The following is a 100,637-nucleotide window of genomic DNA, read 5'->3' as shown; positions in this document are numbered from 1 at the left end:
GCCTGGTCGCCAACGTTCAGCGGCAAGGCACCGAACACACTGCCAGCGGAAACCCGCTGCAGGCCGTTGACGCGAATATCGGAGATGGTGAAGGACTCGGCGTGAACTTCAGCGATCATCAGTGCGGACATGACCGCAGTTAGCAGCAGACGTTTCATGAAGTCCTTTTATTCCAACTGGCAATAAACAACCTGCCGTCACAGAACGGCAGGTTCGCAATTGAGCGAAGCTTTATAGTCGACCCAGATCGTTGATCAGGGCGAGCAACATCACCCCTATGACCAAACTGATACCGATCTGAACCCCCCAACCTTGCACCCGATCCGACAGCGGACGACCGCGCGCCCACTCGACCAGGTAAAACAGCAAATGCCCCCCGTCCAGTACTGGAATGGGCAGCAGGTTAAGAACCCCCAGGCTTATGCTCAGGTAGGCCAGGAAATTCAGGAAATCCCCCACGCCGGACTGGGCTGAAGCGCCCGCCACTTTAGCAATGGTTATCGGTCCACTCAAGTTTTTTACCGAGAGCTCCCCGAACAGCATTTTCTTCAGCGATTCAAGGGTCAGGACGCTCATGTTCCAGGTACGCGACAAGCTCTCACCCACCGCATCCAGCGGGCCGTAGCTGATTTCGCGGAGCATGTTGGCAGGCCATTCGCCACCTTTGACGCCCGCGCCAAGATAGCCACCGACTGCCTTGCCCTCTCCCTTGCGGGCCAAGGTCACCGGCAGCTCCAGGGCAGCGCCATCGCGCTCCACTCGCACCACGACCTTGGCATCCGGGCGGGCGCGTACGCGGTCGACAACCTGCTGCCATTCGGTCACTGCCACATCATCCAGAGCCAGCAGCTTGTCACCGGTTTTCAGGCCCGCAGCGGCAGCCGGCCCCTTCGGATCGATCTCGGCCAGCAAAGGTGTGATCGCCGGTCGCCAAGGACGCAGCCCCAGGGATTGAATCGGGTCCGGCTCGTCGGCGCCCTTGAGCCAATTGTCCAGCTTGACCTGCAACTGACGCTCGGCGCTGGCGCCCTCATCGCGCACGCCAATCTGCAAGGTACCGCTCTCGCCCAGACGACGAACCAGCTGCAAATTGACCGCCGACCAACCGTTGGTCGGCTTGCCATCTACAGAAACGATTTCCTGACCTGCGGTCAGCCCCGCAGATGCTGCCAGGCTGCCACTGTCGACCGCGCCGATAACCGGGCGGATTTGCTGGGTACCCAGCATCGCCAGCACCCAGAAAAACAGGATAGCCAGCAGAAAATTGGCGATCGGGCCTGCCGCGACAATCGCAATACGCTGGCGCACCGACTTGCGGTTGAACGACTGCCCGGCCAGCGCCGGCGGCACATCGCCTTCGCGCTCGTCGAGCATCTTGACGTAGCCACCCAGAGGAATGGCCGCAACAACGAACTCGGTGCCGTGGCGATCATGCCACCGCAGCAGCGGCGTGCCGAAACCCACTGAGAAACGCAGCACCTTGACGCCGCAGCGGCGCGCCACCCAGAAGTGACCGAATTCGTGGAAAGTGACCAACACACCCAACGCCACGAGGGTGCCGATAATCATGTAGAGCGCTGTCATGTCCATCTCCGAATGATGTTCAGCGGGCCGGCATCCTGCCCAGCCCCCTCACGAACCTTGGCGGGGCTGCATCAGCGGCCGTGACGCCTCAGCCACTCACGGGAAAGCTCCCGGGCACGCTGATCGGCGGCAAACACCGCATCCAGCGACGGCAGCGGCACGACCGGTTCCTGGTCGAGTACCTGTTCGATCATACCCGCGATCTCCGGAAAGCGGATGCGCCGTTCAAGAAATGCCTGGACCGCGACTTCGTTGGCCGCATTGAGCACGGCAGGCGCGCTATTGCCAGCCTCGGCAGCCTGCCGCGCAAGGCGCAGGCAAGGGAAGCGTTGTTCGTCGGGCGCCTGGAAATCCAGACGGGCGATGGCGAACAGATCCAGAGGGGCAACCCCGGAATCGATCCGTTCCGGCCAGGCCAACGCGTTGGCGATCGGCGTACGCATGTCCGGGTTGCCCAACTGCGCGAGTACCGAACCGTCCACGTAGTCGACCAGCGAGTGGATCACGCTCTGTGGGTGCACCACCACCTCAACCTTGGACGGCACGGCATCGAACAACCAGCAGGCTTCGATCAACTCGAGGCCTTTGTTCATCATGCTGGCCGAATCCACGGAGATCTTGCGCCCCATGGACCAGTTGGGGTGCGCACAGGCTTGCTCCGGGGTCACGTCCAGCAGCGCCTCGACCGGCGTTTCGCGGAACGGCCCGCCGGACGCGGTAAGCAGGATCCGGCGCACACCGACGGCACTCAGGCCACGGGCATAGTCGCCTGGCATGCACTGGAAGATAGCGTTGTGTTCACTGTCGATCGGCAGCAGCACCGCACCCTTTTGCCGCACCGCCTCCATGAACAGCGCGCCCGACATCACAAGTGCTTCCTTGTTGGCCAGCAACACCTTCTTGCCTGCCTCGACTGCCGCCAGCGTGGGGCGCAGGCCGGCAGCACCGACAATGGCTGCCATCACTGCATCCACTTCAGCGGCCGACGCCACTTGGCAAAGCCCGGCCTCACCTTCCAGCACCTCGGTGGTGCAACCGGCCGCAGCCAGACTCGCACGCAACCTCACCGCCGCCTCAGTGCTCGGCACCACAGCGAATGCCGGACGATGACGCACGCATAGCGCCAACAGCTCGTCGACGCGCGAATAGCCAGTGAGGGCGAACGCTTGATAACGGTCAGGATGACGCGCAATCACATCCAGCGTGCTCAGGCCAATGGAGCCGGTAGCCCCGAGTACGGTAATACGCTGCGGGCGACTCACATCACACCCCATTCGGCAGCCCACAACAGCACGGCGAAAATCGGGATTGCCGCAGTCAGGCTGTCAATGCGATCGAGCACACCCCCATGCCCGGGCAGCAGATTGCTGCTGTCCTTGATACCTGAGCGACGCTTGAACATGCTCTCGGTCAGGTCACCGACCACCGAGGACATCACCAGCAACGCAGCGCCCAACAGGCCTAGCAGGATCTGACCAAAGCCCCAGTCGCGGCTGATGCCGACACCAAGGGTAATCAACAGGCTGACCGCCAGGCCACCGTACACGCCTTCCCAGCTCTTGCCCGGGCTGACCTGAGGAGCCAGCTTGCGCTTGCCGAATGCCCGGCCAGAGAAGTACGCACCGATGTCGGCAGCCCACACCAGCACCATGACGGACAGGATCAGCCAATTGCCCAGGGGCCAGTGCTTGAGCAGCACCAACCCTTGCCAGGCCGGTAGCAACACCAGCAGGCCGATCAACAACCGACAGGCAGCACTGGCCCACAGGTCGCCGCTGCGCGGGTAGGTAAGCACCAGCCAAGTGGCCAGCCCCCACCAGATCACGGCAGCGCCCAGCACCCAGGGTGCCAGCTCCGGAAGGATGTACAGCAGCATCAGCGCCCCCGCGACCACCGCTGCATAGGCAATGCGCAGGGGCTGGGCCATCAGCCCGGCAAGGCGCGCCCACTCCCAGGCACCGAGGGTCACTACGAAGCCGATGAACAGGGCGAAATCCCCGCCATTGAGCAGGAAGAAACCACCCAGCGCGACCGGCAGCAGGATCAGCGCAGTAATGATGCGTTGTTTAAGCATTAAGCACGAGCTCCAGCCTCGACCTGCTCGCTGGTCTTACCGAAGCGGCGCTGGCGCGAAGCGAAATCGGCCAGGGCATTGCGCATGGCCTCGTGTTTGAAGTCCGGCCAGTAGAGGTCGGAGAAGTACAACTCGGCATAGGCCAGCTGCCACAACAGGAAATTGCTGATGCGGTGCTCGCCACCGGTGCGAATGCACAGGTCCGGTAATGGCAGGTCGCCGGTTGCCAGGCAGGTCTGCAGCAGACCCGGGGTGATGTCTTCCGGGCGCAGGTGCCCGGCTTGCACTTCCCGCGCCAGCCGCTGGGCAGCCTGGGCGATATCCCACTGACCACCGTAGTTGGCTGCAATCTGCAGAATGAAACGGTTGTTGCCAGCGGTCACTGCCTCGGCCTCGCGCATGGCGGCCTGCAGCTCAGGATGGAAACGCGAACGGTCGCCGATGATGCGCAGGCTGATATTGTTCTCGTCAAGGCGCTTGGCCTCACGGCGCAGCGCCGAGAAGAACAACTCCATCAACGCACCGACCTCTTCGGCAGGGCGCTGCCAGTTCTCGCTGGAGAAGGCAAACAGGGTCAGTACCTCGACCCCGGACTTGGCACAGACTTCGATGACCGCGCGAACGGCATCCACACCCGCCTTGTGCCCGGCCACGCCGGGCAGCAGGCGTTTTTTCGCCCAGCGGTTGTTGCCATCCATGATGATCGCGACATGACGCGGCACCGAGGACGGCGCCGCTGGCTTGGTCTTTTCCATTAAAAAACCCCGGCCTTAGACGGCCATCAGGTCCTTTTCCTTGGCTTTGAAGGCAGCATCCACTTCGGCGACGAACTTGTCGGTCAGCTTCTGGATCTCGTCCGCGGCGCGACGCTCTTCGTCTTCGCTGATTTCCTTGTCCTTGGTCAGCTTTTTCAGGTCAGCCAGGGCGTCGCGGCGCACGTTGCGCACGGCCACCTTGGCATCCTCGGCAACACCGCTGGCCTGCTTGGTGTAGCCCTTGCGGGTTTCCTCGGTCAGGGCCGGCATCGGCACACGGATGGTGGTACCGGCACTGGACGGGTTAAGGCCCAGATCGGAGGTGAGGATGGCCTTTTCGATGGCAGCGCTGAGGTTCTTGTCGTGAGCGACAATCTTCAGGGTGCGGGCATCTTCGACGGTGATCGCGGCGACCTGGTTCAGCGGCATTTCGCTACCCCAGGCGGTAACCTTGACGCTGTCCAGGATGCTTGGGTGAGCGCGACCGGTGCGGATTGCAGCCAGGTTGCGGGACAGGGCTTCGATGGACTTGCCCATGCGCTCCTGCGCGTCTTTCTTGATGTCGTTGATCATGCTTGGCCTTCCTCGATCAGTGTGCCTTCAGCGCCACCCACCACGATGTTCAGCAGGGCGCCAGGCTTGTTCATGTTGAATACCCGCAATGGCATCTTGTGGTCACGGCACAGGCAGATTGCGGTCAGGTCCATCACACCCAGCTTGCGATCCAGAACCTCATCGTAGGTCAGGTGATCGAATTTCTCGGCATGCGGGTCCTTGAATGGATCGGCAGTGTACACACCATCGACCTTGGTCGCCTTCAGCACCACGTCAGCATCGATTTCGATGGCGCGCAGGCAGGCCGCGGAGTCGGTGGTGAAGAACGGGTTGCCGGTACCGGCGGAGAAAATTACCACATCCCCGGAGTTGAGGTGACGAATAGCTTTACGGCGATCGTAATGATCGGTGACACCCACCATGGAAATGGCCGACATGACCAGGGCCGGGATGTTCGAGCGCTCCAGCGCATCGCGCATGGCCAGGCCGTTCATCACGGTAGCCAGCATCCCCATGTGGTCACCCGTGACGCGGTCCATGCCGGCAGCGCTGAGCGCGGCGCCGCGGAACAGGTTGCCACCACCGATCACCAGGCCGACCTGGACGCCGATCCCTACCAACTGGCCAACTTCAAGCGCCATGCGATCCAGCACTTTCGGGTCGATCCCGAAGTCTTCCGAGCCCATCAGGGCCTCGCCGCTAAGTTTGAGCAAAATGCGTTTATAGCGAGGTTGGCGACCACTCACCTGCTGAGCCATTGCGAGTCTCTCCTGCGGCGTACTTTTAGAAAATTCGTGCGGGCTGCTTGCAGCCTGCTAACTGTAGCGTGGCACCGCTTCGGTGCCAGCGAAGAGGGAGTCGTATAAACCCCTCCCCGTTTTGACAAAGAGGCTGCGCGCGTGAGCGGGCAGCCTCTTTGGGGCGACAGACGGGGCTGTCTTACTGCTTGGCAGCAGCGACCTGAGCGGCAACTTCAGCAGCGAAGTCGTCGACTGGCTTCTCGATGCCTTCGCCTACTTTGAAGTAGGTGAAGGAAACGATTTCAGCACCGGCTTTCTTGGCCAGCTCGCCAACCTTGACTTCCGGGTTCATGACGAAGGCTTGCTCTTTCAGCGAGGCTTCGGCTTTGAACTTGGTGATACGACCGTTGATCATGTTCTCAACGATGTTTTCCGGCTTGCCGGCGATCTTGTCGGCGTTCAGCTGCAGGAAGACATTCTTCTCGCGCTCGATGGCCTCGGCGGAGATTTCCGACGAATCCAGGAACTCAGGGTTCGAAGCTGCAACGTGCATGGCGATGTTCTTCGCCAGCTCCACGTCACCGCCTTTCAGAACGACGACAGCGCCGATCTTGTTGCCGTGCAGGTAGGCACCGACAACGTCACCCTCAACGCGCACCAGGCGACGGATGTTGACGTTCTCGCCGCACTTGGCAACCAGGGCTTCACGAGCAGCTTCACGCGAGGCGATCAGCGGAGCGGCGTCGGTCAGCTTCTGGGCAAAGGCTTCTTCGAGGCTTTCGGCCACGAAGTTCTTGAAGTCGTCTTGCAGGGCCAGGAAGTCGGTCTGCGAGTTCACTTCCAGCAGGACGGCGGATGTACCGTCGGTCTTGACGGCGATAGCGCCTTCAGCAGCGACGTTGCCAGCCTTCTTGGCGGCCTTGATGGCGCCCGAGGCACGCATGTCGTCAATGGCTTTCTCGATGTCGCCGCCGGCCTTTTCCAGGGCCTTTTTGCAATCCATCATGCCTTCGCCGGTACGCTCGCGCAGTTCTTTTACCAGCGCTGCAGTAATTGCTGCCATTTCAAAATCCTCTTGGAAAGTTTTTCAACCATTCCACCCGTCAATCACGGGCGTTCAATTCTGCAAATCCGCTGTTTTCATTTCAGCAGGCCCATGATGCGGGGCCGATGCTGACAGCAGGATTTCAAGGTGGCAAAAAGGGGGCAAAGCCCCCTTTTTGCGTGCCAAGTAGACGCTAGCGCCTATTACTCAGCAGCAGGTGCAGCCGCTTCTTCAGCGTAAACTTCGGTGCCGCCGGCAACGTTGTTGCGGCCGCGGATGACTGCGTCAGCCATCGAAGTCATGTACAGCTCGATAGCGCGAATGGCGTCATCGTTACCTGGGATGATGTAGTCAACACCTTCCGGGCTGCTGTTGGTATCGACAACGCCGATAACCGGGATACCCAGTTTGTTGGCTTCGGTGATCGCGATGCGCTCGTGATCAACGTCGATAACGAACAGAGCGTCTGGCAGACCGCCCATGTCCTTGATGCCACCCAGGCTGCGATCCAGTTTTTCCAGGTCGCGGGAGCGCATCAGGGCTTCTTTCTTGGTCAGCTTGGCGAAAGTGCCGTCTTCGGCCTGGGTTTCCAGGTCGCGCAGACGCTTGATCGAAGCGCGGATGGTCTTGTAGTTGGTCAGCATGCCGCCCAACCAACGGTGGTCAACGTACGGCGAACCGCAACGAGCTGCTTGCTCGGCGACGATCTTGCCGGCGGAACGCTTGGTGCCGACGAACAGGATCTTGTTCTTGCCCTGGGCCAGGCGTTCTACGAACGACAGAGCGTCGTTGAACATTGGCAGGGTTTTTTCCAGGTTGACGATGTGGATCTTGTTACGCGCGCCGAAAATGTACTTGCCCATTTTCGGGTTCCAGTAACGGGTCTGGTGGCCGAAGTGCACACCGGCCTTCAGCATATCGCGCATGTTGACTTGGGACATGATAGTTCCTTGATAAGTCGGGTTGGGCCTCCACGTATCCCAATGACCAACCCGCGAATTCTGCAACTCGGGGCACCCAGGTCATCGTGTCGACACGTGTGTGGGTTAAGTGCTGACGGGGTCGTCCCCGAAAGCGGCGCATTTTATACCACAGACCGCGAGCGAACGGAACCCGGATACTGTTGCGTCTGTCAGCACTTTTTGCAGCACCCCGGCTTTCGCGCCAGAATGCCAGCTGTAGACAACAGCATGGCCGCCTTTATCCCGACCGATCGGCGCCCTGCTCTGCTAGAATCCGGCCTTTCCCGTTTGTTCGCGCCGTGCACGGCGCCGTAGAGAGCCTGTAATGACCGTCACCATCAAGACCGCAGAAGACATCGAGAAGATGCGCATCGCTGGCCGCCTGGCCGCCGAAGTGCTGGAAATGATCGAAGAACACGTCAAGCCCGGTGTCACCACCGAAGAGCTCGACCGCCTGTGCCACGATTATATCGTCAACGTTCAGCAGGCCATCCCGGCACCGCTCAACTACAAGGGCTACCCGAAGTCGATCTGCACCTCGATCAACCATGTGGTCTGCCACGGCATCCCCAACGACAAGCCGCTCAAGGACGGTGACACGCTCAATATCGACGTCACCGTGATCAAGGACGGCTACCACGGCGATACCAGCCGCATGTTCCACGTCGGTAACGTGCCGGTCTGGGCCGAGCGCCTGTCCAAGGTCACCCAGGAATGCATGTACAAGGCCATCGAGCTGGTCAAGCCGGGCTGCCGCCTGGGCGACATCGGTGAAGTGATCCAGAAGCACGCGGAAAAGAACGGTTTCTCGGTGGTACGCGAGTTCTGCGGTCATGGCATCGGCAAGGTGTTCCACGAAGAGCCGCAGATCCTCCACTATGGCCGCGCTGGCACGGGCATGGAGCTGAAGGAAGGCATGACCTTCACCATCGAGCCGATGATCAACCAGGGCAAGGCCGACACCAAGGTGCTGGGCGACGGCTGGACCGCCATCACCAAGGACCGCAAGCTCTCGGCCCAGTGGGAACACACTTTGGTGGTGACCGCGACCGGCTACGAGATCTTCACCCTGCGCAAGGACGACACCATCCCGCGCACTTCGGCCTGACCACACCCCGACAGGCCACCCACGACAGGAACGTGACGCGATGCCCCAGGTGGACCCCGAGCTGTTCGACCGTGGCCAGTTCCAGGCGGAACTGGCCCTCAAGGCGAGCCCCATCGCCGCCTTCAAGAAAGCCATCCGCCTGGCCGGCGAGGTGCTCGACAAACGTTTTCGCGCCGGCAGCGACATCCGCCCGCTGATCGAGGCCCGCGCCTGGCTCGTCGACAATATCCTGCAACAGGCGTGGAACCAGTTCGACTGGGGCGACCAGAGCGGCATTGCCCTGGTTGCGGTGGGCGGCTACGGGCGCGGTGAACTGCACCCGCACTCGGACATCGACCTGCTGATTCTGCTGGGCGCTGCCGAGCACGAGCAGTACCGCGACGCCATCGAGCGCTTTCTGACCTTGCTGTGGGACATTGGCCTGGAAGTCGGCCAGAGCGTGCGCACCGTCGACGAGTGCGCCGAACAGGCCCGCGCCGACCTGACGGTGATCACCAACCTGATGGAAAGCCGCACCATCGCCGGCCCCGAGGCCTTGCGCCAGCGCATGCTGGAAGTCACCAGCACCGCGCACATGTGGCCGAGCAAGGAGTTCTTCCTGGCCAAGCGCGCCGAACTCAAGGCCCGCCACCACAAGTACAACGACACCGAGTACAACCTCGAACCCAACGTCAAGGGTTCGCCAGGTGGCCTGCGTGACATCCAGACGGTCCTGTGGGTGGCCCGCCGCCAGTACGGGACGCTCAACCTGCACGCACTGGCCGGCGAAGGCTTCTTGCTGGAAAGCGAGAATGAACTGCTGGCTTCATCCCAGGACTTCCTCTGGAAAGTCCGTTATGCCCTGCACATGCTGGCCGGTCGCGCCGAAGACCGCCTGCTGTTCGACCACCAGCGCAGCATCGCCACGCTGCTGGGCTACAGCGATGAAAACCCCAAGCGGGCGATCGAACAGTTCATGCAGCAGTACTACCGGGTGGTGATGAGCATCAGCCAGCTGTGCGACCTGATCATCCAGCACTTCGAAGAGGTTATCCTCGCCGATGAGGAAAGTGGCAGCACCCAGCCGCTGAATGCGCGGTTCCGCCTGCATGACGGCTATATCGAGGCCACTCACCCGAACGTGTTCAAACGCACGCCATTCGCCATGCTGGAAATCTTCGTGCTGATGGCCCAACACCCCGAGATCAAGGGCGTGCGTGCCGATACCGTGCGCCTGCTGCGCGAACACCGCCACCTGATCGACGACACGTTCCGCACCGATATCCGCAATACCAGCCTGTTCATCGAGCTGTTCAAGTGCGAAATCGGCATCCACCGCAACCTGCGCCGGATGAACCGCTACGGCATTCTCGGCCGTTACCTGCCAGAGTTCGGCCTGATCGTCGGGCAGATGCAGCATGACCTGTTCCATATCTATACGGTCGACGCGCATACCCTCAACCTCATCAAGCACCTGCGCAAGCTGCAATACACGCCGGTGTCCGAGAAATTCCCGCTGGCCAGCAAGCTCATGGGGCGCCTGCCCAAACCCGAGCTGATCTACCTGGCCGGGCTGTACCACGACATCGGCAAGGGCCGCCAGGGCGACCACTCGGAAATCGGTGCAGTGGACGCGCAGAAGTTCTGCGAACGGCACCAGTTGCCGGCCTGGGACAGCCGCCTGATCGTCTGGCTGGTGCAGAACCACCTGGTGATGTCGACCACAGCTCAACGCAAGGACTTGTCCGACCCGCAGGTGATCAACGACTTTGCCCTGCACGTGGGCGACGAGACGCGCCTTGACTACCTGTACGTACTGACCGTGGCCGACATCAACGCCACCAACCCGAGCCTTTGGAACTCGTGGCGGGCCAGCCTGCTACGCCAGCTGTACACCGAAACCAAGCGCGCCCTGCGCCGGGGCCTGGAAAACCCGCTGGACCGCGAAGAGCAGATTCGCCAGACCCAGTCGTCAGCACTGGATATCCTGGTGCGTGAGGGCACCGACCCGGACGATGTCGAGCAGCTATGGGCGCAACTGGGCGATGACTATTTCCTCAAGCACACCGCCGCCGACGTGGCTTGGCACACGGATGCGATCCTGCAGCAACCGGCCGATGGCGGGCCGCTGGTGCTGATCAAGGAAACCACCCAGCGCGAGTTCGAAGGCGGCACGCAGATCTTCATCTATGCCCCCGACCAGCACGATTTCTTCGCCGTGACGGTGGCGGCCATGTCGCAGTTGAACCTGAACATCCACGACGCACGGATCATCACGTCGAGCAGCCAGTTCACCCTCGACACCTATATTGTGCTGGACAACGACGGTGGCTCGATCGGCGACAACCCGCAGCGGGTCAAGCAGATTCGCGATGGCCTGACCGAAGCCCTGCGCAACCCCGAGGACTACCCGACCATCATCCAGCGCCGCGTACCGCGCCAGCTCAAGCACTTCGACTTCCCGCCGCAAGTGACCATCCTCAACGATGCCCAGCGGCCGGTGACCATCCTCGAAATCACCGCGCCAGACCGCCCGGGCCTGCTGGCCCGGCTGGGGCGGATCTTCCTGGAGTTCGACCTGTCACTGCAAAACGCCAAGATCGCCACCCTCGGCGAGCGGGTAGAAGACGTGTTCTTCATTACCGATGCCGACAACCAGCCGCTGTCAGACCCGCAGCTGTGCAGCCGCCTGCAGGAAGCCATCGTACAGCAACTGCAGGCCGGTCAAGGTAGTGACACCAGCCAGACCCGCGTGACCTTTTAACGATTAGACGATTGACGAGACCTTGCGCCGATGAACCATGCCTTGACCCAGCTTCAGCCCTATCCGTTCGAAAAGCTTCGCGCCCTGCTGGGCAGCGTGAAGCCTGCGGCGGACAAACGCGCCATCGCCCTGTCGATCGGTGAGCCGAAGCACGAATCGCCGGCGTTCGTTGCCCAGGCCATGGTCGACAACCTCGACAAGCTGGCGGTTTACCCCAGCACCCTTGGTTTGCCAGCCCTGCGCCAGGCCATCGGCCAGTGGTGCGAACGACGCTTTGGCGTGCCCGCCGGCTGGCTGGACGCCGACCGCCACATTCTCCCGGTCAACGGCACCCGTGAAGCGCTGTTCGCCTTCACCCAGGCCGTGGTCAACCGCGCCGATGACGGCCTGGTGATCAGCCCCAACCCGTTCTACCAGATCTACGAAGGCGCAGCGCTGCTGGCCGGTGCCACCCCGCACTACCTGCCGTGCCTGGAAAACAACGGTTTCAACCCAGACTTCGACGCCGTACCGGCCGAGGTGTGGAAGCGTTGCCAGATCCTGTTCCTGTGCTCGCCGGGCAACCCTACCGGTGCGCTGGTGCCGATGAACACCCTGAAGAAGCTGATTGCCCTGGCTGACGAACACGACTTCGTGATCGCCGCCGACGAGTGCTACAGCGAGCTGTACTTCGACGAGGATGCGCCACCGCCAGGCCTGCTGTCGGCATGCGCCGAGCTTGGTCGTAGCGATTTTGCGCGCTGCGTGGTGTTCCACAGCCTGTCCAAGCGTTCCAACCTGCCAGGGCTGCGCTCGGGCTTCGTCGCGGGCGATGCCCAGATCATCAAGCCGTTTCTGCTGTACCGCACCTACCACGGCTGCGCGATGCCAGTGCAAACCCAGCTGGCCAGCATCGCCGCCTGGCAGGACGAGGCGCATGTGCGCGAGAACCGCGACCAATACCGGGCCAAGTACGATGCCGTGCTGGATATTCTGCAGCCGGTACTGGACGTGCAGCGCCCGGACGGCAGTTTCTACCTGTGGGCCAAGGTACCGGGCGACGATGCCGAGTTCACCCGCGACCTGTTCGAAGCCCAGCATGTGACCGTGGTTCCGGGGTCGTACCTGTCGCGTGAAGTGGATGGGGTGAACCCGGGTGCCGGGCGCGTGCGCATGGCACTGGTTGCACCGCTGGCCGAATGCATCGAAGCGGCGGAGCGGATTCGCGCCTTCCTGCAAAACCGCTGATCAACCCCTTCGCGGGCACGCCCGCTCCCACAGGTACTGCGCTGATTTCAAGCGCAGCGCAGTACCCGTGGGAGCGGGCGTGCCCGCGAAGGGCCTTGATAGGGTCTACTTGACCTGCCCCAGGTTCGCCTCACTCATATCCAGCTCACCCAGTACTTGCCGCACCACCTCATCCCCCACCAGGTGCTGGCGATGCAGGTTGTACAACTCCAACCGCTGCGCCCTCAGGGCACGCAAACGTAAACGCCGCTCCAACAAGTCCATCTGTGCGGCCAGGGCCTTGGCTTCGGCACTGTCGTTGTAACTGTCCAGCTCATCCCGGTATTCAGCCATCAAGCGCGCCTTCAGCTCGGTCGCCAAGGTTGCCTGCGCAGCGTCCTGCGGGGCGTTGCTGTCGATCACCTCTTCTGCCTCCAAGGCATGAATCGCCGCCTCGGCTGTGCGCCGCCAGGCTTCCTGCACCTCTTGGTGCAAGCGCTCGTCAGGGCTCTTGGTCACCCCTCGCAGTAACAGCGGCAGCGCGATGCAGGCACTGATCAACGACAGCAGTATTACCCCCGCAGCAATGAAGATAAGCAGGTCACGCTCCGGGAAAGCTGTACCAGCCCCTATCAGCAACGGGATCGACATGACACCCGCCAGGGTGACCGCGCCGCGCACACCACCCAAGGTCAGCAACCAGCAGGAACGCGCCGTAGGCATCAGCACCAATGCCGGCTTGCCGCGCCAGCGACGTACCACACCGATTGAGCGCCAGATACTCTGGACCCAGATGAACCGCAACAGAATCAGTGCGGCAAAGATCGCCACCACGTCCAGGCAGCGGTAGGCCAATGTCGGCCAGAGGGTCGCTTCGTGGCTGACCACAGCCTTGATGATGTCTGGCAACTGCAAGCCCAACAACAGGAAGATCAGGCCATTGAAGGCAAACTCCAGCAACGACCAGACACTGCGGTTGAGCAGGCGGGTACTGGTCTGACGCGGCAGCAGGTCGAGCCAGCTCTGCATCATGCCGGCCGCCACCGCCGAGAGAATACCCGAAACGCCCAGGCGCTCGGCCAGCACGTAGGCTGCGAACGGCAGCAGCAACATGAACACCACGTGGGTAGCCGGATCGTCCCAGCCCCGGGTGATCATCCACATGCGCAGGCGACCGATCAACCAGCTCAGTACCACGCCCACCGCAAGGCCGCCCAGTGCGACCAACACGAAGCTGAAGCTGGCGTCAGCCAACGAAAACACCCCGGTGATCGCCGCCGCCAAGGCGAACTTGAAGGTTACCAGGCCCGACGCGTCGTTCATCAGCGCCTCGCCCTGCAGCATGTGCATCAGGGGAGTGGGCAGGCGGTCCTGGGCAATGGCCGAAACGGCCACGGCGTCGGTCGGCGAAAGCACTGCGGCCAGGGCGAAGGCAACCGGCAACGGGATGCTCGGCAGCAACCAGTGGATGAAATAACCGGCACCGACCACGGTGAACAACACCAGCCCCACGGCCAGCGCCACTACCGGGCCACGAATGCGCCATAACTCACGCTTGGGGATGCGCCAGCCGTCGGCGAACAGCAGCGGAGGCAGAAACAGGAACAGGAACAATTCGGGGTCAAGGGCTACATGCAGGCCCAGCGTCGGCCACGCCAGCAAGGCACCGGCGGCAATCTGTACCAGCGGCAATGGCAGCGGGATCACACGGCCGACCAGCTTCGACAGGCTGACCAGCGTCAGCAGGATGAGGACGGTGTAGGCGGACTGCATCCGGTAAGGCTTCCTTTGTGAACCAGAAACGACAACGGGGCGAAACATCGCCATTGGAACAATATGTTAGCGGCGACCGACGATTCGGGGCCGCTGCACGATAGTCGCAGGTGGAGGTTGAATATGTAACATGATGATACTTAGGTTTGATGGTAGGGCCTGCCTTGAGTCTTGTAGCGCCTTTGAGATCGAGCGCCGCCAGGTTCCCGGCTTAAGACATACAGCGCCTTTGAGATCGAGCGCCGCCCGCGCGGCGCTTCGCGGGTAAACCCGCTCCTACGTTTGTTTCGGGCCAGTATCGCCTGTGCCAGACCCGCGCGACCGCCTTGTTTGTACGACGCGATATCGAGGCGTGCGCCAAGGCGTTCGCGCGCAAATGCCACAGGCATAACTGGCCAGAAACAAACGTAGGAGCGGGTTTACCCGCGAAGCGCCGCGCGGGCGGCGCTCGATCTCAAAGGCGCTACAAGACTCAAGGCAGACCTGACCACGCCCCACCAAACCCCAAGACTTGCACACCCGTGGCGCTCCCAGTCTCGTTCCCGCATAATCCCGCGACTGACATCGAAAAACGGAGAGATTGGGGCGACTTGTAACCCCAATGTACACAATGACCTACACGCTCTACGGCATCAAAGCCTGTGACACCATGAAAAAGGCGCGTACCTGGCTCGAAGACAAAGCCATCGCCTACGAATTCCACGATTACAAAACCCAAGGCATCGACCGCGACAGCCTGAACCGCTGGTGCGACGAACACGGCTGGGAAGTCATCCTCAACCGTGCCGGCACCACCTTCCGCAAGCTGGACGACGCCAGCAAGGCAGACCTCGACCAGGCCAAGGCCGTCGAGCTGATGCTGGCCCAGCCGTCGATGATCAAACGCCCGGTACTCGACCTTGGCGCGCGTACCCTGGTTGGCTTCAAGCCCGACCTGTACGCCGCTGCCCTGGCCTGAGCCCCTACCCTATTTCGCACGAGGTAATCACATGTCCAATACCCTGTTCAGCCTGGCCTTCGGTGTCGGCTCCCAGAACCGCCAGGGCGCCTGGCTGGAAGTGTTCTACGCACAACCACTGCTCAACCCGAGCGCCGAACTGGTTGCTGCAGTAGCCCCTGTTCTCGGTTACGAAGGTGGTAACCAGGCCATCGCCTTCAGCAACGCCCAGGCCGCGCAACTGGCCGAAGCCGTGAAAGGCGTGGACGCCGCGCAAGCCGCACTGCTGACCCGCCTGGCAGAGAGCCACAAGCCGCTGGTCGCCACCCTGCTGGCCGAAGACGCTGCCCTGAGCTCGACCCCAGAGGCCTACCTCAAGCTGCACCTGCTGTCGCACCGCCTGGTCAAGCCGCATGGCGTAAGCCTGGCCGGCATCTTCCCGCTGCTGCCGAACGTGGCCTGGACCAACCAGGGCGCAGTCGACCTGGGCGAGCTGGCCGAACTGCAACTGGAAGCACGCCTGAAGGGCGAGCTGCTGGAAGTGTTCTCGGTGGACAAGTTCCCGAAAATGACCGACTACGTGGTTCCGGCCGGCGTGCGTATCGCCGACACCGCCCGTGTGCGCCTGGGCGCCTACATTGGCGAAGGCACCACCATCATGCACGAAGGCTTCGTCAACTTTAACGCGGGTACCGAAGGCCCGGGCATGATCGAAGGCCGCGTTTCCGCGGGCGTATTCGTCGGCAAGGGCTCGGACCTGGGCGGCGGCTGCTCGACCATGGGCACCCTGTCCGGTGGCGGCAACATCGTCATCAAAGTAGGCGAAGGCTGCCTGATCGGCGCCAACGCCGGTATCGGTATTCCGCTGGGCGACCGCAACACTGTCGAAGCCGGCCTGTACATCACCGCGGGCACCAAGGTGAACCTGCTGGACGAGAACAACGAACTGGTCAAAGTGGTCAAGGCCCGCGACCTGGCCGGCCAGACCGACCTGCTGTTCCGCCGCAACTCGCTGAACGGCGCGGTAGAGTGCAAGACCCACAAGTCGGCCATCGAGCTGAACGAAGCGCTGCACGCTCACAACTGAGAACCCTGCCGGGTTTGAGGTGTTAAGATCGGGTCTGGCGCCAATGCACCAGACCCGATTTTCATTCCAGGCCTCGCAAACATGTTCCAGCCCTCTCCCTGGCGTGCCGACTTCCCCGCCATCGCCGCCCTGCAACGGCAGCACCAGACTTATCTGGACAGCGCCGCCACCACCCAGAAGCCGCAAGCCTTGCTCGATGCCCTGAGCCATTACTACGGCCATGGCGCAGCCAACGTGCACCGTGCCCAGCATTTGCCAGGTGCGCTGGCGACCCAGGCCTTCGAAACCAGCCGCGACAAAGTCGCCGCCTGGCTCAATGCCGCAGACTCGCGGCAGATCGTGTTCACCCACGGCGCCACCTCGGCACTGAACCTGCTGGCCTATGGCCTGGAGCACCGCCTCGAAGCCGGTGACGAAATTGCCATCAGTGCCCTGGAGCACCATGCCAACCTGCTGCCCTGGCAACAGCTGGCGTACCGGCGCAACCTGCGCCTGGTGGTGCTGCCACTGGACGCCCATGGTCGTATCGACCAGGACCAGGCACTGCAACTGATCGGCCCGCGCACCCGAGTACTCGCCATCAGCCAGCTGTCCAACGTGCTGGGTACCTGGCAACCGCTGCCTGCGCTGCTGGCCCATGCCCGCGCCCAGGGCGCGCTGACGGTGGTCGATGGTGCCCAGGGCGTGGTGCATGGTCGCCAGGACATGCAGCAACTGGGCTGCGACTTCTATGTGTTTTCCAGCCACAAGCTGTACGGCCCGGACGGCGTCGGCGTGCTCTATGGCCGCGCCCAGGCCCTGGCGCTGTTGCGCCACTGGCAGTTCGGTGGCGAGATGGTGCAGCTGGCCGAGTACCACAGCGCCAGCTTCCGTCCCGCGCCCCTGGGCTTCGAAGCGGGTACGCCACCGATTGCCGGGGTGATCGGCCTGGGTGCGACACTGGACTATCTGGCCAGCCTCGATGCCCATGCGGTCGCAGCGCATGAAGCCAGCCTGCACCAGCACCTGCTGCGTGGCCTGGGCGACCGCGAGGGCGTGCGGGTGTTGGGCACACCGCAGGCGGCCCTGGCCAGTTTCGTCATCGAGGGCGTGCACAACGCCGATATCGCTCACCTGCTGACTGAACAGGGCATTGCCGTGCGTGCGGGTCACCACTGCGCCATGCCACTGCTGAAGGGGCTGGGGCTGGAAGGCGCGATACGGGTATCGCTGGGTTTGTACAACGACAGCGATGACGTGCAGCGTTTCTTCGACGCGCTGGACCAAGGCCTGGAGCTGTTGCGATGAGCCTGCCGGAACAGGCGCACCAAGCGCTGGAAGCTTTTCAACAGGGCAAAGGCTGGGAACAGCGTGCGCGGCTGCTGATGCAGTGGGGTGACCGCCTGGAGCCGCTGGCAGACGCCGAAAAGACCGAGGCCAACCGGGTGCATGGCTGCGAGAGCCTGGTGTGGCTGGTGGCCGAGCAGATCGAGGGCGTGTGGCGGTTCAAGGCCAGCAGCGATGCCCGCTTGTTGCGTGGGCTGCTGGCGCTGTTGCTGGTGCGGGTGCAGGGACTGGCCAGTGAGGAGCTGGCCGGGATTGATCTGCGCGAGTGGTTTACCCAGCTCGGGCTGGAACGCCAACTGTCGCCGTCGCGCAGCAATGGGCTGCATGCGGTGTTGCAGCGGATGGCGGAGTTGGCGTCCAACCGCTGAATCGGCGCCGGTTTCTTCGCGGGCCTGCCCGCTCCCACAGGTACGGCATCATGCTTGAGAGAGATGCAGTACCTGTGGAAGCGGTCGGGCCCGTGAAGACGCCCACGCGGTCTATTCAGGCTTTACCCGTTCCGACGGCCGGCGCGCTCCAGCCACCAGTTTTTCTATCGCCTTGCTCGCCGCTACCATGCCAAAGGTCGCGGTCACCATCATCACTGCACCAAAGCCACCCGAGCAGTCCAGCCGCACGCCCTCACCGACAAAGCTTTTCTGCAGGCAAACGCTGCCATCCCCCTTGGGGTAACGCAGCTGCTCACTGGAGAATACGCACGGCACGCCATAGTTGCGGCTGACATTACGCGAGAAGTTGTAGTCGCGGCGCAGGGTGGAACGCACCCGTGAAGCCAATGGGTCGTTGAAGGTCTTGTTCAGGTCGGCGATCTGGATCTGCGTCGGGTCGATCTGCCCGCCCGCGCCACCGGTAGTGACAATGGCAATCTTGCGCCGCCGACACCAGGCGATCAACGCCGCCTTGGACATGACGCTGTCGATGCAGTCGATCACGCAATCGAGATGCTCGGTGATGTACTCGGCCATGGTCTCGCGGGTGACGAAGTCGGCCACCGCATGCACCGTACACCCTGGGTTGATCGCCCGCAGGCGCTCGGCCATGACCTCGACCTTGGGCCGCCCCACCTGCCCTTCCAGCGCATGGGCCTGGCGGTTGGTGTTACTGACGCAGACATCGTCCAGGTCGAACAAGGTGATCTCGCCCACGCCGCTGCGTGCCAGTGCTTCGGCCACCCACGAGCCCACCCCGCCAATACCGACCACAGCCACATGGGCCTGGCCCAGACGTTGCAGCCCCTGGTCGCCATACAGCCGGGCAACGCCGGCAAAGCGTGGATCTTCTGTGCTCATGTTCATACCCCAAAAAACCGGCGCGCATTATATGCCAGTGGACCCTTGGCCTGCATCGTTAGGAAAGAGACTGCCAACCCTGCTTTAATGTCCTATCACTTCCACATGAATGGACGACGATGTCTTCACGTAAATTCGGCCTGAACCTGGTAGTGGTGCTGGCCATCGCCGCACTGTTCACCGGGTTCTGGGCACTGATCAACCGCCCGGTCTCCGCCCCCGCCTGGCCAGAACAGATCTCTGGCTTTTCGTATTCGCCGTTCCGCCTGGGCGAAAGCCCACAGAAGGGTCAGTACCCCACTGACGACGAAATGCGCCAGGACCTGGAGCAACTGAGCAAGCTGACCGACAGCATCCGTATCTATACCGTGGAAGGTACCCAGGCCGACGTCCCGCGCCTGGCCGAGGAGTTCGGCCTGCGGGTGACGCTGGGGATATGGATCAGCCCGGACCTGGAGCGCAACGAGCGCGAAATCGCCACGGCCATCCAGCTGGCCAACACGTCGCGCAGCGTGGTGCGGGTGGTGGTCGGCAACGAGGCGCTGTTCCGTGAAGAAGTCACACCGGAAAACCTGATCAAATACCTGGACCGCGTACGCGCAGCCGTGAAGGTGCCCGTGACCACCAGTGAACAATGGCACATCTGGAAGGAACATCCTGAGCTGGCCAGGCACGTCGACCTGATTGCCGCGCACATCCTGCCCTACTGGGAGTTCGTGCCGATGAAGGATTCGGTCGAGTTCGTCCTCGACCGCGCCCGTGAACTGAAGCATCAGTTCCCGCGCAAACCCCTGCTGCTGTCGGAAGTCGGCTGGCCGAGCAACGGCCGCATGCGCGGCGGTGCCGATGCCACACAGGCCGACCAGGCCATCTACTTGCGCACCCTGGTCAACACCCTCAACCGCCGTGGCTACAACTACTTTGTCATTGAAGCCTATGACCAACCCTGGAAGGCCAGCGACGAAGGTTCGGTAGGCGCCTACTGGGGCGTCTACAACGCCGAGCGGCAGCAGAAGTTCAACTTCGACGGCCCCGTGGTGGCGATCCCGCAGTGGCGGGCCCTGGCAGTGGCGTCGGTGGTGCTGGCAGTGATCGCCCTGATGGTGCTGTTCATCGATGGCTCGGCCTTGCGCCAGCGTGGCCGTACCTTCCTGACGTTCATCACCTTCCTGTGCGGGTCGGTGCTGGTGTGGATCGCCTATGACTACAGCCAGCAATACAGCACCTGGTTCAGCCTGACCGTGGGCGTGCTGCTGGCCCTCGGCGCGCTGGGCGTGTTCATCGTGCTGCTCACCGAGGCCCACGAACTGGCCGAGGCGGTCTGGATACGCAAGCGCCGACGCGAATTCCTGCCCGTGCAGGCCGACAGTGCCTACCGGCCCAAGGTGTCGGTGCATGTGCCGTGCTACAACGAGCCACCTGAGATGGTGAAACAGACCCTGGACGCCCTGGCCGCCCTGGACTACCCCGACTACGAAGTGCTGGTGATCGACAACAACACCAAGGACCCGGCCGTGTGGGAGCCGCTCAAGGCCCACTGCGAAAAGCTTGGCGAGCGCTTCAAGTTCTTCCACGTCGCGCCTCTGGCCGGCTTCAAGGGTGGCGCGCTGAATTACCTGATCCCGCACACGGCCAAGGACGCCGAAGTGATCGCGGTAATCGACTCGGACTACTGCGTCGACCGCAACTGGCTCAAGCACATGGTGCCGCACTTCTCCGACCCGAAAATTGCCGTGGTGCAGTCACCGCAGGATTACCGCGACCAGCACGAAAGCGCCTTCAAGAAGCTGTGCTACAGCGAATACAAGGGCTTCTTCCACATCGGTATGGTCACCCGCAACGACCGTGACGCGATCATCCAGCACGGCACCATGACCATGACCCGGCGCAGTGTGCTGGAAGAACTGGGCTGGGCCGAGTGGTGCATCTGCGAGGACGCCGAACTGGGCCTGCGCGTGTTCGAGAAAGGCCTGTCCGCCGCCTACGCCCACAACAGCTACGGCAAAGGCCTGATGCCCGACACCTTCATTGACTTCAAGAAGCAACGCTTCCGCTGGGCCTACGGCGCCATCCAGATCATCAAGCACCACGCCGGCGCGCTGCTGCGCGGCAAAGGCAGCCAGCTGACCCGTGGCCAGCGCTACCACTTCCTGGCCGGCTGGCTACCGTGGATCGCCGATGGCATGAACATCTTCTTCACCATCGGCGCGCTGCTGTGGTCGGCGGCGATGATCATCGTGCCGCATCGGGTCGATCCGCCCCTGATGATCTTCGCCATCCCGCCGCTGGCGCTGTTCTTCTTCAAGGTCGGCAAGATCATCTTCCTGTACCGCCGAGCGGTGGGGGTGAACCTCAAGGATGCCTTCGCAGCTGCGCTGGCCGGGCTGGCGCTGTCGCACACCATCGCCAAGGCGGTACTGTATGGTTTCTTCACCAGCAGCATGCCGTTCTTCCGAACGCCGAAGAACGCTGACAGCCATGGGTTGCTGGTGGCGATTTCCGAAGCCCGTGAAGAGCTGTTCATCATGTTGATGCTGTGGGGCGCGGCGCTGGGCATCTACCTGGTGCAGGGGCTTCCGAGTTCGGACATGCGCTTCTGGGTGGCGATGTTGCTGGTGCAGTCGTTGCCTTATGTGGCTGCGCTGGTGATGGCGTTCCTGTCGTCGCTGCCCAAGCCCGCAGAAAAGGCTGCCGAAGCGCAGCAGGCTTGAAGCTGCCTGGGCTGACCTGTGCAGCCCATTCGCGGGCACGCTCGCGAATGGGCCGTGCTGCCCGAAACCATTTGATATAAGATAACGCCCCTCAGATTTCCCCGCCTTGCCTTGCCCCGGAGTCCCCCATGACGGCCCCTGCCGAGCTCTCGCCTACCCTTCAACTGGCCTGCGACCTTATCCGTCGCCCCTCGGTCACCCCCGTCGACGCCGATTGCCAGGCGCAGATGATGAGCCGTCTGGGCGCCGTCGGTTTCCAGCTGGAGCCGATGCGCATTGAAGACGTCGACAACTTCTGGGCTACCCACGGCAGCCAGGACGGCCCGGTACTGTGTTTTGCCGGCCACACCGACGTGGTGCCTACCGGCCCGGTCCAGCAATGGCAGCATGAACCCTTCGAGGCACTGATCGACGCCGACGGCATGCTCTGCGGCCGTGGCGCCGCCGACATGAAGGGCAGCCTGGCGTCCATGGTCATCGCCAGCGAGCGCTTCGTGCAGGACTACCCGAACCATCGCGGCAAGGTCGCGTTTCTGATCACCAGCGACGAGGAAGGCCCCGCCCACCACGGCACCAAAGCGGTGGTCGAGCGCCTGAAAGCGCGCAACGAGCGCCTGGACTGGTGCATCGTCGGCGAACCGTCCAGCACCACCTTGTTGGGTGACGTGGTCAAGAACGGTCGCCGCGGTTCGCTGGGCGCCAAACTGACCATACGCGGCAAGCAGGGCCATGTGGCCTACCCGCACCTGGCGCGCAACCCGATCCACCTGGCCGCCCCGGCCCTGGCGGAACTGGCTGCCGAGCACTGGGACGAAGGCAATGCCTTCTTCCCGCCAACCAGCTTCCAGATCTCCAACCTCAATTCCGGCACCGGCGCTACCAACGTGGTCCCGGGCGAGCTGACCGCGCTGTTCAACTTCCGCTTCTCTACCGAGTCCACCGTCGAAGGCCTGCAGGCCCGAGTGTCGGCGATTCTCGACAAGCATGAACTGGACTGGTCGGTCGACTGGGCACTGTCGGGCCTGCCGTTCCTGACCGAACCAGGCGAGCTGCTCGACGCCGTGGCGGCCAGCATCAAGGGCGTCACCGGTCGCGATACCCAGCCTTCCACCAGCGGCGGTACCTCCGATGGCCGCTTCATCGCAACCATGGGCACCCAGGTGGTCGAACTCGGCCCGGTCAACGCCACCATCCACCAGGTTGACGAGCGGATCCTGGCCAGCGACCTCGATCTGCTGACCGAAATCTACTACCAGACCCTGGTCCGGTTGCTCGCCTGATGCTTGCCTGCCCGCTTTGCCAGGCGCCGCTGAGCCGGCTCGACAATGGTGTGGTGTGCCCGGCTGGCCACCGCTTCGACCGCGCCCGCCAGGGTTACCTGAACCTGCTGCCGGTGCAGCACAAGAACAGCCGCGACCCCGGTGACAACCAGGCCATGGTCGAGGCACGCCGCGACTTTCTCGACGCGGGCCATTACGCGCCAGTCGCCCGCCGCCTGGCCGAGCTGGCCGCCGAGCGCCAGCCTGGCACCTGGCTGGACATCGGCTGCGGCGAGGGTTACTACACCGCACAGATCGCCCAGGCCTTGCCGGCCGCCGACGGCTATGCGCTGGACATCTCCCGCGAAGCGGTCAAGCGCGCCTGCCGCCGAGCACCGGCGGTCACCTGGATGGTCGCCAGCATGGCCCGGGTACCGCTGACCGATGCCAGCTGCCAGTTCATCGCCAGCGTTTTCAGCCCGCTGGACTGGGCCGAGGCCAAGCGTTTGCTCAGCCCCGGCGGCGGCCTGATGCGGGTCGGCCCGACCAGCGGCCACCTGATGGAACTGCGTGAAGTGCTCTACGATGAAGTACGCCCTTACGCCGACGACAAGCACCTGGCCCTGGTCCCTGAAGGCATGGCCCACGCCCACAGCGAAACCCTCGAGTTCCGCCTGAGCCTGGCCGCGTCCAAGGCCCGCGCCGACCTGCTGGCCATGACCCCACACGGCTGGCGCGCCAGCGCCGAAAAACGTGCCCGGGTGATCGACCAGCCCGAGCCGTTCGAGGTCACGGTTTCCATGCGTTATGACTATTTCGTGCGCCAAGACTGAGCACACCCGGAGCCCTTATGCGTCAACCTGATATCGAGATCTACCTGAAGGACGCCGACGTCGACCACAAGCAGATTGCCGAGTGGCTCGCCCAGGCAATCGGCCCGTGCACCGAGTGGAAGCAGAAAGGCCATACCTTCAAATGCCAGGCCGGTAACATTCCGGTCACTTGGTTACCCAAGGCTGTAGGGAAATGGAACAGCCTGTACCTGGAAAGCGACCAGACGCCGTGGGCCGATGACGTTGCCTGCGCCCGCGCCGCATTTGCCGCGCTGGGTGTGGAAGTGCGCTGCGCGCCGGGTGGCTGGGTCGAGGAAGACGGGGAAGAAGATGCTGACCGCTGGGTCCGCATCAGCGCCGACGGTGAAGAGGAAATCACCTGGCGTACATCATGAAACGGCAGCCTTGCTCGTTTCTGTAGGAGCGGGTTTACCCGCGAACACGGGCTATGCCCGTGGCAGCCACCGTGGTGGCTGCTTCGCGGGCAAGCCCGCTCCTACGGCTTGAAACCAGAGGCTCAGAGGCCCACTACGTCTTCGGCTTGCAGGCCTTTCTGGCCCTGCACGCAGGCGTACTCCACCCGCTGCCCTTCGACCAGGGTACGATGCCCCTCACCGCGAATCGCCCGATAGTGGACGAAGACATCCGCACCACCTTCGCGCTGAATGAAGCCATAACCCTTGGCATCGTTGAACCACTTTACATTCCCAGTCTCACGAGACGACATCTGAACTACTCCGGATTTTTATTGTGAAGATCGCCTTGCAGGCACGAGGTCACCTGCCCCGTGCCAACGCCGCTTGCCGAAATATCCTGCAAGTGGCAGGCCGAGTATATGACACAGAACAAAAAAAATTGATGACGGTCCCGTCGTTGGCCGAATTTTGCTGAACTTACGCCGATACGGCAGACTAAATAGCAGAATACCCACCTGAAAATCACACCCAGGGCACACACCCCATGACCCGTTCCCCCCTGCACCGCCTGATCTTCGGCGGCCTGCGTCGCCTGTTGTACCTGTGGGTGCGCTCCGAGACCATCAACCAGTCTTCCATGACCCTCAACCTCGACCGCAGCCGGCCGGTGTTCTATGCGCTGCCCTCGCCCGCGCTCACTGACCTGGCCGTGCTCGACCACGAGTGCACCAAGGCGGGGCTGCCGCGCCCGGTGCTGCCGGTAGCCGTCGGCCCACTGCAGGAACCCGCCGCGTTCTTCTACCTGACCCCCGACCCGGACTGGCTCGGCCGCCAGGACAAAAGCGGCGCCCCGCCCACGCTCGAGCGCCTGGTGGCTGCCGTCAGCCAGCATGCCGAAGAAGATGCGCAGATCATTCCTGTCAGCGTGTTCTGGGGCCAGACCCCGGCCAGCGAGTCCAGCCCCTGGAAGCTGCTGTTCGCCGACAGCTGGGCGGTAACCGGGCGCCTGCGCCGGCTGCTGACCGTACTGATCCTGGGGCGCAAGACCCGGGTACAGTTCTCCGCGCCAATCCACCTGCGCGAACTGGTGCAGCACAACAAAGGCCACGAGCGCACCGTGCGCATGGCCCAGCGCCTGATGCGCGTGCACTTTCGCAACCTCAAGACTGCCGTCATCGGCCCGGACATCTCGCACCGACGAACCTTGGTCAAAGGCCTGGTACATGCCCCGCAAGTGCGCCAGGCGATTGCCGACGAAGCGCAGCGCGAGAACCTGCCGCTGGCCAAAGCCGAGGCCCAGGCACTGCGCTATGGCAACGAGATAGCCTCGGACTACACCTATACCGCCATCCGCTTCCTCGAAGTGGTGCTCAGCTGGTTCTGGAACAAGATCTACGACGGCATCAAGGTCAACCACATCGAACAGGTGCAGGGTATCGCCCCTGGCCATGAAGTGATCTACGTGCCATGCCACCGCAGCCACATCGACTACCTGCTGCTGTCGTACCTGCTGTTCCGCAACGGTCTCACCCCGCCGCACGTGGCTGCGGGCATCAACCTCAACATGCCGGTGGTCGGTAACCTGCTACGCCGTGGTGGCGCCTTCTTCATGCGCCGCACGTTCAAGGGCAACCCGCTTTACACGGCAGTGTTCAACGAGTACCTGCACACCCTGTACACCAAGGGCTTCCCGGTCGAGTACTTCGTCGAAGGCGGCCGCTCGCGTACTGGGCGCATGTTGCAGCCGCGCACCGGGATGCTGGCCATTACCCTGCGCAGCTTCCTGCGCTCGTCGCGTACGCCAATCGTGTTCGTGCCGGTGTACATCGGCTACGAGCGCGTGCTCGAAGGCCGTACCTACCTGGGCGAACTGCGCGGCGCCAGCAAGAAGAAGGAGTCGGTGTTCGACATCTTCAAGGTGTTCGGCGCACTCAAGCAGCGCTTTGGCCAGGTCTACGTGAACTTCGGCGAGCCCATCCGCCTGGCTGGCTTCCTCGACCAGCAGCAGCCCGGCTGGCGTGAACAGGATCACGGTCCGCAGTACCGTCCGGACTGGCTCAACGCCACCACCGCCCGCCTTGGAGAAACCGTGGCCCGTCACCTCAACGAGGCGGCCGCCATCAACCCGGTCAACCTGGTGGCCCTGGCACTGCTGTCCACCAGCCGCCTTGCCCTGGACGAGCGCGCCCTGACCCGCGTTCTCGACCTGTACCTGGCGCTGCTGCGCCAAGTGCCCTACTCGCCGCACACCACCCTGCCCGAGGGCGACGGCAAAGCACTGATCGAACATGTGCGCAGCATGAACCTGGTGGCCGAGCAGAAGGACGCCTTGGGCCGCATCCTCTACCTGGATGAAGGCAACGCGGTGCTGATGACCTACTACCGCAACAATGTGCTGCACATCTTCGCCCTGCCGGCGCTGCTCGCCAGTTTCTTCCTCAGCAGTTCACGCATGAGCCGCCAACTGCTGGGCCAGTATGTGCATGCACTTTATCCCTATCTGCAGGCCGAACTGTTCCTGCGCTGGACGCCGGAACAGCTGGACGAGGTCATCGACCAATGGCTGGTCGCGCTGGTGGAACAGGGCCTGCTGCGCCAGGACAACGACCTGTACGTACGCCCGGCGCCCAGCTCGCGGCAGTTCGTGTTGCTGACCCTGCTCGCCCGCACCATCACCCAGACCCTGCAGCGCTTCTACATGGCCACCTCGCTGCTGATCAACAGCGGGCAGAACAGCCTGAGCGCCGAAGCGCTGGAAGACCTGTGCGTGATGATGGCCCAGCGCCTGTCGATCCTGCATGGCCTGAACGCACCGGAGTTCTTCGACAAGACGCTGTTCCGCCACTTCATCCAGACCTTGCTTCAGCAAGGCGTGCTGCACGCCGACGCGCAAGGCAAGCTGGGTTATCACGACAAGCTCGGCGAGCTGGCCGAGGGCGTAGCCAAGCGAGTACTGTCGGCCGAGCTGCGCCTGTCTATCCGCCAGGTGGCCCTGCACCGTGACGACGGGCTGGAAACTTCGACCCTCTAACGGTTCATCGGTCGGCAAAATCCGCTAAAGTCCGTGGGGTTGGCCACAAGCCAGCTCCAAGGACACCGGAGATTCCATGAAAAAGCTCTTTATGCTGTGTTGCGCATCCCTGCTTGCAGCCTGCTCCAGCCAAACCCCACCCAACCAGGCCAGCCTGGACGGCGAAGTCTTCTACCTGCAGCGCATTGCCCTGCCGCCTGCCGCCACCCTGAGCGTGGAACTGCAGGATGTGTCGCTGATGGACGCCCCTGCCGTGACCCTCGCGCGCCAGGCCGGTCCGGTCAAAGGCAACGTGCCGCTGCCGTTCCATCTCACCTATGACCCCGCGCAGGTCAAGCCTGGCCACCGCTATGCGGTGAGCGCGCGCATCGAGCTGAATGGCAAGTTGCTGTTCATCAATACCGAACACCACGGTGTCGCGCTTGATGGCAGTGACCCGCAATCGGTACGCATCAAGGTAGATCAGGTTCGCTGATACCCGCACTCATCCGTTTACAAGGAAAGCTTCATGATCCGCACTTCCCTGCGCTTCACCACCCTGTGCGCCGGCCTGCTGCTGTCGGCCAGTGCCCTGGCCCTGTCGCTGGGCGACCTCAGCCAGAAAGACGCCACCGGCGGCCTGAAAGATGCCCTGACCCAAGGTGCGCAGCTGGCCGTCAAGCAACTGAGCACCCCTGGCGGCTTCAGCAACAATCCGGACGTGCGCATCGAGCTGCCAGGCAACCTGGGCAAAGCCGCCAAGGCGATGAAGATGTTCGGCAAGGGTGAACAGGTCGAAGCCCTGGAAACCAGCATGAACAAAGCCGCCGAGGCAGCCGTGCCACAGGCCCAGGCGATTCTGGTGGATGCCGTGAAGAACATGAGCGTGACCGATGCCAAGGGCATTCTCAGCGGCGGTGACGACTCGGCCACCCAGTACCTGAACAAGAGCAGCCGCGAGCAGATCCGCGCCAAGTTCCTGCCAATCGTCAAGCAGGCCACCGACAAGGTCGGCGTGGCCCAGCAGTACAATGCCTTCGCTGCCCAGGCCAAAGGCCTGGGGCTGGTCAAGGATGACGCCAATATCGAGAACTACGTGACCGAGAAGGCGCTGGATGGCCTGTTCGAGATGATCGGCAAACAGGAGCAGAACATTCGCCAGAACCCGGCAGCGGCGGCTACCAGCCTGGCCAAGAAGGTCTTCGGCGCGCTGTAGGAGCGGGCTCACCCGCGAAAGGGCCGGGCCTGCTGGCCAATTTTCACCAGCCGTTCACCGTTGCTGCCGCTACCGTATTCGCGGGTAAACCCGCTCCTACACTGATCTGGACTGCGCGGTCCTCTGTAGGAGCGGGTTCACCCGCGAAAGGGCCGGGCCTGCTGGCCAATTTTCACCAGCCGCTCACCGTTGCTGCCGCCACCGTATTCGCGGGTAAACCCGCTCCTACACTGATCTGGACTGCGCGGTCCTCTGTAGGAGCGGGTTCACCCGCGAAAGGGCCGGGCCTGCTGGCCAATTTTCACCAGCCGCTCACCGTTGCTGCCGCCACCGTATTCGCGGGTAAACCCGCTCCTACACGGCGGCGGGGTTGGACACAGGCCGTTGTAGGAGCGGTCTTCAGCCCTTCTTCACCCTGAACCATGCCGCATACAACGCCGGCAGGAACAGCAGTGTAAGCACCGTGGCCACGATCAACCCGCCCATGATCGCCACCGCCATCGGCCCGTAGAACACGCTACGCGACAACGGGATCATGGCCAGCACCGCCGCCAGCGCGGTCAGCACGATCGGCCGGAAGCGCCGCACCGTAGCCTCGATGATCGCCTGCCAGCGCTCCATCCCTGCTGCGATGTCCTGCTCGATCTGGTCCACCAGGATCACCGAGTTGCGCATGATCATCCCCGCCAGGGCAATGGTGCCGAGCATGGCGACAAAGCCGAACGGCTGGCGGAACACCAGCAGGAACAGTGTCACACCGATCAGCCCCAGCGGCGCGGTGAGGAACACCATCACCGTGCGCGAGAAACTGCGCAGCTGGATCATCAGCAAGCTCAGGACTACCACGATGAACAGTGGCATGCCGGCATTCACCGACTTCTGCCCACGTTCGGAATCCTCCACCGTGCCGCCCACCTCCAGCAGGTAGCCATCGGGCAGCTTGGCGCGGATTTCCTGCAGGGTCGGCAGAATCTGCTTCACCAGCGTCGCCGGCTGCTCCTGGTCGTAGATATCGGCACGCACGGTCACCGTCGGCAAGCGGTTGCGGTGCCAGATAATGCCTTCTTCAAAGCCGTACTCCAGGGTCGCCACCTGCGACAGCGCCACGCTCTGGCCATTGTCGGTGGGCAACGCCAGGCTACCCAGGTTGGCCAGCTCGCTGCGCTCCTGGAGGGTGCCGCGCAGCAGGATCTCGATCAGTTCGTTGTCTTCGCGGTACTGGCTGACCGTGGTGCCGATCAGCGAGCTTTGCAGGAAGCTCGCCAGGTGCGAAGTGCTCACGCCCAGCGCACGGGCGCGGTCCTGGTCGATTTCGAGGAACACCGCCTTGCTGGGTTCTTCCCAGTCCAGGTGCACGTTCACCACATGCGGGTTCTCGCGCACCTTGTCCGCCACTTCACGGGCCAGTGCACGGGCCCTCTCGATATGCTCGCCAGTGACCCGGAACTGCACCGGGTAGCCCACGGGTGGGCCGTTTTCCAGGCGCGTGACCCGGGCGCGCAGGTCGGGGAACTGCTGGTCCACAGTGCTGATCAGCCAACTGCGCAGGCGCTCGCGGTCTTCCATCGACTTGGCCAACACCACGAACTGGGCAAAGCTGGCTGCCGGCAGTTGCTGGTCCAACGGCAGGTAGAAGCGCGGTGAACCGGTGCCCACATAGGCCACGTAGTTGTCGATACCGTCCTGCTGCTTGAGCAGCGCCTCCAGCTGCTTGACCCGCTCGGCGGTATTGGCCAGCGAGGCGCCTTCGGCCAGCTTCAGGTCAACCATCAGCTCCGGGCGCCCGGAGGCCGGGAAGAACTGCTGGGGTACGAAGCGGAACAGCAGGAGGCTGCCGACAAAAGCGGCAACGGTCAGCAGGATTACCGTCTTGCGCCGCCGTACGCACCACTCCACCAGCCGTCGCACGCGCTGGTAGAACGGGGTGGCGTATGGGTCTGGAGCATGGCCGTCCTTGCCATGACGCGCCGCATGCAGCTTGGCCAGGTCGGGTAGCAGGCGCTCGCCCAGGTAAGGCACGAACACCACAGCCGCCACCCAAGAGGTCAGCAAAGCGATGGTTACCACCTGGAAGATCGACCGGGTGTATTCGCCCGTGCTGGAGGCCGCGGTGGCAATCGGCAGAAAGCCTGCTGCCGTGATCAGCGTACCGGTGAGCATCGGGAAGGCCGTACTCGTCCAGGCATAGCTGGCTGCCTTGAGGCGGTCATAGCCCTGCTCCATCTTGATCGCCATCATCTCCACGGCAATGATCGCGTCGTCCACCAGCAAGCCCAGGGCCAGCACCAGCGCGCCAAGGGAAATCTTGTGCAGGCCGATGCCGAAGTAATGCATGGCGGCAAAGGTCATGGCCAACACCAGCGGAATGGCCAGCGCCACCACCAGGCCAGTGCGCAGGCCCAGCGAGAAGAAGCTCACCAGCAGCACAATGACCAACGCCTCAACCAGCACCTGCACGAACTCGCCCACGCCGGCCTTGACCGCCGCCGGTTGATCCGAAACCTTGCGCAGCGCCATGCCGGCAGGCAGGTTATGCGCCAGGCGCTCGAACTCGCCTTCCAGGGCCTTGCCCAGTACCAGGATGTCGCCACCGTCTTTCATCGACACCGCCAGGCCAATGGCATCCTCGCCCATGAAGCGCATGCGCGGTGCAGGTGGGTCGTTGAAGCCACGGTGCACCTCGGCGACATCACCAATCCGGAAGGTGCGATCACCCACGCGAATGGGGAACTGGCGGATCTGCTCGACACTGTCGAAACGCCCGCTCACGCGCAGTTGCAAGCGCTCGCTGGGCGTCTCGAAGAAACCGGCGGTGCTCACCGCGTTCTGCTCTTGCAACGCCTTCTGCACGGCTTCCAGCGGCACGCCGAGGGTGGCCAGCTTGAGGTTGGACAGCTCGATCCAGACTTTCTCGTCCTGCAGGCCGATCAGCTCGACCTTGCCCACATCCTTGACCCGCTGCAGTTGGATCTGGATACGGTCGGCGTAGTCCTTGAGCACCGCATAGTCAAAGCCTTCGCCAGTCAGCGCATAGATATTGCCGAAGGTGGTGCCGAACTCGTCGTTGAAGAACGGGCCCTGGATCTCCGGCGGCAAAGTGTGGCGAATGTCCGCAACCTTCTTGCGGATCTGGTACCACAACTCGGGGATATCCTTGGAGTGCAGCGAGTCGCGGGCCATGAAAGTAACCTGCGATTCGCCGGGGCGAGAGAACGAGACGATCCTCTCGTACTCACCGGTTTCCATCAGCTTCTTCTCGATGCGCTCGGTCACCTGCCGCGCCACTTCTTCAGCGCTGGCGCCTGGCCACAGGGTGCGGATGACCATGGCCTTGAAGGTGAATGGCGGGTCCTCGCTCTGGCCAAGCTTGGTGTACGACATGGCGCCAATGGCGGCCAGCAGGATCATCAGGAACAGGACGATCTGGCGGTTGCGCAGCGCCCAGGCAGAAAGGTTGAAACCCATCGGGACTTACTCCTTGGCCGTCAGGTTCACTACACGGTTGCTGCGGTCCACGGGGCGTACCTCCTGGCCCTCGCGCAGTACATGGCCACCAGCGGCAACCACCCAGTCACCCGGGTCCAGGCCTTCGAGCACCGGCACACTGTCGCTGCCATAAGCCCCCAGGCGCACGGTCGCCCGCTCCAGGCGGCTTTCCTTGTTCACCCGCCAGACATAGGCCTGACCGTTTTCCGCAGTCACTGCCGACAGCGGTACCGCCAGCGGGATCAGCCCATCCTTGGCGATGAACACCCGGGCGCTCTGGCCCAGCTCGGCCGGTACGGCGGCCGTGGTGAAGGCGATGCGCGCCGCGAACGTGCGCGAGCGCGGGTCGGCGGCCGGTGACAGCTCGCGAATGCGCCCCTGGAAACGCGCCTGCGGGTGCGACCACAGCTCCACGCTCACCGGTTGGCCCACAGCGAAGCGGGCAAACTGCTGCTCCGGCAGGCCGATGGCCACTTCTCGCTCGCCATCGGCGGCAAGGGTGAACACGGTCTGCCCGGCGGCGACCACCTGGCCCACTTCAACCTGGCGCTTGGCGATCACCCCGGCCTGCGGCGCACGCAATACGGCATATTCGGCCTGGTTGCCCGCCACATCGAACTCGGCCTTGGCCTGCTTCAGACGGGCAAGGCCTGCACGGTACAGGTTTTCGGCATTGTCGTACTGGGAGTGGCTGACCATCTGCCGCTCCAGCAGCTTCTGGTAGCGGTCGCGTTCGGCGCGCACCAATGCCAGGTTGGCCTCGGCAGCCGCCAGCTGGGCGCGGTTGGCTTCAAGTTGCAGGCGCACGTCCTGTGGGTCCAGTTCGGCCAGCGGCTGGTCGGCCTTGACCCGCTGCCCCTCCTCCACCAGTCGCTTGCTGACCTTGCCGCCAATGCGGAAAGCCAACTCCGGCTCGAAGCGCGCGCGCACTTCGCCGGGGTAACTGTCGGCAGCGGCTTCGGCAGGCTGCGGCTGCACCACCAGCGCCGGGCGCGGCGCGGCGGGTGGGGCGGCTTCCTGGCCACACGCCGCCAGAAGCAGGGCAGCAGCGGCGGGCAGAGCGATGGACAAGGCATGGCGCAACATGATGAATCCTTTCGCGGAGTGCACATTTAATATTTGTACTGGCTGGTATATTAAATCAGCGCAACGATGCCGGGAAGGGCATGCGCTGGTTTTTCGACGACCTGGCTGGAGCCCTCTGGCGCCTGTGAGATCAAGCGGCGGCTGAACGCCCCCCTGTCGATCAGCTGAACGTTGGCAGGCCGCAGGTAAATGTCAGCTAGTTTTAGCCGTATCGCGGCTGACCCGTTAAGATGGAGATTCTTAAACCAGATGCAGACCACAATGCCCAACGACGCACCCATCGGCCCGGGCCGGCCCAAGGACCTGGCCAAGCGCGAGGCTATCCTCGAAGCGGCCAAGACGCTCTTCCTCAGCCTAGGCTACGCCAACACCAGCATGGATGCGGTCGCTGCGGCGGCAGGTGTTTCAAAGCTCACCGTGTACAGCCACTTCACCGACAAACAGACCCTGTTCTGCTCGGCGGTCATGGCCACCTGCCAGGTCCAGTTGCCTGACCTGCTGTTCGAGTATCCCGAGGGGGTGCCGGTAGAAGAAGTACTGCTGACCATTGCCCGCAACTTCCAGGCGCTTATCAGCAGTGACGAAGCGGTCAAACTCAGCCGCCTGATCATGGCCCAGGGCAGCCTGGACCCGAGTTTTGGCGAGTACTTCTACGAAGCCGGGCCCAAGCGCGTGCTCGCAGGCATGGAAGCGCTACTGCGCCGGGCTCATGAGCGTGGGCTGCTGCGCATCGACAACCCGCTGCGCGCCGCGGAGCACTTCTTCTGCCTGGTAAAAGGGGCACCGGATTACCGGTTGCTGCTGGGATGTGCGGGGCCGCTGGAAGGCAATCAAGCCGAGGCGCATGTGCGCGAGGTGGTGGGGGTGTTCTTGAGGGCATTCAAACCCTGATTTCTGGTTTTAGCAGGCTTCTTCGCGAACTTACCCGCGAAGAGGCCTGGGCAGGCCACACAAACGTCAGGCTTTCAACGCCTTCTTCGGATAAATGTCATACCGGCTCGACTTGCCTTCCAGGCTATGGCTCGGCTTCGGCCCATCGATGATCGGTGCCTTGCGCGGGCGCTTCACTACCACCCGGTGGCTGGCCAGCGCCAGGGCGGCTTCGAGCAGGGCCGGGGCATCCAGGTCGTCACCGACCAAAGGCCGGAACACGCGCATTTCCTTTTTCACCAGGGCGCTCTTGTCGCGGTGTGGGAACATCGGGTCGAGGTAGATCACCTGCGGCGCCTCCCCTTCCCAGGCGCGCATGCGCTCGATGGCGTTGCCGGTCAGCAGGCGCATGCGCCCGACAATCGGGCCCACCTCTTCATCCGCTCGCGCCCGCGCCAGGCCGTCCTCCAGCAGCGCGGCAATCAGCGGCTGGCGCTCGATCAGGGTCATCTGGCAGCCAAGGCTGGCCAGCACGAACGCGTCCTTGCCCAGCCCTGCCGTGGCATCCAGCACCTGCGGCCGGATACCTTGGGCAATGCCCACAGCCTTGGCGATCATCTGCCCGTTGCCACCGCCAAACTGGCGGCGATGCGCAGCCTGGCCTTCGACGAAGTCTACACGCACCGGCCCGGGCGCTTGCGGGCCAAGCTGCTGAATCTGCAAGCCGTCGGCGCCCACCTGCACCGCGAAGGCAGCGGTATCGTCCTGCAGCGGCAGGCCCAGGCGTTCAGCCCACGCCCTGGCCTGTTGCGCATACTCAGCTGTCATCGCCTCGACCCTGATACCCGTGCCATGCTCTTCCATCGTTCACACCCGAAAAATCAAACCAAGCCCTTAATGAATCGGCAGCCACGGCCGATACAGGCAATATCCCGCTATTCTGCCAGAGCACAGCGCGCACGACTGCCATGTCAGATACTCTTCCCATCGGCTTGACCTATTTGTCGCCTGTCGGCAACTACAGTCAGCACAACACCCAGGCACTCGGGGGCGTCAGCCACCTGTGGCAGGATTTCTTTGCCCGGGCCATGGCCGAGCAGCAGGAAGAGCCCGTAGACGGCGTCAGCCAGTCGTTCGTGCAGTACGACCAGGACAGCGGCGAACCCATCGGCGGCGCCCGTGCACTGGCCTTGATCGACGCCCAGCGCGCCTGCCCGGTGCACGACACCATCGTGGCGCCGCCCGAACCGTTGTTTCTGCCCAAGGCCGAGCTTGAAGCCAAGCTGCTGCCGCCCGCCCCCGAGCCGTTCAGCGCCATGGAACTGATCGAGCAGCAGCGCCAGCTCGACATCAACAACAGCTGGCTGCGCCCGGTGGTGATGAAGCAGGGTCAGCCGATCGCCGAACCCGGCCCTGGCCCCACGCCACGGTCACTGTTCCTGCCTATCGCCGAGCTGGAAAGCAACCTGCTGGACCCGGCCCCGGAACCGTTCGACGACGCCACCCTGGCCAAGCAGCAGAATGACCTGGAGTTCGACATCCACTGGGCGCGCCCAGTGGTGCTGAACAACGTGCGCGCGTACGCCTGAGGCTAACGACAGATCTGCCAGCGCCCCATGTCCAGGTGAAAGTGGTTGCGGTGCGCAGCGTTGTAGTCCGGCCCCAATACCGTGCTGAAGCTTTCGCATGCGGCCTGCTGCACCTGACGCAAGAATTCCGCCTTCTGCCCGCCCGCCTGCCAGTCACGCGCCAGGATAATGCGCTGGCCGTCCTTCAGGCGAAAACCGCTGATGTCCAGCGCATTGGCCGTAGCATGCTGGCTCAAACGGCCCTGCTTGCGGTGGTAGACGTTGCGGCAGGCAAAGCTGCCCAGGTGATCGACCTGCGTCACCGGTTGCCCAAACACTTCCTGCGCCGCCGGCTGCAAGCCATGGTTTTCGAACAGTGCATAGGCCACCGCCAACGGGCAACTGGCCAGAAAGCTGCTGCTCAGCCGCGCCTGGCCGCCCTCGATGCGCCATACGTTCTGCAGCGGGCAGTTGGCCGACGCCGGGCTGTCGGCTTGTGCCCGGTAACGCAGGTGGCTGGTTTCCAGCGCCTGCCGGCACAGCGTTGGGTCATCGCGTAGGCGCGACAGTTTGTAGGGGGTCAGCAGGTTGGGCGGCTGGCGTACGTCCAGCGGCGCCCAGGGGGTCCATGTGGCAGGCAGGCACCAGCCGAAGTGCCAGGCCAGGCCGGCCACCGTAAGCAGGCCGGCCAGTAGCGCCAGCAATGCCCTCATCAGCGGCGGAACAGATCGTTCAGCTGGGCAAACGGCATTGCCTGCTCACCGTAGCCGAACGTGCCCTCATCGCGAATTTCCTGCGCCGCCCGGTAGAAGGCCCCGAGTGCAGCACGGGCCAGCGACGAGCCAACGCTGACGCGGCGCACGCCCAGGTCCTGCAACTGGTTGACGCTCAGCGGCACGCCCGCCATGCCCATCAGCACATTCACAGGTCGCGGTGCGACTGCCTGCACCACGGCACGGACTTCCTCCACGGTGCGCAACCCGGGCGCGTAGAGCACGTCGGCACCGGCTTCGGCATAGGCTTGCAGGCGCAGGATGGTGTCGTCGAGGTCCATGCGCCCGTGCAGCAGGTTTTCTGCACGAGCGCACAAGGTGAACGGGAATGGCAGGCTTCGCGCAGCCTGCACGGCAGCGCGCACGCGTTCCACAGCCAGCCCGAAGTCATAGATAGGCGCATCACTGCGGCCGCTGGCATCTTCGATGGAGCCGCCCACCAGGCCAATTTCGGCGGCACGCAGAATGGTCTGGGCACAGTCTTCGGGCAAGTCGCCAAAACCGTTTTCCAGATCGGCGGCCACCGGCAGCGCGGTGGCATCGACGATCTCGCCGGCATTGTCCAGTGTATCGTCCAGGCTCAAGGCGCCTTCGGCGTCCGGCCGGCCAAGGCTGAAGGCCAGGCCTGCACTGGTGGTAGCCAGCGCCTCGAAACCCAGGCTGGCGAGCAACTTGGCGGAGCCGGCATCCCACGGGTTGGGGATGACGAACGCGCCGTCGCGCTCGTGTAACGCCTTGAAGGCCTCAGCTCGCAGGGTTTGCACATCCATGGTTCAACCTCCGGCAGTCAGGGAAAGGTCAGAGTAGCCCCAATTGTTCGACCTCAGGGGCGCGCGGCAATTCCGGCAAAGGTGCCAGGCCCGGCAGGCGTGCCATCAGGCGTTGATGGAAACGCTGGGCCAGCGCGGCAGCCAGGCGATTGTCCGAGGTGTGCAGGAAGATATAGGGATTACGGCCTTCTTCAATCCAGGCGGCGACTTTTTCTACCCAAGGGCTGAGGAAGGTGTGATTGGCCTCCAGTTCCGGATGGCCAATGAAGCGAACCTGCGGGTACTGGCTGAAGGCTGCCGGCCGCGGTGGCACCCTGGGCTTCTTCGACTGCGCATGCAGCACGGCAGGGTCGCGCGAGGTGCAACTGAACAGCGCGCGCGGGTCGAGGCAGATACGCTCCACACCGCGTTCGTGCAGCAGGCGATTGAGCAGGCGTTCTTCCTCACCCTTGGCAAAAAACGCCTGGTTGCGCACTTCCACAGCCACGGGCACGCCGATCTGATCGAGGAAGTGACAAAGCTCACCCAGGCGCGCCGGGCCGAACTGGGCCGGCAACTGCAACCAATAGGGTGATACGCGCTGGCCCAGCGGGGCCATCAGCCGGGTGAAGTCGAAGGCAGGCTCAAGCTGGTCACGCAGGTCGCCCTCATGGCTGACATCCCGCGGAAACTTGGCAGTGAAGCGAAAGTGCTCGGGCATGACCTGCGCCCAGCGGGCAATGGTGCCGGGAGCGGGACGTGCGTAGAAAGTGGTGTTGCCTTCGACCGCGTTGAACACCTGGCTGTAGAAGCCAAGCATTTGATTACTGTTGGCGTCAGCGGGGTACAGGTAGTCGCGCCAGGCGTTTTCGCTCCACGACGGGCAACCGAGAAAGTAAGGCAGTGGTGAGGGATTCATCCATCAAATGTACAGGTCGAGCCCCAGTACTTCCATGTCCCAGTCAGTAAAGCCGGCAGTGCTCAGGTAGCTGGCCAGTGCGGTGGCGGTGCGGCGGTCACGGGCGCGAGGGAAAACCATGTCCTGCTGGCGGGCTGGCAGGCCACCACCAGGGCGGCGGGCGGTGGCTTCCTGCGGGGCGGCTTCTGCCTCCTCGATCACCTCGGCATCGTCGATGGCCTCGTCACGCACCGCTGCTTTGCGCGAGGTGCGCTTGAGCGGGTAGGACTGCGATGAGAAACCGTCGATACGCATGGCATGAGCACTCAGGACCAATGATGGCAATTTAGCAGCATCAGGGTTCCGTCGCTAATGCTTGAGTGATAACTGGACCACAGATCGCGCAAAAGGTTTTAGCGTGTTCGGCGATAACCGACGAACAGCACTCAGTGCTTCTTGGGCGTGGCTACATTATCGCGCAGATAAACCGGTTGCGCCTGCTCGGCGACGATTGCCTCGCCACGGGCCCAGGCAAAGGTGGCCAGGCTGAGAATGTCCAGCGCATTGGGCAAGGCAGCCGGGTTGCTCGCCGCCACCTGTACCGCCAGGCGCTCGGCGTAGCCCCATCCAGTACCGGCACCGAACCACTCGCCATTGCTGCCTGCAGGCAGCGCCACCTGCTCGGGCGGCAATACGGCTTCACGGCCGACCAGGCACATTTCGCCCGCCGTGGCCTGGTAGCAGCCCCAGTACACTTCATCCATGCGCGCATCGATGGCAGCGGCCACCTGCTGCACGCCCTGCTCGCGCAATGCACCCTGGGCCAAAGCGGCCAGGTTGGACACCGGCAGCACCGGGCGTTCGAGGGCGAAGGCCAGGCCTTGCACAACACCGATGGCAATACGAACGCCGGTGAACGCGCCCGGGCCACGGCCAAAGGCAATGGCATCCAGCGCATTCAGTGCCACGCCAGAGTCGGCCAGCAGTTGCTTGATCATCGGCAGCAGCTTCTGGGCATGCATGCGCGGGATCACCTCGTAATGGCTGGTCACCTTGCCATCATGCAGCAGCGCGACGGAACAGGCTTCGGTGGCGGTATCCAGGGCCAGCAGGGTGGTCATCGAACGGGTATCCAGGTGCGAATGAAAAAGAGCGGCAGTATAGAGCAGCAGCGGCGTTGTGTCCCGAGGGGGCCGCTGTGCGGCCCTTCGCACTGATTTCAAAGCCTGCACTGGCCCTGGGAGAGCGACCTTGCGTCGCGAAAAGGGCCGCATAGCGGCCCCAGGGTTTCAGCGGTATGACACCATTATCTGGGGCTGTACTGCAGCCCTTTCGCGACACAAGGCCGCTCCCACAAAAGCGGGCCGTTGTCGAGGTGCGCCAGGCGCCGGATCAGCTCAGGGCTGCCAGGACCTTGGCGGTGATGGCTTCAACCGAGCCGACACCTTCGATATGGCTGTACTTCGGCTTGCCGTCATTGGCAGCCGACAGCTTCTGATAGAAATCCACCAGCGGCTTGGTCTGGCTGTGGTAGACCGACAGACGATGGCGAACGGTTTCTTCCTTGTCGTCGTCACGCTGGATCAGGTCTTCACCGGTCTCGTCGTCCTTGCCTTCCACTTTCGGCGGGTTGTACTGAATGTGGTAGGTGCGGCCCGAGGCCAGGTGCACGCGGCGGCCAGCCATGCGGCCGACGATTTCTTCGTCGTCCACGGCAATTTCGACCACGGCATCAATGTCGACACCGGCAGCGACCATGGCTTCGGCCTGCGGGATGGTGCGTGGGAAGCCGTCGAACAGGCAGCCGTTGGCGCAATCAGGCTGAGCGATGCGCTCCTTCACCAGGCTGATGATCAACTCGTCGGAGACCAGCTGGCCGGCATCCATGACTTTCTTCAGCTCCAGGCCCAGCGGGGTGCCAGCCTTGACGGCGGCACGCAGCATGTCACCGGTGGAGATCTGTGGAATACCGAACTTTTCGGTGATGAACTTTGCCTGAGTACCTTTACCGGCCCCGGGAGCTCCCAGCAGAATTACGCGCATCTCGTGCTCCTCAAATTTTTTTATGAAATTCAATGGATTCGGCGACCAGGGCCAATTCCGGAAAATCGGGTATGACCATAAATCGGTCAGAAGGCTGCTCAAGATACACAGCGCCCGGCAGCCAGACAAGCGTCCCAAAGTTGCAGGAATGCGCCACTTGCGGCTGACCGGGCAGGCGGTTGCGCCAGGCGCAACCACCCTCCCCGTCATAGTGCCGGGCCTGTATGGTACGCGCCAGACATGACCCGGGCTTGCCCTTAGCCGGTGTTGCGCAGCCCGGCGGCAATACCCGCCACAGTCACCAGCAAGGCCTGCTCCAACGGGCTGTCCAGAGCGGCTTCGCGGCTGCGCGAGCGAGCCAGCAACTCTGCCTGCAGGCGGTGCAACGGGTCCAGATAGGTATTGCGCAGGCTAATGAATTCCAGTGTCTCGGGGCTGTGCGCCAGTAGCACCGGCTGCCCGGTCAGGCCCAGCACCACCTGGCATGACTGCGACAATAGGTCGCGCAGGTGCGCACCTAAAGGACGCAAGTGCGGTTGCACCAGACGTTCGTCGTAGGCCTCGGCAATTTGCGCATCCGCTTTGGCCAGTACCATTTCCAGCATATCGATGCGGGTGCGGAAGAACGGCCATTGCTCGCGCATTTGCGCCAGCAACTCCCCCTGACCACGGGCCAAGGCATTGGTCAGCGCCGTTTCCCAGCCCAGCCAGGCCGGCAGCATCAGCCGGGTCTGGGTCCAGCCGAAGATCCACGGGATGGCCCGCAGGCTTTCGATGCCCCCGGCGCGACGTTTTGCCGGGCGGCTGCCCAACGGCAGGCGCCCCAGCTCCTGTTCTGGCGTCGACTGGCGGAAGTACTCGACGAAATCGGGATTCTCCCGTACCACGCGGCGGTAAGCCTGGACACCATCGGCGGCCAACTGGTCCATCACCTCACGCCAGGCCGGCTGCGGGGGTGGTGGTGGCAACAACGTCGCTTCAAGCACGGCGGCCAAGTACAGGTTGAGGTTTTGCTCGGCGATGCCCGGCAAGCCGAACTTGAAGCGGATCATTTCACCCTGCTCGGTGGTGCGCAAACGCCCCGCCACCGAACCCGGTGGCTGCGACAGGATCGCCGCATGGGCCGGGCCACCGCCTCGCCCAACCGTACCGCCACGGCCGTGGAACAGCAGTAGCTCGACCTGATGCTCGGCACAGATACGCACCAGGTTCTCCTGAGCCCGGTACTGCGCCCAGGCAGCGGCCGTGGTGCCGGCGTCCTTGGCCGAATCGGAGTAGCCGATCATGACCTCCTGCGGGCCGCGCAGGCCCGCGCGGTAGCCCGGCAGGCCAAGCAGGCGCTGCATGACCGGGCCGGCGTTGTCGAGGTCGGCCAGGGTCTCGAACAGTGGCACCACACGCATGGGGCGGGTCAGGCCGGCTTCCTTGAGCAACAGTTGCACCGCCAGTACATCCGAGGCGGCACCGGCCATGGAGATCACGTAAGACCCCAGCGAGGCGGCCGGCGCAGCGGCCACTTCCCTGCAGGTCGCCAGCACTTCGGCGGTGTCCGCTTGCGGCTTGAAATGCGCAGGCAGCAGGGGCCGGCGGTTTTTCAGCTCGGCCTGGAGGAACGCGATGCGCTGCTCCTCATCCCAGTCGGCGTAACGCCCCAGGCCCAGGTAATCGGTAATCTCGGTCAGCGCATCACGGTGACGAGCAGCATCCTGGCGTACGTCCAGGCGGCCCAGGAACAGGCCGAAGGTCACCGCACGACGCAAGCAGTCGAGCAGCGGCCCCTCGGCGATCACGCCCATGCCGCATTCGTGCAGTGACTGGTAGCACAGCTCCAGCGGCGCGATCAGCTCACGGTTGTCTACCAGCACGTCGGCATCGGCCGGTTGGTTGCTGGTCAAGGCCGAATGCGCCCATGCGCGTGTCGCACGCAGGCGGTCGCGCAGTCGCTTGAGCACAGCGCGGTAGGGTTCGGCACTGTCGCCAACCTGTTTGCGCAGGGCGTCGTTGGCCTGCTGCATGGACAACTCGGCGGCCAGTGCATCGATGTCGCGCAGGAACAGGTCGGCGGCCATCCAGCGCGCCAGCAGGAGTACTTCGCGGGTGACCGCAGCCGTCACATTGGGGTTGCCATCACGGTCCCCACCCATCCACGAGGCAAAGCGAATCGGCGCGGCCTCCAGCGGCAGGCGCAGGCCAGTGGCCTCCAGCAGGGCCTTGTCGACCTTGCGCAGGTGGCTGGGGATGGCATGCCACAGTGAATGCTCGATCACTGCGAAACCCCACTTGGCTTCGTCTACCGGCGTAGGCCGGGTACGGCGGATTTCTTCGGTGTGCCAGGCCTCGGCGATCAGCCGGCGCAGACGTTCGCGCACTTGCTGGCGTTCTGCCGAGGTCAGGTCACGATGGTCCTGCGCGGCCAGTTGGCCGGCGATTGCGTCGTACTTCTGGATCAGCGTGCGACGGGCAACTTCGGTGGGATGTGCGGTGAGCACCAACTGGATATCGAGCTTGGCCAGTTGCCGGGCCAGGGCATCGTTGCTGTGGCCGGCCTGCTTCAAGCGCCCCAGCAGCTCGGGCAGTACCTGCGCTTCGAACGGCTCGGGCTGGTCGGCGTTGCGGCGGCGGATCAACTGGTACTGCTCGGCCATGTTGGCCAGGTTGAGGAACTGGTTGAAGGCCCTCGCTACGGGCAGCAGATCTTCTTCGGCCAGGTCTGCCAGGGTCGAGCTCAACTGCTCACCCGGGCCGCGACGGTCGGCCTTGGCACTGTGGCGGATGTCCTCGATTTTCTGCAGGAACGCATCGCCATGCTGCTGGCGAATGGTTTCGCCAAGCAGTTCACCCAACACATGGACATCTTCACGCAAACGCACATCGATATCGGTCATTGGCGCTCTCTCCGTTGCATCCCTATCAGCCTCAGCGCGCCCTGTGCAGGAGCGAGCGGTATACCCCAAGAGTGCCCACAGCCGGGCGACGATGGCAAGCCGTGATCGGCCAAACCAAACTAAAGTGAAAGCACAGCACTCCCATGCAGTGCAGCCTTTCCAGGCGTCAACAGAGGTCATCATGAAAATCCGTGAACTCGCCCAGCACTGGGAACAGAATGCCGCCGGCACCCTCAGCCGTACCGGCCATGTCCTGCATCTGGACCTGGAGTCAGAAGCGCGCCTGGCCGCGCTGATCGACATGTACCCCAAGCGCACCGCCGAAGAACTGCTCGGCGAACTGGTCGCAGCCGCCCTTGAAGAACTGGAGGCCAGCTTCCCCTATGTGCAGGGCCGCCAGGTCATCGCCACCGACGAGGAAGGCGACCCACTGTACGAAGACGTTGGTCCTACGCCGCGCTTTCTCTCCCTGTCCCGCCAGCACCTGCACAACCTGAGCAACGCGGCAGTCGACAGCGACAAATAATCCTGCGCTCCAGCATTCCGGGCCTGCTCAAGGCCCGGAATACCGCTCCCGCCTGAGAAAGTTCCAGGCAAATCGCACTGACCGATCAGTCAGAAAAAGTTATCCGATTACGGCGCTTTTTTCTGAACTATTCGAAAAACCTTCGAGTCGGAGCCAATAGCCATCACGCTAAAACCCTGCACACTGCCCTCGTGCACCGTTGAGCTGAAGCGCGCGGTTAGTCAGGGATTGAGCGATGGACTGCTACGGACATCGTCGTTATCAGGAGTGATCCAATGGAGCTGACCACCATGAAGACCCGCACTAGCAAACTGTCATCCACTCATGTGCGCGGGTTCAAGCTGGCCGCGCTGGCGCTGGGCAGTAGCCTGGTCCTGGCCGGCTGTGCAGGCAATCCGCCCACCGAGCAGTATGCCGTTACCCAGTCCGCCGTGAACTCCGCCGTCAGCGCTGGCGGTACCGAGTTTGCTGCCGTGGAAATGAAAGCGGCTCAGGACAAGTTCAAGCAAGCCGAAATCGCCATGCACGACAAGAAGTACGACGAGGCCAAGCGCCTGGCCCAACAGGCCGAGTGGGACGCCCGCCTCGCCGAACGCAAAGCCCAGGCAGCCAAAGCCCAGAAGGCCGTGCAGGATGCCCGCCAGGGCGTTCAGGACGTACGTGAGGAAGGCCTGCGCAGCGCTCAGTGAGCCCTGCCCTGCCAACCTTAGCCTTCGCACACGATCAAAGGATGAACACTATGCGCAAACACGTCATGATTCCCGCCCTGCTGGCCCTGAGCGTCGGTCTTGCCGCCTGCTCGCACGATCCGAATGCCAACCTGGAAGCGGCCCGCACCAACTTCTCCTCGCTGCAGAGCGACCCGCAAGCGAGCAAAGTCGCGGCACTGGAGACCAAGGACGCCCAGGACTGGCTGAACAAGGCCGACAAGGCCTACATGGACCGTGAAGACGAGAAGAAAGTCGACCAATTGGCCTACCTGACCAACCAGCGCGTCGAAGTGGCCAAGCAGACCATTGCCCTGCGCACCGCCGAAGCTGATCTGAAAAACGCCTCGGCTGAACGCGCCAAAGCCAAGCTGGACGCCCGCGACGCGCAAATCGCCAAGCTGCAGGACAGCCTCAACGCCAAGCAGACCGACCGCGGAACGCTGGTGACCTTCGGTGACGTGCTGTTCGACTTCAACAAGGCCGAACTCAAGAGCAACGCCTATCCGAACGTCACCAAGCTGGCCCAGTTCCTTCAGGAAAACCCGGAACGCAAGGTGATCGTCGAGGGCTACACCGACAGCGTCGGCTCGGCCAACTACAACCAGACACTGTCCGAACGCCGCGCCAACAGCGTGCGCATGGCACTGGTACGTGCCGGGGTAGATCCGGCGCGTATCGTTTCCCAGGGCTATGGCAAGGAGTACCCGGTAGCGGACAACTCGAGCAACTCGGGACGTGCGCAGAACCGTCGGGTGGAGGTGACCATCTCCAACGACAACCAGCCGGTGGCACCACGCTCGGTGAGCCAGGTTCAGCGCTAAGGCTGGCTAGCTGAAAGGACAAGCCCCGCGATCGACGCGGGGCTTTCTTTTGCCTGTTCTGGCCTCTTCGCGGGCACGCCCGCTCCCACAGGTACGGCGCCAGTTTCGAGTTTTGCGCGACCCTGTGGGAGCGGGCGTGCCCGCGAAGAGGCGAGTTAAGGCAGCAGGGATAATGGCTCACTGCACCTGCTGCGGTGTTTCCTCGCCCATGCAGCGCACCGCGCGCTTGCGGTTGTCCACCAGCACGCCGGTCAGGCCTTTCTGTTGGGTGTCGAACAGCACCAGCACGCCGTCGACGCACTGGGCCACTTGCGGCGCCGGGTCCAGCGATACCTTGTAGTCCTCGCCGGGGATGGTCTTGAGCATGGTGAAGTCCTGCAGCAGCAGGGCATCTTCGGGCTTGGCGAAATGCAGGTAACCGTAATACCACAAAGCCCCTACCGTCACGATGATGCTGCCGACGCCGGTCAGGATCAGCGGGATGGCGTTGCGTTCTTCACTCATTGCTTGTTCTTCTCGTCAGGGAAATTGGGCACTTCGGCAAGCCGCCGCAGGCCGTTGAAATGGCTGGGGTCATCGAGGAACCGCAGCATCACCTGGCGCCAGGTCGGGTCGGCGAAGGTCTGCACGTGCCCCCCTCGGGTCAGTTGCAGCACCCGCGGTGGTGGCGCGTGCTGATACAGGCGGATGCCGTTGTCCATCGGCACCAGGTTGTCGTCGATGCTGTGGAAAAACAACTTGGGCGGGCTGCTCAATCGCTCGATCGAGCGGATCGCGCTGTCGCCGTCCGGCACTAGCCACGACAGCGGAACCTGCAATGGCCAGGTCATCCAGGAGGTGCTGAGCGCAAAGCGCCCCACCGCGCGGTAACTGGCCGGCACACCATCGAACACCAGGGCGCTGAAGCGCTGACGCTGCTCGGGGTGGGCCGCCAGGTAATGAATGGCCATGGCACCGCCCAGGCTCTGCCCCAGCAGTACCAGCGGCTTTCCCTTGACCTCGGGCGCCTGCTCCAACCAGGCCATGGCTGCAGCAATGTCCTGATACACCTCCGGCAGGCTCGGCTGGCCCTGAGACAAGCCATAGCCGCGGTAATCGATCATCAACACCTGGTAGCCCTGCTCCGGCAGCCAGTAGCTCCCCCCCAGGTGCCCTGGCAGGTTACCGCCGTTGCCGTGCAGGTGCAGCACCGTGCCCTTGGCCTCGGCCCCGGCCTTGGCTGGCAGCCACCAACCGTGAAGGCGAATGCCATCAGCCGTGGTCAGCGTGACATCGCTGTATTCCAGCTTGGCACGCTCAGGGGTGAAGGCCTGACCACGCTCGGGGTAGAACAACAGGCTGCTGCAGCCGCCAAGGCTCAGCAGGACCAGGCCGAGGACGAGCAGGCGGCAGTGCTCAGAGAATGTTCGCGTAGTCGGCTTCAATGCGATCCAGGCTCAGGTGGTTGAGGAAGTTGGAGAAGCACATCCAGGCCGACAGCGCACTCAGGTCGCGGAACTGTTCAGGCAGGTACTTGGGCGGCTCGACCAACCCTTCCTCGACCAGTTGGCGCAGGGTGCGCATGTCTTCCAGGGTGGTCTTGCCACAGAACAGCAACGGGATCTGTTCCAGTTTGCCCTTCTTCACGGCCAACTGAATGTAGTTGTAAACCATGATGAAGCCCTTGAGATAGGACAAGTCCTTGGTGAATGGCAGGCCGTTGGGCACCGAGCCGCGGAACACCCGGCTGGCGTTGCTGTAGCTCTGCGCCATCTCGAAGCCCTGCTCGCGGAAGAAACCGTAGACCTGCATGAAATCTGCACCCTCCTCGACCATGTGGATGGCACGGGTGCGGTTGGTGAGCTTGCGCAGGCGGCTGGGGTAGGAGGCAAAGGCGATCACCTCCATGAGAATCGCCAGGCCCTCCTGGGTTACCGTCGACGAGGGCGGGCCTTTGGCCAGGAAGGTGCAGATCGGCTGGTTCAGGCCATTGAGCGTGGTACCGACATGCACCAACCCTTCGTGCACCTCCAGGGCGCGCACATCGCGGGCGTTGAACATGGCATCGGCACGCACCTTGATGTAGTCGGCACCGGCTGCGGCGTCGGCGACGATACCGTCGGACTCGAACACGCGAATGGTCCCTTCGGCCTCGCCGAACACGTTGTTCAGCCGGTGCTGGAGGATCTCCACCGCCTCCTTGGCGGTGAGATTCTTTGGCTCATCCTTGAGGTCACCACGGCCATCGATGTTGTTCAGGTAGTCCGACAGCATCAGGCCAAGGTCGGCCAGGGTCGGGTCACCGGCGTGGAAGGCATCCGAGGCGGCGCCGTACAGTTCCTGGGAGATCAGGCCGAAGTCCTCGGTACCGCGCGCTTCAAGCATGCGCACCACCATGCGGTATTCGCGGCACATGCGCTTCATGATCTGCCCGACCGGGTTGAACTGGCCCAACTGGCGAATGATGTCGCGCTCGATGCCCTGGAACTCGGCCTTGACCGCGCTGGAGTCGAATGACAGCGGGCGCGACTGGTAGTAGGCGCGGTCAACCGCCGGCGGCTCCTTGCCCTTGGCCTTGAGAAAGCCCTGGCGGATGTTGTCGTCCCACTTCACCGCGTCAAGGACCCGGATAGGCGTCTGTGCTGCGACGATGCGGTCGGACAGGGCGCGGATGGTTTGCTGGTATTCGTCCACCGTGGACTCCTTTCTAGTACACGAAACCTGTACCGGCCTCTTCGCGGGCAATCCCGCTCCTACATGGATATCAAGAAGCCCAGGCCTGGCAAGGCCCCTGTAGAAGCGGGCTTGCCCGCGAAGAGGCCGGCACAGGCCACTACTTGCCGGAACGCTGGAACCGCGCCACTTCAACGAACAGGTCGGAGTTGGCCGGGTCGTCCAGGTAGGCCAGCACCCGCGCCGCCGGGCTGTCGATCAGCACGCCGTCGCCGTTGTCCTCCGGCACTTCGGTACTACGACCGCTCAGTTCCTTCTTGTCCACCGCCTGCTGTACTTGCTCGACATCCAGGTTGTAGACCACCAGTTCCTTGCCATCGACGATATCGAAGCCGCCAATCAGGAAATTGCCACCCAGGCGCTTGGGCACGCCCGCCGACAAGTACCAGCGGTTGCCGTGGCGTGACACGGTGAACACGTACTCTTCAGGAGCCTTGCCCTTGGCCGTGGCCACCGCCTTGTAGGCGTCGCCACCGCTACGGCTGATCACCAGTTTCAACGGCTCCCCCCAGGCGTCCTTGCTGCTCCACTTGCCGAGCAGGGCCTTGGGCGCTGCCTGGTTGCTGGGCAAGGGCTCATGGAAGGTCACCAGACAACCGCCCAGCAGCAGGAATGACAAAGTCAACAACACCACACGCCAGGCTTTCATCAGGTTCTCCTTGAAAAGGTCGTTCTCGGCTCAGGCCGATGCCAGCACCAGCTGCAGGTATCGGGTAAGCATAGCGAGCATCTGCCCATCGGCTTGCGCATTCGCTTGCTTGAGCAGGCCTTGATATTCCAACTGCTCGATAATCGCCGTCAACATCTGTGCATCCTGCTCCGGCTGCCGCGAGCCCACGACTTGCAGCAATTGCCGGGTGCCGTGCAGCAGGATCTGCTCATGAGCGCACACCAGCTCGGCCAGGCGCGGGCACAGCAATGCTTCCTGGCGAAAGGCCTGCTCGGCCATCAGGAAGTCACGGCGGTTCAGCAGTTGCCGCTGAACGTAGTCGGCGGTCATGCGCGCCACGTCGTCAGCCAGCCGCGCCCGTGCCTGCGGGCTGCCATCGCCCTGTGCCAGCAACTGGCGCAACACCACCTCGGTATTGGCCCACAGCTTGGCCATGTAGGCCGCACTGCGCTCGACGTACTGGGCAAAGGTATCGGTGAGGAGGTCCTCGATGTCCTTGAAGTAGTAGGTGGTGGCCGACAATGGCACGCCGGCCTCGGCGGCCACTGCCCGGTGGCGCACACCGCGCACGCCATCGCGTACGACAATGCGCATGGCGGCATCGAGAATCAACTGGCGACGCTGTTCGCTGCCTTGGCGGGCAGTCTTGCGGCCTTGGTATTGCACGCTTTCGGCGACGGCGGTGGCGATGCCGGCGGCGCCTTGGTCAGGCATGGCGGGTGTCACGGGGGATACCTCATGGGCAGTGTTTCGTCAGTGCTGGCCCCTTCGCGGGTAAACCCGCTCCTACAAGGCCTTTGTAGGAGCGGGTTTACCCGCGAAGGGGCCAGCACTGACAACATAAAGCTTCAGGCAAGAAAAAGCCGCCTCGAAAGGCGGCTCGTTCAGCTCACTCAGGCCTGCGGACGCATGTGCGGGAACAGGATGACGTCGCGGATCGACGGCGAGTTGGTCAGCAACATCACCAGGCGGTCAATGCCGATGCCTTCACCGGCGGTCGGCGGCATGCCGTACTCCAGCGCACGAACAAAGTCAGCGTCATAGTGCATGGCTTCATCGTCACCCGCGTCCTTCTCGGCCACCTGGGCCAGGAAGCGCTCGGCCTGATCTTCGGCATCGTTGAGCTCGGAGTAGGCGTTGGCGATTTCGCGGCCACCGATGAACAGCTCGAAACGGTCGGTAACGGCCGGGTTGTCGTCGTTGCGACGGGCCAGCGGCGACACTTCGAACGGGTACTCGGTAATGAAGTGCGGCTGTTCCAGCTTGTGCTCGACCAGCTCTTCGAAAATCATCACCTGCAGCTTGCCCAGGCCTTCATGGCCCAGCACCTTGGCGCCGGCCTTCCTGGCAATCTCGCGGGCGCGGTCGACGTCCTGCAGGTCGGCGGCGGTCAGCTCCGGGTTGTACTTGAGGATCGAGTCGAACACCGACAGGCGTACGAACGGCTCGCCGAAGTGGAAGACCTTGTCGCCGTACGGTACGTCGGTAGAGCCCAGTACCAGTTGCGCCAGCTCGCGGAACAGTTCCTCGGTGAGGTCCATGTTGTCGCGGTAGTCGGCGTAGGCCTGGTAGAACTCGAGCATGGTGAATTCAGGGTTGTGACGAGTCGAAACGCCTTCGTTACGGAAGTTGCGGTTGATCTCGAACACTTTCTCAAAACCACCGACCACCAGACGCTTGAGGTACAGCTCCGGCGCGATACGCAGGAACATGGCCATGTCCAGGGCATTGTGGTGGGTTTCGAACGGCTTGGCAGCGGCGCCGCCCGGGATGGTCTGCAGCATCGGCGTCTCGACTTCGAGGAAGTCACGCTCGATGAGGAACTTGCGGATGTGCGAGATCACCTGCGAACGCACACGGAAGGTGTGGCGGGTTTCTTCGTTGACCATCAGGTCGACGTAGCGCTGACGGTAGCGCTGCTCGGTGTCGGTCAGGCCGTGGTGCTTGTCGGGCAGCGGGCGCAGCGACTTGGTCAGCAGGCGCACGTTGGTCATTTCGACGTACAGGTCGCCCTTGCCGGAACGGGCCAGGGTGCCTTCGGCGCTGATGATGTCGCCCAGGTCCCAGGTCTTGACCGCGGCCAGGGTTTCTTCCGGCAGGGTCTTGCGGTTGACGTAGACCTGAATACGGCCAGTCATGTCCTGGATGACCATGAACGAACCACGGTTGAGCATGATGCGGCCGGCGACCTTGACCGGGATCGCGGCTGCTTCCAGCTCTTCCTTGGTCTTGTCCGCATACTGCTTCTGCAGGTCGTTGCAGTAGCTGTCGCGACGGAAGTCGTTGGGGAAGGCATTGCCCTTGGCGCGCTCGGCGGCAAGTTTTTCCTTGCGCAGGGCGATCAGGGCGTTTTCTTCCTGTTGCAGGTCTTGCGATTCGGTCTTGAGGTCGCTCATGTCGTCATTCTTTCCATCAGGTATTCGTTGCCCGTTCCGGGCAGGGCACGCGCTACCGGCGGCTGGCCAGGTAGCGCGGCATGGGGGTGCGAATTACAGGCCCTGCTTGAGGCTCGCTTCCAGGTACTGGTCGAGGTCGCCGTCCAGGACTTTCTGGCAGTCGCTACGCTCGACGCCGGTACGCAAGTCCTTGATACGCGAGTCATCCAGTACGTAGGAGCGGATCTGGTGGCCCCAGCCGATGTCCGACTTGCTGTCTTCCAGCGCCTGCGAAGCAGCGTTGCGCTTCTGCATTTCCAGCTCGTACAACTTGGCCCGCAGCATTTTCATGGCGGTGTCCTTGTTGGCGTGCTGAGAACGTTCGTTCTGGCAAGCCACCACGGTGTTGGTCGGTACGTGAGTGATACGTACTGCCGAGTCGGTGGTGTTCACGTGCTGGCCACCGGCACCGGAGGAACGGTAGGTGTCGATGCGCAGGTCGGACGGGTTGATCTCGATTTCGACCTTGTCGTCGATCTCGGGCGATACGAACACCGCCGAGAACGACGTGTGGCGACGGGCACCGGAGTCGAACGGGCTCTTGCGCACCAGGCGGTGCACACCGATTTCGGTGCGCAGCCAGCCGAAGGCATATTCGCCCTTGATGTGCACGGTTGCACCTTTGATACCGGCCACTTCACCTTCGGAAAGCTCGATGATGGTGGCGTCGAAACCACGCTTGTCAGCCCAGCGCAGGTACATGCGCAGCAGGATGTTGGCCCAGTCCTGCGCTTCGGTACCACCGGAACCGGCCTGGATGTCCAGGTAGGCGTTGTTCATGTCCATCTCGCCGCTGAACATGCGACGGAACTCAAGCTGGGCCAGGTTTTCTTCCAGGCTTTCCAGCTCGGTCACGACGTCGCCGACGGCGCCTTCGTCATTTTCTTCGACAGCCATGTCGAGCAGGTCCTGGCAGTCACCCAGGCCGTTGGACAGCTTGTCCAGGGTCTCGACGACCTGGGCCAGCATGGCACGCTCGCGGCCCAGTGCCTGGGCGTACTCAGGCTTGTTCCAGACGTTGGGGTCTTCCAGCTCGCGGTTGACTTCGATCAGGCGGTCATGCTTGTGATCGTAGTCAAAGATACCCCCGAATTGACTGGGAACGCTCGGTGAGGTCCTTGATGGTGTTCAGGATCGGTTGGATTTCCATGGGCGGGCTACTCGTGCGAATTCGGTGAAAAGCCCGCGAGTATAACCGAGTCCGCAGCATGGCGGCAGACCCGCCGGGCGGTCGTATGTAGATAGGGCAACCTGCGCTCCCACACAGGCCGCGCCGTCTCCAAGAGCTCAGGCGATGCCGACTTGGTTACGCCCACCGTTCTTGGCCAGGTAAAGACCTTTATCGGCCGCCGAAATCAGCTGCCGGCAATGGCTGCCGATAGCCGGAGTCTGGGTGGCCAGGCCGATGCTCACGGTCAAGAACGTATCAGCGGTCGGCGCAGTATGGGGGATGCCAAGGCCCAGCACGGTCTGGCGCAGTTTTTCGGCCACCAGCCGCGCCCCGCCTGGCGAGGTGTTGGGCAGCACCAGGGCGAACTCTTCGCCGCCATAGCGCGCCGGCAGGTCGGTCGGCCGCGAGCACGAGCTACGGATGGCTTCGGCGACCTGGCGCAAGGCCTCGTCACCGGCCAGATGGCCAAAGCTATCGTTGTAGACTTTGAAGTAATCCACGTCGATCATGAGCAACGACAACTGCTGCTGCTCACGCATCGCCCGGCGCCATTCCAGCTCCAGGTATTCGTCGAAGTGGCGACGGTTGGACAGCCCGGTGAGGCCATCGGAGTTCATCAGCCGCTGCAGCATCAGGTTGGAATCAAGCAACTGCTGCTGGCTGACGCGCAGGGCACGGTAGGCCTCGTCGCGCTGCAGCAGGGTCAGGTAGGAGCGCGAGTGGTAACGGATGCGTGCCACCAGTTCGATGGTGTCAGGCAGCTTGACCAGGTAATCGTTGGCCCCGGCGGCAAATGCCGCACTCTTTACCAACGGGTCTTCCTTGGTCGACAGGACGATGATCGGGATGTCCTGAGTCACCGGGTTGTTGCGGTACTCACGCACCAGGGTCAAGCCGTCCAGGCCAGGCATGATCAGGTCCTGAAGAATGACCGTAGGCTTGATGCGCATGGCCTGGGCCACCGCCTGGTGCGGGTCGGCACAGAAGTGGAAGTCGATGTTGTCTTCATCGGCCAAGCCACGCCGCACCGCTTCGCCGATCATGGCCTGGTCATCAACCAGCAGCACCATCGCCGAGTTCTCGTTGGTGGTCGCGAAACCTTCGATCGGTAAATCATTCATCATTGTTCACCCGATCACTACCGGCCTGGCGGCGTGATTCAATACATTTCGTCATTTTGCGAAAAATTCAGTCAAGCGCCCGGCAATGCGTTCCAGCGGGCGAATTTCCACGGCGGCATCAATAGCCGCAGCAGCCTTGGGCATGCCGTACACCGCGCTGCTGGCCTGATCCTGGGCAATGGTCAGAAAGCCCTGCTGACGCATCAGCTTCAGGCCCTGGGCACCGTCGCGGCCCATGCCGGTGAGCAGCACGCCCACTGCATCACCATTCCAGTAACGTGCCACGCTCTCGAAGAACACATCGATCGAGGGCCGGTAAATTTCATTCACAGGTTCGGCAGTGTAGGCCAGTTGGCCATTCTGTAGCAGGCGAATGTGGTGGTTGGTACCGGCCAGGAGTACCTGCCCTGGCTGCGGCGGTTCGCCTTCACGGGCCAGGCGCACCGGCAGGCCTGCTGCGCTGCTGAGCCATTCGGCCATGCCTGCGGCAAACACCTGATCCACGTGCTGGACCAGCACGATGGCCGCCGGAAACGCTGCCGGCAAACCCTTGAGCAGCACTTCGAGTGCTGCCGGGCCACCCGCCGAAGACCCGATTGCCACCAACCCGCGGCGCTGGGAAGCCTCGCGCAGCGGTGCAGCCACCGACCTTGCGGCAGGTGCACGCTGCTGGCCGACCAGCCAGCCGATATTGAGGATCTTGCGCAGCAAGGGCGCCGCCGCTTCGCGGGCATCGCCAGCGCCCAACGCCGGGGTGTCGACCACATCGAGGGCGCCATGGCCCATGGCCTCGAATACACGGTGTACGTTCTGCTTACGGTCGACCGTGACGATAACAATGGCGCACGGGGTTTCGGCCATGATCCGCCGGGTTGCCTCGACACCGTCCATCACCGGCATGATCAGGTCCATGAGGATCAGGTCCGGTAACTGCTCGGTGCAGCGCTGCACCGCCTCGGCACCGTTACTGGCCACCCACACGACCTGGTGTGCGGGCTCCAGGGCGACCGCCCGGCGCAACGCTTCGACGGCCAGGGGCATGTCATTGACGATGGCGATCTTCATCCCTGAGCACCTCCGATCAGTTCCACAACAGCATCCAGCAACGCATCGTCGTGGAAACTGGCCTTTGCCAAATAGTAGTCGGCGCCGGCGTCCAGGCCACGCCGTCGGTCTTCCTCACGGTCTTTATAGGACACCACCATCACCGGCAATGACTGCAGACGCTGGTCGCGACGCACCAGGGTAACCAGCTCGATACCGTCCATGCGCGGCATGTCGATGTCGGTGATCAACAGGTCGAAGTCCTCGCTGCGCAGGGCGTTCCAGCCGTCCATGCCATCCACCGCCACTGCCACGTCGTAGCCACGGTTGCCCAGCAGTTTGCGCTGCAGTTCGCGCACGGTCAGCGAGTCGTCGACCACCAGGATGCGTTTGCGGACAGCGCCACGGGCTCCGCTGCTGCCGCGTTCGATGCGCTCCAGGCTGCCGGTGCTGAGCAGTTTTTCCACCGAGCGTAGCAAGTCTTCGACATCGACAATCAGGACCACCGAGCCATCATCGAGCAAGGCGCCGGAGGAAATGTCCTGCACCTTACCCAGGCGTGGGTCGAGCGGCATCACGACCAGCACCCGCTCCCCCACCAGCCGCTCCACGGCCACGCCATACAGCTGCTCGCGCTCACGAATCACCACTACCCGCAAGCTGGCTTCGTCGCTTTGCCCCGCCGGGCGATTGAGCAACTGGCTGGCCGCCACCAGGCCAATATGCCGGCCTTCGTGCCAGAAGTGCTGGCGCCCTTCAATCTGCACGATCTGTTCGGCGGTCACTTCCAGCGTGCGCTCGATATGCGCCAGCGGGAAGGCGTAAGCCTCCCCGCCCACCTCGACCACCAGGCTGCGAACGACCGACAGGGTCAGCGGCACCTGAAGATGGAAGCGACAGCCTTGCCCTGCCACCTGGGTCAACTCGATCGAGCCGCGCAGCTCGCGGATCAAGTGCTGCACCGCATCCAGCCCCACACCGCGCCCAGACACTTCGGTAACCTTGTCACGCAGGCTGAAACCGGGCAGGAACAGGAACGTCAGCAGCTCCGCCTCACTCATCCGCGCCACCGTGTCAGCGGGCGACAGGGCGCGCTCGACGATGCTGCTGCGCAGGCGCTCCAGATCGATACCAGCGCCATCGTCGATCAACTCCAGGCTGAGCATGCCCGCCTGGTGCGAAGCCCGCAGGCGGATCACACCCTCGTCCGGCTTGCCCGCCAGCAGGCGCCACTCGGGCAATTCGATGCCATGGTCGACGGCATTGCGCAACAGGTGGGTCAGCGGTGCTTCGAGCTTTTCCAGCACATCGCGGTCGACCTGGGTCTTCTCCCCTTCCACCACCAGCCGCACCGGCTTGCCCAGCGAACGGCCCAGGTCGCGGACCATGCGGCTTTGCCCGGTCAGCACGTCGGCAAACGGCCGCATCCGGCAGGCCAGGGCGGTGTCATACAACAACTGCGCACGCTGGCTGGCCTGCCAGCCGAACTCATCCAGGTCGGCCGCCTGCTGCTGCAGAATCTGCTGGGTCTCTGCCAGCAGGCGCTGGGTCTGTGCCAAGGCTTCGAGCACTTCGTTGCCCTGCCCCGTGTCTTCCAGCTGCATGCGCAAGCCGTCAAGCGCCTGCATACCTTGGCCGTGCATGCGCTTGAGGCGCTGCAGGGTAGCCAGATAGGGCTTGAGCCGCTGGGTTTCCACCAACGACTTACTGGACAGGTCAAGCAGGCTATTGAGGCGGTCGGCAGTGACACGCAGTACCCGCTCGGCACCTTCGCCAGCGCGCTTGCCAGCCTTGCGCCGCAGGGCGGGTTCGGGCTCTGGTTCCTGCGTTTCGGCTGGCATTACCACGGGTGCAGGCGGCAGGGTTGCCAGCGGCGGCTCCGGCGGCACGGATGCAGCCAGCGGCACCACAGGCATGGCAGAGGCGCCCGGGTCGAGCAGGCTGGCCATTTGCGCAAGAAACACCGGCAAGGTCGCCTGCGCACCTGCATCGCCGGGTGTGGCAATACGCATCAACAGGTCGGTACCTTGCAACAGCGCGTCAATATGCTCGGCGGTCAGCCGCAGTCGACCTTCCTGGGCCGCCACCAGGCAGTCTTCCATCACGTGGGCGACACTGACGCCAGCATCCACCCCGACAATGCGCGCAGCCCCCTTGAGCGAGTGGGCAGCGCGCATGCAGGCCTCGAGCTGGTCGGCCTGGGTGGGGTTGCGCTCCAGTGCCATCAGGCCGGCATTGAGTACTTGGGTCTGCGCCTCGGCCTCCAGGCTGAACAGTTCGAGCAACGATGCGTCGCGCATTTGCTCTGGGGTCATGACAGGCTCCGCTGCACGGCAGACAGTAAGTGTTGATCGTCCAGAACCCGCACGCTGCGGCCGCGCCACTGCAAGACTGCGGCGGTGAAGCGTGTGGCGTCCCGGCCACTGCCCAGCAACTGCGGGTCGAGCCGGTGAATACCGTCGATTTCCTCGACAGCCATCACCACCGGCCCGCCTTCGGCGGCCAGAATCAGCATACGTGGCATCGCCCGTGCGCTGCGTTGCTCGGTGGAGCCGGCCTGCACCCCGAGCAAGTCAGCCAGGGACAGGCACGGCACCAACGCACCGCGTACATTGGCAACCCCATGCAGCAGCCGCGAGCGCTGGTGCGGCAATGAATGCACCGCCTGCAACGGGGCGATTTCGGCCAGGCAGGCGGTAGCCAGCGCCAGCCACTCTTCGCCCAGACGGAACAGCAGCATCGAGCGACCGGTGTTTTCCGCGTCCGGCTGCACAGCTGCAGCCTGGTGCTCCTGCACCAGCGCATAGCGGTCGAGCAAACGCGTGGCCGCAGCGGCATACACCTCGCAATTGCGGCAATGAACATGCCGCTCCAGCAGCGGGCACTGCTTGTCGCCGCGCACGCCAATGCGGTTCCAGCAGTCGTCGATATGCGCGTCATCTTCGGCGAGCAACTGCATCGCGGATTCACTGTTCATCGTTCAGACCCCCGGCCAGCCCGCGCCGCGCGCTCCTGAAGGCGCCGAGCGCCGGCCAGATCACCCTGGGCCGCCAGCAAGGCGGCCAGGTGCACCAGTGCCTCGGGGTGCTGTGGTTCCAGGTACAGGGCCTTGCGATAGTGGCTCAGCGCCTGCTGCGCATCGCCTTCGGTATCACTGAGCAAACCCAGCCAGTAGTACACCTGTGCCGACGGCGGGTACTGGCTCAGGTAGCGCTGGCATTCGCTACGGGCCTGCTCGCTGGCACCGGCATTGGCCAGCCGGGCAATGCCGGCCAGCAACTCGCTGGCTCCCTCGTGGCGGTGCTCGCGGACTGGCGCTGGCCTGGCCGCCACCGGCAGCACACGCAGCGAACGAGGCAACGGCACACTGGGCTGCGGATAAACCGGTGCGGGCAACGTCGTGAACGCCCGCTTGCCAGGTTGGGCGGGTGCCGCCGCCAAGGGGGCGCTGTCGCCTTCATGACGCACATAGGCAAACGACTGGGCGATCCCCAATGGACGCATGCCCATGCGTGCCAGCAAGCTGCCTTCGGCCGGGCCGATGAACAGCACACCCTGCGGATGCAGCAAGCGCTTGAGCACTTCGAATACACGCTGTTGTGTCGGTACGTCGAAATAGATCAAGAGGTTGCGACAGAACACGAAGTCATACAGGCCGTCGCGGCTGGCCAGCGCCGGGTCAAGCACATTGCCCACCCGCAGGCTGACTTGCTGGCGTACCCGCTCATGCAGGCGGTGGCCTTCGTCCAGAGCATCGAAGTAGCGCTCGCGAAAGCCCAGTTCGCTACCCCGGAACGCATTGCGCCCATACACCGCCTGCACGGCCTTGGCTACTGAACTTGGGCTGATGTCCATTCCATCGACAAGGAATGCCCCAGGCGCCATGCCGGCGTCAAACAAGGCCATGGCCAGCGAATAGGGCTCCTCGCCGGTAGAACACGGCAGGCTGAGCAATCGCAGCGGGCGCGCGCCAGCCAGTTGAGCCAGCCGTTTATGGGCCAGGCTGGCCAGCGCAGTGAAGGATTCGGGGTAACGGAAAAACCAGGTTTCCGGGACGATCACCGCTTCGATCAGCGCCTGTTGCTCATCTGCCGACTGCTGCAGGCGCAGCCAGTAATCGTCCAGGTCCATCGCGCCCGCAGCCACGCAACGTTGGCGCAGCGCGCGTTCGACCATGGGCGCGCCCACCGACTCCACGTCCAGGCCAATACGCTCGCGCAAGTAGCGGAAGAAACGCTGTTCGTTCATGTTGGCATCCCTGTCGGGTCTTGCGTGTACAGCAATTCGTGCACGGTGTCAGGCAGCAGGTCATTGACTTCGATGCGCTGCAGCAGGCCTTGGGCATCCTGGCGCACCGGGCCCAGATAAGGCGCATCGCCTGTGTCCACCCCATAGGGCTGAAACTCGTCCGGTTGGCAACGCAGGGTTTCGGTGGCCTGCTCCAGGATCAGGCCAAGCTGCAGGCCGCCTCGATAGTGCACCAGCACCAGGCGGGTGCTGGTGCGTTGCACCGCCGGCTGGCCAAAGCTCAAGGCGGCAAGGTCGATGACCGGTACCAGCTGGCCACGATGGGCGAGGATACCCGCGACCCAGGCAGGTGCCTGGGCGATCGGCTTGAGCGGCTGACGCGGCAGCACTTCGATCACCTCGTGCACGCTCAGGGCAAAACGCTGCGCTCTGATGCGAAACTGCAGGTACAACGCCCCCTTGGCGTTCTCCGCCCACGCCGCGCGCGGTTGCAAGTCGTTCATCGCGGTCAGACTTTGAAGCGCGAAACGCCGCCACGCAGGCCCGCAGCCACCTGGCTCAGCTCATCGATGGCATAACTGGCCTGGCGCAGCGACTCGACAGTCTGGGTGCTGGCATCGCTGAGCTGGGCCAGCGCCTGGTTGATCTGCTCGGCACCGGTGGCCTGGGCCTGCATGCCTTCGTTGACCATCAACACGCGCGGCGCCAAGGCCTGCACCTGGTGAATGATCTGGCTGAGTTGCTCGCCCACCTGTTGCACCTCGAACATGCCGCGGCGCACTTCTTCGGAGAACTTGTCCATCCCCATGACACCGGCCGACACTGCCGACTGGATCTCGCGCACCATTTGCTCGATGTCGTAGGTGGCCACGGCGGTCTGGTCGGCCAAGCGGCGCACTTCGGTCGCGACCACGGCAAAGCCGCGGCCATATTCACCGGCCTTTTCCGCTTCGATGGCGGCGTTGAGCGACAGCAGATTGGTCTGGTCGGCAACCTTGACGATGGTTACCACCATCTGGGTGATGTTGCTGGCTTTCTCGTTGAGGATACCGAGCTTGGCATTGACCAGGTCGGCAGCGCCCATCACCTGGTGCATGGTCTCTTCCATGCGTGCCAGGCCCTGCTGCCCGGAGCCAGCCAGACTGGATGCCTGATCAGCAGCCGTGGTCACTTCGGTCATGGTGCGCACCAGGTCCCGCGAAGTCGCGGCGATTTCCCGCGAGGTGGCGCCGATTTCGGTGGTGGTGGCGGCCGTCTCGGTGGCGGTGGCCTGCTGTTGCTTGGAGGTGGCGGCAATTTCGGTGACCGAAGTGGTCACCTGCACCGACGAACGTTGGGCCTGGGCCACCAGGTTGGCCAGTGCCTCGGCCATTTCGTTGAAGCCGCTTTCGATGGCACCGAATTCGTCCTTGCGATCCAGGCTCAGGCGCATGCTCAGGTCACCGGAACGCAGCTTGTCGAGGGCATGCACGATACGCTGCATGGGCGCTGTGATAGCGCGCAGCAGCAACAGGCCGCAGATGCCGGCAGCGACGATTGCCAGCAGCAGTGAGACCACCATGCTGCCCTTGGCCGTGTTGACTGCATTGACGATATCGTTGGTGGCGGCATCGGCAGAGGCCCGATTATTCTCGATCACTTCATTCAGGTGCTCGCGCCCATCCTTCCAGGCCGGAGTAAGCACCTCGGTGATCAGCCGCTGGGCCTCGTCGTAGTTGCGCTGACCGTAGGCATCCAGCACCTGTTTGACGATCTTGAGGTAGCTTTCTTCCAGTTGCACGAAGCTGTCAAATCGGGCCTGGTCGTCTTTGTCCTGGATGGTGGCCTGGTAGCTGGCCATGTATTGCTTCAGCCGATTATCGAAGCTTCTGAACAGTTCCAGGTCGGCCGAAGTGATTTCACGATGGTTGGACAGGCCCACCAGTTGCTGGCTGGTGACGTAGCTGTCAACCCAGGCGCTGCGGATCATCGAACTGTAGTAGACGCCGGGAATGCTGTCGGTCCCCACCGCCTCTTCGGCGGTTTCGATAGTCACCAACCGCGAGTAGGCGGCCACGATCATCAGCAGCATGATGGCGATGATCACGGCGAAACTTGCCAGGATCCGTTGGCGCAAGGTCCAGTTCTTCACATTCAGCCCTCAGGAATTCACAACGAGCGGGAAAAATCGCCGAAGTATAGCCCAGAGGTCTTACGGTTTATCGGACGAAATGCGCGGATTGGGTAAAAGCTGGCAAGGCTTGCCGTGACATTTTCCGCGCTCGGTTCGACAAGCGCAGAAAATGTCCTGATAAGCGCTGCTACTGCGCAACCGCCTCTCTCACCTGGGCCTCCAGCTCCTGGCGCAATCCCGGGTCCAGCCGCAGCTGGCGTGCCAGCTCGTCCAGGTAGGCACGCTCCATGAAGTTTTCCTGATCGACCATCATCACGCTGGCCAGGTACATCTCGGCAGCCATCTCCGGCGTTTGCGCAGCGCGGGCCACTTCGGCCGGGTCCAGCGGCTTGTTCAGCTCGGCATGCAGCCAGTGCTGCAATTCGCGGTCGCTGTCCAGGCGCGTGAATTCGCCCTCGATCAACGCCCGCTCGCGCTCGTCGATATGCCCATCGGACTTGGCCGCCGCCACCAGGGCACGCAGTACCGCCTGGCTGTGCTGCTCGGCCTGCGCCGGCGGCAGGCGGTCGATGGTTTGAGGCTCGGCTGCGGCCCCGCGCTGGTTTGCCTGCCAGTTGCCGTAAGCTTTATAAGCCAGCACCCCCAACGCGGCGAGGCCGCCGTAAGTCAGGGCTTTGCCACCGTACTTGCGGGCCTTCTTGCTACCCAGCAACAGGCCCAGAGCGCCCCCACCCAGCAGGCCGCCCCCTGCCCCGGACAATAACCCGCCCAACCCGCCCGAAGGGCTGCCAGGCTTGGCGGCGCCCCCCTGCTTTTCGAGCAGTTGCTGGCCGGATTTGAGGAGTTGATCGAGCAAGCCGCGGGTGTTCATTCGCGTGTCTCCACGTAAGAAGATTCAAACGCCAGAGTAAGGCTTGGCGGAGCACACGCCATGCAGGGATTTGCTTCAGGATGTTGCGTTAGCGGGCAAAAAGCCAACTAGACTCGATATCGCCAATACCTCGCACTCACGCACTACGCTTATAACGATTGTTTCACTGCTTGCCTCATGACTGCCCGAACAAGATCGCCAAGAAGAGGGAACACCATGTCAGTGCACAAGACCGCATTGCTCGGCGCCACCACTTGCGCCTTGCTGGCCAGCGCCAGCCTGCAGGCCGCCGAAACGCCCAAGGCCCTGGGGGACGGCGAGGGGCGCCTGGACATCGTCGCCTGGCCCGGTTACATCGAACGCGGTGAAAGCGACAAGGCCTACGACTGGGTGACCGGTTTCGAAAAGGAAACTGGCTGCAAGGTCAGCGTGAAAACGGCCGCCACCTCGGACGAGATGGTCAGCCTGATGACCAAGGGCGGCTATGACCTGGTCACCGCCTCGGGCGATGCATCGCTGCGGCTGATTGCAGGCAAGCGCGTACAGCCGATCAACACTGCCCTGATCCCCAACTGGAAGAGCATCGACCCGCGCCTGCAGAACGGTGGCTGGTATGTAGTCGACGAGCAGGTGTACGGCACGCCGTACCAGTGGGGGCCAAACGTGCTGCTGTACAACACCGACACCTTCAAGCAGGCCCCCACCAGCTGGAGCGTGGTGTTCGAGCCGCAGAACCTGCCCGACGGCAAGCCAAACAAGGGCCGCGTGCAAGCCTACGACGGGCCGATCTACATCGCCGATGCAGCGCTGTACCTGAAGTCGGCCAGGCCCGAACTGGGCATCAAGGACCCGTACGAACTGAACGAGGCACAATACAAGGCTGTGCTGGAACTGCTGCGCCAGCAGCAACCGCTGATCCACCGCTATTGGCATGACGCCACGGTGCAGATGAGCGATGTGAAAAACGAAGGCGTGGTTGCCTCCAGCTCCTGGGGCTACATGGTCAATGGCCTCAAGGCCGAGAACCAGCCAGTGGCCTCGACCATTCCCAAGGAGGGCGCGACGGGCTGGGCCGACACCACCATGCTGCACGCCGAGGCCAAGCACCCCAATTGCGCCTACAAGTGGATGGACTGGTCGTTGCAACCTAAGGTGCAAGGCGATGTGGCGGCCTGGTTCGGCTCGTTGCCGGCTGTGCCGGCGGCGTGCACCGGCAGCGAGCTGCTGGGGGCCGAGGGCTGCAAGACCAACGGCTTCGACAACTTCGACAAGATTGCCTTCTGGAAAACACCGCAGGCCCAAGGGGGCAAGTTCGTGCCTTACAGCCGCTGGACCCAGGACTACATTGCGATCATGGGTGGTCGCTGAGGTTGCCTGAATGCCTGTAGCGGCCTTTTCCCGGGCAAGCCCGTTCCCCCAGGTTCTTCACCGCCTGCAGGGGTGGTGCGTCCTGTAGGAGCGGGTTCACCCGCGAAGAGGCCGGCACAGGAGAACCCTTGTTGTCCGGAGTCCACGCATGCCCCTAGCCGTCCAGTTCACCCAGGTTTCCCGCACCTTCGGCGAGGTCAAGGCCGTCGACCAGGTCAGCATCGACATCATCGATGGCGAGTTCTTTTCCATGCTCGGCCCTTCCGGCTCGGGCAAGACCACCTGCCTGCGCCTGATCGCAGGCTTCGAGCAACCCTCCAGCGGTTCGATCCGCATCCAAGGGGTCGAGGCCGCTGGCCTGCCGCCCTATCAACGTGACGTCAACACCGTGTTCCAGGACTATGCGCTGTTCCCGCACATGAACGTGCTGGAGAACATCGCCTATGGCCTGAAGGTAAAAGGCGTGGGCAAGGCCGAACGCCACAGCCGCGCCGAAGAAGCCCTGGCCATGGTGGCCCTGGCCGGCTATGGCGCGCGCAAGCCGGCACAGCTGTCTGGCGGCCAGCGTCAGCGCGTGGCCCTGGCCCGGGCGTTGGTCAACCGGCCGCGGGTGCTGCTACTGGATGAGCCACTGGGCGCGCTGGACCTGAAATTGCGCGAACAGATGCAAGGCGAGCTGAAAAAGCTGCAACGCCAACTGGGCATCACCTTCATCTTCGTCACCCACGACCAAACCGAAGCGCTGTCGATGTCTGACCGGGTCGCGGTGTTCAACCGCGGCCGTATCGAACAGGTCGACACCCCGCGCAACCTGTACATGAAGCCCAGCACAACCTTCGTCGCTGAATTCGTCGGCACGTCCAACGTGGTGCGTGGCGAGCTGGCCATGCAGCTCAACGGCAGCCCTGCGCCCTTCTCCATCCGTCCCGAACACATTCGCCTGGGCGACCCGGTAGTGACCAGCCATGAGGTACAGGTCAGCGGCGTGCTGCGTGATGTCCAGTACCAAGGCAGCGCCACACGCTACGAACTGCAGCTGGAAAACGGTCAACTGCTGGCAGTAAGCCAGGCCAATGACCGCTGGCAAAAGCAGGTGCAGGCCTGGCAGCCCGGGCAACGCCTGCAGGCGCACTGGCCCCGCGAGGCCATGACGGTGCTGCAGGAAACCGAGGGCCGCTGACATGAGCACACTGCGCACCCTATCCAACCTGCTGTACCGGCGCCCCAACCTGTACCTGGCACTGCTGTTGATCCCGCCGCTGACCTGGTTCGGCGCGATTTACCTGGGCTCGCTGCTGAACTTGCTGTGGCAGGGCTTCTATACCTTCGACGACTTCACCATGGCGGTGACCCCGGACCTGACCCTGGGCAACTTCGCCGCACTGTTCAACCCGTCGAACTTGGACATCATCCTGCGCACCCTGGGCATGGCGGTGGCGGTGTCGCTGGCCAGCGCGGTACTGGCTTTCCCCATCGCCTATTACATGGCGCGTTACACCAGCGGCAAGACCAAGGCGTTTTTCTACATCGCGGTGATGATGCCGATGTGGGCCAGCTACATCGTCAAGACCTATGCCTGGACCCTGCTGCTGGCCAAGGGCGGCGTAGCCCAGTGGTTCGTCCAGCAGTTGCACCTGGATGGCCTGCTGCAGGCGGTGCTGGCCGTGCCGGGCGTGGGCGGCAGCACGCTGTCGACTTCGCACCTGGGGCGCTTCCTGGTGTTCGTGTATATCTGGCTGCCGTTCATGATCCTGCCGATCCAGGCCTCGCTGGAACGCTTGCCACCGTCGCTGCTGCAGGCTTCAGCGGACCTGGGTGCCCGGCCAGGGCAAACCTTCGTGCAGGTGATCCTGCCGCTGTCGATCCCCGGCATCGCCGCCGGCTCGATCTTCACCTTCTCGCTCACCTTGGGCGACTTCATCGTGCCGCAGTTGGTCGGTCCGCCCGGCTACTTTATCGGCAGCATGGTCTATGCCCAGCAAGGGGCGATCGGCAACATGCCGATGGCCGCCGCGTTCACCTTGGTGCCCATCGTGCTGATCGCGGTATACCTGGCCATCGTCAAGCGCCTGGGGGCTTTCGATGCACTCTGAAAAAGCGTCTGCAGGGCTGCGCCTGGCGGCGTGGGGCGGCTTGCTGTTCCTGCACTTCCCGATCCTGATCATCTTCCTGTACGCCTTCAATACCGAAGACGCGGCGTTCAGCTTTCCGCCCAAAGGCTTTACCCTGAAGTGGATCGACGTGGCCTTCGCCCGGCCCGATGTGCTTGAGGCAATCAAGCTTTCGCTGCAGGTGGCTTGCCTGGCCACATTGATCGCACTGGTGCTCGGTACGCTGGCCTCGGCGGCGCTGTACCGGCGCAGTTTTTTTGGCAAGGAAAGCATTTCGCTGGTGCTGATCCTGCCCATCGCCCTGCCAGGCATCATCACCGGCATCGCCCTGCTCTCGGCGTTCAAGACGCTGGGGATAGAGCCCGGGGTGTTCACCATCGTAGTCGGCCACGCCACGTTCTGCGTGGTGATCGTCTACAACAACGTGATCGCCCGCCTGCGGCGTACCTCGCAAAGCCTGATCGAAGCCTCGATGGACCTTGGCGCCGACGGTTGGCAGACCTTCCGCTACATCGTCCTGCCCAACCTCGGCTCGGCGCTACTGGCGGGCGGCATGCTGGCCTTTGCCTTGTCGTTCGATGAAATCATCGTCACCACGTTCACCGCCGGCCACGAGCGCACCCTGCCGATCTGGCTGCTCAACCAGCTCAGCCGCCCGCGCGACGTACCCGTGACCAACGTTGTCGCCATGCTGGTGATGCTGGTGACCATGCTGCCGATTCTTGGCGCCTATTACCTGACCCGTGGCGGCGATAGCGTCGCGGGCGGTGGCAAATGACCCTGGAGGAGCCCCCGATGCAAACGCAGATGCTGATCAATGGCCAGCTGGTCGCTGGCCAAGGCCCGGCCTGGACCGTGCTCAACCCGGCGCTGGGCACTGCCCTGGCGCAGATCAACGAAGCCAGCGAAGCCCAGGTGGACAGCGCCGTGCGCGCTGCCGACCAGGCCTTCGACAGCTGGTCGCAAACCAGCCCTAAAGAACGTTCGCAGGCCTTGCTGGCGCTGGCCGACGCCATCGAAGCCCATGGCGATGAACTGGCCCGGCTGGAATCACAGAACTGCGGCAAGCCCCTGAGCGCTGCACTGAACGACGAGATCCCGGCGATTGCCGACGTGTTCCGTTTCTTTGCCGGTGCTGCGCGCTGCCTGGGCGGCTCGGCGGCTGGCGAGTACCTGCCGGGCCACACCTCGATGATCCGCCGCGACCCGTTGGGCGTGGTGGCTTCCATCGCGCCGTGGAACTACCCGCTGATGATGCTGGCCTGGAAGATCGCACCGGCCCTGGCTGCCGGCAACACCGTGGTGATAAAGCCGTCCGAGCTGACGCCGCTGACGGCCCTGCGCCTGGGCGAACTGGCCCAGGACCTGCTACCACCCGGGGTGCTGAACATTCTCTTCGGCCGCGGCCAGACGGTCGGCAACCCGTTGATAACCCACCCCAAGGTGCGCATGGTGTCGCTGACCGGCTCGATCCCCACCGGCGCGCACATCATCAGCGCCACCGCCGACAGCGTGAAACGCATGCACATGGAGCTGGGCGGCAAGGCGCCGGTGCTGGTGTTCGATGACGCTGACATCGATGCCGCCATCGACGGCATCCGCACCTTCGGCTTCTACAACGCTGGCCAGGACTGCACCGCAGCCTGCCGCCTGTATGTGCAGGACGGGATCTACGAGCGCTTCGTCGAACGCCTGGGTAAAGCCGTAGCCAGCCTCAAGCCGGGCCTGCAGGAATCCGAAGAAACCGAGCTGGGGCCACTGATCAGCGCCCAGCACCGCGACAAGGTCGCCGGGTTGGTGCAGCGGGCCATCGCCCAGCCGCACATTCGTCTGGTAACCGGTGGCAAGCCAATAGCGGGCGATGGCTTTTTCTTCGAGCCTACCGTGCTGGCCGACGCCCTGCAGGACGACGAGATCGTGCGCAACGAAGTTTTTGGCCCGGTGGTTTCGGTCACCCGCTTCACCGATGAAGCGCAGGCACTGGAATGGGCCAACGACTCCAACTACGGCCTGGCCTCATCGGTATGGACCCGCGACACCGGCCGCGCCCACCGCCTGGCGGCGCGCTTGCAGTACGGCTGCACCTGGGTGAACACCCACTTCATGCTGGTCAGCGAAATGCCCCATGGCGGGCAGAAGCATTCGGGGTATGGCAAGGACATGTCGATGTATGGGCTGGAGGACTACACCTGTGTGCGGCATGTGATGATCAAGCACTAAGTGCTCGCGTTGACCGAGGGGCTTGAATGCCCCTCGGCCAACGTCTCAGAATTTTCCTTCAACCGTGATCTACTCCCTCCTACTGCACGTTCATTGAGCTCTCTTGACTGGTATCATAATCTGATACCATGAATAATCATCAGCAAGCCACACTTGAAGCATTACTTAAAAGGCCGGTTCCCAGAACACTGGAGTGGGCGCGGGTGGAGTCTCTGCTGGTATCGCTGGGTGCCAGGGTCATAGAAGGAAGAGGATCACGGGTTCGCTTTGAACTCAATGGAGCAGTGGCAACCTTCCACCGCCCTCATCCGGACAGGCACGCCAAGCCCTATCAACTAAGAGACGCCCGCCAGTTCATTGAGCAGGCAGGAGTATTACCATGAATGTAATGACTTACCGCGGATACGCCGCTCGTATCGAATACAGCGACGAAGACCAGTTGTTGATCGGCCATGTCGCCGGTATTCGCGACGTGATAGGTTTTCATGGCGAATCGATCAGTGAGTTGCGCCAGGCATTTGAAGAAGCCGTTGACGATTATCTTGAGACTTGCGAACGCCTTGGGCGGGAACCGCAGAAAACGTATTCCGGCAAGCTCAGCCTACGCCTTGAGCCTACCCTTCACGCCAGTGTGGCGGCCAAGGCGGAGCTGGCCGAAAAAAGCATCAACCAATGGGTAAGCGATATTCTCAGCAAGGCTGCCTATAGCTGAACCCTGGGCCGCTTTGCGGCCCTTTCGCGAAACACGGCCACTCCTGCAAGGGCCGCGCAAGGCATGGGTCAGTCGCGCAAATCCGACTCGTGAATCGGGTTGGCGCGGCTGGTCGCACGCTGGTATTGCGCAGGCCAGGTGGCCTTGTTGCCGCCCAGGTCGTCGTCGGCATGCAGTGGCCAGTACGGGTCGCGCAACAGTTCGCGGGCGAGGAAGATGATATCGGCCTGGCCGGTGCGCAGGATGTGCTCGGCCTGGGCCGGTTCGGTGATCATGCCCACGGTGCCGGTGGCGATCTCCGATTCCTTGCGCACGCGCTCGGCAAAGCGGGTCTGGTAGCCGGGGCCGGTGGGGATCTCGGCGTTGACCGAGGTGCCACCAGAAGAAACATCGATCAGATCCACGCCCAAACTCCGCAGGCGGCGTGCCAGTTCGACGGTTTCATCCGGGTTCCAGCCGTCCTCTACCCAATCGGTAGCCGATACCCGCACGAACAGCGGCAATTCGGCAGGCCAGGCCTTGCGCACGGCGTCGACCACCTCCAAGGTCAGGCGGATACGGTTTTCGAAGCTACCGCCATATTCGTCACGGCGCTGGTTGCTCAGCGGTGACAGGAACTGGTGCAGCAGGTAGCCATGGGCAGCATGGATTTCCACCACCTTGAATCCAGCCTTCAAGGCGCGTTCGGTCGAGGCGACGAAAGCGGCGATTACATCCTGGATCTCGTCCTGGCTCAGCTCGCGTGGAGGCGTGTGCTGCGGATCGAAGGCGATCTTCGACGGCCCCACCGGCTGCCAGCCGCCCTCCTCCAGTTTGACACTGCCTTGTTTGCCAAGCCACGGGCGGTAGGTACTGGCTTTGCGCCCGGCGTGGGCCAGCTGGATGCCAGGCACGGCCCCCTGGGCACTGATGAAGCGGGTGATGCGTTGCAACGGCGCGATCTGCGCGTCGTCCCACAGGCCCAGGTCTTCGGCAGTGATACGGCCATCGGCGGTCACCGCCACGGCTTCAGTGATTACCAGGCCGGCGCCACCGACGGCGCGGCTGCCTAAATGGACGAGATGCCAGTCGTTGGCCAAGCCATCGACGGCTGAATACTGGCACATTGGTGACACGGCGATGCGGTTGGGCAAGGTCAGCTGACGCAGGGTGTAAGGCTCGAGCAGCAGGCTCATGAGGGCACCTCCCAAGGACTCCAATGGTGATCCGGCCTGGACACTCAATTACACGTCCCTGGCCCAGGTCCGGTCATAACTTCAGACTAGACCAGAATGGGTGGGGGGGAGGTTCCATGGGATTTTGGGTGGGGCTGCCGGGACACCCGTGATCAGGCATCCGAATTGATGGGTTATGTGCGCGAGCTGACCATCCTCGTCCTGATGGATGTGCAACCCATGATGATCCGGACTGCCCACTACCTCAGTGCGATGGCCAAGGCGTTGATGGATGATGCCGAGTTAGGCTCTGTATGAAATGCCTTGATACTCGGTAATGCTGCGTTGAAAACAGCCTCGGAATGCTCATTTACGGCCCATAAACTGCGCTTCTTCGGCTGTTTTCGCCTTGCCTGACTTTCGTCTCAAGGCATTTCATACAACCCCTAGGTATGTCGCGTTGAGGTTGGCGCCACTGTTACTCGGCTAAGGGCAGTAATTACTCCATACATGAATGGGTCACCTCCCCCATGTACACCTTCTTGCCCCGACACACCGGGGCAACGGAAGATTTCCCACAGCCAATTGCCTCAAGAGCCACATCAGCTTCGGAAAATCTTCTCAATCAGTAACCCCCATATCTTATCGAACCCACTACACCAAGCGACTAATGTCTCCTAGCGCCAACCACCACTATCTGGCTAACAGCCTTTAAGGCATTGTACAAAACTTGAGACATAGCCAATGCAAAGACAATTCGCTCCAAGTGACATTAGCATTCTAGACAATGCCATTACACTTGATGAACAAGCCAAACTTAACAACGCGTTCTCACACCCCCTATGGCGATATGACTGGCCAGTAAATTCTACGCCCTTCGCTCGCCCCTGCTGGCATTTTTTCATTGCAGGGAGCAAGCGTGAATCACTGGAGTGTTGTGAGCAAGAACTGGTCGCAAACGAGCGCTGGGGATTCCTCATCAACATCTGGAAGCGTCTATGTGCTGGACACATGAAAAACTCCAGACTGATCGGCGTGTATGCAAACGGCCAGACCGCTGGGCAGGACAGCCCAATTCACCGAGACAACCTGCCAAGCGAGCCAGGGCATACCGCAGTCCTTTTCTGTAACGACTACTGGGCAACGACATGGGGAGGTGAGCTTTTATTCTGCAATGACGCCAAGACTGACGTTATCGCTGCGGCACTACCCAAACCAAGGCGTATCGCAATCTTCGACGGTGAAATTCCACACCGAGCTAACTCACCAACCATAGACTGCGACCGTCTGCGCCTCACTATTGCGTTCAAGACAATAAACAAGGATTTCAAAATATGACTAAACGGGTCGAAATATTTGTGGCCATGGTTGACAGAGTTGGAAACCCTGGATTCCAAGCAGGCGCGGCTGCTGCGGTGCATGACCAGTTCACCACTGACAGTCAAGGTTTTTCGCTAGTTGTGCAGACTGCGCAGACCGCCAGTGCCATTGCCTCCGTGCTGTCCGTTACGCAAATGACTGCGGGAGCAGTGCCGTTTTTGAATATCGTTACCAATACTCTCGCGGGTACGGTGACATTTTTGAAAATCGTTGCTGAATCCAAGGAAGGAAAAGAGCCAAAAGAAGGTGATTACATCAGTTTAGTAGGCAACGTAGCTGGTGTGGTGGCGGGGTTTGCACTCCTGGCGGCGGCCCCTTATACCGCTGGTGTATTCACTGCTGTCGCGCTGGGCGCCAGCTTACTAGGCACATATAATTCAGAGTTAGCTAAAAATATCGCAACGGCCATAGCGCCAATTATGAACAGCTTAAAAACACACGACATATCCAGCGAAGCACCAAAGCCTATATTAGCCCCAAACTTAGCAATTACCAATCCAGAGACTATAAATAATCACTTCGGCGGATTAATCCAGGTAGTCACATGGCACCCCGACACGTTGGAGATCCAGCTAGGCACAAGAAAATTAGAGCTATTTCAAGTGAACAACTGGGGGCAACCAGTTATTTATGGCGGTGTGAACCCACCCATTCAGCCGCCGCCATCTACTAGTGACGGCGCTACGATCACCGTGGGAATTGACAGCATTAATGGACAACCGCCCGCAGGTCCTCGTCCATCAATCACCACCGTCATAGGTGGCGGCCAGGACAAGTACGCTTGTTGCTCTGCCCCACAGCAAGACAAATATCGTTAGAAGGCTTCATCCCTAGGAGGGATTTGCTGATGTTAACTTGGCGTGCCTGGATCGAAATCATGCAGGCTTTGGAACCCCATAAGCGAATGACATCCATGTTACTTATCGGCTTCATTTTCTTATGTTTTATTCCGATCTACCTAACGAACTGGAACAGCAGCACACAACCAGTAACAGCTCCCTGGGTACGCGTTCCAGCCACTCTTACATCACAACCCGAACTTTGGGAGCATGACAAGTCGATCTACAGTTTTGGCATTGCTTACACCGAACCAAGCGGCCATCTGATCAAAACATGGGTTTATGCAGAAAAAGCCCGCTTCGACGCCGCCAACCTTAGCAAGGCAACGCCCCTGTTTGCAGATGTCGAAGATGCTTTAGCCGGCTCAATCGTCAGACAATTATCGACCAGCGATGAGATTCTGTACGATCAAGCAATCAAGAAGTATGTAATAGAGACTTACAACCGGGAAGCAGTCGAGGGGATTGTGTTCTTCTCACTGCTGAGCCTGGCTTCGTTCGTCGCAGCAGGCGTCATGCACTGGCAGATCCGGAAGCGCAAAAGGCAATCCGAGATCCGCCACTAACAGTTGTATATGTGGGAGCGGGCATGACTTGAAGTCCATGCGGTCGAGGTGGGAGCTGGCTTGCCGGCGATAGTCTGCAAAGCAGCCCCCTATTTGCAGTCAGCGCGGCTCCATGTGGGCAATCATCAACTGCACACTTTCATTGCCGCGAAACTCGTTCACATCCAGTTTGTAAGCCAACTCGACCCAACGCACGGTCGGGTTCGGCCACACTTCGCGGTCGACGCCGAAGGCAATGCCATCCAGCCGTACCGAGCCACACTCGCTCTTGAGCACCACCTTAAGGTGCCGCTCGCCAACCACACGCTGCTCCACCAGCTGGAACACGCCATGGAACAGCGGCTCTGGGAAGTGCTGGCCCCATGGGCCGGCATGGCGCAGGGCCTTGGCCAGGTCGAGATGGAACTCCTCTACCGCCAGGCTGCCGTCGGACAACAGCCGGCCGGTCAGGTCTTCTTCGCGCAGTTGACGCCGCACTTCTTCGTCGAAGGCCTCGGCGAATGCCGGGAAGTTGCCTTCTGGCAACGACAAACCGGCAGCCATGGCGTGGCCGCCGAACTTGCTGATCAGGTGCGGGTGGCGCGCGGCCACGGCATCCAGCGCATCGCGAATATGGAACCCCGGCACCGAGCGCGCCGAACCTTTGAGCATGCCGTCGCCAGCATCAGCGAACGCAATGGTCGGCCGGTGGTAACGTTCCTTCAGACGCGAAGCCAGAATACCAATCACCCCTTGGTGCCAATCGGCATCGAACAGGCACAAGCCGTAGGGCATGGACTCGACCGGCAGGTCCTTGAGCTGGGCCAAGGCCTCGCGCTGCATGCCCTGCTCGATGGACTTGCGGTCCTGGTTCAGGTCGTCCAGTTGCTGTGCCATGTCCTGGGCCAATGCCGCGTCTTCGCACAGCAGGCATTCGATGCCCAGGCTCATGTCGTCCAGGCGGCCCGCGGCGTTCAAGCGCGGGCCGAGGATGAAACCGAGGTCGGTCGAGGTAATACGCCGATGGTCGCGGCGGGCCACTTCGAGAATGGCCTTCAGCCCCGGCCGGGCTCGGCCGGCGCGAATGCGCTCAAGGCCTTGGTGCACCAGGATGCGGTTGTTGGCATCCAGCGGCACCACGTCAGCGACACTGCCCAGGGCCACCAGATCAAGCAGTTCGCCAATGTTCGGCTGTGGCTGCGTCTCGTAGCGCCCAAGGCTGCGCAAGCGAGCGCGCAGGGCCATCAGCACATAGAAGATCACCCCTACCCCGGCCAGTGACTTGCTCGGGAACGCACAACCCGGCTGGTTGGGGTTGATGATGGCATCGGCGTCGGGCAACTGCTCGCCCGGCAAGTGGTGGTCGGTGACCAGCACCTTGAGCCCGGCGGCCTTGGCGGCCGCCACCCCGTCGACACTGGAAATGCCGTTGTCCACGGTAATCAGCAACTGCGGCTGGCGCTGCAGCGCCACCTCGACGATTTCCGGGGTCAGGCCGTAGCCGTACTCGAAGCGGTTTGGCACCAGGTAATCGACATGGGCCGCGCCCAGCAGGCGCAGGCCCAGCACCCCGACGGTGCTGGCAGTGGCACCGTCGGCATCGAAGTCGCCGACGATGAGGATGCGCTGACGCTGGTCGATGGCTTCGACCAGCAGGTCCACACCGGCCTCTATGCCCTTGAGCTGCTGGTACGGCAGCAGGCGTGCCAGGCTTTTGTCCAGCTCGGCCTCGCTCTGCACGCCGCGCGCGGCGTAAAGGCGGGTCAGCAAGGGTGGCAGGTTACCCAGAAATGGCAGGGTCGGCGGCAGCGGGCGAGGTTCGATACGCATGGGTTGCTTCAACCACGCTCACCGAGCAGCCACTGCAGTTGGACTTCATGCTGGCCACGGTCGTCAGTCACGAATACCGTACCTTCACTGATCATCACGTCCCACTTGATGCTACGCGGCATGTCGGTTGCCAGGGTTTCCAGCACCTCTTGCGGCACAGCGGCAATGCTGAGGTTTTTCAGGTTCTTGACCGCGCTCACCACTTTACCCTCCCACACTCGCAGGCTGCCGTAAGCCAGCAAGCTGGTGCGTTCGGTACGGCGCGAGCACCAGGTCAGGCGATCGGCATCGGGCTGGCCAACTTCAATCCAGTGCAGCACGCGATCGTCCAGGCTCTTTTCCCACAGCGCCGGCTCATCGACATCCGACAGGCCGCGGCCAAACGACAAGTTCTCGTTGTACCAGAGCGCGTACGCCAACAAACGAACAGCCATGCGCTCTTCGGTTTCCGAAGGGTGCCGAGCGATAGTCTGTTTGACGCTTTCGTAGACGTTGCGATCAAGGTCGGTGAGATTCAATTCGAACTTGTAGGTGGTGGACGGCTGGGCCATGGTCGACGGGCTTCGTGCAAAAGAAAGTGGCACAGTCTAACCCATCCGCACCTTCCATGCCCCGCAGCAGTACCCGGCGAAACCGACGTGTGATAAAACCACGGCTCTGCCCAACTGCCACGGACACCCCATGTCGACGCCCAGCAAACCCCTCGCCGGCCTTAAAGTTGTCGAACTCGGTACCCTGATCGCCGGGCCGTTCGCCTCGCGTATCTGTGCCGAATTCGGCGCCGAAGTGGTCAAGGTCGAATCGCCCGATGGCGGCGACCCGTTGCGCAAGTGGCGCAAGCTGTACGAGGGCACCTCGCTGTGGTGGTTCGTGCAGGCCCGCAACAAGCAGTCGCTCACCCTCAACCTCAAGCACCCCGAGGGCCGCGATATCCTCAAGCGCCTGCTGGCCGAGGCCGACATCCTGATCGAAAACTTTCGCCCGGGCGTGCTGGAAAAACTTGGTTTGGGGTGGGATGTGCTGCATGCGCTGAACCCGCGCCTGGTGATGGTGCGCCTGTCGGGCTTTGGCCAGACCGGGCCGATGAAAGACCAGCCAGGCTTCGGTGCCGTAGGCGAGTCAATGGGCGGCCTGCGCTACATCACCGGTTTCGATGACCGCCCGCCGGTGCGCACCGGGATTTCCATCGGGGACTCGATTGCCGCCCTGTGGGGGGTGATCGGCGCGCTGATGGCGCTGCGCCACCGGGAAGTCAATGGCGGCCAGGGCCAGGTGGTGGACGTGGCCCTGTACGAGGCGATCTTTGCCATGATGGAGAGCATGGTCCCGGAATTCGATGTGTTCGGTTTCATCCGCGAACGCACCGGCAACATCATGCCGGGCATCACGCCTTCCTCCATCCACACAAGCGCCGACGGCAAGCATGTGCAGATCGGCGCCAACGGTGATGCGATCTTCAAGCGCTTCATGCAGGCCATCGGTCGCGATGACCTCGCCGACGACCCGACCCTGGCCAGCAACGACGGCCGCGACCTGCGTCGTGACGAGCTGTATGGGGTAATCGACCGCTGGGCCAACAGCCTCCCACTGGAGCGGCTGATGCAGGTGCTGACCACTGCCGAAGTGCCGGCCAGCCGTATCTATTCGGCCGAAGACATGTTCAACGACCCCCAGTACCTGGCACGCGAGATGTTCCTGCAGGCCAAGCTGCCGGATGGCAAGCCATTCCACATGCCCGGCATCGTGCCCAAGCTGTCGGAGACTCCCGGCTCAAGCGAATGGGTCGGCCCGGCCTTGGGCGAGCATACCGAGGCGCTGCTCGGCAGCCTGGGCTACGACGCAGCGGCCATCGCCAGCCTGCGCGCAGCGGGCACGGTCTGATCCTGGCGCTGACCGGTTCCATGTGCGCGCCGCGTTGCCTACGCCACCTGGTCCTGCTCTGTGGGCTGTTGCCTGCGTTGCTGTTGCAGCCAGCAAGTGCCAAGGAGCACCTCTTCTGGCTGGTACGCGACCTGCCACCGTTCACCATTTTTGATGGCCCGGAAGAAGGCCATGGGGTCATCGACCAGTTGATACCGCTGCTGATCAAGCAGATGCCCGAGTACGAACACAGCATCGTGCGGGTCAACCGCGCCCGCGGCCTGCAGATGCTGCAAGACCGTGACACCTTCACCTGCGACCCAACCCTGCTGTGGACCCCTGAACGGGCCAAATATGTGCATTTTTCCATTCCAGCGCTGGGCGTGCTCAGCGGCGGCCTGGTGTTGCGCAATGAAAACCAGGCGCTGGTGGCACCTTACCTCGACGGCCAACAGGTGGACCTGCTGGGCCTGCTGAGCAAGGCCCCGCTGAAACTGGGGATTGTCGCCGAGCGCAGCTACGGCACGCAGATTGACAGCATCCTGCGCCAGTTGCCCGACAGCGCGCTCAGCCGCCACTACGGCAACGAGGCCACCGCCAACCTGTTGCAGATGCAGCAACTGGGGCGCCTGCGCCTGGTGCTCGGCTACTGGCCTGAGGTGCGCTACCTGATCCAACAACAAGGCGGGTCATTGGCTGACTACCAGTTTCATACTGTGCAGGGCGTGAATCGCTACCAGTTTCTGCATGTGGGGTGCTCAAACAGCGAACTGGGGCGTGCGGTAGTTGCCCACATCGACCAGTTGCTGCCTACCCTGCGCCGGGATGTGTTGCCAGGGTTGTATGCCCGCTGGCTGGACCTGGCATTGCGGGAGGACTATCTGGAGGACAGCCGGCGTTTCTTTAAGGACAAATAAGCCCAAGCGGTATGCACGGTCGTTGCAAAAGCGGACGGGGTTACGTGCCTGCCCGGAAAAAGAAACCCCGGACGCTGGGGAAGACGCCCGGGGCCAAGCGAAAGCCCTTGAGGACTTCCCGTGACAGCCTTGCCAGCGCCGGAGCAAAGCACTGGCTGACTGCCCTTACACTGTCTGATAAGCCGCTCAGGCAAAGGTTCCCTGCGGTTGCTGGCGATTCTGCAATGCTGCAATGACACACGGCTGCAACCGCCCCTCAGCTATCTGCAGGTCTCGGTGCAAGCCGTCCACGAGGTCGATCAGCAGGCGTTGCTCCTGCAATTGGCGCTCGCTGACCGTGCGCCGCAAGGTAATACCTGAGAAAGGGTCGTGAACGGTCAGTTGGCGATTACCACCGGGATCGGCGGTGCCGAGGTGGGTCTGATAGGGCGTCAGGGCTTCGTTGAGCAGGCTGCAGATTCTTTCCATCCGGATCACTCGCTGCGTGGTGGGACCTAAAGTAACTGACCAGCAGGCGCCGCGGAAAGTTCGTAAAACCGCGCCCGCTTCAGTGAGCATGCGGGGCTGGCATGACAGTTTGAATACGCGACCCCGGGCGCACCTGCAGTGTTTGCAAGGCATGCTGCAGGCGTGGCATCGACAGCGGCCAGGGCAACTCGTCGAGCACCCACATGCCACATTTTCTGGCCTCCTGGGCAAGGTTTTGACGCTTTGGGGCAGGCTGGCCGACGAACAGCAATGCGCGCACTCGCCGCTGCTGGGCGAGCAAAGCAAGGCCGGCCCGGGCTGGCATGGCGTGGTCAAGGATCAGCAAGTCAGGGCGACGCTCAGCGCAGAGGCAGGCGTCGAGGTCAGCGACGCTTTCGCTGATGCGCACGTTGAAGACGCCTTGGCCATTGAGGGCCTGGTGCAAGAGGATCTGGTGGGATGGGCGAGCCTGGTGAATCAACACATAGGGCTGGTGCATGAGCCGCTCCTGATGGGAGGACCGGCTAATTTATGCTTGGCGCCCGGCAGGCCGAATAGGATGTTTCTGATAGACCGGAGGGAAAAGGCTGAGACGTTGGGGCTGCGCTGCAGCCCCAAACGCCATGCAATTACAGCGGCTTGCCGCGGTTGCCGTGCTGGCTGACAAAGCCCTGTACAGCCTTCAGGTCGTTGGCCAGGACCGTGCAACGCTCTTCACGGCTGAACAGGTCGCTGAGGTGCGCGGGTAGTTCCAGCGCCTTGCCCACACCGGCCTTCTCCACCGCGTCCGGGAACTTGACCGGGTGCGCAGTACCCAGCACCACCATTGGCGTGTCCAGGCTGCGGCGGCACTCGCGGGCAGCCTTGACGCCGATTGCGGTATGCGGGTCGAGCACTTCACCGGTGGCGGCGAACACTTGCGCGATGGTCTCGCAGGTTTGCTCGTCGCTGACAGCCAGCGAGTCGAACAGTTTGCGGGCTTCGGTCCAGCGGTCTTGCTCGACGCTGAAGCCGCCACCTTGCTTGAAGTTGGCCATCAGCTCGGCAATGGCACCACCGTTGCGGCCATGCAGGTCGAACAGCAGGCGCTCGAAGTTGGACGAGACCATGATGTCCATCGACGGCGACAGGGTCGCGTGCAGGGTTTCCTTGACGTACTGGTTGCCGCTCATGAAGCGGTGCAGGATGTCGTTGCGGTTGGTGGCGACGATCAATTGGCTGACCGGCAGGCCCATGTTGCGCGCCAGGTAGCCGGCGAAAATGTCGCCGAAGTTGCCGGTCGGTACCGAGAACGCCACCGAGCGCGCCGGGCCACCCAGCTGCAGGGCTGCATGGAAGTAGTAGACGATCTGGGCCATGATCCGCGCCCAGTTGATCGAGTTGACAGCGACCAGGCGGGTGCCCTTGAGGAACGACTGGTCGGCGAAACTGGCCTTGACCATTTCCTGGCAGTCGTCGAAGTTGCCTTCGATGGCGATGTTGTGGATGTTGTCGCCAAAGATGGTAGTCATCTGACGGCGCTGCACTTCCGATACACGCTGGTGCGGGTGCAGGATGAAGATGTCGACGTTGTCGCAACGGCGGCAGCCTTCGATCGCGGCGGAACCGGTATCACCGCTGGTGGCACCGATGATGACCACGCGCTCGTTGCGCTTGGCCAGCACATGGTCAAGCAGGCGACCGAGCAACTGCAGGGCAAAGTCCTTGAACGCCAGGGTCGGGCCGTGGAACAGCTCCAGCACCCACTCGTTGCTGTTCAGCTGACGCAACGGGGCGACCGCAGCGTGGGCGAACTCGCCGTAGGTTTCTTCGAGGATCTTCTTGAAGTCGGCGTCGGCGATGCTGCCTTCGACGAACGGACGCATCACGCGGAAGGCCAGCTCGTGGTAGGGCAAGCCGGCCCACGAGGCGATTTCTTCCTGGGTAAAGCGTGGCAGGTTTTCCGGCACATAGAGGCCGCCGTCGCTGGCCAGGCCAGCCAGCAGCACGTCTTCGAAATTCAGGGCCGGTGCCTGGCCGCGGGTACTGATATAGCGCATGGGTGCAAACCTTCGATGCTGGGGCCGGGGCCGCGCGGGCGGCCCATCGGCAATATTTGTTAGTTGAGCTGCTCGACGCGAATGCGCACAACCTTGCCGACCACGTCCTGCAGGGCTTCCAGGGCGACGATGGCGTCATTGATACGCTGCTCGACCACGCCATGGGTCACCAGGATCATTGGCACCAGGCCATCCTGTTCCTCGGCTTCCTTCTGCATGATCGACTCGATGTTGATACCGCGCTCCGAGAGGATGCTGGCGACCTGGGCCAGTACGCCCGGGTGATCCTTGGCCTGGATGCGCAGGTAGTAGGCGCTTTCGCAGGCTTCGATCGGCAGGATCGGGTGGGCCGACAGCGAGTCTGGCTGGAAGGCCAGGTGCGGCACACGGTTTTCCGGGTCGGAGGTCATGGCACGGACCACGTCGACCAGGTCGCCGACCACTGACGAAGCGGTAGGCTCCATACCCGCGCCGGCACCGTAGTACAGGGTGGAGCCGGCAGCATCACCGTTGACCATGACAGCGTTCATCACGCCGTTGACGTTGGCGATCAGACGGTCGGCCGGGATCAGCGTCGGGTGCACGCGCAGCTCGATACCTTCGGCGGTGCGACGCGCCACGCCCAAGTGCTTGATGCGGTAACCCAAAGCCTCGGCGTAGTTCACGTCTGCCGTTGTCAGCTGGGTGATACCTTCGGTGTAGGCCTTGTCGAACTGCAGCGGGATACCGAACGCGATGGACGCCAGGATCGTCAGCTTGTGCGCAGCGTCGATGCCTTCTACGTCAAAGGTCGGGTCGGCTTCGGCATAGCCCAGCGCCTGAGCTTCGGCCAGCACGTCCGGGAAGGCACGGCCCTTCTCACGCATTTCGGTGAGGATGAAGTTGCCAGTGCCGTTGATGATGCCAGCCAGCCAGTTGATGCGGTTGGCCGACAGGCCTTCGCGGATGGCCTTGATCACCGGGATGCCACCGGCTACGGCCGCCTCGAACGCGACAATCACGCCCTTCTCGCGGGCCTTGGCGAAGATTTCGTTGCCGTGCACGGCAATCAGCGCCTTGTTGGCGGTGACCACGTGCTTGCCGTTTTCGATGGCCTTCAGCACCAGGTCGCGGGCGATGGTATAGCCACCGATCAGCTCGATGACAATGTCGATCTCCGGGTTGCTTGCAACTTCGAACACGTCAGCGGTAATGGGGGTACCGGTAATCTGGCAGTTCGGGTTCTGCGAGCGCATGGCGATCTGTGCCACTTCAATACCGCGCCCGGCACGGCGGGCAATCTCCTCGGCGTTGCGCTGAAGTACATTGAAGGTTCCGCCACCGACGGTCCCCAACCCACAGATGCCTACTTTGACCGGTTTCACTGTGAACTCCCCATTGAACGGCCGACACGTTTGCCGACCGTGAAACTTGCCGTCACCCCATGACGACGGCGTACTGAACTGGATTACTTGGCAAGTGCCAGCTTGGCGACCTGCGGTGCCGGCTGGTAGCCCGGAATGACCTGGCCGCTTTCAAGAACAATGGCCGGCGTGCCGTTGACACCGATCGACTGACCCAGCTGGAACTGCTTGCTGACCGGGTTGGTGCACTTGGCGGCCTTGATTTCTTCACCTTCGACCATTTTGTCCATCGCCCCACGGCGGTCGCTGGAGCACCACACCGCCTGCAACTGCTGGTCTCCCGCCGAACCGAGGCCCTGGCGCGGGAAGGCGACATAGCGCACTTCGATACCGCGACGGTTCAACTCAGGCACTTCGGCGTGCAGTTTGTGGCAGTACGGGCAGGTAGTGTCGGTGAACACGGTGATGTGCGACTTGGTCTCGCCTTTGGCAGGATAAACCACCATCTCGGCGGCTGGAATGCCGTTGATGAGCTTGGCGATGCCTTGGCGTTCGGTTTTTTCGGTGAGGTTGACCGGCTTGCCGTCCTGGATCTGGAACAGGTAGCCCTGCATCACGAACTGGCCGTCAGCGCTGGCGTACAGCACGCGGCCGCCCTGCAGCTTGACTTCATACAGGCCGTTAAGCGGGCTGCTGGCCACGCTTTCCACGGGCACTTCCAACTCGAGGTTCTGCAACGATTTACGGATGGCCTGCTCGGCACCGGCGTTGCTATCGGTTGCCGCAGCAACGGCAAAGGTACTGGCCAGCGCCAACGCGGCGGCGGCGAAAAACTGGGTCACGCGCATGGGAACTCCTGAAGGCGGACAGGGGCCGGAGGGCGCCACCTGCGGAAAATACGCGGTGACCGTGCGGCCCTTGGTGCAAACCGCCCAAGCCTACCACATCACACTGCCAGTGAAGGGGGTCGCAAGGACCGGTCGGCGGAACATGAAAAACATTCATCCACGCGGGTGGTGCTGGGCGTGCAACTGCTGCAGGCGGGCCTTGGCGACGTGGGTATAGATCTGCGTGGTCGACAGGTCACTGTGGCCCAGCAGCATCTGCACCACCCGCAAGTCGGCACCGTGGTTTAGCAGGTGGGTGGCGAAGGCATGCCGCAGGGTGTGCGGCGACAGCGGCTTGTCGATGCCGGCAACCCGTGCGTGGTGTTTGATACGGTGCCAGAAGGTCTGGCGCGTCATCTGCTCGCCGCGCTGACTGGGGAACAGCACGTCGCTGGGACGGCCATTGAGCAGTTCGGCGCGGCCATCGCGCTGGTAGCGCTCCAACCACACCACCGCCTCTTCCCCCATGGGCACCAGACGCTCCTTGCTGCCCTTGCCCATCACCCGCAGCACACCCTGGCGCAGGTTGACCTGGTCGAGGGTCAGGCTGACCAGTTCGGTAACCCGAAGGCCGCACGCGTAGAGCACTTCGAGCATGGCACGATCGCGCTGGCCAATGGCTTCGCCCAGGTCCGGAGCCTGCAACAGGGCTTCGACGTCGGCTTCGGACAGCGACTTGGGTAGCGGCTTGCCCAATTGCGGCATGTCGACCTGCAGGGTCGGGTCGATGGCCACCAGCTTTTCCCGCAGCAGGTAACGGAAGAAGCCGCGCAGGCCGGAGAGGAAACGCGCCGTGGAACGTGGCTTGTAGCCCTGATCCAGGCGCCAGGCCAAGTGATCGAGGATCAAGTCGCGGCCGGCGTCCGGCAGCGATACCGAATGCTCCTGCAACCAGCCATTGAACAGCGCCAGGTCGCTGCGGTAGGACACGCGGGTGTTGTCGGACAGCCCTTTTTCCAGCCATAGGGCGTCAAGGAACTGGTCGATCAGGGGGTGGTCGAGGGCGGGCATGAAATCTCGGTGGCAAACGACGAAATGGCGCTTAGTCTTTCATAACAACGTCGGGATAGGGAGCCCGCATGAGCGAACAGCAGATCCTTCTGAGTGTGGGCGGCATCGGCGCAGCGGCGCTCGCCTGCCAGTGGCTGGCCTGGCGCCTGAAGTTGCCGGCGATTCTGTTTCTGTTGTTGGCCGGGATCCTTGCCGGCCCAGCGCTGGGATGGCTCGATCCCGAGGCGCTGTTCGGCCCGTTGCTGATGCCGCTGGTGTCGCTGTCGGTGGCGCTGATCCTGTTCGAAGGCAGCCTGACCCTGCACCTGTCGCAGTGGCGCGAGATCGGCAGCGTGGTGCATCGCCTGGTCACGGTGGGCGCACTGGTCACCTGGCTGGTGATTGCACTGGCAACCCACTGGCTGCTCGGGTTCGACTGGCCGCTGGCGATTCTTTTCGGCACCCTGACGCTGGTGACCGGCCCCACGGTGATCGTGCCCATGCTGCGCGTGGTGCGCCCAAAGGCAACGATCGCGAACATCCTGCGCTGGGAAGGGATCATGATCGACCCGATCGGCGCGCTGCTCGCCGTTGTGGTCTACAGCTTCATCATCGCCAGCGCCGAGGGTAACGGCCTGAGCCAGAGCCTTATCACTTTTGCCGGTGTGATCTTCTGCGGTACCGCCCTGGGCGCGGCAGGGGGCTGGGTACTGGGGCAAATCATGCGCGAACAGTGGCTACCAGAGTATCTGCACAATCTCGCGTCTCTGGCGGCGGTACTGGGCATTTTCATCGCCGCCAACCAGATCGTGCACGAGTCCGGGCTGCTGGCGGTGACCGTGATGGGTATGTGGCTGGCCAACATGCGCGGGGTTGATGTGCGGCAAATCCTGCACTTCAAGGAAAACCTCAGTGTGCTGCTGATATCCGGCCTGTTCATCCTGCTGGCTGCACGCCTTGATCTGCATGCCCTGCTGGGCCTTGGCCCTGCTGTGCTGGCATTGTTGCTGGTGATCCAGCTGCTGGCACGTCCGCTCAACGTTTGGCTGGCCACACTGGGCTCGACACTCAACTGGCGGGAGCGCGCGCTGCTGGCCTGGATTGCGCCACGCGGCATCGTTGCTGCGGCCGTTTCAGCCATTTTTGCCATCCGCCTGCACCAGGCCGGTCACCAGGATGCCTTGCTGCTGGTACCGTTGACCTTCGCGGTTATCATCGGCACGGTGGTACTGCAAAGCGCCACGGCCAGGCCGCTGGCACGCTTGCTCAAGGTCGCCGAACCGGCACCCAGCGGGTTTCTCATCGTCGGTGCCAACGAACCGGCCCGGGCCATTGCCAAAGCCCTTCAACAATTGGGCTGCCGGGTTTTGCTGACGGACTCCAGCTGGGAAAACATCCGCGCCGCACGCATGGACGGGCTCACGACCTACTTTGGCAACCCGGCCTCGCAGCATGCCGACGCCCATCTTGACCTGGTCGGCCTCGGGCACTTGCTGGGCCTCTCTCCCGCCGGCGAAATCAATGCCCTGGCCTGCGCCAGGTTCCGTCATGATTTCGGCCACAGTCGACTGTTCGTGCTAGTCAGTGGCCTTGAGAAACAACGTAGCGACAAGCACCGGGCGGCCGAAGAGCACCGCGGGCATCTATTGGGGGCCAAACCGATGACCTATCTGCAACTGGCCAACCGCATGCATCAGGGCGCCGAGCTGTATAGCACCAACCTGACCGAAGGCTTTGGCTGGGATGCCTACCAGGCGCTGCATGGCGAGCGGGCACACTTGCTGTTCGCCCGCGACGGCCAGGGCTGGGTCCATGTAGCCAGCCCTGATAACCCGTTGCAGCCGCAGCCGGGCTGGACCCTGGTGGCATTGATCGAGCCAGCACCGGAGCCGTGATACTCAGGCGCCTGGCAGCACGGGCACCGGGCGCTTGTCCTCGTCGATGGCGACGAAGCTGAACACCCCATGGATCGCCCGGTCACGGCCATCCAGATACATGTTCTCGACAAACACATCCACCTGCACCTGCAAGCTGGTGTTGCCAACCTTGATCACCGTCCCCACCAGCTCGACGATCGAGCCCGCCGGAATCGGGTGCTTGAAATCGATGCGGTCGGTAGACACGGTCACCAACGGCAGGCGGCAGAAACGCGTGGCAGCGATGAACGACACTTCGTCCATCCAGGCCAGGGCGGTGCCGCCGAACAGGGTGTTGTGGTGGTTGGTGGTATTGGGGAACACCGCCTTGGTCACGCGGGTCACCGACAGTTCGGTGCGGCGTTGGATTTCCTGGTCTCGGGTCGTCATGGCAATCACATTTTCGGGGTTTCAAAACGCAAAAAAGCAGCCCGAAGGCTGCTTTTTTCTCGCTAGGCGGCCTCGGCCACCGGGCAAACTGCACTCAGGACAGTTTTTCCTTGATGCGAGCGGCTTTGCCGGACAGGTCGCGCAGGTAGTACAGCTTGGCTTTACGCACGTCACCACGACGTTTCACGGCCAGGCTGTCGATTTGCGGGCTGTAGGTCTGGAAGGTACGCTCTACGCCAACGCCGCTGGAGATCTTGCGCACGGTGAAGGCGCTGTTCAGACCGCGGTTACGCTTGGCGATAACGACGCCTTCGAACGCCTGCAGACGGGAACGCTCACCTTCCTTCACTTTAACCTGAACGACAACGGTGTCGCCTGGTGCGAAGGTCGGGATTTCCTTGCTCATCTGCTCGGCTTCGAGCTGCTGGATGATCTTGTTGGTCATGCTGTGCTCCTAAGATGGATACGCGATCCACCATCGATACGTTTAACTATCGTCCCGCTCGCGGAGATATTCCTCGAGCAGCTTCTTCTCTTCTCCAGAAAGCGAGCGACTTTCCAGAAGATCGGCGCGTCGTTCGAAGGTCCTACCAAGGGACTGCTTCATCCTCCAACGCCGGATATGTGCATGGTTGCCACTTAGCAACACGTCGGGAACACGCTGATCCGCATACACCTCAGGCCGGGTGTAGTGCGGGCAATCGAGCAGACCGTCGGTGAAGGAATCTTCTTCCGCCGAGTCCACATGCCCTAAAGCTCCGGGCAGCAGTCGCGTAACCGCATCGATCAGTACCATGGCCGGCAGCTCGCCACCGGAAAGCACATAGTCGCCAATCGACCACTCCTCATCGACATGAGCCTCGATAAAGCGCTCGTCGATGCCTTCATAACGACCGGCGATCAGGATCAACGATTCCTGTTCGGCCAGGCCTTTGACCGCCTGCTGAGTCAGCTTGCGGCCTTGTGGCGAAAGGTAGATCACCTTCGCCGCTGCTCCGGTAGCCTGCCTGGCGCTAACCAGGGCGTCTTCCAGAGGCTTGATTTTCATCACCATGCCCGGACCACCGCCAAACGGTCGATCATCTACCGTGTGGTGACGATCTGTGGTGTAGTCCCGCGGGTTCCAGCAAGTCACCTGAAGCAACCCTTGTTTCACCGCGCGGCTGGTAATGCCGTACTCCGTGATGGCCGAGAACATCTCGGGGAACAACGTGATGACGTCTACGCGAAGGTTACCCATCGTTTAGAAGTCCGCGTCCCATTCGACCCGCATCACGCCTGCTTCGAGGTCGATTGCCAGCACACATTGCTCCGTATAGGGCAACAGACGCTCGCGATCATCCAGGCTGCCTGCGCAGGGCTTGACCACCATTACATCGTTCGCACCGGTCTCCAACAGGTGATCGACCTTGCCGAACAGTTGTTCGTCCTGGTTGATGACCTTCAGACCTACCAACTGGTACCAGTAGTACTCGTCGGCAGCCAGGTTGGGCAAAAGGCTCCGCGGGATGCAGATTTCGTAACCGCTCAGAAGACGGGCTTCATCGCGATCGTCGAGACCTTTCAGCTTCACGACCAGGCCCTTTTGGGAGCCACGACCGCTGACCAGCTCGACCTGCTTTACCTTGCCTTCGTGCCGAAGCGTCCAGCGTGGATAATCCAACAGGTTTTCAATCGGATCGGTAAAGGAATACACCTTCACCTCGCCGCGAACGCCGTGAACCGAAAAAATCTTGCCAACGACGATGAGGTCGTCAGCCTTTTCTGGCGTCGCGTTCATACTATTCAGGCAGCGGCCTTGGCAGCTTCCTTCAGCAGCTGAGCAACACGCTCAGACGGCTGTGCACCCTGGCTCAGCCAGTAGGTGACGCGCTCTTGGTTGACCGACAGCTTAACTTCGGCGCCAGCGGCGATTGGGTTGAAGAAACCTACGCGCTCAACGAAACGGCCGTCACGGGCGTTACGCGAGTTGGTCACGGTCAGGTGGTAGAATGGGCGCTTTTTCGAGCCGCCACGGGCCAGACGAATGGTTACCATGTGAACATCGTTCCTATAGTCGGTGCTGCAGTTGATACAGCAGCTGGTACTGCAAATCTGAATGCCAAATAGGCACACGGGTGCCCAAAAGGCCGCATATTCTCGGGGAATACACGGACATTTGCAAATGACTTTTTCGGCAAGGCCTCGCCCTGCCGTCCAGATTTGCCGGTTGCGCCGCGAAATTCGCGGCTGTTGCCCCGCTACAGCGGGGGTTCTGGGCGCCTGCCCGACAAAAGGCAGGCACCCGGATCAGGGGTTACAGCTTTGGCATGCCGCCACCTGGCAGCATCCCACCGAGGCCGCGCATCATCTTGGCCATGCCGCCTTTGGCAGAGAACTTCTTCATCATCTTCTGCATCTGCTTGTGCTGCTTGATCAGCCGGCCGATGTCCTGCACCTGGGTACCGGAACCCAACGCAATACGGCGCTTGCGCGAACCGCTGATCAGGTCAGGGTCACGGCGCTCGGCCGGGGTCATGGAATTGATGATCGCTTCCATCTGCTTGAACTGCTTTTCGGCCGCGCCCTGGGCGTTGCCCATTTGTGACAGGTTGACCCCGCCGATGCTTGGCAGCTTGTCCATCAGGCCGCCGAGACCGCCCATGTTCTTCATTTGCTGCAGCTGGTCACGGAAGTCTTCGAGGTCGAAGCCCTTGCCCTTCTTCAGCTTCTTGGCCAGCTTGTCGGCCTTGGCCTTGTCGATGGTCTGCTCGGCCTGCTCGATCAGGCTGAGCACGTCGCCCATGCCGAGGATGCGCGAAGCGACGCGGTCGGGGTGGAACGGCTCGAGGGCCTCGGTCTTCTCACCCATACCGATGAACTTGATCGGTTTGCCGGTGATTGCACGTACCGACAGCGCAGCACCGCCACGGGCGTCACCGTCAACCTTGGTAAGCACCACACCGGTCAGCGGCAGCGCCTCGCCAAAGGCCTTGGCGGTGTTGGCAGCGTCCTGGCCGGTCATGGCGTCGACCACGAACAGCGTCTCGATCGGTTTGACAGCAGCGTGCAGCGCCTTGATCTCGTCCATCATGTCGGCGTCGATGTGCAGACGGCCGGCGGTGTCGACGATGACGACGTCGATGAACTTCAGCTTGGCTTCACGGATGGCGGCTTCGGCGATGGCCACCGGCTTCTGGCTGATATCGGACGGGAAGAAGGTGACGCCGATATCGTTGGCCAGTGTTTCCAACTGCTTGATCGCCGCCGGACGATAGACGTCGGCAGACACCACCATCACGCTCTTTTTCTTGCGCTCTTTAAGAAAGCGCGCCAGCTTGCCGGCGGTGGTGGTCTTACCGGCGCCCTGCAGGCCCGCCATCAGTACGACAGCAGGCGGGGCGGCGTTCAGTGCGAGGTCTTCGTTGGCCGCGCCCATCAGGCTTTCCAGCTCGGCCTGGACGATCTTCACGAAGGCCTGGCCCGGGGTCAGGCTGCGCGACACCTCGGTACCGACCGCACGATCCTTGACGCTGTTGACGAAATCCTTGACTACCGGCAGGGCAACGTCGGCCTCGAGCAGCGCCATGCGCACTTCGCGCAGCGTGTCCTTGATGTTGTCTTCGGTCAGCTTGGCCTTGCCGGTGACATGGCGCAGCGTCTGTGACAGGCGGTCGGTCAGGTTTTCGAACATGGTGATCCTTTCAGGCCCAGTAAAGCCGAGGTTTGTCAGGTGCCAGGGGGGAAATACACACCCGCCGGGCACAGCAAGGCGGCGATTATAGCGAAGTGCAGCGGCGACGCACACCTTGGTAGATATTCGGTGGCTGTGCTGGCCTCTTCGCGGGCGCGCCCGTTCCCACAGGATCCTCACTGCTTGCAGGCCTGCGCCATACCTGTGGGAGCGGGCGTGCCCGCGAATGCCCTGACACAACCCTTCAGTCTTCCTAGAGCGGCAGAATCTATGCCAAACTCCGTCTCTTTAAAGGCTCGCCAACCAGGACTTATGTTCTCCTCACCCAGCCTCATCCCCAACCTGATCGCAGCCGGCCTATATATAGCGGCGGCCATCTACCAGGGCTCATACCTGTCCCAGGGCCGCAAGGCCGAAAAGCGCCTGCTTGGCCTGCTGGGTGCCATCGCGGTCCTGGCCCAGGCCGGTGCACTGTTCTTCCAGCTGATCACCCCGCTGGGCCTGAGCCTGGACTTCTTCAGCGCCGCCAGCCTGATCGCCGTGGCCGTCATCTCCCTGACCCTGCTGGCCTGCCTGCGCATACCCGTGGAAAACCTGCTGGTGCTGCTGTTCCCGCTGGGTGCGGTGACCGCGCTGCTGGCACAGTTCGCCCCCCCCGGCACGGTACCGCTGATCAACGAAGAACCCGGCATCCTTGCGCACATCCTGTTGTCGATCCTGGCCTACGGGCTGTTCACCATCGCGGTGTTCCAGTCGCTGCTGTTGCTGCTGCAGGACCGCCAGCTGAAGAACAAGCACCCGTCCGGGCTGATCCGCAACTTCCCGCCACTGCAAACCATGGAAAGCCTGCTGTTCGGCTTCCTCTGGGCCGGCTGGTGCCTGCTGTCGCTGTCGCTGATCTCCGGCTGGCTGTTCCTCGACAACCTGTTCGCCCAGCACCTGGCGCACAAGACCTTGCTGGCCTGTGTCGCCTGGGTGGTGTTCAGCGTGCTGCTGTGGGGCCGCACCCGCCTGGGTTGGCGGGGCCACATGGCCATCCGCTGGACGCTGAGCGGTTTCTGCCTGCTGATGCTGGCCTATTTCGGCAGCAAGCTGGTTCGCGAATTCATCTTGCATATCTGACGGCCGCCCATGGACACCCTGCCGTACGCACCGCTATTCGGCACTCTGGCACTGGCCCTTTTGTGGTCAGCACTGTTCACTGCAGTGGAAGCTGCCCGCCTTCAACTCAATGGCACACTGCGCGCCGGCGAAGACGGCCATCCCGTGCTGCCAGCCCAGGCCTTGGTGCTGTGCGCCAGCCTGGGTAAGCTGCTGGTGCTGGGGCTGGCCTGCCTGATGGGCCAGCGCCAGAGCGGCGAGCACGGCTTCTGGCTGGCAGGCCTGGCCGCGACCCTCACCTTGCTGGTGTTTGCCGAGTACCTGCCGCGGCGCCTGGCCCGGCGTAACCCGCAGGCGTTCGTGAGCCTTGGTGCCAACCTGCTGAAAGTGCCTCTCGCACTGCTGCAGCCACTGGCCTGTCTGCTGGACGGCGCCGCCAAGCTGATTCTGCGCCCGTTCCGGGCACAGCCCACAGCTGTGGCCCTGCACACGCAGGAGGCCGACGACTTCGATGAAGATGAACAGCACGAAGCGCCTCGTCAGGGTCTGCTCGACGGCCTGCAGTCGCTGGACAAGATCACCGTCAACGACATCCTGGTGCCGCGCAACGAAGTGGATGGCATCAACCTCGACGAGCCGATCGAACGCATCATCGAGCAGCTGATCGTCAGCCGCCACACCCGCCTGCCGGTCTACCACAACGACATCAACCAGGTCGAAGCGATCCTCAACACCAAACTGATCAGCCACCTGCTGCCCAAGGCCGAGCTGACCCTGGAAGCGCTGCACAGCGCCTGCTACGAACCCTATTTCGTACCGGAAAGCACGCCCCTGCAAATGCAGCTGTTGAACTTCCACAAGCAGCAACGCCGCTTGGGCGTGGTGGTGGACGAGTACGGCGAAGTTCTTGGCATCGTCACCCTGGAAGACATCCTCGAAGAGATCGTCGGCGAGTTCGAGGACGAGCAAAGCCTGGATAACCCGCATGTGCACCCGCAGCCCGATGGCACCTTCGTCATCGATGGCACCGCTTCGTTACGCGAAATCAACCGCACCCTGAGCTGGCACCTGCCCTGCGACGGCGGGCCGAAAACCCTCAACGGGCTGGTTACCGAAGCGCTGGAAAGCATCCCGGAAAGCGCTGTTTGCCTGAAGATAGGCCGCTATCGCCTGGAAATCCTTGAAACAGAGGACAATTGTGCCAGCAAGATACTGGTGTGGACCGTGACCCGATAGCTATACTCGGGTCACGCTTACCCAGCCCCGCCGTCACGCCTGCTACCCGCACCCGGCGCTCCACGGCCAGTCCGCTCCACTGATACGCCCTGCGGTCCTGCGTCAACACCCCCGAACAGTACCCGCCCCGCCCCTACCCCCTTGGGCTATCGTCAGTCGGGTGCACACAACAAAACGCTCCGGCGCCCGCTTAACCGTACCCGCCCTTTTGCAGGGCATGCCGTTGCGGGCCAAGCCCATGGAGCCGGACCAGACTGTCAGGGACCTCCTCAATGACAAGCAGCACTTATGCCCAAGCGCCTGCCGCGCCAGTCAACTCGCCTGCGCGGGTAGCCACTGCCAGCTTCATCGGCACCGCCATCGAGTTCTACGATTTCTACGTCTACGCCACCGCCGCTGCCCTGGTGATCGGACCGGTGTTCTTCCCGTCCGGGTCGGGCACCGCGCAAATGCTGGCCGCCTTCCTCACCTTCGGTATCGCCTTTCTCGCCCGGCCACTGGGCTCGGCGTTATTCGGCCATTTTGGCGACCGCATCGGTCGCAAATCCACGCTGGTCGCCTCGCTGCTGCTGATGGGCGTATCCACCACCGCCATTGGCGTGCTGCCAGGCTATGACAGCATTGGCGTGTGGGCGCCGATCATTCTCTGCCTGCTGCGTTTTGGCCAAGGCCTGGGCCTGGGCGGCGAATGGGGTGGCGCGGCCCTGCTGGCTACCGAAAACGCCCCGGAAGGTAAGCGGGCCTGGTTCGGCATGTTCCCGCAACTGGGCCCGTCAATCGGCTTCCTGGCGGCCAACGGCCTGTTCCTGACCCTGGCCCTGGTGCTCAGCGACGAGCAGTTCCGCGAGTGGGGCTGGCGCATTCCATTCCTGCTCAGCGCCGCACTGGTACTGGTGGGCCTGTACGTGCGCCTGAAACTCGAAGAGAGCCCGGTGTTCGCCAAGGCCGTTGCTCGCCACGAGCGGGTGAAAATGCCAGTGGTCGACCTGTTCTCGAAATACTGGCTGCCAACCCTGCTGGGCGCTGCGGCCATGGTGGTGTGCTATGCACTGTTCTACATTTCCACGGTGTTCTCGCTGAGCTACGGCGTGACCACACTGGGCTACAGCCGCGAAACGTTCCTTGGCCTGCTGTGCTTCGCGGTGGTGTTCATGGCACTGGCCACACCGTTGTCGGCCTGGCTCAGTGACCGTTACGGGCGCAAGCCGGTACTGATCGTCGGCGGCCTGCTGGCGATAGCTTCGGGCTTTACCATGGAGCCACTACTGACCTCGGGATCGACTGCGGGCGTGGCGCTGTTCCTGGCCATCGAGCTGTTCCTGATGGGGGTGACCTTCGCGCCGATGGGTGCACTGCTGCCAGAGCTGTTCCCGACCCACGTACGTTATACCGGTGCCTCGGCGGCGTATAACCTGGGCGGTATCGTCGGCGCCTCGGCGGCACCCTTCTTTGCCCAGAAGCTGGTGAGCATGGGGGGTTTGAGCTGGGTGGGGGGTTATGTGTCGGTGGCGGCGGTGATCAGCCTGATAGCCGTGCTGTGCCTTAAAGAGACGCGGGATACCGCGCTGTAAGCCACTGGGGCCGCTTTGCGGCCCTATCGCGACACAAGGCCCACAGGGATAGCGTAAGCCTGGAAGCTGCGCTATCCCTGTGGGAGCGGCCTTGTGTCGCGATAGGGCTGCAGCCCCAGTATTCTCGGATCAGAACTCGACCTTGACCGCCTGCGAAGCACGGGTCGCCTTGGCACGCGCCAGTTCGACCGACTCGTCACGCGCCAGGCACACGCCCATACGGCGGGTACCGTTGATTTCCGGCTTGCCGAACAGGCGAATGGCGGTATCCGGCTCACTCAGCGCTGCCCCCAGGTTGGCGAAGCTGGTCTGTTGGGACTGGCCTTCAGGCAAGATCACTGCCGAGGCCGACGGGCCGAACTGACGCACCACCGGAATCGGCAGACCGAGAATGGCGCGGGCATGCAGGGCGAATTGCGACAGGTCCTGGGAAATCAGGGTAACCAGACCGGTGTCATGCGGGCGCGGCGATACTTCGCTGAACCACACCTGGTCGCCCTTCACGAACAATTCCACACCAAACAGGCCGCGACCGCCGAGGGCATCGGTGACCGCCTTGGCCACGCGCTGCGATTCGGCCAGCGCCTTCGGGCTCATGGCCTGTGGCTGCCAGGACTCCTGGTAATCGCCCTTCTCCTGACGGTGGCCGACGGGTTCAAGGAAGGTGGTACCGCCCACGTGGCGCACGGTCAGCAGGGTGATTTCATATTCGAAGTCAATGAAACCCTCGACGATCACCCGGCCCTTGCCAGCGCGGCCGCCCTCCTGGGCATAGTCCCACGACTTCTGCAGGTCAGCATCGCTGCGCAGCAGGCTCTGGCCCTTGCCCGACGAGCTCATCACCGGCTTGACCACGCACGGGTAACCCAGGTCGGCTACAGCCTTGGCGTAGTCTTCATAGGTGTCGGCGAAGTGGTACGGCGAGGTTGGCAGGTCCAGCTCTTCGGCAGCCAGGCGGCGGATGCCTTCGCGGTTCATGGTCAACTGGGTGGCGCGGGCCGTCGGCACCACGGTAAAACCTTCGTTTTCCAGCTCGACCAGGGTGGCGGTGGCGATGGCTTCGATTTCCGGCACGATGTAGTGCGGCTTCTCGGCTTCGATCACCGCGCGCAGGGCAACGCCATCGAGCATGTTGACCACATGGCTGCGATGCGCCACCTGCATTGCCGGAGCATTGGCGTAACGGTCGACGGCGATTACTTCGACGCCCAGGCGCTGCAGCTCGATTACCACTTCCTTGCCCAGCTCGCCACAGCCGCAGAGCAGTACACGGGTCGCTGTGGGCGACAATGGGGTTCCGATACGGGTCATTTCAGGTCCTCGAAGGCATCCGGGGCCGCGCCAGGCTAGGCGCCACCCGCTGAAAAAGGACCGCTATTCTACACCATCAACCGGCCACGGCGGCCCGCCGGGCGCGAAATGCCATGGCCAGCCACACCGCGGTTACACCGGCGAACTTCGAGGCCATCGCTGTGCCGATCACTGCCGGGGTCAGCGCGCCGATCATGCCAAAGAAAATGAAGGTATCCACCGGGATGCTCAGCGCCGAACTGAGCCACAGGCGGTCGCGCAGCGGCCGACGGGTGATACTGAACACCAGCCAGTCGATCAGCTCGGAAATGAAGAACGCAGTGGCGCTGGCCAGGGCGATGGCCGGCTCCGATGTGACATAGGACAGCACCAGTGCCACCAGCATGGCGAACAGGGCGCCATGACCGAAACGGGTCTGCACCATGTCGCGCAGGATGAACACCAGGCCACCCCAGGCGGACCAGATGATGTCCAGGTGCGGGGCACTGGAGAAGGCGTAGTTGATCAGCACTACGCTGCTGATGTAGGCAATCAGATAGAACATGGCGGGCTGTCTGTGGGCAAGCCGTACAGATTACCGCTGGGCCGTTCGCGGGTAAACCCGCGCCCACAGATGTTGTGCAGCCCTCAAGACTGACGCTGCAACCTGTGGGAGCGGGCGTGCCCGCGAAGCTGCCACTGCGGTGCATGGCACCGGCTTCGCCAGTGTTCACGGGTAAACCCGCTCTTACAGGGTTCGCGTCAGGCCTGCAAGATGAGGCCGGCTTCTACCGCCCGTTCATGACAACGCTTGAGCACCGCCCGACGCTCATCATTGTCCATCCGCCCCCAGCGGCCAATCTCGGCCACGGTACGCTGGCAGCCGGTGCAGATATCCTGCTCATCCAGCGCGCAAATGCTCACGCACGGCGATGCCACCGGCCGCTCTGCTACATCACTCATCATCAACCACCAACGCTTGCGCATAACGCTGGGCATTGTGCACGTAATGTGCGGCACTCGCTTCAAGCATGCGCTTCTGCTGCTCGGTCAGTTCGCGTACCACCTTGCCCGGCGAGCCCATCACCAGCGAACCGTCTGGAATTTCCTTGCCCTCGGCGATCAGTGCATTGGCGCCGATGATGCAGTGCTTGCCGATGCGTGCGCCATTGAGGATCACTGCGTTGATACCGACCAGGCTGAAGTCGCCCACCGTGCAGCCATGCAACATGGCATTGTGGCCAACGGTCACGCCCTTGCCCAACGTCAGTGGCGAGCCCATGTCAGTGTGCATCACCGTGCCATCCTGCACGTTGCTGCCTTCGCCAATGTCGATCAGCTCGTTATCACCGCGCAACACCGCGCCAAACCACACACTAGCATTGGCTTGCAGGCGCACGCTGCCAATGAGCGTGGCATTGGGTGCGGCCCAACTGGTGGGGTGGCTCTCGACCCGCAGGTCGCCCAGGCGATATTTCATGCTTGTTCCTCAGGCTGCGACGCAGACGGCGGGGTAGGCCCCGCTCAATTTTCGATGTAACGCTCCGGGGGCTGATGCAGGCTGATACCGGCATCGAACAGCAGGTTGACCAGCTCGACGATCATGATCGCCGACAAACCCCAGATCTTGTATTCACCATAGCGGTAACTGGGCACATACCAGCTACGCCCCTGGTAATCGATACGGTGGGTATGGTCGCGCGGGTCCTGCCGGAAGAATTCCAGCGGCACGGTGAATACTGCCGCTATCTCGGCATCATTGGCGCGATATTCGACGAAGTCGGGAATAAGCCCGACGAATGGCGTCACTTTCAGGCCATGTAGCGAAATCAGCGGGCTGAGCGGACCAATCACCTCCACCAGGCCAGGGGGCAGGCCGATTTCTTCTTCAGCCTCGCGCAGGGCAGTAAAGACCAGGTCCGGGTCTTCCGGGTCGCGGCGGCCACCGGGAAAGGCTACTTCACCACCGTGGGTAGACAGGCCTTTGGCGCGCAGGGTCAAGACCAGTTCGGGCGCTTCGCTGCGGGTAATGGGCAAGAGGACCGCCGCTTCGGGGAACCGCCTGTCGGTTTCCAATGACGCGGGTTGGTGGTTGCTCATTCGGCGAAGTAGCTCGTCCAGCATTGCGCACGCTCGTATCCAGGTCCTGTGTTGCATCATGCACCAAAGCCGCGAAGCACCCAAGCCCCAGCGCTTGCGACGGCACGGTGGCCGCGCCAAGATAGCCTTGAACATAAGGAACCACACATGAAATTCTGCAGCGCGTGCGGCCAACCGGTCACCCAGCGGATCCCCGAGGGCGATAGCCGCCTGCGGTACGTCTGCGGCTCTTGCCAGACCATCCACTACCAGAACCCCAATATCGTGGCCGGCGTGTTGCCGACCTGGGGCAGCCAGGTGTTGCTGTGTCGCCGCGCCATCGAACCGCGCCGGGGTTTCTGGACCCTGCCCGCCGGTTTCATGGAAAACGGCGAAACCCTCGACCAGGCCGCGCGTCGCGAAACCGTCGAGGAAGCCTGCGCCCGGGTCGGGCCGACGTCCCTGTACCAGCTGTTCGATCTGCCGCACATCAGCCAGGTGCATGTGTTCTTCCGCGCCGAGTTGGCGGACCTGGACTTTGCCGTCGGTGTCGAAAGCCTGGAGGTGCGGCTGTTCGAAGAACATGAGATACCGTGGGACGAGCTGGCTTTCCGCACCGTCACTCGCACACTAGAATGCTACTATCGCGACCGCATCGGCCAGCACTACCCCATAGGCCATGAATACCTGCCGCCGATGAACGTTTCGCAAAACACCTAAACGCCTTCAGGGATACTGTTACATGCGCTGGTTGCTTGCCCTCTTCTGCCTTTGCGTTACCTCGGTGTCCCAGGCGGCCTTCACCGAAACCATCATCCGCAAGCCCGCGCCGGCAGCGCAAACGCCATCGCCTTCGCAGCAAGCCATGCAACCGTTGATCGACAAGGTGCTGGTGATAAAGTCGGAGCGCCGCCTGCAGTTGATCAGCCGCGGCGAGCCGCTGAAAACCTACCGCATCTCGCTGGGCAAGCAGCCCAAGGGCGCCAAGGAACGCGAAGGCGACAAGAAAACCCCTGAGGGCTTGTACTGGCTGGACTGGCGCAAGCAGAGCGACCGCTTCAACCTGGCCATGCACATCAATTACCCGAACATCAGCGATGCCGCCCGCGCGACCCGGGCAGGCGTGAATGCCGGCAGCATGATCATGATTCACGGCACACCGATCAATGATGAATACCCGGAGTGGTACTTCCATACCCTGGACTGGACGGATGGTTGCATTGCCATGCGCAACCGCGACATGCAGGAAGTGTGGGACCTGGTTCGGGATGGAACGCTGATCGAGATCCGCCCTTGAAATAGAGCCTTCCGGCAAAAGTTGTAGGAACCTTCTCACCAATTAGCGCGAATTTGCCTGACAGGTGCTTAGGCAGGGTACTGCATCCATACGAGTGGCTTAATTTCTAGCATCCACGCAGACGAGTACGAAAACCGTACATCATTTGCGGGGTGCTTCAATGCCGTGCCTGATTCACCGCATCGCCCATTGGCTGTCGGCCGGTTGCCTTTCTGGCTTGCTGTCCGCTCCCCAGGTACTGGCCGACGACCCTGCCAGCCAGCAGCTGCGCGATCAACAGCATGGGCTGCGGCAGCTGGAGCAACAGCAGCGGCTGGAACGCTGGCAGCGTATACCCGTCCCGGCTGAACCGACCAACAGCACTTCCCTCCGCCCGCACGACGATCACTGCTGGGCAGTCGATGGCGTGCGCGTGGCGGGCATGCACCGGCTTTCGAACTCGGCACTTGCGCCCACCATCCGTGCGCTCACGCCTGCCTGCATGGGTATCGCCGACATCAACCGGCTGCTCAAAGCCATCACCCAACGTTATGTACAAGCCGGCTACCCAACCAGCCGCCCCTACCTGCGGCAGCCCCCAGCAGAGGGCATGCCGTTGGACATCGTCATTGTCGAAGGCTTTGTCGAAACCATCGAACTGGCAGGCCCCGACCTGCCCCTGTCTCTCTCCAGTGCCTTCCCAGGCCTGCTTGGGCAGCCACTGTACCTGCCCGACCTTGAGCAAGGCCTGGACCAGCTCAACCGCCTTCGCGCCTATGAACTGGGCGCCACCTTGCTGCCCGGTGAACTGCAGGGCGGCACCCGCGTGGTCGTGCAGCCGGGCAAGGTTGCATCACGCTGGCACCTGGACAGCCGCTTCGACAACCGGGGCAGCGAGCTGACCGGCCGCCACCGCGTCAACCTCGGCATTGGCCTGGACAGCCCGCTTGGCCTCAATGATGAGCTGCGCCTGTCGTTGACCCGCACGGTGCTCGATACGCCCGGCCAAAGCCAAGGGATATCGTTGTACTACAGCATCCCCTACGGCGCCTGGACCTTTGCCCTCAGCGCCAGCCAGCTAAGCTATCAAGCCCCCCTCCCCTACAGCGACAAGGCTGCCGACGGCAGCAGCAGCTATCAGGGCCTGAGTGTCGAGCGGGTATTGTGGCGCAACCAGCAAGGCATGCTCAGCGCCAGCGCCCGTCTGGACCGCAAGCAGCTGATCAACCGCAGCGCTGGCGCGGTTATCGTCCAGCAGAGCCCGACGCTGGCCACGGTAGAGGCCGGCATCAACCTGCTGTGGCTCGAAAGTGGCCTGTGGAACGGTTACTTCGGCGTTGCCCAAGGCATTGACGCATGGGGTGCCGACAGCTCGCCCCTGGGTGCTCAACGCCTGCGCCCGGACTTTCGCAAGTACCGCGCCAACCTGCTGCACCTGCGTCAAGGCCCGGCACCCAGCCCTTGGCGCTGGCAGAGTGAGCTGGCCATGCAGTACAGCCGCGACCCGCTGCCTGCCGTCGAACAGCTGCTGGTCAGCGACGATTCGGCTGTCCGCGGCTTTCGTCTGCACACTTACTCCGGTGCCAGCAGCGCCGTCTGGCGCAATACATTCAGCCAGGCGCTGCCACGGATCTTGGCACCCCCCTTCGAGATACGCCCCTACATCGGCCTGGACCTGGGCTGGGTTCGCACCGCCGAAGGCAAACAGTCACAGCGCCTGGCCGGGGCCGCCGCAGGGTTGGAACTGAGCCTGCCCGGCAGCCGCCTGCGCCTGGACTACCAACGCGCCTTGTACACCAGCGACCTGCCCCGCCGGCGGCTGGAGCCCGGCTTCTGGGTGCTGGACTGGACCCTGAGCATCTGATTCACCCACAACAAAGAGAACGAGAAAATGCAAACACTCTCGCAGTTACCGCCTGTTCGCCCGGATACCTTGCGCTGGGCAATCTTCCTCGCCGTGCTCGGGCCCAGCGCCGCACTGGCTCAGACAGGACTGGAAGCAGCCAGCGGCCCCGGGGGGACCCCGGTCATCCACAACGGCCACGGGGTGCCGGTGATCGACATCGTGCCGCCCAACGCCACGGGGCTGTCACACAACCAGTTCATCGACTACAACGTTGCCACCCCGGGCCTGGTGCTGAACAACGCCACCGCAGCCGGGCAGTCGCAACTGGCCGGCGCCCTGGCGGCCAACCCGCAGTTTCAGGGCCAGGCCGCCTCGACCATTCTTAACGAAGTGGTCAGCCGCAACGCCTCGCTGATCGAGGGGCCGCAGGAAATCTTCGGGCGCCCGGCCGACTACATACTGGCCAACCCCAATGGCATCACCCTCAATGGCGGCAGTTTCATCAACACCACCCGCGCAGGCTTCGTGGTGGGCACCCCGCAATTCGAGGAGCAACAGCTCAGGTACCTCGATACGCTAACGGCCGGTGGCACCCTGCAGGTACTGGAGCATGGCCAGGGCAATGCCGGTGGCGCACTCGAACTGATCGCACCGCGCGTGGACAGCAAAGGCCTGCTCATGGCCAGCGAAACGCTCGACATCACCGTCGGTCGCAACCGTATCAACAGCCGCAACGGCGAGGTGGTCGAACACCTGCCCAGCCCCTCTTCGAGCATTGATGCCAGCCTGTTCGGCGCCATGCGCGCCGGGCGTATCCGTGTGGTAAGTACTGCCGAAGGCGCCGGTGTGCGTGTGGGGGCCTCGCAGATTCTGGGCACCGAGGGGGTCGACATCAGCTCGGCCGGGGGCCTGCATGTCAGCGGCAGTGGCGACCGCCCGACCGAGCTGCGCAGTGAGCGTGGCGTACTGAAACTCACTGCTGCCGATGACCTGATGCTTGAAACGGTTGACGGCCAGGCCCTGCGGATCGAAGCAAGGGCTGGCAAGAAGCTCACCCTGGACGCCAAGACAATCGAGCACATCAAGCACGACAGTGACAGCTGGAACAAGAAGTTCTGGTTCGTCACCCGTGAAACCTACAACCGCAAGACCACCACCACCCACCGGCAACAACAGGGCAGTCAATTACTGGGCACTGACAGCGTGCTGCTGCAGTCCGGCGACGACTTACGCATGACCGCAGCGAAGGTGGACGCCGGTAACGAGCTGATGGTCGACAGCGGTGCCGGCCTGGACATCCTCGCCGGCATCGACAGCAAACGCACCGAACAGAAGGTGCGTCATCGCAAGGATTTATGGCGCGGTGACAGCGATAGCGACCAACTCAAGGAAACCGCAAAGGGCAGTACCCTGAGCGCCGGGCACATGTCGATAAAGGCAAGCGACAACCTCAACGTAAAGGGCAGCAGCCTGCACAGCCGCGGCGATCTGGCTATCCAGGCAAAACAGGCCGACATCGGCACCACCACCTTGCAGGAACACGGTACCCAACGCGACTACCGAGGCGATCTGGTGTCCGGCACATTTTTTGGTGACCGCAAAGGTAACGACACCGAGGGCCAGGTCGTTGCAGGCAGCACCATAACCAGCGATGGCGAGCTCACTGTGAGCGCCGACCAGGTCGCCATCAAAGGCAGCACCGTGTTCGGTAAACAGGACGCGGTGCTCTACAGCGATAACGGTTCGCTGGCCATCGAGGCAGACCATGGCAGCACGACCTCCACCCAGCGCACCAGCGACAGTAAACTGTTCGGCCTGATCGGCAGCAAGCACGAAAGCACGGACCGCAAACAGCAGGTACTGGTCAGCGACGTCAGCTCGACCAGCAACCTGCGCCTGGCCAGCGCCGAAGAGATGCGCATCCAGGGCGCCAAGGTTGCCGCTGGCAAGCATCTGCAAGTCGAGGCCAAAGGCGACCTGCTGATTGGCAGTGCGCAATCGGTCGATGAGCGCGAAACCCGCGACCAACAACGGGGTTTCACGGCCAGTGCCAGACAGACCCAGGAAGCTGAGGATGGCAAGCCCGAGTCTCGCCAGTACGCGGCTGGCGTGGCGTATGAGGTCGTGACCACCACCAGCAAGCAGCGCACGACCAACCAGGTTGCCA

General features: G+C 62.7%; 96 protein-coding genes and 1 pseudogene (1 of these 97 only partly in view). 40 read left to right on the top strand and 57 right to left on the bottom strand.

Annotated features, from left to right (window positions below):
* The 9 genes and pseudogenes from FQ668_RS07180 to rpsB form a co-directional block, all read right to left on the bottom strand.
* Window positions 1-158: pseudogene (locus FQ668_RS07180) on the bottom strand (outer membrane assembly protein); the annotation flags it as partial.
* Window positions 159-231: 73 nt separating this feature from the next.
* Window positions 232-1,584, bottom strand: coding sequence for an RIP metalloprotease RseP (gene rseP / locus FQ668_RS07175; protein WP_144179946.1), 1,353 nt, complete (start codon window positions 1,582-1,584; stop codon window positions 232-234).
* A gap of 71 nt (window positions 1,585-1,655) precedes the next feature.
* Window positions 1,656-2,846: a 1-deoxy-D-xylulose-5-phosphate reductoisomerase gene (ispC, locus tag FQ668_RS07170; RefSeq protein WP_014592140.1), complete on the bottom strand. Its 1,191-nt coding sequence runs from the start codon at window positions 2,844-2,846 to the stop codon at window positions 1,656-1,658.
* On the bottom strand, window positions 2,843-3,658 hold the full coding sequence (locus FQ668_RS07165) for a phosphatidate cytidylyltransferase (RefSeq protein WP_014592141.1): 816 nt from the start codon (window positions 3,656-3,658) through the stop codon (window positions 2,843-2,845). Before FQ668_RS07165 ends, ispC begins: the two co-directional genes overlap by 4 nt.
* A complete protein-coding gene (gene uppS / locus FQ668_RS07160; protein ID WP_010952675.1) occupies window positions 3,658-4,413 on the bottom strand; it encodes a polyprenyl diphosphate synthase in 756 nt (251 codons plus the stop codon). Before uppS ends, FQ668_RS07165 begins: the two co-directional genes overlap by 1 nt.
* Before the next feature lie 15 nt (window positions 4,414-4,428).
* Window positions 4,429-4,986 (bottom strand): ribosome recycling factor, encoded by a 558-nt coding sequence (frr, locus tag FQ668_RS07155; RefSeq protein WP_003252296.1) that lies wholly within the window; start codon window positions 4,984-4,986, stop codon window positions 4,429-4,431.
* Complete coding sequence (gene pyrH / locus FQ668_RS07150; protein WP_003252294.1) at window positions 4,983-5,726, bottom strand: UMP kinase; 744 nt, start codon at window positions 5,724-5,726, stop codon at window positions 4,983-4,985. The genes frr and pyrH overlap by 4 nt, the downstream gene beginning before the upstream one ends.
* A 181-nt stretch (window positions 5,727-5,907) precedes the next feature.
* Entirely contained in the window at window positions 5,908-6,771 is an 864-nt protein-coding gene (gene tsf, locus FQ668_RS07145) for a translation elongation factor Ts (RefSeq protein ID WP_003252290.1), read from the bottom strand.
* Between the two features lie 185 nt (window positions 6,772-6,956).
* Complete coding sequence (gene rpsB, locus FQ668_RS07140) at window positions 6,957-7,694, bottom strand: 30S ribosomal protein S2 (RefSeq protein WP_003252287.1); 738 nt, start codon at window positions 7,692-7,694, stop codon at window positions 6,957-6,959.
* Window positions 7,695-8,040: 346 nt separating this feature from the next.
* On the opposite strand from rpsB, the gene map reads away from it, so the two are divergent.
* Genes map through dapC form a run of 3 tightly spaced genes read left to right on the top strand, consistent with a single transcriptional unit; the run spans window position 8,041 to window position 12,793 of the window.
* Window positions 8,041-8,823: a type I methionyl aminopeptidase gene (gene map / locus FQ668_RS07135; RefSeq protein ID WP_003252286.1), complete on the top strand. Its 783-nt coding sequence runs from the start codon at window positions 8,041-8,043 to the stop codon at window positions 8,821-8,823.
* A 40-nt stretch (window positions 8,824-8,863) separates the two neighbouring features.
* Window positions 8,864-11,566, top strand: coding sequence for a [protein-PII] uridylyltransferase (locus FQ668_RS07130; protein ID WP_010952673.1), 2,703 nt, complete (start codon window positions 8,864-8,866; stop codon window positions 11,564-11,566).
* A 30-nt stretch (window positions 11,567-11,596) separates the two neighbouring features.
* Window positions 11,597-12,793 (top strand): succinyldiaminopimelate transaminase, encoded by a 1,197-nt coding sequence (gene dapC, locus FQ668_RS07125; protein ID WP_019437285.1) that lies wholly within the window; start codon window positions 11,597-11,599, stop codon window positions 12,791-12,793.
* 105 nt (window positions 12,794-12,898) lie between these two features.
* Here the strand turns inward: dapC and FQ668_RS07120 are convergent, their stop codons facing one another.
* Window positions 12,899-14,545, bottom strand: coding sequence for a Na+/H+ antiporter (locus FQ668_RS07120; RefSeq protein WP_014592142.1), 1,647 nt, complete (start codon window positions 14,543-14,545; stop codon window positions 12,899-12,901).
* 610 nt (window positions 14,546-15,155) lie between these two features.
* Between FQ668_RS07120 and FQ668_RS07115 the strand changes: the two genes are divergently transcribed.
* The 4 genes from FQ668_RS07115 to FQ668_RS07100 all read left to right on the top strand — a co-directional run bounded on the left by FQ668_RS07115 (window position 15,156) and on the right by FQ668_RS07100 (window position 18,263).
* Window positions 15,156-15,503 carry an ArsC family reductase gene (locus tag FQ668_RS07115; protein WP_003252272.1) on the top strand — a complete coding sequence of 116 codons (348 nt, stop codon included), beginning with the start codon at window positions 15,156-15,158 and terminating at the stop codon, window positions 15,501-15,503.
* A 31-nt stretch (window positions 15,504-15,534) separates the two neighbouring features.
* Window positions 15,535-16,569, top strand: a complete 1,035-nt coding sequence (gene dapD / locus FQ668_RS07110; RefSeq protein WP_019437665.1) for a 2,3,4,5-tetrahydropyridine-2,6-dicarboxylate N-succinyltransferase — start codon at window positions 15,535-15,537, stop codon at window positions 16,567-16,569.
* A gap of 81 nt (window positions 16,570-16,650) precedes the next feature.
* Window positions 16,651-17,856 carry a cysteine desulfurase gene (locus FQ668_RS07105; protein ID WP_019437666.1) on the top strand — a complete coding sequence of 402 codons (1,206 nt, stop codon included), beginning with the start codon at window positions 16,651-16,653 and terminating at the stop codon, window positions 17,854-17,856.
* The gene (locus FQ668_RS07100; RefSeq protein WP_003252266.1) at window positions 17,853-18,263 is read left to right on the top strand and encodes a SufE family protein; all 411 of its coding nucleotides are present in this window, start codon (window positions 17,853-17,855) and stop codon (window positions 18,261-18,263) included. The genes FQ668_RS07105 and FQ668_RS07100 overlap by 4 nt, the downstream gene beginning before the upstream one ends.
* 111 nt (window positions 18,264-18,374) lie before the next feature.
* On the opposite strand, the gene tcdA is transcribed toward FQ668_RS07100, so the two are convergent.
* Window positions 18,375-19,184 carry a tRNA cyclic N6-threonylcarbamoyladenosine(37) synthase TcdA gene (gene tcdA, locus FQ668_RS07095; RefSeq protein WP_178095667.1) on the bottom strand — a complete coding sequence of 270 codons (810 nt, stop codon included), beginning with the start codon at window positions 19,182-19,184 and terminating at the stop codon, window positions 18,375-18,377.
* 119 nt (window positions 19,185-19,303) lie between these two features.
* Between tcdA and FQ668_RS07090 the strand changes: the two genes are divergently transcribed.
* The 4 genes from FQ668_RS07090 to FQ668_RS07075 all read left to right on the top strand — a co-directional run bounded on the left by FQ668_RS07090 (window position 19,304) and on the right by FQ668_RS07075 (window position 24,382).
* Window positions 19,304-21,895 carry a glycosyltransferase gene (locus tag FQ668_RS07090; RefSeq protein WP_019437668.1) on the top strand — a complete coding sequence of 864 codons (2,592 nt, stop codon included), beginning with the start codon at window positions 19,304-19,306 and terminating at the stop codon, window positions 21,893-21,895.
* A gap of 128 nt (window positions 21,896-22,023) precedes the next feature.
* Window positions 22,024-23,175 (top strand): succinyl-diaminopimelate desuccinylase, encoded by a 1,152-nt coding sequence (gene dapE, locus FQ668_RS07085; protein ID WP_014592148.1) that lies wholly within the window; start codon window positions 22,024-22,026, stop codon window positions 23,173-23,175.
* Window positions 23,175-23,987, top strand: a complete 813-nt coding sequence (locus tag FQ668_RS07080) for a putative RNA methyltransferase (protein WP_014592149.1) — start codon at window positions 23,175-23,177, stop codon at window positions 23,985-23,987. Before dapE ends, FQ668_RS07080 begins: the two co-directional genes overlap by 1 nt.
* 17 nt (window positions 23,988-24,004) lie before the next feature.
* A complete protein-coding gene (locus FQ668_RS07075) occupies window positions 24,005-24,382 on the top strand; it encodes a hypothetical protein (protein ID WP_010952612.1) in 378 nt (125 codons plus the stop codon).
* A 122-nt stretch (window positions 24,383-24,504) separates the two neighbouring features.
* Here FQ668_RS07075 and FQ668_RS07070 read toward each other — a convergent pair whose 3' ends face one another.
* Window positions 24,505-24,714: a cold-shock protein gene (locus FQ668_RS07070; RefSeq protein ID WP_003252255.1), complete on the bottom strand. Its 210-nt coding sequence runs from the start codon at window positions 24,712-24,714 to the stop codon at window positions 24,505-24,507.
* A gap of 233 nt (window positions 24,715-24,947) precedes the next feature.
* On the opposite strand from FQ668_RS07070, the gene plsB reads away from it, so the two are divergent.
* The 3 genes from plsB (at window position 24,948) to FQ668_RS07055 (ending at window position 28,629) form a co-directional block, all read left to right on the top strand.
* A complete protein-coding gene (plsB, locus tag FQ668_RS07065; protein WP_019437669.1) occupies window positions 24,948-27,434 on the top strand; it encodes a glycerol-3-phosphate 1-O-acyltransferase PlsB in 2,487 nt (828 codons plus the stop codon).
* A 76-nt stretch (window positions 27,435-27,510) separates the two neighbouring features.
* Window positions 27,511-27,909: a YbaY family lipoprotein gene (locus FQ668_RS07060; protein WP_003252249.1), complete on the top strand. Its 399-nt coding sequence runs from the start codon at window positions 27,511-27,513 to the stop codon at window positions 27,907-27,909.
* A 33-nt stretch (window positions 27,910-27,942) separates the two neighbouring features.
* Window positions 27,943-28,629, top strand: a complete 687-nt coding sequence (locus FQ668_RS07055) for a DUF4197 domain-containing protein (protein ID WP_010952609.1) — start codon at window positions 27,943-27,945, stop codon at window positions 28,627-28,629.
* Window positions 28,630-29,028: 399 nt separating this feature from the next.
* Here FQ668_RS07055 and FQ668_RS07050 read toward each other — a convergent pair whose 3' ends face one another.
* On the bottom strand, window positions 29,029-32,094 hold the full coding sequence (locus FQ668_RS07050; protein ID WP_019437670.1) for an efflux RND transporter permease subunit: 3,066 nt from the start codon (window positions 32,092-32,094) through the stop codon (window positions 29,029-29,031).
* 6 nt (window positions 32,095-32,100) lie between these two features.
* Window positions 32,101-33,201 carry an efflux RND transporter periplasmic adaptor subunit gene (locus FQ668_RS07045; RefSeq protein WP_010952607.1) on the bottom strand — a complete coding sequence of 367 codons (1,101 nt, stop codon included), beginning with the start codon at window positions 33,199-33,201 and terminating at the stop codon, window positions 32,101-32,103.
* A gap of 249 nt (window positions 33,202-33,450) precedes the next feature.
* Here FQ668_RS07045 and FQ668_RS07040 point away from each other — a divergent pair, with 249 nt between their 5' ends.
* Window positions 33,451-34,092: a TetR/AcrR family transcriptional regulator gene (locus FQ668_RS07040; protein ID WP_019437671.1), complete on the top strand. Its 642-nt coding sequence runs from the start codon at window positions 33,451-33,453 to the stop codon at window positions 34,090-34,092.
* Between the two features lie 66 nt (window positions 34,093-34,158).
* Here the strand turns inward: FQ668_RS07040 and FQ668_RS07035 are convergent, their stop codons facing one another.
* On the bottom strand, window positions 34,159-34,935 hold the full coding sequence (locus FQ668_RS07035) for a class I SAM-dependent methyltransferase (protein ID WP_019437672.1): 777 nt from the start codon (window positions 34,933-34,935) through the stop codon (window positions 34,159-34,161).
* Window positions 34,936-35,039: 104 nt separating this feature from the next.
* On the opposite strand from FQ668_RS07035, the gene FQ668_RS07030 reads away from it, so the two are divergent.
* Window positions 35,040-35,660: a hypothetical protein gene (locus tag FQ668_RS07030; protein WP_019437673.1), complete on the top strand. Its 621-nt coding sequence runs from the start codon at window positions 35,040-35,042 to the stop codon at window positions 35,658-35,660.
* Window positions 35,661-35,662: 2 nt separating this feature from the next.
* On the opposite strand, the gene FQ668_RS07025 is transcribed toward FQ668_RS07030, so the two are convergent.
* The 7 genes from FQ668_RS07025 to ppc form a co-directional block, all read right to left on the bottom strand.
* Entirely contained in the window at window positions 35,663-36,352 is a 690-nt protein-coding gene (locus FQ668_RS07025; protein ID WP_019437674.1) for an extensin family protein, read from the bottom strand.
* On the bottom strand, window positions 36,352-37,182 hold the full coding sequence (locus tag FQ668_RS07020; protein ID WP_014592159.1) for an oxaloacetate decarboxylase: 831 nt from the start codon (window positions 37,180-37,182) through the stop codon (window positions 36,352-36,354). Before FQ668_RS07020 ends, FQ668_RS07025 begins: the two co-directional genes overlap by 1 nt.
* Before the next feature lie 28 nt (window positions 37,183-37,210).
* Window positions 37,211-38,080 carry a DUF72 domain-containing protein gene (locus FQ668_RS07015; protein WP_019437676.1) on the bottom strand — a complete coding sequence of 290 codons (870 nt, stop codon included), beginning with the start codon at window positions 38,078-38,080 and terminating at the stop codon, window positions 37,211-37,213.
* A gap of 3 nt (window positions 38,081-38,083) precedes the next feature.
* The gene (locus FQ668_RS07010; RefSeq protein WP_014592161.1) at window positions 38,084-38,374 is read right to left on the bottom strand and encodes a hypothetical protein; all 291 of its coding nucleotides are present in this window, start codon (window positions 38,372-38,374) and stop codon (window positions 38,084-38,086) included.
* 131 nt (window positions 38,375-38,505) lie between these two features.
* Window positions 38,506-39,180, bottom strand: a complete 675-nt coding sequence (gene tsaB, locus FQ668_RS07005; protein ID WP_014592162.1) for a tRNA (adenosine(37)-N6)-threonylcarbamoyltransferase complex dimerization subunit type 1 TsaB — start codon at window positions 39,178-39,180, stop codon at window positions 38,506-38,508.
* Window positions 39,181-39,451: 271 nt separating this feature from the next.
* Entirely contained in the window at window positions 39,452-40,102 is a 651-nt protein-coding gene (gene adk / locus FQ668_RS07000; RefSeq protein WP_014592163.1) for an adenylate kinase, read from the bottom strand.
* 257 nt (window positions 40,103-40,359) lie between these two features.
* A complete protein-coding gene (ppc, locus tag FQ668_RS06995; RefSeq protein WP_014592164.1) occupies window positions 40,360-42,987 on the bottom strand; it encodes a phosphoenolpyruvate carboxylase in 2,628 nt (875 codons plus the stop codon).
* 181 nt (window positions 42,988-43,168) lie between these two features.
* Here ppc and FQ668_RS06990 point away from each other — a divergent pair, with 181 nt between their 5' ends.
* The 3 genes from FQ668_RS06990 (at window position 43,169) to FQ668_RS06980 (ending at window position 45,044) form a co-directional block, all read left to right on the top strand.
* On the top strand, window positions 43,169-43,513 hold the full coding sequence (locus FQ668_RS06990; protein WP_014592165.1) for a hypothetical protein: 345 nt from the start codon (window positions 43,169-43,171) through the stop codon (window positions 43,511-43,513).
* A 275-nt stretch (window positions 43,514-43,788) separates the two neighbouring features.
* Entirely contained in the window at window positions 43,789-44,202 is a 414-nt protein-coding gene (locus tag FQ668_RS06985; protein ID WP_014592166.1) for a DUF4398 domain-containing protein, read from the top strand.
* 50 nt (window positions 44,203-44,252) lie between these two features.
* The gene (locus FQ668_RS06980) at window positions 44,253-45,044 is read left to right on the top strand and encodes an OmpA family protein (RefSeq protein ID WP_014592167.1); all 792 of its coding nucleotides are present in this window, start codon (window positions 44,253-44,255) and stop codon (window positions 45,042-45,044) included.
* A 177-nt stretch (window positions 45,045-45,221) separates the two neighbouring features.
* Here FQ668_RS06980 and FQ668_RS06975 read toward each other — a convergent pair whose 3' ends face one another.
* The 15 genes from FQ668_RS06975 to FQ668_RS06905 all read right to left on the bottom strand — a co-directional run bounded on the left by FQ668_RS06975 (window position 45,222) and on the right by FQ668_RS06905 (window position 61,429).
* Window positions 45,222-45,548, bottom strand: a complete 327-nt coding sequence (locus tag FQ668_RS06975) for a hypothetical protein (RefSeq protein ID WP_003252219.1) — start codon at window positions 45,546-45,548, stop codon at window positions 45,222-45,224.
* Entirely contained in the window at window positions 45,545-46,468 is a 924-nt protein-coding gene (locus tag FQ668_RS06970; protein WP_019437362.1) for an alpha/beta hydrolase, read from the bottom strand. Before FQ668_RS06970 ends, FQ668_RS06975 begins: the two co-directional genes overlap by 4 nt.
* Window positions 46,440-47,717 carry a flavohemoglobin expression-modulating QEGLA motif protein gene (locus FQ668_RS06965; protein WP_003252215.1) on the bottom strand — a complete coding sequence of 426 codons (1,278 nt, stop codon included), beginning with the start codon at window positions 47,715-47,717 and terminating at the stop codon, window positions 46,440-46,442. Before FQ668_RS06965 ends, FQ668_RS06970 begins: the two co-directional genes overlap by 29 nt.
* Window positions 47,718-47,856: 139 nt before the next feature.
* On the bottom strand, window positions 47,857-48,405 hold the full coding sequence (locus tag FQ668_RS06960) for a hypothetical protein (RefSeq protein WP_014592169.1): 549 nt from the start codon (window positions 48,403-48,405) through the stop codon (window positions 47,857-47,859).
* Window positions 48,406-48,435: 30 nt separating this feature from the next.
* Window positions 48,436-49,140, bottom strand: coding sequence for a TetR/AcrR family transcriptional regulator (locus tag FQ668_RS06955; RefSeq protein ID WP_019437363.1), 705 nt, complete (start codon window positions 49,138-49,140; stop codon window positions 48,436-48,438).
* Between the two features lie 179 nt (window positions 49,141-49,319).
* Window positions 49,320-50,822, bottom strand: coding sequence for a lysine--tRNA ligase (gene lysS / locus FQ668_RS06950; RefSeq protein WP_010952588.1), 1,503 nt, complete (start codon window positions 50,820-50,822; stop codon window positions 49,320-49,322).
* 93 nt (window positions 50,823-50,915) lie between these two features.
* Window positions 50,916-52,011, bottom strand: a protein-coding gene (gene prfB / locus FQ668_RS06945; protein WP_061405587.1) for a peptide chain release factor 2 whose coding sequence is annotated in 2 segments (ribosomal slippage) — window positions 50,916-51,938 and window positions 51,940-52,011 — 1,095 coding nt in all. Because the reading frame shifts where the segments join, the coding sequence is not laid out codon by codon here.
* Window positions 52,012-52,148: 137 nt separating this feature from the next.
* Window positions 52,149-53,153 carry a Wsp signal transduction system regulator diguanylate cyclase WspR gene (gene wspR / locus FQ668_RS06940; protein WP_004575465.1) on the bottom strand — a complete coding sequence of 335 codons (1,005 nt, stop codon included), beginning with the start codon at window positions 53,151-53,153 and terminating at the stop codon, window positions 52,149-52,151.
* 51 nt (window positions 53,154-53,204) lie between these two features.
* Window positions 53,205-54,218 carry a Wsp signal transduction system protein-glutamate methylesterase WspF gene (gene wspF / locus FQ668_RS06935; protein WP_010952586.1) on the bottom strand — a complete coding sequence of 338 codons (1,014 nt, stop codon included), beginning with the start codon at window positions 54,216-54,218 and terminating at the stop codon, window positions 53,205-53,207.
* Window positions 54,215-56,512 carry a hybrid sensor histidine kinase/response regulator gene (locus tag FQ668_RS06930; protein WP_019436538.1) on the bottom strand — a complete coding sequence of 766 codons (2,298 nt, stop codon included), beginning with the start codon at window positions 56,510-56,512 and terminating at the stop codon, window positions 54,215-54,217. The genes wspF and FQ668_RS06930 overlap by 4 nt, the downstream gene beginning before the upstream one ends.
* The gene (locus FQ668_RS06925) at window positions 56,509-57,174 is read right to left on the bottom strand and encodes a chemotaxis protein CheW (RefSeq protein WP_003252198.1); all 666 of its coding nucleotides are present in this window, start codon (window positions 57,172-57,174) and stop codon (window positions 56,509-56,511) included. Before FQ668_RS06925 ends, FQ668_RS06930 begins: the two co-directional genes overlap by 4 nt.
* Entirely contained in the window at window positions 57,171-58,445 is a 1,275-nt protein-coding gene (locus FQ668_RS06920; RefSeq protein ID WP_019436539.1) for a protein-glutamate O-methyltransferase CheR, read from the bottom strand. The genes FQ668_RS06925 and FQ668_RS06920 overlap by 4 nt, the downstream gene beginning before the upstream one ends.
* On the bottom strand, window positions 58,442-58,948 hold the full coding sequence (locus FQ668_RS06915) for a chemotaxis protein CheW (protein ID WP_014592175.1): 507 nt from the start codon (window positions 58,946-58,948) through the stop codon (window positions 58,442-58,444). Before FQ668_RS06915 ends, FQ668_RS06920 begins: the two co-directional genes overlap by 4 nt.
* 5 nt (window positions 58,949-58,953) lie before the next feature.
* Complete coding sequence (locus FQ668_RS06910) at window positions 58,954-60,576, bottom strand: methyl-accepting chemotaxis protein (protein WP_014592176.1); 1,623 nt, start codon at window positions 60,574-60,576, stop codon at window positions 58,954-58,956.
* A 169-nt stretch (window positions 60,577-60,745) separates the two neighbouring features.
* Window positions 60,746-61,429, bottom strand: a complete 684-nt coding sequence (locus FQ668_RS06905) for a tellurite resistance TerB family protein (RefSeq protein ID WP_014592177.1) — start codon at window positions 61,427-61,429, stop codon at window positions 60,746-60,748.
* A 216-nt stretch (window positions 61,430-61,645) separates the two neighbouring features.
* On the opposite strand from FQ668_RS06905, the gene ydcS reads away from it, so the two are divergent.
* From ydcS to FQ668_RS06870, 7 genes are all read left to right on the top strand, one after another.
* Window positions 61,646-62,797, top strand: coding sequence for a putative ABC transporter substrate-binding protein YdcS (gene ydcS / locus FQ668_RS06900; RefSeq protein WP_014592178.1), 1,152 nt, complete (start codon window positions 61,646-61,648; stop codon window positions 62,795-62,797).
* Between the two features lie 148 nt (window positions 62,798-62,945).
* Window positions 62,946-63,977: an ABC transporter ATP-binding protein gene (locus tag FQ668_RS06895; protein WP_014592179.1), complete on the top strand. Its 1,032-nt coding sequence runs from the start codon at window positions 62,946-62,948 to the stop codon at window positions 63,975-63,977.
* A gap of 1 nt (window position 63,978) precedes the next feature.
* Window positions 63,979-64,890, top strand: a complete 912-nt coding sequence (locus FQ668_RS06890; RefSeq protein ID WP_019436540.1) for an ABC transporter permease — start codon at window positions 63,979-63,981, stop codon at window positions 64,888-64,890.
* On the top strand, window positions 64,880-65,686 hold the full coding sequence (locus FQ668_RS06885) for an ABC transporter permease (protein ID WP_003252179.1): 807 nt from the start codon (window positions 64,880-64,882) through the stop codon (window positions 65,684-65,686). The genes FQ668_RS06890 and FQ668_RS06885 overlap by 11 nt, the downstream gene beginning before the upstream one ends.
* A 17-nt stretch (window positions 65,687-65,703) precedes the next feature.
* Entirely contained in the window at window positions 65,704-67,128 is a 1,425-nt protein-coding gene (locus FQ668_RS06880; RefSeq protein ID WP_014592182.1) for a gamma-aminobutyraldehyde dehydrogenase, read from the top strand.
* Between the two features lie 128 nt (window positions 67,129-67,256).
* Window positions 67,257-67,511: a type II toxin-antitoxin system HicA family toxin gene (locus FQ668_RS06875; RefSeq protein WP_076403670.1), complete on the top strand. Its 255-nt coding sequence runs from the start codon at window positions 67,257-67,259 to the stop codon at window positions 67,509-67,511.
* Window positions 67,508-67,840, top strand: a complete 333-nt coding sequence (locus FQ668_RS06870; protein ID WP_003252175.1) for a type II toxin-antitoxin system HicB family antitoxin — start codon at window positions 67,508-67,510, stop codon at window positions 67,838-67,840. The genes FQ668_RS06875 and FQ668_RS06870 overlap by 4 nt, the downstream gene beginning before the upstream one ends.
* A gap of 68 nt (window positions 67,841-67,908) precedes the next feature.
* Here FQ668_RS06870 and FQ668_RS06865 read toward each other — a convergent pair whose 3' ends face one another.
* Window positions 67,909-69,015 carry an NADH:flavin oxidoreductase/NADH oxidase gene (locus FQ668_RS06865; protein WP_019436542.1) on the bottom strand — a complete coding sequence of 369 codons (1,107 nt, stop codon included), beginning with the start codon at window positions 69,013-69,015 and terminating at the stop codon, window positions 67,909-67,911.
* Window positions 69,016-69,111: 96 nt separating this feature from the next.
* Here FQ668_RS06865 and FQ668_RS06860 point away from each other — a divergent pair, with 96 nt between their 5' ends.
* The 4 genes from FQ668_RS06860 to FQ668_RS06845 all read left to right on the top strand — a co-directional run bounded on the left by FQ668_RS06860 (window position 69,112) and on the right by FQ668_RS06845 (window position 71,779).
* Complete coding sequence (locus tag FQ668_RS06860; protein ID WP_019436543.1) at window positions 69,112-69,312, top strand: DUF3077 domain-containing protein; 201 nt, start codon at window positions 69,112-69,114, stop codon at window positions 69,310-69,312.
* Window positions 69,313-69,738: 426 nt separating this feature from the next.
* The gene (locus tag FQ668_RS28500; RefSeq protein ID WP_019436544.1) at window positions 69,739-70,332 is read left to right on the top strand and encodes a 2OG-Fe(II) oxygenase; all 594 of its coding nucleotides are present in this window, start codon (window positions 69,739-69,741) and stop codon (window positions 70,330-70,332) included.
* A complete protein-coding gene (locus tag FQ668_RS06850; RefSeq protein WP_019436545.1) occupies window positions 70,329-71,192 on the top strand; it encodes a hypothetical protein in 864 nt (287 codons plus the stop codon). Before FQ668_RS28500 ends, FQ668_RS06850 begins: the two co-directional genes overlap by 4 nt.
* 29 nt (window positions 71,193-71,221) lie before the next feature.
* The gene (locus FQ668_RS06845; protein ID WP_019436546.1) at window positions 71,222-71,779 is read left to right on the top strand and encodes a hypothetical protein; all 558 of its coding nucleotides are present in this window, start codon (window positions 71,222-71,224) and stop codon (window positions 71,777-71,779) included.
* 99 nt (window positions 71,780-71,878) lie between these two features.
* Here FQ668_RS06845 and recJ read toward each other — a convergent pair whose 3' ends face one another.
* Window positions 71,879-73,588 (bottom strand): single-stranded-DNA-specific exonuclease RecJ, encoded by a 1,710-nt coding sequence (recJ, locus tag FQ668_RS06840; RefSeq protein WP_014592186.1) that lies wholly within the window; start codon window positions 73,586-73,588, stop codon window positions 71,879-71,881.
* A gap of 8 nt (window positions 73,589-73,596) precedes the next feature.
* Complete coding sequence (locus FQ668_RS06835) at window positions 73,597-74,139, bottom strand: YaeQ family protein (RefSeq protein WP_003252169.1); 543 nt, start codon at window positions 74,137-74,139, stop codon at window positions 73,597-73,599.
* Window positions 74,140-74,269: 130 nt separating this feature from the next.
* Between FQ668_RS06835 and FQ668_RS06830 the strand changes: the two genes are divergently transcribed.
* On the top strand, window positions 74,270-75,469 hold the full coding sequence (locus FQ668_RS06830) for a CaiB/BaiF CoA-transferase family protein (protein ID WP_014592187.1): 1,200 nt from the start codon (window positions 74,270-74,272) through the stop codon (window positions 75,467-75,469).
* A gap of 20 nt (window positions 75,470-75,489) precedes the next feature.
* The gene (locus FQ668_RS06825) at window positions 75,490-76,365 is read left to right on the top strand and encodes a TIGR02285 family protein (RefSeq protein ID WP_014592188.1); all 876 of its coding nucleotides are present in this window, start codon (window positions 75,490-75,492) and stop codon (window positions 76,363-76,365) included.
* 186 nt (window positions 76,366-76,551) lie between these two features.
* On the opposite strand, the gene FQ668_RS06820 is transcribed toward FQ668_RS06825, so the two are convergent.
* From FQ668_RS06820 to xerD, 6 genes are all read right to left on the bottom strand, one after another.
* Window positions 76,552-76,833 carry a DUF3509 domain-containing protein gene (locus FQ668_RS06820; protein ID WP_019436547.1) on the bottom strand — a complete coding sequence of 94 codons (282 nt, stop codon included), beginning with the start codon at window positions 76,831-76,833 and terminating at the stop codon, window positions 76,552-76,554.
* A 79-nt stretch (window positions 76,834-76,912) separates the two neighbouring features.
* A complete protein-coding gene (locus FQ668_RS06815) occupies window positions 76,913-77,332 on the bottom strand; it encodes a response regulator (RefSeq protein WP_014592190.1) in 420 nt (139 codons plus the stop codon).
* A gap of 130 nt (window positions 77,333-77,462) precedes the next feature.
* Window positions 77,463-78,872: a threonine synthase gene (gene thrC, locus FQ668_RS06810; protein ID WP_014592191.1), complete on the bottom strand. Its 1,410-nt coding sequence runs from the start codon at window positions 78,870-78,872 to the stop codon at window positions 77,463-77,465.
* Window positions 78,873-78,931: 59 nt separating this feature from the next.
* Window positions 78,932-80,236, bottom strand: coding sequence for a homoserine dehydrogenase (locus FQ668_RS06805; RefSeq protein ID WP_003252157.1), 1,305 nt, complete (start codon window positions 80,234-80,236; stop codon window positions 78,932-78,934).
* An 83-nt stretch (window positions 80,237-80,319) separates the two neighbouring features.
* The gene (locus FQ668_RS06800) at window positions 80,320-81,063 is read right to left on the bottom strand and encodes a thioredoxin fold domain-containing protein (protein ID WP_003252155.1); all 744 of its coding nucleotides are present in this window, start codon (window positions 81,061-81,063) and stop codon (window positions 80,320-80,322) included.
* Window positions 81,064-81,216: 153 nt separating this feature from the next.
* A complete protein-coding gene (xerD, locus tag FQ668_RS06795; RefSeq protein WP_003252154.1) occupies window positions 81,217-82,113 on the bottom strand; it encodes a site-specific tyrosine recombinase XerD in 897 nt (298 codons plus the stop codon).
* A gap of 68 nt (window positions 82,114-82,181) precedes the next feature.
* Between xerD and FQ668_RS06790 the strand changes: the two genes are divergently transcribed.
* Window positions 82,182-83,987: a sodium:proton antiporter gene (locus tag FQ668_RS06790; protein ID WP_014592193.1), complete on the top strand. Its 1,806-nt coding sequence runs from the start codon at window positions 82,182-82,184 to the stop codon at window positions 83,985-83,987.
* A 3-nt stretch (window positions 83,988-83,990) separates the two neighbouring features.
* On the opposite strand, the gene FQ668_RS06785 is transcribed toward FQ668_RS06790, so the two are convergent.
* The 6 genes from FQ668_RS06785 to ffh all read right to left on the bottom strand — a co-directional run bounded on the left by FQ668_RS06785 (window position 83,991) and on the right by ffh (window position 88,071).
* Entirely contained in the window at window positions 83,991-84,398 is a 408-nt protein-coding gene (locus FQ668_RS06785; RefSeq protein WP_014592194.1) for an acyl-CoA thioesterase, read from the bottom strand.
* 94 nt (window positions 84,399-84,492) lie between these two features.
* A complete protein-coding gene (gene rplS, locus FQ668_RS06780) occupies window positions 84,493-84,843 on the bottom strand; it encodes a 50S ribosomal protein L19 (RefSeq protein WP_003252148.1) in 351 nt (116 codons plus the stop codon).
* Between the two features lie 42 nt (window positions 84,844-84,885).
* Complete coding sequence (gene trmD, locus FQ668_RS06775; protein WP_003252146.1) at window positions 84,886-85,638, bottom strand: tRNA (guanosine(37)-N1)-methyltransferase TrmD; 753 nt, start codon at window positions 85,636-85,638, stop codon at window positions 84,886-84,888.
* A gap of 3 nt (window positions 85,639-85,641) precedes the next feature.
* Complete coding sequence (gene rimM / locus FQ668_RS06770) at window positions 85,642-86,178, bottom strand: ribosome maturation factor RimM (protein ID WP_003252144.1); 537 nt, start codon at window positions 86,176-86,178, stop codon at window positions 85,642-85,644.
* A gap of 5 nt (window positions 86,179-86,183) precedes the next feature.
* On the bottom strand, window positions 86,184-86,435 hold the full coding sequence (gene rpsP, locus FQ668_RS06765; RefSeq protein ID WP_003252142.1) for a 30S ribosomal protein S16: 252 nt from the start codon (window positions 86,433-86,435) through the stop codon (window positions 86,184-86,186).
* Between the two features lie 259 nt (window positions 86,436-86,694).
* Window positions 86,695-88,071, bottom strand: coding sequence for a signal recognition particle protein (gene ffh / locus FQ668_RS06760; RefSeq protein ID WP_003252139.1), 1,377 nt, complete (start codon window positions 88,069-88,071; stop codon window positions 86,695-86,697).
* 312 nt (window positions 88,072-88,383) lie between these two features.
* On the opposite strand from ffh, the gene FQ668_RS06755 reads away from it, so the two are divergent.
* The 3 genes from FQ668_RS06755 (at window position 88,384) to FQ668_RS06745 (ending at window position 91,979) form a co-directional block, all read left to right on the top strand.
* Window positions 88,384-89,193, top strand: a complete 810-nt coding sequence (locus tag FQ668_RS06755; protein ID WP_014592195.1) for an inner membrane protein YpjD — start codon at window positions 88,384-88,386, stop codon at window positions 89,191-89,193.
* Between the two features lie 9 nt (window positions 89,194-89,202).
* Entirely contained in the window at window positions 89,203-90,408 is a 1,206-nt protein-coding gene (locus FQ668_RS06750) for a transporter associated domain-containing protein (protein ID WP_019436549.1), read from the top strand.
* 272 nt (window positions 90,409-90,680) lie between these two features.
* The gene (locus FQ668_RS06745) at window positions 90,681-91,979 is read left to right on the top strand and encodes an MFS transporter (protein ID WP_014592197.1); all 1,299 of its coding nucleotides are present in this window, start codon (window positions 90,681-90,683) and stop codon (window positions 91,977-91,979) included.
* A gap of 129 nt (window positions 91,980-92,108) precedes the next feature.
* Here the strand turns inward: FQ668_RS06745 and purT are convergent, their stop codons facing one another.
* The 5 genes from purT to FQ668_RS06715 all read right to left on the bottom strand — a co-directional run bounded on the left by purT (window position 92,109) and on the right by FQ668_RS06715 (window position 95,393).
* Window positions 92,109-93,290, bottom strand: a complete 1,182-nt coding sequence (purT, locus tag FQ668_RS06740) for a formate-dependent phosphoribosylglycinamide formyltransferase (RefSeq protein ID WP_010952557.1) — start codon at window positions 93,288-93,290, stop codon at window positions 92,109-92,111.
* Between the two features lie 76 nt (window positions 93,291-93,366).
* On the bottom strand, window positions 93,367-93,834 hold the full coding sequence (locus tag FQ668_RS06735) for a VUT family protein (RefSeq protein WP_014592198.1): 468 nt from the start codon (window positions 93,832-93,834) through the stop codon (window positions 93,367-93,369).
* A 197-nt stretch (window positions 93,835-94,031) separates the two neighbouring features.
* Window positions 94,032-94,235, bottom strand: a complete 204-nt coding sequence (locus tag FQ668_RS06725) for a DUF1289 domain-containing protein (RefSeq protein ID WP_012053591.1) — start codon at window positions 94,233-94,235, stop codon at window positions 94,032-94,034.
* The gene (locus tag FQ668_RS06720) at window positions 94,225-94,749 is read right to left on the bottom strand and encodes a gamma carbonic anhydrase family protein (protein ID WP_014592200.1); all 525 of its coding nucleotides are present in this window, start codon (window positions 94,747-94,749) and stop codon (window positions 94,225-94,227) included. Before FQ668_RS06720 ends, FQ668_RS06725 begins: the two co-directional genes overlap by 11 nt.
* Before the next feature lie 44 nt (window positions 94,750-94,793).
* Window positions 94,794-95,393: a CoA pyrophosphatase gene (locus FQ668_RS06715; RefSeq protein ID WP_003252125.1), complete on the bottom strand. Its 600-nt coding sequence runs from the start codon at window positions 95,391-95,393 to the stop codon at window positions 94,794-94,796.
* Between the two features lie 123 nt (window positions 95,394-95,516).
* Here FQ668_RS06715 and FQ668_RS06710 point away from each other — a divergent pair, with 123 nt between their 5' ends.
* The 4 genes from FQ668_RS06710 to FQ668_RS06695 form a co-directional block, all read left to right on the top strand.
* Window positions 95,517-96,068, top strand: a complete 552-nt coding sequence (locus FQ668_RS06710; protein WP_014592201.1) for an NUDIX hydrolase — start codon at window positions 95,517-95,519, stop codon at window positions 96,066-96,068.
* Window positions 96,069-96,090: 22 nt separating this feature from the next.
* Window positions 96,091-96,645, top strand: coding sequence for a murein L,D-transpeptidase family protein (locus tag FQ668_RS06705; RefSeq protein WP_010952551.1), 555 nt, complete (start codon window positions 96,091-96,093; stop codon window positions 96,643-96,645).
* 160 nt (window positions 96,646-96,805) lie between these two features.
* Window positions 96,806-98,488 (top strand): ShlB/FhaC/HecB family hemolysin secretion/activation protein, encoded by a 1,683-nt coding sequence (locus FQ668_RS06700; protein ID WP_019436550.1) that lies wholly within the window; start codon window positions 96,806-96,808, stop codon window positions 98,486-98,488.
* 27 nt (window positions 98,489-98,515) lie between these two features.
* Window positions 98,516-100,637 carry the beginning of a hemagglutinin repeat-containing protein gene (locus FQ668_RS06695; RefSeq protein WP_019436551.1) on the top strand. Its footprint extends 2,405 nt past the window's final position, so 2,122 of the gene's 4,527 nt are visible here — the first part of the coding sequence; its start codon is at window positions 98,516-98,518; the stop codon falls past the right edge of the window.

The sequence above is a fragment of the Pseudomonas sp. Kh14 genome (assembly GCF_900291005.1).
Taxonomy (GTDB): Bacteria; Pseudomonadota; Gammaproteobacteria; order Pseudomonadales; family Pseudomonadaceae; genus Aquipseudomonas; species Aquipseudomonas alloputida.
Note: the sequence above shows the minus strand (reverse complement) of the source record. Positions and strands in the feature narration are given on the sequence as shown.

Coding starts and splice junctions, on each gene's coding strand:
- FQ668_RS06880 (WP_014592182.1), top strand. CDS start 65,704: ATGCAAACGCAGATGCTGATCAATGGCCAGCTGGTCGCTGGCCAAGGC.
- FQ668_RS06845 (WP_019436546.1), top strand. CDS start 71,222: ATGTTAACTTGGCGTGCCTGGATCGAAATCATGCAGGCTTTGGAACCC.
- rpsP (WP_003252142.1), bottom strand. CDS start 86,435: ATGGTAACCATTCGTCTGGCCCGTGGCGGCTCGAAAAAGCGCCCATTC.
- rseP (WP_144179946.1), bottom strand. CDS start 1,584: ATGACAGCGCTCTACATGATTATCGGCACCCTCGTGGCGTTGGGTGTG.
- FQ668_RS07025 (WP_019437674.1), bottom strand. CDS start 36,352: ATGAGGGCATTGCTGGCGCTACTGGCCGGCCTGCTTACGGTGGCCGGC.
- ffh (WP_003252139.1), bottom strand. CDS start 88,071: ATGTTCGAAAACCTGACCGACCGCCTGTCACAGACGCTGCGCCATGTC.
- FQ668_RS06865 (WP_019436542.1), bottom strand. CDS start 69,015: ATGAGCCTGCTGCTCGAGCCTTACACCCTGCGTCAGCTGACCTTGCCC.
- FQ668_RS07030 (WP_019437673.1), top strand. CDS start 35,040: ATGTCAGATACTCTTCCCATCGGCTTGACCTATTTGTCGCCTGTCGGC.
- FQ668_RS07010 (WP_014592161.1), bottom strand. CDS start 38,374: ATGCGTATCGACGGTTTCTCATCGCAGTCCTACCCGCTCAAGCGCACC.
- plsB (WP_019437669.1), top strand. CDS start 24,948: ATGACCCGTTCCCCCCTGCACCGCCTGATCTTCGGCGGCCTGCGTCGC.
- FQ668_RS06700 (WP_019436550.1), top strand. CDS start 96,806: ATGCCGTGCCTGATTCACCGCATCGCCCATTGGCTGTCGGCCGGTTGC.
- tcdA (WP_178095667.1), bottom strand. CDS start 19,184: ATGAGCACAGAAGATCCACGCTTTGCCGGCGTTGCCCGGCTGTATGGC.
- FQ668_RS07165 (WP_014592141.1), bottom strand. CDS start 3,658: ATGCTTAAACAACGCATCATTACTGCGCTGATCCTGCTGCCGGTCGCG.
- FQ668_RS06755 (WP_014592195.1), top strand. CDS start 88,384: ATGTTCTCCTCACCCAGCCTCATCCCCAACCTGATCGCAGCCGGCCTA.
- FQ668_RS06930 (WP_019436538.1), bottom strand. CDS start 56,512: ATGACCCCAGAGCAAATGCGCGACGCATCGTTGCTCGAACTGTTCAGC.
- FQ668_RS06905 (WP_014592177.1), bottom strand. CDS start 61,429: ATGAACACCCGCGGCTTGCTCGATCAACTCCTCAAATCCGGCCAGCAA.
- FQ668_RS06705 (WP_010952551.1), top strand. CDS start 96,091: ATGCGCTGGTTGCTTGCCCTCTTCTGCCTTTGCGTTACCTCGGTGTCC.
- FQ668_RS07090 (WP_019437668.1), top strand. CDS start 19,304: ATGTCTTCACGTAAATTCGGCCTGAACCTGGTAGTGGTGCTGGCCATC.
- FQ668_RS07115 (WP_003252272.1), top strand. CDS start 15,156: ATGACCTACACGCTCTACGGCATCAAAGCCTGTGACACCATGAAAAAG.
- FQ668_RS06745 (WP_014592197.1), top strand. CDS start 90,681: ATGACAAGCAGCACTTATGCCCAAGCGCCTGCCGCGCCAGTCAACTCG.
- FQ668_RS06895 (WP_014592179.1), top strand. CDS start 62,946: ATGCCCCTAGCCGTCCAGTTCACCCAGGTTTCCCGCACCTTCGGCGAG.
- FQ668_RS06850 (WP_019436545.1), top strand. CDS start 70,329: ATGACTAAACGGGTCGAAATATTTGTGGCCATGGTTGACAGAGTTGGA.
- FQ668_RS06750 (WP_019436549.1), top strand. CDS start 89,203: ATGGACACCCTGCCGTACGCACCGCTATTCGGCACTCTGGCACTGGCC.
- FQ668_RS06825 (WP_014592188.1), top strand. CDS start 75,490: ATGTGCGCGCCGCGTTGCCTACGCCACCTGGTCCTGCTCTGTGGGCTG.
- adk (WP_014592163.1), bottom strand. CDS start 40,102: ATGCGCGTAATTCTGCTGGGAGCTCCCGGGGCCGGTAAAGGTACTCAG.
- FQ668_RS07070 (WP_003252255.1), bottom strand. CDS start 24,714: ATGTCGTCTCGTGAGACTGGGAATGTAAAGTGGTTCAACGATGCCAAG.
- FQ668_RS06980 (WP_014592167.1), top strand. CDS start 44,253: ATGCGCAAACACGTCATGATTCCCGCCCTGCTGGCCCTGAGCGTCGGT.
- purT (WP_010952557.1), bottom strand. CDS start 93,290: ATGACCCGTATCGGAACCCCATTGTCGCCCACAGCGACCCGTGTACTG.
- FQ668_RS07055 (WP_010952609.1), top strand. CDS start 27,943: ATGATCCGCACTTCCCTGCGCTTCACCACCCTGTGCGCCGGCCTGCTG.
- rpsB (WP_003252287.1), bottom strand. CDS start 7,694: ATGTCCCAAGTCAACATGCGCGATATGCTGAAGGCCGGTGTGCACTTC.
- FQ668_RS06885 (WP_003252179.1), top strand. CDS start 64,880: ATGCACTCTGAAAAAGCGTCTGCAGGGCTGCGCCTGGCGGCGTGGGGC.
- FQ668_RS06715 (WP_003252125.1), bottom strand. CDS start 95,393: ATGCTGGACGAGCTACTTCGCCGAATGAGCAACCACCAACCCGCGTCA.
- pyrH (WP_003252294.1), bottom strand. CDS start 5,726: ATGGCTCAGCAGGTGAGTGGTCGCCAACCTCGCTATAAACGCATTTTG.
- FQ668_RS06975 (WP_003252219.1), bottom strand. CDS start 45,548: ATGAGTGAAGAACGCAACGCCATCCCGCTGATCCTGACCGGCGTCGGC.
- dapD (WP_019437665.1), top strand. CDS start 15,535: ATGTCCAATACCCTGTTCAGCCTGGCCTTCGGTGTCGGCTCCCAGAAC.
- FQ668_RS07035 (WP_019437672.1), bottom strand. CDS start 34,935: ATGGAAGAGCATGGCACGGGTATCAGGGTCGAGGCGATGACAGCTGAG.
- FQ668_RS06870 (WP_003252175.1), top strand. CDS start 67,508: ATGAATGTAATGACTTACCGCGGATACGCCGCTCGTATCGAATACAGC.
- FQ668_RS06820 (WP_019436547.1), bottom strand. CDS start 76,833: ATGGAAAGAATCTGCAGCCTGCTCAACGAAGCCCTGACGCCCTATCAG.
- FQ668_RS07045 (WP_010952607.1), bottom strand. CDS start 33,201: ATGTTGCGCCATGCCTTGTCCATCGCTCTGCCCGCCGCTGCTGCCCTG.
- FQ668_RS06815 (WP_014592190.1), bottom strand. CDS start 77,332: ATGCACCAGCCCTATGTGTTGATTCACCAGGCTCGCCCATCCCACCAG.
- dapC (WP_019437285.1), top strand. CDS start 11,597: ATGAACCATGCCTTGACCCAGCTTCAGCCCTATCCGTTCGAAAAGCTT.
- FQ668_RS07120 (WP_014592142.1), bottom strand. CDS start 14,545: ATGCAGTCCGCCTACACCGTCCTCATCCTGCTGACGCTGGTCAGCCTG.
- lysS (WP_010952588.1), bottom strand. CDS start 50,822: ATGAGCGACCTCAAGACCGAATCGCAAGACCTGCAACAGGAAGAAAAC.
- FQ668_RS06925 (WP_003252198.1), bottom strand. CDS start 57,174: ATGAACAGTGAATCCGCGATGCAGTTGCTCGCCGAAGATGACGCGCAT.
- dapE (WP_014592148.1), top strand. CDS start 22,024: ATGACGGCCCCTGCCGAGCTCTCGCCTACCCTTCAACTGGCCTGCGAC.
- FQ668_RS06955 (WP_019437363.1), bottom strand. CDS start 49,140: ATGCCTGACCAAGGCGCCGCCGGCATCGCCACCGCCGTCGCCGAAAGC.
- FQ668_RS07100 (WP_003252266.1), top strand. CDS start 17,853: ATGAGCCTGCCGGAACAGGCGCACCAAGCGCTGGAAGCTTTTCAACAG.
- FQ668_RS06720 (WP_014592200.1), bottom strand. CDS start 94,749: ATGAAATATCGCCTGGGCGACCTGCGGGTCGAGAGCCACCCCACCAGT.
- FQ668_RS06785 (WP_014592194.1), bottom strand. CDS start 84,398: ATGACGACCCGAGACCAGGAAATCCAACGCCGCACCGAACTGTCGGTG.
- map (WP_003252286.1), top strand. CDS start 8,041: ATGACCGTCACCATCAAGACCGCAGAAGACATCGAGAAGATGCGCATC.
- FQ668_RS06960 (WP_014592169.1), bottom strand. CDS start 48,405: ATGAAAGCCTGGCGTGTGGTGTTGTTGACTTTGTCATTCCTGCTGCTG.
- xerD (WP_003252154.1), bottom strand. CDS start 82,113: ATGCCCGCCCTCGACCACCCCCTGATCGACCAGTTCCTTGACGCCCTA.
- FQ668_RS06915 (WP_014592175.1), bottom strand. CDS start 58,948: ATGAACGACTTGCAACCGCGCGCGGCGTGGGCGGAGAACGCCAAGGGG.
- FQ668_RS06990 (WP_014592165.1), top strand. CDS start 43,169: ATGAAAATCCGTGAACTCGCCCAGCACTGGGAACAGAATGCCGCCGGC.
- FQ668_RS06725 (WP_012053591.1), bottom strand. CDS start 94,235: ATGATGAGTGATGTAGCAGAGCGGCCGGTGGCATCGCCGTGCGTGAGC.
- ppc (WP_014592164.1), bottom strand. CDS start 42,987: ATGACCGATATCGATGTGCGTTTGCGTGAAGATGTCCATGTGTTGGGT.
- FQ668_RS06985 (WP_014592166.1), top strand. CDS start 43,789: ATGGAGCTGACCACCATGAAGACCCGCACTAGCAAACTGTCATCCACT.
- rimM (WP_003252144.1), bottom strand. CDS start 86,178: ATGAACGCGACGCCAGAAAAGGCTGACGACCTCATCGTCGTTGGCAAG.
- FQ668_RS07040 (WP_019437671.1), top strand. CDS start 33,451: ATGCAGACCACAATGCCCAACGACGCACCCATCGGCCCGGGCCGGCCC.
- tsaB (WP_014592162.1), bottom strand. CDS start 39,180: ATGACCACCCTGCTGGCCCTGGATACCGCCACCGAAGCCTGTTCCGTC.
- FQ668_RS06735 (WP_014592198.1), bottom strand. CDS start 93,834: ATGTTCTATCTGATTGCCTACATCAGCAGCGTAGTGCTGATCAACTAC.
- FQ668_RS06835 (WP_003252169.1), bottom strand. CDS start 74,139: ATGGCCCAGCCGTCCACCACCTACAAGTTCGAATTGAATCTCACCGAC.
- FQ668_RS06875 (WP_076403670.1), top strand. CDS start 67,257: ATGAATAATCATCAGCAAGCCACACTTGAAGCATTACTTAAAAGGCCG.
- FQ668_RS06800 (WP_003252155.1), bottom strand. CDS start 81,063: ATGCGCGTGACCCAGTTTTTCGCCGCCGCCGCGTTGGCGCTGGCCAGT.
- FQ668_RS07075 (WP_010952612.1), top strand. CDS start 24,005: ATGCGTCAACCTGATATCGAGATCTACCTGAAGGACGCCGACGTCGAC.
- FQ668_RS07105 (WP_019437666.1), top strand. CDS start 16,651: ATGTTCCAGCCCTCTCCCTGGCGTGCCGACTTCCCCGCCATCGCCGCC.
- FQ668_RS06710 (WP_014592201.1), top strand. CDS start 95,517: ATGAAATTCTGCAGCGCGTGCGGCCAACCGGTCACCCAGCGGATCCCC.
- thrC (WP_014592191.1), bottom strand. CDS start 78,872: ATGCGCTATATCAGTACCCGCGGCCAGGCACCGGCCCTGAATTTCGAA.
- FQ668_RS06860 (WP_019436543.1), top strand. CDS start 69,112: ATGGGTGGGGGGGAGGTTCCATGGGATTTTGGGTGGGGCTGCCGGGAC.
- trmD (WP_003252146.1), bottom strand. CDS start 85,638: ATGGGTAACCTTCGCGTAGACGTCATCACGTTGTTCCCCGAGATGTTC.
- recJ (WP_014592186.1), bottom strand. CDS start 73,588: ATGCGTATCGAACCTCGCCCGCTGCCGCCGACCCTGCCATTTCTGGGT.
- uppS (WP_010952675.1), bottom strand. CDS start 4,413: ATGGAAAAGACCAAGCCAGCGGCGCCGTCCTCGGTGCCGCGTCATGTC.
- FQ668_RS07015 (WP_019437676.1), bottom strand. CDS start 38,080: ATGAATCCCTCACCACTGCCTTACTTTCTCGGTTGCCCGTCGTGGAGC.
- FQ668_RS28500 (WP_019436544.1), top strand. CDS start 69,739: ATGCAAAGACAATTCGCTCCAAGTGACATTAGCATTCTAGACAATGCC.
- FQ668_RS06790 (WP_014592193.1), top strand. CDS start 82,182: ATGAGCGAACAGCAGATCCTTCTGAGTGTGGGCGGCATCGGCGCAGCG.
- FQ668_RS07060 (WP_003252249.1), top strand. CDS start 27,511: ATGAAAAAGCTCTTTATGCTGTGTTGCGCATCCCTGCTTGCAGCCTGC.
- FQ668_RS07020 (WP_014592159.1), bottom strand. CDS start 37,182: ATGGATGTGCAAACCCTGCGAGCTGAGGCCTTCAAGGCGTTACACGAG.
- FQ668_RS06890 (WP_019436540.1), top strand. CDS start 63,979: ATGAGCACACTGCGCACCCTATCCAACCTGCTGTACCGGCGCCCCAAC.
- FQ668_RS07130 (WP_010952673.1), top strand. CDS start 8,864: ATGCCCCAGGTGGACCCCGAGCTGTTCGACCGTGGCCAGTTCCAGGCG.
- wspR (WP_004575465.1), bottom strand. CDS start 53,153: ATGAATGATTTACCGATCGAAGGTTTCGCGACCACCAACGAGAACTCG.
- frr (WP_003252296.1), bottom strand. CDS start 4,986: ATGATCAACGACATCAAGAAAGACGCGCAGGAGCGCATGGGCAAGTCC.
- FQ668_RS07050 (WP_019437670.1), bottom strand. CDS start 32,094: ATGGGTTTCAACCTTTCTGCCTGGGCGCTGCGCAACCGCCAGATCGTC.
- FQ668_RS06830 (WP_014592187.1), top strand. CDS start 74,270: ATGTCGACGCCCAGCAAACCCCTCGCCGGCCTTAAAGTTGTCGAACTC.
- FQ668_RS06920 (WP_019436539.1), bottom strand. CDS start 58,445: ATGAACGAACAGCGTTTCTTCCGCTACTTGCGCGAGCGTATTGGCCTG.
- rplS (WP_003252148.1), bottom strand. CDS start 84,843: ATGACCAACAAGATCATCCAGCAGCTCGAAGCCGAGCAGATGAGCAAG.
- wspF (WP_010952586.1), bottom strand. CDS start 54,218: ATGAAGATCGCCATCGTCAATGACATGCCCCTGGCCGTCGAAGCGTTG.
- ydcS (WP_014592178.1), top strand. CDS start 61,646: ATGTCAGTGCACAAGACCGCATTGCTCGGCGCCACCACTTGCGCCTTG.
- FQ668_RS07080 (WP_014592149.1), top strand. CDS start 23,175: ATGCTTGCCTGCCCGCTTTGCCAGGCGCCGCTGAGCCGGCTCGACAAT.
- tsf (WP_003252290.1), bottom strand. CDS start 6,771: ATGGCAGCAATTACTGCAGCGCTGGTAAAAGAACTGCGCGAGCGTACC.